The sequence below is a fragment of the Brevundimonas viscosa genome, from assembly GCF_900116065.1.
Taxonomy (GTDB): domain Bacteria; phylum Pseudomonadota; class Alphaproteobacteria; order Caulobacterales; family Caulobacteraceae; genus Brevundimonas; species Brevundimonas viscosa.
The window spans coordinates 1-97,028 of the sequence record NZ_FOZV01000010.1 but is presented as its reverse complement, the minus strand read 5'-3'; the positions used below and the strand labels follow the sequence as shown (position 1 = coordinate 97,028).

The following is a 97,028-nucleotide window of genomic DNA, read 5'->3' as shown; positions in this document are numbered from 1 at the left end:
CTGCCGCCGGCGCTGACCGCCGGGGCCCTGGCCTCGGTGCGGCATCTCAAGGCCCACCCGGAGCTGCGCGCGGCCCACCAGGAGCGCGCCGCGGCGCTGAAGTCGCGGCTGACCGAGGCCGGCATCCCGGTGATGCCGTCCGAGAGCCACATCGTGCCGGTGTTCGTCGGCGATCCGGTCCACACCAAGATGATCTCGGACCTGCTGCTGGAAGAGCACGGCGTCTACGTCCAGCCGATCAACTACCCGACCGTGCCCAAGGGCACCGAACGCCTGCGCTTCACCCCGTCGCCCAACCACGACGACGCCATGATGGACGACCTCGTCCGCGCCATGGACAAGCTCTGGACCCGCTGCAACGTGGCGCGCATGCCGCTGGCGGCCTGACGGCGCCGCCTATTCGAAGAACACCGGGTCGCCGTCCTGGTCAAAGGCGGCGAAGCGCCCGAAGCCGCCGTCGCGCACGCCCTCGACCATGATCTGCAGCGCGGCGTCGATGTCGCCCCTGGCCGGAGGCTGTCCGTTCCGACCCGCCAGGCAGGCCGCGAAGACCATCGTCCAGGGCGGGCCGGCCCGACGGGATTCCGCCGCCAGCGCCGCGAAATCCGCGACGTCCCCCGGGGCCTTGTCCACGCACATGAGCGGAACCAGGACGCCGCCCTCGCCGGCGAGGAAGCGCGCGCGCTGATCCGGCGTCGCGTCGTCCGGCAACTCGGCGGCGGCGAAAACGAACAGAATCCGCTGCGGTTCAGGCTGCGCCAGCGCGGCGGCCACGAGCTGCCGGAAATGCGAATCGGGGGTCATCGTTCAGGTCTCATGTTCACAGTGTGGATCCGGGTTGCGCCGGCACAAGGCGCCGGTCCGCGGCCTGGGTCAGGACAGACGGGACAAGGAGATACGACCATGAGCTCAACCGACGTCCGTCAAGATGTTCCCGCCAGCCCGGCCGCGTCCGCCATGCTTGACGCAGTGCATCCGTTCGACGCCCGCGGCGTGGCGCGGCGGTTCCGGCACGCCGCCATCTTCGGCGCGCTCGATGTCCTCGCGCCCGGCGAGACGATGCGCTTCATGAACGATCACGATCCCCTGCCGCTCCTCCGCCAGATCGCGGATCGCTACGGCGACGGCTTCGAGGTGGAGTACCGTCACCGTTCCGAACAAGGCGTGGTGATCGACTTCCTGCGCGTGGAGTAGGCGCCTCAGGCGAAGATCAGGAACAGGGTGATCGCCACGAGGACGACGAAGGTCACGGCCCAGATCACCGGCCAGACGGCGGGTCCCTGGGGCTTGACCGAGACGGTGTCGAGAGGGGTGCTGCCGTGCTGGTCCTCGGCGTAGGTCTCGTCACGGCTCTGGGTCAGATCCGGATTGAGGCCGGTGGGCTCGGCGTCGCGGGGCGGGGTCGGGTCGGTCATCGGGCGTCCTCCATGGGCAGCGCCGGCGCGGTCGAAAGACGCCAGCGCACCATTTCCTCAAGGCAGGCCAGGCCCGGGTCCCCGGCGGCGTGCAGTCGGCCGGTCAGGCGGGTCCACGCCTCCGGGCCGGCGTAGCGATCGAACTCGACCAGGGCGGCGCGCGCGAAGGCGGCGGGACTCTCGCCCCGCGCGGCGGCGGCGCTTCGCACCGACATGGCGAGATCGGGCGCAGCTTCGTCCAGCCAGCCCTCCAGAACGGGGGCGGCGGAGCGGGCGCGGGCCATGAGGTCGCCGAGGGTCAGCATGAGGCGCACGGGCTCGCCGGCGGGGCGGCCAGCTCGACGCCCTCGACCGTCGCCGCGGCGGCCAGTTCGGCGACGTACTGGCCGGCGGCCACGGCCCAGGCCCGGGCCTCGAGCGTGTCGCGGAGCCGGTCGCGCACCACCTCGTACGGCAGTTCGCGGCCCTCGATGCGCCGCTCCAGCCGGATCAGGTGCCAGCCGAAGCGCGAACGCACCGGCTCGGCGCGGTTGGTTCCGGGCGGGGTGTCCTCCAGCGCCGCCTGGACGGGCGGGGCCAGTTCGCCGCGCCGGACCTGACCCAGCGAGCCGTCCTGCTGCGCCGACGGGCAGGTGGAGTGGGCGCGCGCGGCCTCGACGAAGGCGGCGCGGCTGTCGCCGATGTCGGCGCGCAGGGCCCGGGCCCGCGCTTCGGCGGCGGCCCAGCCGGGCTGGTCGTCGGCCTCCGGCTCGATCAGGACATGCGCCGCTTCGAACAGTTCAGGGGTGCGGAAGCGGTCGCGCTGGCTCTCGTACAGGCGCAGGCATTCCGCCTCGTCCGGCTCGGCGGGGACGAGCGCCTGTTCGAGCAGGGCCCGGACGAGGGCTTCCTCCTCGCTCTCCCGGACCCCGCCTTCGTCGTCAGGATCCGCCTCGACGCCGCGACGGCGTGCCTCCTGAAGCAGCAGTTCACGCACCACCAGCGCCCGCGCCGCCTGGGTCCAGGCCTCGACGGGATCCTCCGCCGGGTGATGCTGCAGCTCGCGGGCGATGGCGGCGGCCTCGATCTCCACGCCGTTGACCCGCACGTCCGGGAAGCTGGGGACAGACGGCCGGGTCGGGGGCGGGCCGTGGTGGCGATGGCCGCAGCCGCTGGTTTCGGCGGCAGGCGCCGGAGTCGGCGGCGGCGGCGTCTTGCGGCCGGAGGAGCGGGTGAGGACGAAGCGGGCCGTGGTCACTGGGCGCTCTCCGCCTCGCCGCGCAGCACTGAGGGGCCGCCATAGGTCGGAGCCTGGCCGGGCTGCCCGTGGGTCGGGGTGGTCGACGGCTTCCGCACTGCGCCGCGCGAGCGGACCAGCTGGTAGCCCGGCCGGACAAGGAACATGATCGGAATGCTCCAGACATGCACCAGCCGGGTGAAGGGCGTGATCAGGAAGATGGTCAGCCCCAGCACGATGTGCAGCTTGTAGACCCAGAAGGCGTCGATGATCAGGTCGGCGGCCGCGGGGTTGAAGGTCAGCAGGCCGTTGGCCCAGCCCATGAACAGCACCATCTCCGACCCATCGAGATGCTGCATGGTCCACCAGGTTGTGGCCAGGCCGATGGCCAGCTGCAGCCACAGCAGGAACAGCACCAGAATATCCATCTTCGACGAGCTGCGCCGGATGCGGGAGTCGAACAGGCGACGGTGCAACAGCAGGCTGGCCCCGATGAAGGCCGCGACGCCGGCGATGCCGCCGACCACAAGGGCCATCATCTGCTTGAAGCCGTGGCCGATGCCGAAGAAGTCGAACACCCCGATCGGCGTCAGCAGGCCGACGAAATGCCCCCCGAGCAGGGCCAGGATGCCGAGGTGGAACAGGTTGGAGCCGATCAGCATCTGCTTGCGGCGCAGGAACTGGCTGGACTGCGAGCGCCACGAGTACTGCGCCTTGTCGAAGCGCAGGATGCTGCCGACGATCAGCACCGTCACGGCGAGGTAGGGAAACCAGCCGAAGGCCAGTTGGTTGAGGAACCCTTCCATCGTCATCCTCCCTGGGTCCGGGCCGCGGGGCGGCGTCCCGCGCGGATTTTCGCGATCAGGCCGGTCGGCCCGCCCGCCTCATGGTCCGGCCGCCCGAAGGTGACCGGGGCCTCGCGCCACTCGTCGTCGACGTCGCCGTCGGCCGGGTCCTCGACGGTGCGCTCCAGCAAGGCCTTCAGCGCCTCGGCGTCCGGCTTCGCCTCGGCGAGGGACAGCAGGGCGGTGAACACTCCGGCGTAGGGGCTGTCCCGCTCGGCCAGCCGCTGCTGCAGGGCGGCCAGGACATGAGCCGGCTCGCCGAGCAGGTCGCGCGCCTCGCCGAACGGCTGGCAGGCGAGGAATTCGAGGTAGAGCGGCAGGTAGTCGGGCAGCTCGGACACGGCCATGACGAAGCCGCGGTCGAGGTAGGTCTGGCCGAGGTCGACCATGGCCGGGCCGCGATCCCGGCTGTCGCCGTGGACGTGCTCGAACAGGTGCAGCGACAGCTTGCGCGAACGGTCGAACAGGTCGGTGTAGGCCTCCTGCAGTTCGAACAGGTCGCGGGTCTCGAGTTCCCGCAGAAGCGGTTCGAGCGCCTCGCGACCCGCCGGCGGGACCAGCCGCTCGGCGGCCAGCGCCTCGCGGATGGCGCCGACGTTGGCCTGCAGATCCTCCGACGGATAGCCGAGCAGGGCGGAGAGGGCGCGCAGCGAGCGGATCATGTCGACACGTCCATGAAGGGCGAGCGCCGCGGCGTGGTCTTGGGACCGCCGAAGATGTTCAGCTTGCTGCTGCCGTTGGTGTTGCGGTCGAGGGTGAAGCCGCCGGAGCCGCGCAGCACGTAGGCGTCCTCGTTGTCCTCGCGGTGCGTGGTCGGGATGACGTAGCGGTCCTCATAGGCCGCCAGGGCCATGATCTTGTACATGTCCTCGATGGTCGCCCCGGTCAGGCCGACGCGCTCGGCGATCGACTCGTCGACGCGGCCGTCGATGGTCCTGGCCCGCATGTAGGCGCGCATGGCCAGCATGCGCTCGAGGCCCCGGGCCACCGGCTCCTCGTCCCCGGCGGTGAGCAGGTTGGCGAGGTAGCGCATCGGGATGCGCAGCGAGCGTACGTCCGGCATGCCGTCGTTGACCGACATCTTGCCGGCCTCGGCCGCCGACTGGATCGGCGACAGCGGCGGCACGTACCAGACCATCGGCAGGGTGCGGTACTCCGGGTGCAGCGGGAAGGCGACGCGCCACTCCTTGGCCATCTTATAGACCGGCGAGCGGACCGCCGCCTCCAGCCAGGCCTCGGGCACGCCGTCGCGACGGGCCTGTTCGATCACGGCCGGATCGTGCGGGTCCATGAACAGGGACAGCTGGGCCTCGTAGAGGTCCTTCTCGTCCTCGACCGAGGCGGCCTCCTTGATGCGGTCGGCGTCGTAGAGGAAGACGCCGAGGTAGCGGATGCGTCCGACGCAGGTCTCGGAACACACGGTCGGCTGGCCCACCTCGATACGAGGGAAGCAGAAGATGCACTTCTCGGATTTGCCCGAGGACCAGTTGTAGTAGATTTTCTTGTACGGGCAGCCCGAGACGCACATGCGCCAGCCGCGGCAGCGCTCCTGGTCGATCAGCACGATGCCGTCCTCGGCCCGCTTGTAGATCGCGCCCGAGGGACACGCCGCCAGGCAGGCCGGGTTCAGGCAGTGCTCGCACAGCCTGGGCAGGTACATCATGAAGGTGTTTTCGAACTGGCCGTAGATCTCCTTCTCGATGCCCTCGAAATTGGCGTCGGCGGACCTTTTGGAGAACTCGCCCGAGAGATCGTCCTCCCAGTTGCCGCTCCATTCGATCTTGGTCATCACGTCGCCGGTGATCAGCGAGCGCGGGCGGGCCGAGGGTTGCGCCTCGAGCTCCGGCGCCTTCTGCAGCCACTCGTATTCGAAGGTGTAGGGCTCGTAGAAGTCGTCGATCTCGGGCAGGTCGGGATTGGCGAACAGCTTGGCCAGGATGCGCCACTTGGAGCCGATGCGCGGCTCGATGCGGCCGTTCTTCTTCCGGACCCAGCCGCCCTTCCAGCGCTTCTGGTTCTCCCAGTCCTTGGGATAACCGATGCCGGGCTTGGTCTCGACGTTGTTGAACCAGGCGTATTCGACGCCTTCGCGGTTGGTCCAGACGTTCTTGCAGGTGATCGAACAGGTGTGACAGCCGATGCACTTGTCCAGGTTCAGGACCATGGCGATCTGGGCGCGGATCTTCATTCGGCGGCCTCCAGGTCAGGTTCAGCGGCTTTGTCGAACCAGTTGATCGCGCTCATCTTGCGGATGACCACGAACTCGTCGCGGTTGGCCCCGACGGTGCCGTAGTAGTTGAAGCCGTACGACAGCTGGGCGTAGCCGCCGATCATGTGGGTCGGCTTCATGTTGATGCGGGTGATCGAGTTGTGCACCCCGCCGCGCTGGCCGGTCAGCTCGGAGCCGACCGTGTTCACCAGCTTCTCCTGGGCGTGATACATGATCGCCGTGCCGGCCATGACCCTCTGGGAGACGATGGCCCGGGCGGTGACGGCGCCGTTGACGTTGAAGGCCTCGATCCAGTCGTTATCTTCGATGCCGGCCTGTTTCGCATCCGTCTCGCTGATCCAGATCACCGGCCCGCCGCGGTTGAGGCTGAGCAGGATCAGGTTCTCGGCATAGGTCGAGTGGATGCCCCACTTCTGGTGCGGGGTGAGGATGTTCAGCAGGATCTCGGCGTTGCCGTTGGGCAGCTTGCCGTGCACGGCGCGCACGGTGCGGGTGTCGATGGGAGGTCGCCAGGTGACGAAGCCCTCGCCGAAGGCCCGCATCCAGTGGTGGTCCTGGTAGAGCTGCTGGCGACCGGTCAGGGTCCGCCACGGGATCCGCTCGTGCACATTGGTGTAGCCGGCGTTGTAGCAGACGTGCTCGGACTCCAGCCCCGACCAGGTCGGAGACGAGATGATCTTGCGCGGCTGGGCCACGACGTCGCGGAAGCGGATCTTCTCCTCCTCCTTGCCTTCGGCCAGATGGACGTGGTCCAGGCCCGTGACCGTCGACAGCGCCCGCCAGGCCTTGACCGCCACCTCGCCGTTGGTCTCCGGGGCCAGCGTCAGGATGGTCTCGCAGGCGTCGATGTCGGTGAGGATGCGCGGCCGGCCCTTGCCCGGTCCTTCCTCGGCGACCACGCCATTGAGGCCGGCCAGCAGTTTCACCTCGGAATCGGTGTTCCACTGGATGCCCTTGCCGCCGTTGCCCAGCTTCTCGAGCGCCGGGCCGAGCGAGGTGAATTTGGCGTAGGTCTGGGCGTAGTCACGCTCGACCAGCGAGACATTGGCCATGGTCCGGCCGGGAACCGGATCGCACTCGCCCTTGTCCCAGCGCTTCGGCTCATAGGGCTGGGCCAGTTCCTGGGCCGTGTCGTGCATGATCGGCGTCAGCACCAGGTCGTGCTCGACCCCCAGCACCTCGGGCGCCACGTCGGAGAATTTCTTCGCGATGGTGCGGAAGATGTCCCAGTCGCTCTTCGCCTCCCAGACCGGATCCACCGCCGCCGTCAGGGGGTGGATGAAGGGGTGCATGTCCGAGGTGTTGAGGTCGTGCTTCTCGTACCAGGTGGCGGTGGGCAGCACCACGTCGGCGTACATGCTGGTCGTCGACATGCGGAAGTCGATGTTGACCATCAGGTCCAGCTTGCCGACCGGCGCCTCGTCGCGCCAGGCGACTTCCTGCGGCTTCTCGCGGCCGTCCTCGCCGAGGTCGACGCCGACCACGCCGTGCAGGGCGCCGACCAGGTGCTTGAGGAAATACTCGTGCCCCTTGCCGCTGGCCCCCAGCACGTTGGACCGCCAGAAGAACATGTTGCGCGGCCAGTTCCGCGGATTGTCCGGGTCCACGCAGGACAGCTTCAGCCCGCCGCTCTTCAGCCGGTCGGAGACGAAGGTTTTCGGGTCGGCGCCGGTGTCGAAGATCTCCTTGCCGATGCTGAGCGGATTGGTCTCCAGCTGCGGCGCGGTCGGTAGCCAGCCCATGCGTTCGGCGCGGACGTTGAAGTCGATCATGCTGCCCGACCAGTCGCCCTCGGGCGCGGTCGGCGACAGGATTTCCGCTATCTGCAAGCTCTCGTAACGCCACTGGTCGGTGTGGGCGTAGAAGAAGCTGGTGCCGTTCATGAACCGGGTCGGCCGCAGCCAGTCGAGGGCGAAGGCCAGCGGCAGCCATCCGGTCTGGGGCCGCAGCTTCTCCTGCCCGACATAGTGGGCCCAACCGCCGCCGGACTGGCCGATGCAGCCGCACATCACCAGCATGGAGATGATGCCGCGGTAGGCCATGTCCATGTGGTACCAGTGGTTAAGCCCCGCCCCGAGGATGACCATGGAACGGCCGCGGGTCTTCTCGGCGACCTCGGCGAACTCGCGGGCTGTGGCGATGATGGCCTCGCGCGGCACGCCGGTGACGTTCTCGGCCCAGGCCGGGCTAAACGGCGCGTCGTCGTCATAGGTGGCGGCGACATTGGCGCCGCCGAAGCCGCGGTCGACGCCGTAGTTGGCGCAGAACAGGTCGAAGACGGTGGCGACCAGCGCCTCTCCATCCTTCAGCTTGACCCGCTTCACCGGCACGTTGCGGTCGAGGATCTGCTCGTGGCTGGTCGAGACAAAGGACTCGGGGGCCGTGCCGCCGAAATAGGGGAAGCCGACCGGCACGATCTCGTCGTGGTCCTCGGCCAGCGTCAGGCGCAGGCGGATGTCCTTGCCCTTGCCGTCCTTCTCCTCGAGGTTCCACTTGCCGGGGTCGCCCCAGCGGTGGCCGGACTGGCCCTGCGGGCAGACGATCTTGCCGCTGATCTCGTCGATGCCGACCGCCTTCCAGTCAGGATTGGCCTTCTCGCCGAGATCGGCCCGGAAGTCGGCGGCGCGCACCATGCGGTCGGCGACCACCCGGCCGTCGCGCTCGACCAGCTTCACCAGCAGGGGGAAGTCCGAATACTGGCGACCGTACTCGGCGAAATAGGGCGCCTGCCGGTCGCAGTGGAACTCCTTGAGGATGACGTGGCCGAAAGCCAGCGCCAGGGCGGCGTCGGTGCCCTGCTTGGGGTGCAGCCACATGTCGGCAAACTTGGACGCTTCGGAGTAGTCCGGCGTGATGACGACGCTCTTGGTCCCCTTGTAGCGGACTTCCGAATAGAAGTGGGCGTCGGGCGACCGCGTCTGCGGGATGTTCGAGCCCCACACCAGCAGAAAGCCGGCGTTGTACCAGTCCGCGCTCTCCGGCACGTCGGTCTGCTCGCCCCAGGTCTGCGGCGACGACGGCGGCAGGTCGCAGTACCAGTCGTAGAAGCTGAGGATGGTCCCGCCCAGCAGCGACAGGTAACGGCTGCCCGCAGCGTAGGAGATCATCGACATGGCCGGGATCGGCGAGAAGCCGGCGATGCGGTCCGGGCCGTATTCCTTGATCGTGTGGGCATTGGCGGCGGCGATCAGTTCGGTCGCCTCGTCCCATCCGGCGCGGATGAAGCCGCCGCGCCCGCGCCGCGACACCCAGCTGTGGCGCTTGGCGGGGTCATCGACGATCGAGCGCCAGGCGGCGACGGGGGTCATGGTCTTGCGCGCCTCGCGCCAGTGGCGAAGCAGGCGGCCCCGGATCAGCGGATATTTGATGCGGGTGCCGGAATACAGGTACCAGCTGTAGCTGGCGCCGCGGGGGCAGCCGCGCGGTTCGTGGTTCGGCAGGTCGGGCCGGGTCCGCGGATAGTCGGTCTGCTGGGTCTCCCAAGTGACGATGCCGCCCTTGACGTAGATCTTCCACGAGCAGGAGCCGGTGCAGTTCACCCCGTGCGTGGAGCGGACGATCTTGTCGGCGGCCCAGCGGGTTCGATAGGCGTCCTCCCAGTCCCTGTTCTCGCGCGTCGTCAGGCCGTGGCCGTCGGAGAAGGTCTCCCTGTCGCGACGGAAATAGGTCAGGCGATCGAGGAAGTGGCTCATGACGGGCTGCCTTCCGCTTGGGCTTGGGATGAAGGGGGAGGAGGAACGCGACGGCGCTCGACCTCGCGCAGGATGCCGCGCGGGCCGGTGTAGGCGACCCAGGTGAGCACGGCGCAGGTGACGTAGAAGGCCAGGAAGCCCCACAGCGCCGCCTCGGGCCCGCCGGTCGCGTCGATCGAGGCGCCGTAGGCCTTGGGTATGAAGAAGGCGCCGAAGGCCGCGACAGCCGAGGTGAAGCCGACGATGGCCGCGGCCTCGCGGTCCGCCCGCACGCGCTGCTCAGCGGGGGACAGGGCGGGGGCCAGGCGGGCCGTCTCCAGAGCCATGATCGGACCGATCATCTGGAAGGTGGAGGCGTTGCCGACCCCGGTGAGGAAGAACAGGGCCAGCACGCTGCCGAAGAAGGCGGGGAAGGAGGCGATCGACAGCGCCCAGAGCATGCCCAGCACCGCGGCGATCATGCCGACGAACACCCACAGGGTGACGCGCGCGCCCCCCCAGCGGTCCGAGACCCAGCCGGTGCCGGCCCGCGACAGGGCTCCGATGAGCGGTCCGAGGAACACATACTGCATGGCGTTCACCTCGGGGAACACCAGCCGGGCGAGCAGCGGGAAGCCGGCCGAGAAGCCGATGAACGAGCCGAAGGTGCCGGTGTAGAGCCAGCACATCAGCCAGTTGTGGGTGCGCCGGAAGATCGCCGCCTGGTCCGCGAACGAAGCCTTGGCCGAGGCGATGTCGTTCATGCCGAACCAGGCCGCCAGGGCGCCCAGCATGATGAAGGGCACCCAGATGAAGCCGGCGTTCTGGGCCCAGATGCGGGCCCCGTCGTCGGTCACCTGGGCCTGTCCGCCCAGCGCCCCGAACACCGAGAAGGTCACCACGATCGGCACCAGGAACTGCATCAGGCTGACGCCCAGGTTGCCGAGGCCGGCGTTCAGCGCGAGGGCGTTGCCGCGCTCGGCCTTGGGGAAGAAGAAGCCGATGTTGGCCATGGACGAGGCGAAGTTGCCGCCGCCGAAGCCGCACAGCAGGGCCAGCACGAGGAAGATCAGATACGGCGTGTTCGGGTCCTGTACCGCGTAGCCGATGCCGAAGGCGGGGATGAGCAGCGAGGCGGTCGACACCGCGGTCCACAGCCGCCCGCCGAAGACCGGCACCATGAAGGCATAGAAGATCCGGAACGTCGCGCCCGACAGCCCCGGCAGGGCGGCCAGCCAGAACAGCTGGTCCGTGGTGAAGGTGAAACCAAGCCGCGGCAGCTGCGCCACCACCACGCTCCACACCATCCAGACGGCGAAGGCGAGCAGCAGGCAGAAGGTCGAGATCCACAGGTTGCGCCGCGCGACCGCGCGTCCGGTGGTGCGCCAGAACTCCGCATCCTCGGGCCGCCAGTCGGCCAGAACGCCGGCGCGGGCCTTGCGCAGCCGCTCGAGCATCGGCTTCGCCGGCTCGTGGATCGGCTCCATCTCCGGCAGCTCGGGCAGGCCGGTGATCGCGCGGCCCTCGCGCAGGGCGGCGGCCTCCATCTGCCGGACCGCGAAGTGCATCCACAGCAGCGACACGGTCACGATCAGGAACAGCAGGGCGAAACAGCTGGTCCAAATTCCGGTGAGGTCATTCATCACCCCGAAGACCAGCGGCAGGATGAATCCGCCCAGCCCGCCGACCATGCCGACCAGTCCGCCCACGGCGCCGATCTGCTTCGGGTAGTAGACGGGGATGTGCTTGAACACGGCCGCCTTGCCCAGGCTCATGAAGAAGCCGAGCACGAAGATGGCCACGAGGAAGGGGATCAGCCCCATCGAGGTGGAGAAGCTGATCGGGCCGCGGACGCCATGGATGGTGTAGTCCGTCGGCGGGTAGGACAGCATGAACAGGCAGAGCGCCGACACGCCGAAGGTCCAGTAGAGCACCGCCCGGGCGCCGTACTTGTCCGAGAGGCGGCCGCCATAGATGCGGAACAGGCTGGCCGGCACCGAATAGAAGGCGGCCAGCATGCCCGCCGTCTTCACGTCGAGGCCGTACACGCCGATCAGGTAGCGCGGCAGCCAAAGGGCCAGGGCCACGAAAGCCCCGAAGACGAAGAAGTAGTAGAGGGCGAAGCGCCAGACCTGGATGTTCTTCAGCGCCGCCAGCTGGGCGCCGGCGGACTGGGCCGGGCGGCCCTCGCGGCGGCGGGCGAGGGTCTCGGGATCGTCGCGGGTGACGAGGTAGAAGACGACGGCGGCGACCGCGAGCACGCCGGCCCAGATCTGCGCCACCGACTGCCAGCCCCAGGCCACCATGACCACGGGGGCGAGGAATTTGGTCACCGCGGCGCCGACGTTGCCGGCGCCGAAGATGCCGAGCGCCGTGCCCTGCTGGCCCGGCGGGAAGAACTTCGGCACGTAGGCGACGCCGACCGCGAAGGCGCCGCCGGCGAGGCCGACGCCGAGCGCCGCCAGCAGCATCTCGGAATAGCTGTCCGCCCACGACAGCAGCAGCGTCGCCAGGGCGGCGGTCAGCATGACCAGCGCCAGCATGCGCCGGCCGCCGAGCTGTTCGGTCCAGACGCCGAGTGCGACCCGCACGAGCGAGCCGGTGAGAATCGGGGTGCCGACGAGCAGGCCGAACTGGGTCTCGGACAGACCGAGTTGGTCCTTCATCCCGAGCCCGATGATCGAGAAGATCGTCCAGACGGCGAAGCAGATGGTGAAGGCGAGAGTGCTCGCCCACAGCGCCGTTCTGCCTCCCTCCGCCGGGGTCTCCATCCCGAGCGTGCCCTCCGCGGCTTCCTTCGGGGACATGGCCCCCCCTTCCGTCAACTAAGACGCCTGGTTGCGCTACGGTTCCAGCATGCACGCCCGGAATCGTACGAACCTTGCTCCCCGAACCATGTTGGCGCGACAAAGCGACGCTTGCCAGAGGAACTCGTTGCCTCACGATATGTTTTTGCTTCGGGCTACGAAGCCATGGGAGGGCGAATGGCGGAGGCCGGACTGATGGAGCTGGACGCGGCGCGCGCGCCGTCGCCCGCCCCGCCCTCGCTGGTCGACGGCTTCGGTCGCCGCTTCCGATATCTCCGCCTGTCGGTCACCGAGGTCTGCAACTTCCGCTGCGCCTACTGCCTGCCTGACGGCTACCGGGGGAAGGCCGACGGCTTCCTCGAACTCGACGAGATCGCCCGTCTGGTCAGGGGATTCGCCGCCCTGGGTGTGACCAAGGTTCGCCTGTCGGGCGGCGAGCCTTCGGTGCGGGCGGACCTTGACGACATCATCGCAGCCGCGGCCGCGACGCCGGGGGTGATGAAGGTCGCCCTGACCACCAACGGCTGGCGACTGGACCGTCGGGTGCGCGGCTGGCGGGACGCCGGCCTCAGCCACCTGAACGTCAGCATCGATTCGCTCGACCCCGCCGCCTTCGCGCGCCTCACAGGGCACGACCGGCTGGAGGACATCCTCCGGGGCGTCGACACGGCGCTGGGGCTGGGCTTCGGGGCGGTTAAGCTGAACGCGGTGCTGCTGCGCGATACGGTCGACAGCGCCTTCGACCAGTTCGCCGACTGGCTGCGCCACCGGCCCGCCACCGTGCGCTTCATCGAACTGATGCGCACCCTCGACAACGGCCCGTGGTTCGACGCCCAGCACGTGCGGGCCGAGGTGCTGGAACGCTGGCTGCGGGAGAGGGGCTGGACCGCCCGGCCGCGCCGCGCCGACGACGGCCCCGCGATCGAGTACGCCCATCCCGACTACGCCGGCCGGTTCGGCGTCATCGCCCCCTACGGCGCCGGCTTCTGCGACGGCTGCAACCGGCTGCGGGTGACCGCACGCGGCAAGCTGCGCCTGTGCCTGTTCGGGGAGGGCGGGGTGGACCTGCGCGATCTGCTGACGGACTCGGTGGCGCCGGAGCGGCTCGAGCAGCGCATTCTCGACGCCCTGCCGACCAAGCAGCGCGGCCATGAGCTGATGCTGGGCCGCTCGGGAGACCTTCGGCGGATGGCCGACGTGGGCGGCTGACGGGAAGGGCGGGGGTGGACGCAAGCACGATCCTGCTGATCGCCCTGCTGATGGGGGCGGCGGCGGCGCTTTACTCCTCCGTCGGCCACGGCGGGGCCTCGGCCTACCTTGGCGTCATGGCCCTGTTCTCCCTGTCGCCGGAGGTGATGCGGCCCACGGCGCTGGCCCTGAACCTGGTGGTCGCCGGCTACGGAGCCTGGCGCTACGTCCGCGCCGGGGAGTTCAACCCGCGCCTGTTCCTCGCCTTCGCGGTCACGGCGATCCCCATGGCCTTCATCGGCGGTCGCATACAGGTGCCGCCGGAGATCTACCGGCCGATGCTCGGCGCCGTGCTCTGGTTCGCCGCGGCGCGGATGCTATGGCGGCCGACGGCCACGGCGGCGCGACCGGTTCGCGCCCCGAGCCTCAAGGTCGCCTTGCCCGGTGGGGCGGCGCTGGGCCTGCTGGCCGGGCTCACCGGCACCGGCGGCGGCATCTTTCTCAGCCCGCTGATCCTGCTGTTCGCCTGGGAGACGCCGCGTCATACCTCAGGCGTCGCCGCCGCCTTCATCTTCGTCAACTCGGTCGCCGGGCTGGCGGGCCAGATGACCCTGCTGCCGGCCCTGCCGCCGGAACTGCCGATCTTCGTCGGGGCGGTGGCCGCGGGGGCGGTGCTGGGAGCGTGGCTCGGCGTGCGCCGGTTGCCGCAGGCCGCGCTGCTGGTCACTCTCGGACTCGTGCTGGCCCTCGCCGGCGCGAAGCTGATCTTCACATGAGGCTGCGGCCGCACGAGATCGCCGCCGTGGTGCTGGCCGGCGGGGAGGGGCGCCGCATCGGCGGCGGCAAGCCGCAGCGGAGGCTGGGAGGGCGGACTCTGCTGGAACGGGCCGCGGCGCAGGCATCGGGCGTCTCCGATCTGGCGGCCGTGGCGGTCCGCGACACCGCCCAGGTCGAAGGTCTCGAGGGTCTCGTCCTGATCGAGGACGCGCCGTGGGAGGGTCCGCTCGGCGGCCTCGCGGCGGCGCTGGCCTTCGCGCGGGCCCACGGCCGGGCGGCGGTGCTGACCCTGCCCTGCGACATGCCGCTGGTCCCCCCGGACCTCGCGCCGCGACTGGCGACGGCGCTCGGCGACCGGGCCGCGGCGCTGGCGACGAGCGGGGGCCGGTTGCACCCCGTCTGCGGCCTGTGGCGGGTCGAGGCGGTCGACGCCCTGCCGGCCTGGGCCGGGACCGGCCAGCGCTCGCTGAAGGGCTTCGCCGCCGCGCTCGGCTTCGCGACGGTGGACTGGCCGGTGGAGCCCGTCGATCCGTTCTTCAACGTCAACACCGCCGAGGACCTGGCGCAGGCCGAAGCCCTGCTCGCCTGATCAGAAGGCCAGCGCCTCGATCGTCTCACCGGCGAGGGCGGCGGGCGCGCCGGCCCGACGGCGGATCAGCAGCTCCGCGGCGGCCAACGCCTTCTGGGCGCTGGAATCCTGGTTGGAGATCGCCTCGACGCCGCCGTCGCGCCAGACGGCGCGATGGAAGGTCTCGCGCTCGCCGCAGGCCGGAAGGGCCCCGGCCAGCGGCGCGGGCCGCCAGCGGAGAGCGGCGCCGGGCGGCTCCCCCGCGAGGCCGGCCAGCAGAGGCGCGAGAAACAGGCGGGCCGTGACCATGGCCGAGGTCGGATTGCCGGGCAGGCCGAGCACGAGCCGCCCCCTCGCGCGACCGAGCCACACCGGCTTGCCCGGCTTGATGGCCACCTTGGAGAAGATCAGCTCCAGGCCCGAGCGGGTGAACATGGCGCGGGCGTAGTCCTTCTCGCCCACCGAGGCTCCGCCGGTGACCACTACCAGATCGGCGCGGTCCAGAGCGGCGGCGGCGGCCGACTGCAGAACCCCGGGATCGTCGGGCAGGCGCAGCCGGTCGACCACCTCAGCGCCGAAAACCCGGGCCATGCCGGCGACCCCGAAGGAGACGCTTTCGGGGATCATGCCCGGCCGCTCCGCCGCCCGCCCCGGCTCGGCCAGCTCATCGCCGGTGCCCAGCACGATCACCGTCGGCCGGGCCCAGACCTCGACCTCGGCGACATCGGCCCCCGCCGCGGCCACCATGGCGCGCGGGTCCAGACGGCGCCCCGCCGGCAGCAGTTCGTCGCCGCGTCGGAAGTCCGATCCCTGCGGTCGGACGTGGCGGCCGCCGCCCAGCGCGTGGTCGAAGATCGCCAGATCGCCTTCGCGGCGGACCACCTCCTGCATGATCACCCGATCGGCGCCGCGGGGCAGGGGCGCGCCGGTGAAGATGCGCACGCACTCGCCGGCCGACACTGCGCCGTCGAAGCCGTGGCCGGCGAAGGACTCGCCGACCACCCTCAGTCGGGCGGGCAGGGCGAAGTCGGCCTCGCGCACGGCGTAGCCGTCCATGGCCGAGGTGTCGCTGGCCGGCGAGTCGAGACGCGCGATCACAGGGGCGGCGAGGGCCCGGCCATGGGCTTCAGCCAGCCGAACCCGCTCCTGACGCGTCGGCCCGACGGTGGCCGCCAGCCGCTCGAGCGCCTCGTCGAAGCCGATCACGCCGCGCTCCCGGCGGTCCAGTCGCCGGATCGGCCGCCGCGCTTTTCGACCACCCGCACCTTACCGATGGCCATGGTCCGATCGATGGCCTTGAGCATGTCGAACAGCGTCAGCCCCGCGACCGAGACAGCCGTCAGCGCCTCCATCTCCACCCCCGTTGGACCGTGGGCGCCAACCTCGGCGCGGAGGCGGAATCCGGGCAGTGCGGGGTCGGGCTGAATGGTCACGGCGACGCGGGTGAGCGGCAGCGGGTGGCACAGCGGGATCAGGTCGGCCGTCCGCTTGGCGCCCATGACGCCGGCCAGCTCTGCGGTCGCGATGACCGCCCCCTTGGGCGTGTCGCCCGCCACGGCGCGCGCGACAGTGTCTGCGGCGCAGGTGAGGACGCCCTCGGCCACGGCGGTGCGGTCGGTCGCGGGCTTGTCGGTGACGTCGACCATGCGCGCGCGCCCCTGGGCGTCCAGATGGCTCAGCTCGCTCACGCGCAGACCTCGCGCAGCCGGGGCAGCTGGCCCGCCAGCGAGCAGGGCCGGTAGCGGCTGTCCAGCTCCTGGCCGAGCACCAGGTCCCAGGCGTCGCGGCAGGCCCCAGTCGATCCCGGAAGGCAGAACACGAAGCTGTCCCCGGCCTGCCCGGCGAAGGCGCGCGACTGAAGGGTCGACAGTCCGACCGTGCCGAGGCTCATCTGGTGAAAGACCACGGAAAAGCCGTCCATCTCGCGGCGGAACAGCGGGCGGACCGCCTCGGGTGTGACGTCGCGCGGCGAGAAGCCGGTGCCGCCGGTGGTCAGCACGACGTCGACGGCGGGATCGTCGATCCAGGCCTGCACCTGCGCCCGGATCGCGTCGACGTCGTCGGGGACCAGCGCCCGGCCCGCCAGCCGGTGCCCGGCGGCGGTCAGTCGCTCGACCAGCAGGCCGCCCGAGGTGTCGGTTTCGGGCGTGCGCGTGTCCGAGACGGTGAGGACGGCGATGTGAAGCGGGTGAAACTCGAGGCGTTCGTCGATCCCGGGCATCAGTCGCTCCATCTCGCGCGATCGGCGCGATCGTTATCGGTCGGCTCGATCCAGCGCGAACCGTCGGGACCGTCCTCGCGCTTCCAGAAGGCAGCCTCGGTCTTGAGCCGGTCCATCAAGTAGTCGGCGGCCTCGAAGGCGGCGCGGCGGTGCGGCGCGGCGACGGCCACGAAGACGATCGCCTCGCCGGGGCGCACGCCGCCGCAGCGATGGACGACGTGGATGTCGCTGATGGCGAAGCGTCGGGCAGCGTCGGCGGCGATGGTCTCCAGCGAGCGCTCGGTGAAGCCCGGGTAGTGGTCGAGATAGAGGCCGGAGACGGGTCCGTCGACCGCGCTGTCCCGGGCGAGCCCCACGAAGGTGACGACGGCGCCGTCACCCTGGCGGCCGCCGAGGAAAAGGCCGAGTTCGGCGTCGGCCCTGAACGGCCCGGAGCGCAGGATGGCGGAAACCGACATCTCACCCGCCCGAGAAGACAGGGAGGAGGGCGACCTCCTGCCCGGGAGCGAGGCAGGTCGTGTCGGGAACCACGGTCTGATCCACCGCGATGCGGACGCCGGACGCGGACAGGGCGGCCGCGGAGCCCTCGATACGCTCGATGAGTCGATGGCGGACCTCGCCCGCGGTCAGCCCCTCCGAGAACTCCAGACGGTGCTCGCGCCCGAAGCGGGCGCCGAGATCGCCCAGCAGGAAGATCCGGATGTCCATGCGGCTCCTTGTCGGGCTTGGCGGTGGCGCAAGTCAACGGCCGGGGGGCGCCGCAGTTGCGGCCCGGCGTCGCGCCTGCCGCCGATCGCACCGAACCGGGCGTTGCGCGTTGGCGAGACATGGGCGGAGACCAGATGACCCTGTTCGACCCACCTCCCGCGCCGCTGCCGGGGGGCCTGCGGCATGCGCCGGAGATCATCGCCCCCGATGAGGCGCAACGGCTGGTGCAGACGTTTGCTGATCTGCCGTTCGAGGCCTTCGACTTCCATGGCTTCAAGGGCGCGCGGCGGATCGTCTCCTATGGCGGTCGCTACGACTTCTCGGCCGGTCGGTTGCGTGCAGCAGAGCCGATCCCGGAATTCCTGCAGCCTGCCCGCGAGGCCGCGGCGGCTTTCGCCGCCCTGTCGCCGGAGGCGCTGGCGCAGGCCCTGGTCACGGAGTACGCGCCGGGGGCGGGCATCGGCTGGCATCGCGACCGGCCGGAGTACGACAAGGTGGTGGGGCTGTCGTTCGTCTCCGGGGCGACGATGCGCTTCCGGCGTCGGCGCGGGGACGGCTGGGAGCGGGCGGCGCTGCGGCTGGAGCCGGGCTCAGCCTATCTGCTGGACGGCCCGGCGCGCCGGGAGTGGCAGCACAGCATCGTCCCGGGCGAGCAGCTGCGCTATTCGGTCACCTTCCGCAGCCTCCGCTGAGGCTCAGCGCTTCTTGCCCAGCTCGGCGGCGATGTCCTTGACCATGCGGCCGGCATTGCGGTGCGCGGTGACGATCTGGTCTCGGGTGACGCCCCAGCGCTTCATCCAGTATTCGACGGCCTGCCGCTCCGACAGGTCGAGCCGGTCCTTGTCGATGAAACCGCGCTTGTCCTTGAGTCCGGCCATGGTCCTGCTCCTGCGGCGGCTGGGCGCCGCGGGCCGCAGCCTAGCGCATAACTTCGTGTTTCGCGGAATGAACCGGCCTTACTCGCAGACGCTTTGAGGGGCACAAGGGGACATCGTCCCCACCAGCCGCATGGATATTCGATGAAGAGAGCCCGGCGCGCGCGCATCGTCGCGACCCTGGGGCCCGCCTCGCGGGCGCCCGGCATGGTGAAGTCCCTCGCCCAGGCCGGGGTGGACGTGTTCCGCCTCAACTTCAGCCACGGCTCGCACGAGGACCATGCGGCGGCGCTGAAGGCGGTGCGCGGCGCGGAGATGGCGCTGAAGCGCCCGCTGGGGGTGCTGGCTGACCTGCAGGGGCCGAAGCTGCGGCTGGGCCGGTTCCAGGACGTCGAGATCGAGGTGAAGCCGGGTCACACCATGCGCTTCGACCTCGACCCGACGCCGGGCGACGAGACGCGGGTGCAGATGCCGCACCCGGAGATCTTCAGGGCGCTGCGCACGGGCATGCTGCTGCTGCTCGACGATGGGCGGGTGCGGCTGCGGGTCGGCGAACGGACCGACGAGTGGGCCGACGTCACCGTTGAAAGCGGAACCAAGCTGTCGGACCGCAAGGGCGTGGCGGTGCCGGAGGCGGTGATACCGGTCTCGGCGCTGACGCCCAAGGACCGCGAGGATCTGGCCTTCGCGCTCCGGATCGGCGTCGACTGGGTGGCGCTGAGTTTCGTCCAGAAGGCCGAGGACATGGCCGAGCTGAAGCGGCTGGTCGACGGCCGCGCCGCATGTCTGGCCAAGATCGAGAAGCCGCAGGCGCTGCACCAGCTGGAGTCGATCCTCGACTACTGCGACGGGGTGATGGTGGCGCGGGGCGACCTGGGGGTGGAGCTGGACCCCGAAGAGGTGCCCGTGGCCCAGAAGCAGATCCTGCGGGCGGCGCGGCAACGCGGCGTGCCGGCGATTGTGGCCACCCAGATGCTGGAGTCGATGACCAGCGCGCCGGCTCCGACGCGGGCCGAGGCGTCGGACGTCGCCAACGCCGCCTACGAGGGGGCCGACGCCCTGATGCTCTCGGCGGAGACGGCTTCGGGCGACTATCCGCTGGAGACAGTGTCGGTGATGAACCGGATCATCGAGCGGGTCGAACGCGACCCGCTGTGGCCCGGACTGATGGACGCCGAGCACGCGGGCATGGACGAGCACGACGTGGACGCCCTGGTGGCCGCGGCGCGCAAGGCCGGCGAGGCCCAGTCCACGGCCTGCATCGTGGTGTTCACGACCCTGGGCGGGACGGCGCGGCGAATGGCGCGCGAGCGGCCGCTGCAGCCGGTTCTGGCGCTGACGCCCAATCCGTCGACGGCCCGGAGGCTGGCGCTGGTCTGGGGCCTGGAGTCGCGGCTGGGGCGTGAGCCCTCGTCGCTGGAGGAGGTCACCGAGGACGCGGTTCAGGCGGCCATGGACAACGAGCTGGCCCAGCCGGGCCAGCGGGTGCTGATCCTCGCCGGCACGCCGTTCGGAGCGCCGGGGGCTGCGAATCTGCTGCGGCTGGCGCATGCTCCGGCGAAGAAGGCGAAGCGCTGACGAGGGCCTCCTCGACCGCTTCGCGGTCCCCCTCCCCCTGAGGGGGAGGAGACGGGTCGGATGATCAAATACATCGGCTCCAAGCGGGCGTTGCTGGGCCATGTGACGGCGGCGATCGCGGCGGCGATGCCGGACGGCGGGACGGTGTGCGACCTGTTCTCCGGCACGGCGCGGGTCGGCCACGCGCTGAAGAAGGGGGGCTACCGGGTCTGGTCGAACGACCACAACGCCTACGCTCACGCGCTGGCGACCTGTTACGTGCAGGCGGACCGCAATCGGTGGCTGGAGAAGGCCGGGGGCGTGCTGGCCGAGCTCAGGACCGTGCGGCCGGAGGCGGGCTGGTTCACCCGCGCCTATTGCGAGGACGCCCGCTTCTTCCACCCCGACAATGGCGCCCGCATCGACGCCGTGCGGGAGCGGATCGCGGCGATGGCGCTGGAACCCGAGCTGGAGGCGATCGCCCTGGTCAGCCTGATGGAGGCCGCCGACCGCGTCGATTCCACGGCGGGACTGCAGATGGCCTACATGAAGCGCTGGGCCCCGCGGGCGCTGAAGCCGCTGGAGCTGCGGCTGCCGGAGCTGCTGCCGGGCGAAGGCCGGGCGACGCGGGCCGACGCGGTCGAGATCGCGCCGGAGATCGAAGCCGACCTCGTCTATCTTGACCCGCCCTACAACCAGCACTCCTACCTCGGGAACTACCACTGCTGGGAGAGCCTGGTGCTGTGGGACAAGCCGGAGACCTACGGCGTGGCGAACAAGCGGATCGACGTCCGCACCCGCAAGAGCGCCTTCAACAGTCGCCCGGGGATCGGCCCGGCGCTTGAGGCGACCATCGCTGCACTGAAGGCGCCCAATCTGGTCGTCTCGTTCAACGACGAGGGTTACCTGTCGCGCGAGGAGCTGGTGCGGATGCTGTCCGCGCGGGGGCAGGTGCAGGTGATCGAGATCGCCCGGCCGCGCTACGTCGGCGCCCGGATCGGCATCCATAATCCGAGGGGCGAGAAGGTCGGAGCGGTGGGCCGGCTGCGGAACGTCGAATACCTTTTTGTGGTCGCCGAACGTCGTGTAAGCTTGGCCGACGCCGCCTGAGCGGAAGCGTACGGAACGGGACGACTCGTCGTCCGTTTCGCCAGCCATGGAAGACGCTTCGATGAGCCCCTCGCACCGCCTCCAGGGTTATCGCGCCTACGGCCGGGCCGCCGACGCGTTCGACGCCGTGGCCTGGCGCGCGCCCGCCAGTCCTCGCTTCGATCATCGGCCGGCCAACGACACGGGCTGGACCATGCCGTATCAGTCGAGACCGACGGCGCGGAGCGAAACGCCGGGCTGGGCCGTGGTCGTGTTCGGCGGCCTGTTCGCGGCGCTGGCGGGTGCGCTGCTGGGCGGCATGCTGCAGATCTGACCAGCTCGCGCGAGGGGCGGGAGCCGGCACAACCGCTCGTGACTGGACACGGCTGTCGGACGTGCTGTGATCCAGGCCTGTTCCGCCTCACGAAAACGAGTCGCCCATGTTCCTCGCCTCGCTTGCGCTGGCCGCCGGCCTGTGTGTCGCCCAGCCTTCCGCCGAGGAGGTTCTCCGAGGGCTGGACATGACGTCTTTCCGCAACTCGCTTCAGCCGCGCCGCGCGCCTGGCTTGAAGCGGCCCGCCGACTGGGATTTCACGGAGGCGAGCTCCTCCGGCGACTCCTTCTACCTGACGCGGCGGTTCGACGGGCGCGATGACTGGGTGATCGGTCTCAGGATCATCCGCAGTGAGCCGGACGGCGCCGTCGCCTGCTTCTCGGACCGGACGCTGAACGGCGGGAGCTACCTCGCCTTCCAGGCCATTCGCATCGTGCGCGACCCCGCGGGCGGATATCGGGTCGCCGAAGACGATCTGGACGAAGCGTCGTGCCGACCCGCGCCCGGACGGGGCTGACTGCGCCGTCCGCCGGCCGGACGGCCGTCAGCCTTCCAGCAGCGCCCGGATCGGCGCCCAGGCGCGCCGGTGTTCCGGGCAGGGGCCGAGCTCGCGCAACGCCTGCTGGTGGGCGGGCGCATTGTAGCCCTTGTGGCTGGCGAAGCCGTAGCCGGGATAGAGGGCGTCCAGCTCGATCATCAGCCGGTCGCGGGCCGTCTTGGCGAGAATGGAGGCGGCGGCGATGGACAGCGACAGGCCGTCGCCGCCGACCACCGTCTGCACCTCGCAGGGCAGCTTGAATCGGTAGTTGCCGTCGACGAGGGCGGCGACCGGCGTGATCGACAGGGCCTCGACGGCGCGGCACATGGCCAGCCCGGTGGCGTGCAGGATGTTGAGCTCGGCGATCTCGTCGACCGAGGCGAAGCCGACCCCCCACGCGACGGCGCGCGCCTTGATCTCAATCTCCAGCGCCTCACGGCGCTCGGCGGTCAGCACCTTGGAATCGTCGATGCCCTCCGGCAGGTCCTCCGGGTGGAGGATCACCGCCGCCGCCGACACCGGGCCGGCCCACGGGCCGCGGCCGGCCTCGTCGACCCCGCACACCGGGCCGCCGCTGCTGTCGACCAGCAGGGTCTCCAGCGCGAGGGTCGGGATCGGCCGCATGATCTTCGGCGCTGCGGTCCTGCCCTTGGGCTTCGATTTCGGGGACGCGGACTTCACGAACCGGCCATCGCACGAACCTGCGGGTGACGGAAGCACTCGACGCCGTGATCGTTGGCCATGCCCACAGCCTGCATGAAGGCGTACACGATCACAGGGCCGCAGAAAGTGAAGCCGCGCTGCTTCAGCGCCCTGGCCATGGCCTCGGATTCCGGAGTCGCGACCGGACGGGCAGCGCTGTCGGTCCAGGCGTTCTGGATCGGCCGGCCGTCGACGATGGACCACAGCCAGGTCGAGAAGTCCTCGCCGCCCTCGCGCATGTCGAGCCAGATCCGGGCGCCCTTGATCGCCGAACCGATCTTGGCGCGGGAGCGGATGATACGCGGGTCGGCCAGCAGGCGCTCGACGTCGGCGTCGCCGTAGCGGGCGACGATCTCGGGGTCGAAGCCGTGGAAGGCGTCGCGGATGCCGTCGCGCTTGCGCAGGATGGTGATCCACGCCAGCCCGGCCTGCATGCCGTCCAGCACCAGCTTCTCCCACAGGGCGCGGGGGTCGCGTTCAGGCACGCCCCATTCCTCGTCGTGATAGGCGACATAAAGCGGATCGTTCCCGCACCAGGCGCAGCGATGAAGCGAGTCGGGCATGCGCGAAGGGTGGGCGAGGGGGAGCGGAGAAGGAAGGGGGGGCTCACCTCCCGTCGCGGCCAGGGAGGGGCGGCTTTACGCTTCCTCGCCCTGCGTCTTCGGCATCAGTTCGCCGACGGTCGGGCGGTTCTCGGAGAGGTTCAGCTGGATGTCGCGGGGCTTGACCAGTTCGCCGCAGCAGCCGCAGGCGATGCGCGGCTGCAGATCGTGGCCGCAGGTCTTGTGCAGCATGGAGACGCCCGCATCCGCGTCGCAGTAGACGTGCTTGGCGCCCCAGCCGTGCAGGGTGACCAGCACGCCGTAGAGGTCCTTGCCCTTGGCCGTAAGCACATATTCGTTGCGCGGCGGGCGCTCGGAGTAGAGGCGGGGCTCGAGCACCCCGTGCTGGACCAGGCTCTTGAGGCGGGCGGCGAGCACGTTGCGGGCCACGCCAAGCCGCTCCTGCCACTGTTCGAAGCGGCTGACGCCGTTGAAGGCGTCGCGGATGACCAGCAGGGTCCATGGATCGCCGATGACCTCGAGCGTCGCGGCGATCGAGCAGCTCTGGCGCGAATAGTCGGCGGTGCGTCCCATGACCTGAAAGTGACCCTGCGTCAGCTGTTTGGCAAGAGGGTTGCCAATCCGAACGCACTGGGTCAGTCTTGTTTCGCTACGGACATGTCGCGGCTTATCTGCGGCGGATCCTGATCACTTGAACTCCGGGCGGAAGGCGTGGGCCTTCCGCCCACCCTTCGTTCGCGGTAGCCGCTCCCCCATGACGACACAGAGCCTCGCCGAAGCCCTCACCCTGACTGAAGACGGCGGCGGGCTGGTCGCCCGTCTGGACGCCGGCTTCTCGAACGCGCCACAGGCCATGGACCCCACGAAGGGGGCTCCGTTCGGCGGCCTGATGGCGGCGCTGGCGGCCGGGGCGGCGCGGCAGGGGCTGGGGGTCGAGACCCCGTTGCAGACCCTGTCGATCCAGTATCTGGCGGCGGCGCGGTTCGGCGAGGCGGTGCGGTTCACGCCGACCCTGACCCGCGGCGGGCGCAACGTGGCCTATGCGCACGTGAGCGGCGGGCAGGGGGATCGCGCGGCGGTGCAGGCCCTGGCCACCTTCGGGCGCGACGTGGACGGCCCCGTGCTGACGCCCCTCGTGGCGCGGCCGCCTGCCCTGGAGACGCTGCCGGCCACGCCGATGGACCCGAGGTTCGGGCCGTGGTTCACGCGTCACATCGAGCACCGCTTCGTCGACGGGCCGAAGCTGTTCGGCGAGAACGCCGGGCGCTCGTCGGAGCTGGGCTGCTGGATGCGCTGCGTCGACGGCGCGCCGCTGGACGAGCTGCGGCTGCTGTTCCTGCTGGACGGCCTCTATCCGACCTATTTCACCGCCTTTCCGGCGCCGCCGGCGATCTCGACCAGCGTCGACCTGCGCGCCGACCTTCTGGCCGAGCCGACGCCGGCGACCTCGCCGGAGGGCTGGGCCTATTTCCACTTCTGGAGCCGCGACGTCGGCGGCGGCTGGGCGGTCGAGGACGGCGCCGCCTGGGCCCCGGACGGCCGGCCCCTGGCGGTGGTGCGGCAGCGGCGGAAGATACTGCCAGCGCGGGGCTAGCCTTGCGGCAGGCCGCGTAGCTGGATCAGGGGGATGACGATGTCCTCCTCGTCGTCGAGGTGTCGGGCCAGCGGGGGACCCGCCGCGGCGAGGGTGTCGGCGAGGCGGGCGGCGTGGTCACGGGCGTCGGGCGCGCTCCCCGAGACGGCGCGGTGGAAGGCGAGGCCCGACCGGAACAGGGCCTCCAGATGGGCGTGGACGGCGTCGTGATCGCGGTCGAGCAGGTCGAGCCCGGCGGCGATCCTCGGCTCGACGCCCCGCATCATCGGAAAGTAATGGCCGCTTTCGACGCGGTGGTGGCCGTCGAGGTGCTGGAGGAAGGCCTGCAGGGCCGGCGTCAGCTGGCGGTGCAGGGCGCTCAGGTCGTCGTCGGCCCGCCAGCGGGCGACCAGCGCGTTCATGTGCGCCTGGTGGTTGCGGAAGCTGGCGTGCATCTGCAGCCAGTGCGCCGCGACCTCGTGCAGGCCGGTCCAGCGATCACGGGGCAGTTCGTCGCGCAGGTAGAGGAACTCGGCCGGCAGGCCGGCGCGGGCGGCGAGCGCCAGCGGGTCGGCGGCGTCAGACAACGGCGGTCGTGGCCTTGATGAAGCCGCCGCCCAGCAGGCGGTCGGGGTCGGCCGGGTCGTAGAGGGCGCAGGCCTGACCGGGGGCGACGCCCTCCTCGCCGGTTTCGAAGACGACGGAAACGGCCCCGTCCGCGAACGCCAGCCGGGCCGGGGAGGGGGCGCGCGTCGAGCGCACGCGGGCGAGCACCGGCGCGCCTTCGGCGGCGGCGGCCTCCAGCGACGGCTGGTCGCCCAGCCAGTTGGTTTCCTCGAGCGTCAGCGCCGCGGTCAGGAGGGCCTCGCGCGGACCGACGATCACGTGGCGCTTCACCGGGTCCAACTTCGTCACGAACAGGGGCTCGCCCACGGCGACGTTGAGGCCGCGGCGCTGGCCGATGGTGTAGTCGGTGATGCCGCCATGCTCGCCCAGCACCCGGCCGTCCATGTGCACGATCTCGCCGGCCTGGCGGCCTTCCGGGCGCAGGCGGTCGATCAGGGTGCGGTAGTCGCCGTTGGGAACGAAGCAGATGTCCTGGCTGTCCGGCTTGGCGGCGATGCGCAGGCCGAGGTCGAGGGCGACGCCACGGACCTGCGGCTTCTCCAGATCGGCCAGCGGGAAGCGCAGGTAGTCCAGCTGGGCCGCCGTCGTGGCGAACAGGAAATAGGACTGGTCGCGTGAGGGATCGATCGCCTTACGCATCTGCACCCGGCCGTCGGCGGTTATGGCGCGGCGGACGTAGTGGCCGGTGGCCATGGCCTCCGCCCCGAGGTCGCGGGCGACGTCGAGCAGGTCGCGGAACTTGACGGTCTGGTTGCAGCGGATGCACGGCACCGGCGTCTCGCCGCGCAGGTAGCTGTCGGCGAACTGGTCGATGACCGCGTCGCGGAAGCGGCTTTCGTAGTCGAGGACGTAGTGCGGGATGCCGATGGTCTCGGCCGCCAGCCGGGCGTCGTGGATGTCCTGGCCGGCGCAGCAGGCGCCCTTCTTCTTCAGCGCCTGGCCGTGGTCATAGAGCTGCAGGGTGACGCCGACCACGTCGTAGCCGGCCTTGTGCAGCAGGGCGGCCACCACGGTGGAGTCCACGCCACCCGACATGGCGGCGACGATCCGCGTGCCGACAGGCAGGCCCACGGCCGCGCGCGCAGCGGCGATCGCCGCGTCGGTGTCGGCGGGTGCGATGGTCGGAACCGGGCAGATGTCCTCAACGAGGGTCATGGCGCGCTATCTAGGGGCAAAGCCGCGCGATTTCGAGGCGTGCCTCAAACGACGACGGCCGCCCCCGTCGGGAGCGGCCGTCGCGCGTCGGTCGGGGAGAGACCTTATCCGCGGTAATGCTGGATGCGCGTGGTGCGCAGGCCCTGCATGCCCCATTTGTCGATCGCCTTCTGCCAGGCGATGAATTCCTCGGCGGTGAGGCGGTAGCGTTCGAGCGCGTCCTCGAGGCTGATCAGCCCACCCCGAACGGCGGCGACGACCTCGGCCTTGCGACGGATCACCCAGCGGTCGGTGTTGGCCGGCGGCAGGTCCCGCAGCGTCAGGGGCGTGCCGGTCGGGCCGACTACGTACTGTTCGCCTCGACTGTTGAGACGTCGCTCTTGCAACATGGGCTTATGCCTCATTCACCACCACCATCGAGACTTGACGGTAGCGGGGGCGGGCTAAAGGCCGTTTAAGCGTCGTGGTGAAGGAAAGGCTAATGCCGCTCCTGTCGACCCGGCCGTTGTTCAATGAAGGATTCATGGATCCTAACCGTTACTTGACCGGGTATCAGCGTTTGATACTGATCAGTTCGGCCAGCATCTCATCGGCCGTCGTGATGATCTTGGACGAGGCGGAGTAGGCCCGCTGGGTTGTGATCAGGCCGGTGAACTCGGCCGACAGGTCGACGGTCGAGGCCTCCAGCTGGGACGCGCCGATCAGGCCGGCGCCGCCGGATCCCGCAGCCTTCAGGTTGAAGGTGCCGGAGCCCTGGCTGACGCGGAAGGCGTTGCCGGAGACCTCGGACAGGGCGTCGGCGCTGGGGAAGGTGGCCAGGGCGACCTGGGCGATCTGGCGCGTCACGCCGTTGTCGAAGATGGCGGTGACGAAGCCCTTCTCGTCGATCTTGACCTCCGACAGGTTGCCGAAGGCGGTGCCGTTGGTGAGGGTCGCCTGAACCACCGAGGCGCTGTCGTACTGGGACAGGCCGCCGGCGGCGGCGGTCAGGTCGAAGGTGATGGTCTGGTTGTCGATGCCCAGGGCGTTGCCCCACATGAACTCGCCGGCGCCGAGGGAGGCGGGGTCCGTGTCCGACGCCCGGAAGGTTAGGGCGGCGGCGGCCGGGTCGGAGAACAGGGCCACGCCGGGCGCCATGGCGGCCATGGCGTCGACGTCCAGCCGGCCGTCCTGGGTGAAGGACACCAGCCCGGACTTCAGGATGCCGTCGGTCCCGAGGCTGGCGTCGGTGGTGACGTCGCCGGCGGGGATGGCGCGCAGTTCGGCGTACCACTGGTTGGGGATGGTGCTCTTCAGGAAGGACACGGCGAGGGTCCGCTGGCCGCCCTTGGAGTCGGAAACGGGGATGGTGACCTCGAAATCGGGCTTCACGCCGTTCCCGGTCTCGGGATCCCACATGGCCATCGAGTTGGTCATGACGTCGTAGGCGCCGGCGGCGGCCGGATCGAGCGGATCGGCGTCCCGCGCGGCGCGCGCGAGGGCCTCGGCCGAGGGCTCCTGGCTGGACCGCAGGTTGGCGTTCAGCTGGACGCGGGTGGTCGGTTCGGCCGCGCCCCCCACCGATCCGACGTTGATCGTCCGCAGTCGGTTGAGGTCGGAAGGATCGGTCGTGATGTCGCCGTTGGCGTCGACCGGCCAGCCCTGAAGATACAGGCCGGCGGTGTTCTTGAGGTAGCCCAGGTTGTCGACCCGGAAGGCGCCGGCGCGGGTGAACAGGCGCGAGTCCGCCGGGGTCAGGTTCTCGGACTTCTCGGTCACCACGAAGAAGCCCTGGCCGGCGATGCCCAGGTCGGTCGAGGAGGTGGTGCGCTGGAGCTGCCCGTTCTGACTGGTGAAGTGGCGGGCGCTGGCCAGAACGCCGCCGGCCGAATAGCCCGCGCCGGCGCTCTGAGCGTTGACCACGGTCTGGAACTCGGCCGCCGAACGCTTGTAGCCGACGGTGTTCACGTTCGCGATGTTCTGCGAGATCGCCGCGAGAGCGGCGGAGTTGGCGGTCAGGCCGGACACACCGGCCAGAAGGGCGCTGTTGATGCTCATGGCGCGGGCTCCTTAGGAAAGCAGCTTGAGAGGATTGAGGGCGGAGGCGACCGAGGCCAGCAGGCCGGGATCGTCTTCGGTGGGCGTGGCGGCGGCGCGTGCTTCCTCCAGCGCGATGACGCTGGACATCGGCAGCACCGACGGGCCGACGGTGAGGAAGATCTCGCCGTCGTACATTTCGACGCCGGTGACGCGGCCGCGGGTCAGGACCTGGGCGTCGAGGCTGTCGCCGGCGGCGTTCGTGGCGACGACTTTCAGGGTGTAGACCTCGCCGTCCTGGGCATCGCCGCCGGTGGTGGTCTCGCCGTCCCAGGTGAAGTCGTGCACGCCGGTGGTCTTCGACGGCGCCTCGCCCTGCCAGACCACCTGCCCGGCGCCGTTGACGACCTGCAGTGTCGCGGAGGCGGCGTTGCCGGCCAGTTCGTAGCTCCAGGTGGCCTCGCCGTCCTGGAAGCGGGTCGCGGGCCAGGCGGCGGTGGCTTCCTTGCCGATGAAGTCCGCGGCGTCGCCGAGGCCGCCGCCTCCCTGCGCGTCGAGCATGCCCTTGAGCAGTTCATTGGTGAGCAGCTGCTGCTCGACCCCGGCCATCTGGGTCAGTTGGGCGGTGAACTGGTTGGAGTCGACCGGCGACAGCGGGTCCTGATTCTTGAGCTGGGCGGTGAGCAGGCTGAGGAAGGTCTCGAAGTTCGAGGCCAGCATGGTCTGGCCGGAGTTGATCCGCCCGGCGGCGTTGTTGGCTGTGGTGACGGCGTCGACCATCGTTCAGACCTTCAGATCCACGCCCGCGGGCGTGAGGGAGAGGGATGTCCACCGGGCGACCGGAACCGCGTCGGCTTCGGCCTGGAGGCGGGCGGCGGCGGTGAAGGCGCGGCCTGAGCCGCGACGCGGGTCGTCGCCGCGGTCGAAGGCGCTGGAGCCGCTGTCACGCTCGGCGAACTCGAAGGCGTCTTCGGCGAGGTGGAAGCCGGCCTGCTCCAGCTGGCGCCGCAGCTCGTCCGCACGACCGCGCAGGTCGGTGGCGGCGGCCGGATTGTCGAAAGCCAGACGGGCCGCCAGCCGGCCGTCGGAGTCGATGTCGAGCTTCACGTCGACCCGGCCCAGCTCTTCGGGCAGCAGGGCCATCTCGAAGCGGGTCGAACGGCCGTCGAGCTTGCGCAGGATCTGGGCGGCGATCTGGGCGGTCGCCTCGACCGCGACGCGGGAGACCAGCGGGGCGGACGCCGAGGCCTCGCGGGCAGCCGGCGAGGCGGTTTCCGGGGCGGGGGCGGGGCCGGGCTCGCCCTCACCGGCGGACCCTCCCTGGTCCGGCGTCGGGACGTCGGCCTGGATGCGGGGCGGAGCCTCTCCCGACCGGTCAGGCCGCCCGACCGACGCCGCGCCGCCTTCGACCACCTGTTTCGAAGTCGCCGGAGTGGAAGGGCTCGTCGAATGATCGGCGAGATTGGCGTCCGATCCGCTCGCCTTGTCGCGCGAGGACGCGGCGTTGCTCTCCTGGGCCCGCAGGGGCGCGGGCGCCGGAGAGGCCACAGGCGCCGCAGCCGCCGCGGAAGGCGGGGGCGCTGCGATGGCGGGGATCGGCGCGGCCGCATCCGCGACGGTCGGCGACGCCGTCGCATCGCTGTATGGGGCCGGCGCTGGGGCCGGCGCTGGGGCCGGCTCCGGGGCGAATGTCGCGGCGCCGGCGGGAGCCGACGCGGTCTGCCCGGGCGACATCGGAACGTATCCGCCGTCCGGCTTCTGGACGGCTTCCAGAGCCGGCGGCGGAACCACCGGCGCGCCAGCGGCGGCGGAGGCGGCCTGCGAGGTCGGCGCGGGTCGGGGCGACCCCGTCGGCGCGACGGCTGCGACCCCCGCGGGAGATGTGGCTTCAGCGCCGGCGACCGGTTCACCGACGATTGGGTCGCCGACCGTCGGCTCGGCGACGACCGGCGAGCCCGCCGCAAGCGGAGTCGATATCGAGGAGCCGGCGCCCTCTTCCGCCACAGGCGCGGCGTCGTCTTCCGGAGCTTCCGGCGCTGCGGGGACGAGGGTGGTCGCCGCGGTGGGCGTCATCGCGATCGTAGCCGGCATCGCGACGCCCGTGGCCGCCGCATCGGGTTGCCCCGGGCCTTCGGCGGGGGAAGCCGGCAGCGCCTCGGCCTCGCCGCCCCGCTTCGCCGCCGCTGTCATGCCGGCGAGCAGCGCCTCGAACTCGCCCATAGCCTCGCCCGTCGACCCTTGCGGGGCCGCCGGGAGGCCAGGCGCGATCATCGAAAGCAGAATCTGGGCGGACATGGGCTCGACAGTCGGTCGCCGGGGGCGACGGGGACGAGGCGCCTGCTGCGCCGGACATTCGGAAGCGCTGGCGCAAGTCGCGGGCCACTTCTGTCGTTGGCCTCAAGTCATTGAGCGGACGGATGTTTCTGCACCGGCCAGCGATCGAGGCCGGGTGCCGATGCGGTCGAAACTTGCCGTGCGCGGTCGATTCTTGCCCGGCGCCAGGAGCCCTGTCGGGATTGGCCCGCCGCTTGCGCGTCTCACTGGTCATGACGCAGGCGCAAAACGCGATGTCGCGACAAATCAGTGACTTGTGCGGAAGGTCCGCCTCCGCCGCCGGGCAAAAAGCGCGCGGCGGCTGGCAGGGCTTGCCGGGCGCCGGGACCATGGGGGACTGAAAATGTCGCTGAACGCGATCATGAACACGGCGACCTCAGGCCTGACGACGGCCCAGACGCAGCTGCGCGTGGTTTCCGACAATGTCTCCAACGTCAACACGCCCGGCTATGTCCGCAAGGTCGCGGAGCAGCGGACCCTCGTCAGCCAGGGCATCGGGTCCGGCGTCGAGGTGGCCCGGATCCGCCTCGCCACCGATCGCTTCCTGCAGGCGGCCAGCCTCAACGCCGGCGCGGAGGCCTCGCGCCAGGGCGTGCGCCATGAACTCTACGACCGCATCCAGTCCCTTTTCGGGGATCCGGGCGCCGACAGCGGCTTCTTCTCCCAGGTCGACCAGGTGTTCTCGGCCTTCGCCGCCAGCGCCGAAGATCCTGCCTCGTCGCCCCGGCGGCAGGACGCCCTGTTCAGGACACAGGCGCTGTTCGACGAAGCGACCCGCATCGGCAAGCAAATCCAGGCGGTCCGCGAAGACGCCGACGGCCGCATCCAGAGCGCCGTGGAGAAGGCCAACAGCCTGCTGAACCAGATCGAGAGCCTGAACGTCGAGATCGCGCGGGCCACCGTGGTGAACGGCGACGCTTCCGGCGCCGAGACGGCGCAGTCCGCCCTGATCGGCGAACTGGCGGAGCTGATGGACATCCGCGTGACCACCCGCGCGGTCGGCGGCGTGTCGATCCGCACCGGCGCCGGCGCCCTGCTGGCGGGCGAGGGCGCGGCGGTCCTGGCCTACAACCGGGCCGGCACGGTGACCGGCGAGACCGCCTTCAACGAGATCTGGATCACCGAGCCCGGCGGCCAGAAGCGATCGCTGCTCGACAGCATCACCTCCGGCGAGATCAAGGGCCTGGTCGAACTGCGCGACGTCGAGGCGCCGGCGGCGGCCGAACGGCTGGCGGAGCTGGTCAGCCACATGGCCGACGAGCTGAACCGCGCGCACAACGCCAACAGCTCGGTGCCGGCGCCGACCAGCCTGACCGGCCGCAATCTCGGGCAGTCGCTGGAGAGCGCGATCGCCGGCTTCACCGGCCAGACGACGATCGCCGTCACCAACTCGGCCGGCGTCATCCAGACCCGGGCGGATATCGTCTTCAGCGGCGCCACCATGACGATCAACGGGGTCGCGGCGACGCCGGCGAACTTCCTGACCGTCCTGAACGCACAGCTGGGCGGCGCCGCGACGGCGAGCTTCGCCGACGGGCGCCTGAGCCTTACGGCCGGCGGGACCAACGGGATCGCCATCGCGGACGACGCGGCCTCGCCTTCGGACAAGGCCGGACGGGGCTTCTCGCACTATTTCGGCCTGAACGATCTGATCGTCACGGACCGGCCCGCGATCTACGACACCGGACTGACCGCGGCGTCTCCGCATGGATTCACCGCGGGCGAAACCCTGACGCTGCGCTTCACCGGTCAGAGCGGCTCGACCCTGCGGGACCTGCAGGTGGCGATCCCGGCCGGCGGCACGATCGGCGACCTCATCACCGCGTTGAACGATCCCGCGACGGGCGTCGGCCGGTTCGGGACCTTTGCGCTGGCCGCGGACGGAACGCTCGCGTTCAACGGCAACAGCGACACGGGGCCGACGATGTCGGTGCTCGAGGACCGCACCACCCAGATCCCGTCCGGGGTGTCGGTGACGGAGCTGTTCGGGATCGGCGGCGGCGTGCGGGCCTCTCGGGCCGACGGCTTCTCGATGCGGGCGGACATCAGGCAAAGCCCGGCGCGGCTGGCCCTGGCGCAGCTGAATCTGGCGGCCGGCCCCGGCGTCTCGGCCCTGAGCTCCGGCGACGGCCGCGGCGCCCTTCTCCTCGCCGACGCTGGCGAGCGCGCCGCCCGTTTCCAGGCGGCCGGCGGCGCGGCGGGCGGGACCCTTTCGGTGTCGCGGTACGCTTCGGAACTGTCGGGCGAGATCGGCGGGCGCGCCGCCGCGGCCAAAAACCGGGCCGAGTCGGCGGGGGCGCTCTACACCGAGGCCACCGCACGCCGGACCGCCCAGGAAGGCGTCAACCTTGACGAGGAATTGGTGCTGATGACCACCTACCAGCAGGCCTTCAACGCGTCGGCCCGACTGATCCAGGCGGTCAAGGACATGTACGATACGCTGCTGGGGATGACCTGATGACCCGCGTCGCGACCTTCGGAAACTACCAGTCCGCCCTGCTGGACCTGATGAAGGCCCAGACCCGTTCGGCGGAGGCGCAGGAACGGGTCTCGACCCAGAAGAACGCCACCGACCTGACCGGATTCGGCCGGCAGTCGGAGACGCTGACGGCGCTGAAGGGCGCGCAGAGCCGGATCCAGGGGTTCATCGACACCGGGGAGGCCGTCTCGGCCCGTCTCACCACCCAGGACCTCGCCCTCAACCAGATCGGGGACGGGATCGCGGGCCTGCGCGCAGCGGTGGGCAGCGTTCTGGCCACCGACTCCGTGAGCTCGCTGATGCTGGAGATGGAAGGGCATTTCCAGACCATCCGCGGCGGCCTGAACATGCGCCACCACGGCAGCTATCTGTTCTCCGGCGCCAAGATCAACACGGCCCCGGTCGCGGCGGCCAACCTGACCGAGCTGGCGGCGGAACCGACGGTCGCCGACGTGTTCAACAACGACACCCTGAAGACCGTCAGCCGGGTGGCCGAAGGCACGACGCTGGAGACCGGCTTTCTGGCCGACGAGGTCGGCGCCGAGGTGATGTCCATCCTCCGCGACATCCACGCCTATCACACCGGACCTTCGGGACCGCTGACCGGCAAGGCGACCGAGGCCCAGAAGGCCTTCCTCACCACCCAGCTGTCGCGGCTGGAGCAGGCGGCGAACGGGGTCATCGACAAGACCGCCCGCACGGGATCGATGCACAACCAGATCGACGACATCAGTGTCGGCCACAAGGCGCAGCTGATCTCCCTCGACGAGCTGGTCTCGAAGCGGACGGACGCCGACATGGCCAAGGCGGTGACCGACCTGCAGCTGTCGCAGGTCGCGATCCAGGCCTCGGCCCAGGTGATCGCGCAGCTGCGCGAGGTGTCGCTGCTCAACTATCTGCGCTGACGCGACAAATCGCCCGCAACGGCCACGCTGGACGCGCGTCTCCGAGGTGGAACATAATGCGAACAGATGGCGCAGCTCGACCTCAGACGCAAACTCTCGGTCCTGGCCGACGCGGCGAAGTACGACGCCTCGTGCGCCTCGTCCGGCACGTCGAAGCGGGACTCGTCGGGCGGGCGGGGGATCGGCTCGACCGAGGGCATGGGCATCTGCCACGCCTACACGCCGGACGGCCGGTGCGTGTCGCTGCTGAAGATCCTGCTGACCAACTTCTGCATCTATGACTGCGCCTACTGCATCAATCGGGCGTCGTCGAACGTGGCCCGAGCGCGATTCAGCGTGGACGAGGTGGTGCGGCTGACGCTGGAATTCTACCGGCGCAACTACATCGAGGGGCTGTTCCTGTCCTCGGGCATCATCCGGTCCGGCGACTACACCATGGAGCAGCTGGTGCGGGTGGCGCGGACGCTGCGGGAGGCGCACGACTTCCGCGGCTACATCCATCTGAAGCTGATCCCCGAGGCCGATCCGAAGCTGGTCGAGGAAGCCGGCCTTTACGCCGACCGGTTGTCGGCCAATATCGAGCTGCCCCGGGACGAGGCCCTTCAGCGACTGGCCCCGCAGAAGGACGTCGGCGTCATCAAGAAGGCCATGGGCCAGGTGCGGCTGAAGGTCGAGGCGGCGAGGCCGGAGAAGCGCGACCGGGCGAAGCCGCCGCGCTTCGCTCCGGCGGGGCAGAGCACGCAGCTGATCGTCGGCGCCGACGGCGCGCCGGATACGGAAATCCTGCAGCGCAGCGCCTCGCTGTACGGCGGCTACGGCCTGCGCCGGGTCTACTATTCCGCCTTCAGCCCCATCCCCGATTCATCCACGGCCTTGCCGCTTTCGAAGCCGCCGCTGATGCGCGAGCACCGGCTGTACCAGGCCGACTGGTTGATGCGCTTCTACGGCTTTTCGGCCCCGGAGATCGGCGAGGCGGCGACGGACGGGATGCTGGATCTGGCGGTCGATCCGAAGCTGGCCTGGGCGCTGAACCGACGCGAGCTGTTTCCGGTCGACGTCAACGCCGCCCCGCGGGAGATGCTGCTGCGCGTGCCGGGGCTCGGGGTTAAGACGGTGGATCGGATCGTCTCGGTGCGGCGGTACCGGACCCTGCGGCTGGAGGATGTGGCGAGGCTGTGCCGCAGCGTCGACAAGGTGCGGCCGTTCATCACCGCGCTGGATTGGACGCCGGGTGGCCTGACCGACGCGGTCGATCTGCGCGCGCGGCTGGCGCCGGAGCGGGCCCCCAAACAGCTGAGTCTGTTCTGATGGCGGTCGCGGCGCTCGCGGGCGAGACCGACTTCGACGGCTGGCGCAAGGCGGCGCGGCGTTTCCGCGAGGCGGGCGTGACGCCGGCCGAGGCGCGTTTCGTGGTCGGCGGAGCAGGGCAGGGCGGGCTGTTCGACGCGCCGGCCGAGGCCCCGGCCGGAGAGGGGAAGCCGTTCGCGGTCCCGCGCGCCTTTGTGGAAACCGCGCAGTCGGTGATTCTGCACCGCTCGGACGACCGCTTCGACCTGCTGTACCGGCTGTTGTGGCGGCTGCGCGACGCGCCGGATCTGATGCGGGTGGTCTCGGACCGCGACGTCGCCGACGCCCTGGAGCGGGCGAAGAACGTCTCGCGCGCGAGCCACAAGATGAAAGCATTCGTCCGCTTCCGGCAGGTCGAGGACGAACGGGGCGAGGCGTGGGTCGCCTGGTTCGAGCCGGCGCACCGGGTGCTGGAGATGACCGCCCCCTTCTTCGCGCGGCGCTTCGCGACCATGCGCTGGTCGATCCTGACGCCGGACGGCAGCGCACACTGGGATGGGGAGGCGCTGGAGCTCGGGCCGCCGGCGACGCGCGACATGGCCCCCGCCGAGGACGAGATGGAGGAGTTCTGGCGCACCTACTACGCCTCGACCTTCAACCCGGCGCGGCTGAAGACCGGAGCGATGCGGGCGGAAATGCCCAAGCGCTACTGGAAGAACCTGCCCGAGGCGGCGCTGATTCCGGAACTGGTGGCGCAGTCGGCGGTTCGGACCGAAGCCATGGTCGCCGCCCCCGCCCCTGAACCGAACCGGCGTCTGGAGAAGACGCTGTCGCGCCTTGCGCGCGACGCCAGCTTCGACGAGGGCTTCGTTCCGTCGACGCTGGAGGAGCTCGACGCCGCCGTCCAGGCCTGCCGGCGCTGTCCGCTGTGGCGGGACGCCACCCAGGGCGTCTGCGGGGCGGGCCCGAAGAAGGCGCGGCTGATGATCGTCGGCGAACAGCCGGGTGATCAGGAAGACCTCGCCGGACGCCCGTTCGTCGGACCGGCCGGCCGGGTCCTCGACGCGGCGCTGGAAGAGGCCGGCATCGATCGCGACGAGGTCTTCGTCACCAATGCGGTCAAGCACTTCAAGCATGAGCCGCGCGGCAAGCGGCGACTGCACCGCACGCCCACCACAGGGGAGGTCAGCGCCTGCCGCTGGTGGCTGGACGCCGAGCGGCGGCTGGTGAAGCCGAAGGTCATCCTCGCCATGGGGGCGACCGCCGGACTCGGCGTGCTGGGGCGCAAGCCGGCGGTGACGAAGGAACGCGGGCGGCCGATTCCGCTATCTGACGGTGCGGCCGCCTTGTTGACGGTTCACCCCTCGTATCTCCTGCGCATTCCCGACCCGGCCGCCAGGGCGGCCGAACGGGCCCGGTTCGTCGCCGATCTGGAGCAGGCGCGGTCGCTGCTCTGAGCGGCAAGCCCCTGAAAGCGTGGCTGAACGAATACGATTTGCCTGCGTTGTCATCCCCGCCGCAGCTTTGCCGTACGCTCGGCATAGGCAAGGCGAACGGCGCAATCTAGGTAGGGGCATGGCCGCAGCGGGATTCGAGATCGACGACGGCGGACCGGATCTGACCCTGCGTCTGACCGGAGACTGGACCGCGACCGAGCTGGGCCGCATTTCGCAGCGGCTGGACCGACAGCTGGAACAGCGCTGCGTGGCCGCCGTCGATCTGACCGGGATGGGCCGTTTCGACACGGCCGGCGCCCTCGCGCTGGTGCAGGCGAGTAACTGCGTCCTGCCTGAAAGCGCCTGGACCCAACGGCCTGAGGCCGGCCGCATCTACGCCATGGTCGAGAAGCTGGAGCGCGAGAGCGCACCGCCGCCGCCGCGAGCGCCCGGCTGGGTGCGGGGCTTCGCCAAGGTCGGCCGCGGCGTTCAGGACATCGCGGCGGAGACCACCCTGTCGCTGGCCTTCCTCGGCCGTCTGATCGCCGCCAGCGGCTCGGCGCTGAAGCACCCCGGGCGTATCCGCTGGCCCGCGTGGGTCAGCCAGACCGAGCGGGCGGGCCTCGACGCCCTGCCGATCGTGGCGGTGACGAGCTTCTTCATCGGCGCCGTCGTCGCCTTCATCGGCGCCGACCTGTTGAGTCAGTTCGGATTCGACGTCTTCGCGGTCGAACTGATCGCCATTTCGGTGCTGCGCGAGTTCGCGGTGGTGATCACGGCCGTGCTGCTGGCCGGTCGTTCCGCCTCATCGTTCGCCGCGGAGGTCGGCTCGATGAAGATGAACCAGGAGATCGACGCCATGCGGGTGATGGGCGTCGATCCCTTCCAGGCCCTGGTCATCCCGCGACTGGCGGCGCTGCTGGTCATGCTGCCGCTGCTGACCTTCGTGGCCATGGTCACCGGCCTGCTGGGCGGTCTGCTGGTCGCCTGGACGCAGCTGTCGCTTGGCCCCGCCTTCTTCATCCAGCGCATGGTCGACATACCGGACGTCGGCAACCACCTGTTCGTCGGCCTGTCCAAGGCGCCGGTGTTCGCTATCGTCGTGGCCGGCATCGGCTGTCGCCAGGGCATGGCGGTGGCCGGAGACGTCGACAGTCTGGGCCGGCGGGTCACCGCGGCGGTGGTGCAGGCGATCTTCGCCATCATCCTGCTGGACGCCCTGTTCGCCATGACTTTCCTGGAGCTCGGCATATGAGCGACGCGGTGGTCGAGGTTTCTGGCCTGCGCAGCCAGTTCGGGGAGCGGGTGATCCACGACGATCTCGACTTGACGGTCGAGCGTGGCGAGGTGCTGGGCGTGGTCGGCGGCTCGGGGTCCGGCAAGACCGTGCTGCTGAACTCGATCATCGGATTGAAGGAGCCCGAGGGCGGAACGGTGAAGCTGTTTGGTCATGACCGCGCCGAGCTGACCAAGGCCCAGGCGGCGGACATCGAGCGGCGCACCGGCATCCTGTTTCAGCAGGGGGCGCTGTTCTCCTCGCTGAGCGTCATCGACAATGTCGCCTCGCCCCTGGTCGAGCATACGCGGTTGCCCAAGGACGTCATCCGCGAGCTGGCCGAGATGAAGATCGCCATGGTCGGGTTGAAGCCGGAGTCGCACCATCTGAAGCCGGCGGAGCTTTCGGGCGGCATGCGCAAGCGGGTGGGCCTGGCGCGGGCGTTGGCGCTCGACCCGGAACTGCTGTTCCTCGACGAGCCGACGGCCGGGCTGGACCCGATCGGCGCCGGCGCCTTCGACGACCTGATCCGTCAGCTGTCGGACGATCTGGGGCTGACCGTGTTCATGATCACCCATGACCTCGACACGCTGTACGCGATCACCGACAAGGTGGCGGTGGTGGCGGACAAGCGCATCGTGGCCAAGGCGACGGTGCAGGAGCTGGAGCAGTCCGATCATCCCTGGATCAGGGAGTATTTCCTGGGACCGCGCGGACGCGCCGTCCGCAAGGCCGCCTGAGGAGAGCGGAACGAGATGGAAAGAGACGCCCATTACGCCGCCGTCGGCATCGCCACCATCGCCCTGATGGCGGCGCTGCTGGTGTTCGCCATGTGGCTGGCCCGGCTGTCGTTCAACGAGGAGTTCGACCAGTATGACATCGTCTTCTACGGGCCGGTCCGGGGGCTGTCGGAGGGCGGCGAGGTGCACTTCAACGGTATTCGCGTCGGCGAGGTCACCGACCTCAACCTTGACCCGAACAAGGGCGACCAGGTGATCGCGCGCATCCGGGTTGATGCGACGACGCCGGTGCGCGTCACGTCGCGGGCGCAGCTGGAGCCGCAGGGAATCACCGGGCTGAACTACATCCAGATCACCGCCGGCAACCCGAACAGCGCCATTCTCAAGACCCAGTACCCGGACAACGTCGTGCCGGTGATCCAGAGCCAGCCGTCGCCGATCTCGGAGCTGCTGTCGGGTTCTGGCACGGTGCTGGCGCAGACCGTCGACGCGTTGAACCGCATCAATCGCGTGCTCTCGGACGACAATGTGCGTTCGTTCTCGACCAGCCTGAAGAATATCGAAAGCCTGACCACCGAGCTGGAGGCCCGCAAGGGCATGCTGCAGCAGCTGGAGCAGACCCTGACCCGCGCCAATTCGGCCGTGGCCGAGTACGAGCAACTGGCGATCAGCACCCGACGGATCGTCGAGACCGACGGCCAGGAGGCGATCGCCGAGATCAACGCCGCCGCCTCCGACGCCCGTTCGGCGATCGCTTCGATCAATCGCTCGGCGACCAATCTCGAGCAGCCCATCGGCGAGTTCGCCAGCACCGGCCTGCCGCAGCTGCAGCAGACGATCCAGCAACTGGAGGAGGCGACACGTTCGCTGCAGTCGCTGATCGACGACGTGCGCGAGAGCCCGCGCGAATTCATCCAGCGTCCGCCGTCGGTCGAAATGGAGGTCGAGCCTTGATCCGCATCCTGACCAGAACCGCCGTCGCCGCGGCTGCCGTCGCCGCTGTCGGCGGCTGCGCCCTGCTGTCGAGCCCCGAGCCGGTCAGCCTCTATCGCTTCGGGGCTGCGCCGGACGCGGAGATCGGGGCGTCGGGCGCGCCCGCGGGCCAGGTGCCGGTGGCCATGCGCCGGCCGGAGTTCGTGCAGGCGGCCCGCGACGACCGCATCCTCGGCGTGACCGGCACCGATGCGGCCTACATCGCCGGCGCGCGCTGGGTCGCCTCGGCCGACGTGCTGTTCAGCGACGCGCTGGAGGACGCCTTCGCCGCCGAGTCGCGGCGGGTGCGGCTGATCGGACCGCGCGAACTGACGCGTGCCGGGCAGACCCTGGACGTCGACGTGCGCACCTTCGAGGCGCGCTATCCTGCGCCGGGGGCGATCCCGACGGTGACGATCGTCGCCCGGGTGCGGCTGCTGAACGCCCAGGAGCGGACGGTGGCGGCGGAGCGCATCTTCGCCGTGGAGCAGCCGGCGACGGCCAACCGCGTCAGCGCCATCGTCGCGGCGTTCGACGCCGCGACCCGGGATCTGAACAGCCAGATCGTGGCCTGGACGGACCAGAACGCGCGCTAGAGGCTGTTCCGCAGCGCCGCCAGCTGGCGCTCGACTCCGTTTCGCCTCTCACGCGCGGCGCCCAGTTCGGCCAGCGCCAGATCGATCCGCGTCAACAGGTCGTCCCGCAGGCGCAGCAGGCGTTCGCGGTCCGGGCGCACCTTCCTCGGCCGGCGGCCGGCGAGCCCGAGGGCGTCCCTCCAGTCCTCGCGCCAGGCGGCGACGCCCTCGGCGCAGGCCTTGAGCCGTTCGGTCACGCGGGCGTCGGCGTTCTGGGCCGTGCGGAGAAGGGGCAGGGCGGCGAGGGCCGCGGAACGGCAGGCGTCGAGAGCGGCGCGCCGGGTCGCCAACGGGTGCGGGGCGTCCTCGACAGCAGGCTGACCGGACAGGCGGCGGGCGGCGACGAGGAGGTGGGCGTCGAGTTCGGCGACAGCGTCACGGAGTTCTGACCAGGCGCCGTCCAGCACGCCGGAGCGGCGCGCCGCGGTTTCAATCCGGCCAACCAGGTCGGCGGCGACCTCAGAGATGGTGGCGGCGCCGCGGCGGAAGCCCTCCCGGAACCCCTTGAGGCGTCGGCCGCGGCTGTCGAACAGGCCGGCGAGGCCGCGGCGGGGCTCCAGCGCCTCGGGACGCAGGGCGTCGAGGGTCTGGCGGGCGTGGGTCAGCTGGGCCGCGGCCTCGGTCAGGTCGCCGGTCCGCACGGCGGCCAACGCCCGCTCAAGGCGATCGACGGCGGCGGCACGGGCGGGCTCGGCGAAGGCCCCGACCTGCGCCTCGTCGAAGGCGGCGTCGATGGCCTCGACGCGCGTGGCGTCCGGTTCAGGCGCATGACCCTGCCAGCGATAGGCCCCGTCGGCCATGAGGTGAACTCCCACCCCCGGCTCTGCGGCCGGAGCGCCGAGTATGACTACGACTTGGCCGCGACGGCAACGGTTGCGGTCGGGGCTCGCCTTGCCACGCGGGATCGCAGAGGATGGCCGGGTCGGAAGGGGAGGGTGATCCGCCGTGAACGCACAACTGCATCGTCGGATGGTACTGGGCGGGCTGGGCGCGGCGGGACTTGCGGGTTGCGCCGCCTCGCCAGCCGTGCTGGTCCGGCCTTCGCGCCCCGACTTTCAGCGGCCCCCGCTCGCGCCGCTGCTGACCGATCCGGGGCGGCTGAGCCGCATCACCGTGTGCACGCGGCCGTTCCGCGCGGCGGGGCCGCGTATCGAGGCGGAGGCGATCGGCGACAAGAGGGTGGTGCACAACTACGGCCACGGCGGCTCGGGCTGGTCTCTGTCGTGGGGGTCGGCCGCAGCGGCGCGCGACCTGGCGCTGGAGGGCGGGCAGCCTGAGGTCGCCGTCATCGGCTGCGGCGCGCTGGGGCTCACCGCCGCGCTGCAGATCCTGCGGTCCGGGGCGCGGACGACCATCTACGCCGCCGAGCGGACGCCGCACACGCGCTCGGCGCGGGCGACCGGCGTGTGGTCGCCGGACTCGCGGATTGCGGCGGAGAGCGCGGTTTCGGCGGATTTTTCAGCCCGGTGGGAGGCCATGGCGCGGCGGTCGTGGGCCGAACACCACGCCTTCGTCGGGCTGGACGGCGAGCCGGTGAAATTCATCGACCAGTACAGCCTGCGCGGGCCGCGGGGCGGGAATGCGTCGGTGGGGCCGGAGCCGACGCCCGGGCGGGTCGACTTCGTCCGCTACGAGCCCCGTCTCCAGGGGCTGACGCCCTCGTCGCGCGCGTTGCGGCCGGAGGAGCATCCGTTTCCGGTGGAGTCCGCACGGGTGTTCCCGCAGATGACGTTCAACGTGGCGGAGTACGCCCGGCAGCTGACCGAGGCCTTCCTGATGGAGGGCGGGCGGATCGTGGAGCGGACGTTCCACCATCCATCGGAGCTGGTGGAGCTGCCCCAGCCGGTGGTGGTCAACTGCACGGGCTACGGGGCGCGGGCGCTGTTCGGGGACGAGAGCGTCGTGCCGGTGCGGGGGCAGATCGCCTGGCTGACGCCGCAGCCGGAGGTGACCTACGCCCTCTGGTACCGGTCGATCAGCATGGTCCCACGGGCCGACGGGATCGTCATCCAGGCCAACGGCTCCAGCCAGATGGTCGGCTACGGCGTCGAGGACGAGACCCCGGACCGGGCCGACGCGGAGCGGGCGCTGGCGGCGCTCGCCCCGCTGTTCGCGGCCGTCTGAGGTCAGCCGACGCCGGGCTTGACCGTGTAGCTGGCCTCGGTCTTCGCGGCGACCTCGTCGAGGGTCACGCCGTCGGCCAGTTCGACCAGCTCAAGGCCGGCGCCATCCGGCTTGACGTCGAAGACGCACAGGTCGGTGATGATGCGGCTGACCACCCCGGTTCCGGTCAGGGGAAGGGTGCACGATTTCAGCACCTTGGACTGGCCGTGCTTGTTGGCGTGGTCCATGACCACGACCACGCGCTTGACGCCGGCGACGAGGTCCATCGCCCCGCCCATGCCCTTCACCAGCTTGCCCGGGATCATCCAGTTGGCGATGTCGCCGTTCTCGGCCACTTCCATGGCCCCGAGGATAGACAGGTTGATGTGGCCGCCGCGGATCATGGCGAAGCTGTCCGAGGAGCTGAAGTAGCTGGTCTCGGGGATCTCTGTGATGGTCTGCTTGCCGGCGTTGATCAGGTCGGGATCGACCTGGTCCTCATAGGGGAAGGGCCCCATGCCGAGCATGCCGTTCTCCGACTGCAGGGTGACCTCCATGCCTTCCGGAATGTAGTTGGCCACCAGGGTCGGGATGCCGATGCCGAGGTTCACATAGAAGCCGTCCTGCAGCTCCTTCGCGGCGCGTTCGGCGAGCTGTTCGCGGGTTCTGGCCATTACGCGGTCTCCCGGGTGCGGACGGTGCGCTGTTCAATGCGCTTTTCGGGCACGGTCTTGACGATGCGGTCGACGTAGATGCCCGGGGTGTGGATGTGGTCGGGATCGAGCGAGCCGGTGGGGACGATCTCCTCGACCTCGGCCACGCAGACCTTGCCGGCGGTGGCCATCATCGGATTGAAGTTGCGGGCCGTCTTGCGGAACACGAGGTTGCCGCGCTCGTCGGCCTTCCACGCCTTGACGATCGACAGGTCGGCGACGAGGCCGGTCTCCATGATGTACTGGCGGCCGTCGAACTCGCGCACCTCCTTGCCCTCGGCGACGAGCGTGCCGACGCCGGTGGCGGTGAAGAAGGCCGGGATGCCGGCGCCGCCGGCGCGGATGCGTTCGGCGAGCGTGCCCTGCGGGTTGAACTCGAGCTCGAGCTCGCCGGCGAGGTACTGGCGCTCGAACTCCTTGTTCTCGCCGACGTAGGACGAGATCATCTTGGCGATCTGGCGGGTGCCGAGCAGCTGGCCGAGGCCGAAACCGTCGACGCCGGCGTTGTTGGAGATGACGGTCAGACCCTTGACGCCGCTGTCGCGCAGGGCGGCGATCAGATGTTCGGGGATGCCGCACAGGCCGAAGCCGCCGGACATGACGGTCATGCCGTCGAAGGTCAGGCCCTCCAGCGCCGACCGGGCGTCGGGGAAGATCTTCCGCATCGCTTCCTCGTGTTTTTTCACCGCCTGATGAATATCGACGGCCTTGATGGTCCGTAACGCGCGGCGCCGTGGGGGGCAAGCCCGCGTCGGTCCAGCCCGGTCCCGGCGACCAAAAAACACAGTCCGATGTGTCCGACGCGTCCGCCTGCCTCCACCGGACGGGGTCGAAGCGGCAAAAAAACATAGTCCGATGCGTCCACAGCGTCCGCTTCGTCCGCCGCCGACCTCATGAAACGCCGCTGCTGCGTCAGTTCCGGTCGCAGGGCGGCGGCGCCGTTAACCTTTTTGTTCGCCCGAGGCGGGCGCGCGGTGGCGAGCGGGCGTCGATACGGTAAAAGGCTCGGGTGAGCACTGTTCGGGGGACGGATTGCGCGCCGGGATCAACGCACTGACGGCGGCCTTCGTGGTCGGGGTCGTCGCCGGCCTGGCGCTGACGCCGGACGGACGCGCGTGGATGCGCGAGCCGACCCTGCTGCTCGGCGAGAAGGCGGCCGCCTCGGCGCCCGCGGCCGCGCCCGAACCCGCCCCGCCGCCGAACGTCGTCGCGCCGCCCCCCGCCGCGGCGGTCACGCCGCTGGCCGCGCGGCTGGCGCAGGGCCCGCTGCGGATCGGCGTCTTCGGGGACTCCATGGCGGACGGCCTGTACGCCGGGCTGTACCGCGAACTGCGCGACCAGCCGGACGTGACCGTGAGCAAGTTCTCGGAGGTCTCCACGGGTCTGTCCCGGTACGACTACGTGAACATCCAGGAGAAGACGCGCCGGCAGCTGGACGAACAGCCGGTGGACGCGGCGGTGATCCTGTTCGGCACCAACGACGCCCAGGGCATCGAGATGGACGGGACGGTGCACCCCTTCGGCAGCGACGGCTGGAAGGCCGCTTACGCCCGGCGCATCGACGACCTCGTCGCCCTGCTGAGGAGCCGCGACGTGGCGGTCTACTGGGTCGGCCTGCCGCGCATGAAGGGCGAGCGGTTCGACGGGCGGATGGCGCTGATCAACGGCGTGGTCGCGGCGCGGATGAGGGCGCTCGGCGTGCCGTATATCGAGACCGTGTCGCTGACCTCCGGCGAGGACGGCGGCTACGAGGCCTATCTGCCGAACGACGACGGCCGCAGGGTGCTGATGCGGGCCAACGACGGCATCCACATGTCGATGGCCGGTTACCTGCGGATCAGCGCTCCGGTGGTCGTGCGGCTGAAACGGGACGCCGGACTGGACCGGCCGCAGCCCACGGCGACTGCGGTCGCTCCCGCCGCCTGAGCATGGGCCGGACCGCGGCGTCGCTCCTCGCCGGGCTGTGGGGACTGGCCGCGGCCGCCTCGGCCCAGGAGACCGCCTATGTTCCGATGAGCCCGCCGCAGCCGGGCCTCCCGGTCTGCGCCGGCGGCCTGTGCCAGGCGGATGCGCTGGCGGGGCTGTTTGAGGCCCTGGCCGCGACCGAGGCCGGACGCCGCATGGCGCCGGTCCATATCCTCCAGATCGGCGACAGCCACACGGCGGGCGACCGGATCACCGGCAAGGTGCGGGCCTCGCTGCAGGCGCGGTTCGGCGACGCCGGACGGGGCGTGCTGCCGCCGGGCCCGCCCTACGAGGGTTTCGCCCCCTATCAGGTGGAGATGACGGCGGTGGGCTGGCGGCCGATGCCGGCTCCGCTGGTCGGGCCCGGGGGCTTTCCCACCGTCGGGGTCGGCCTGGCCGGCGTCCAGGCGATCTCGCTGGAGCCGGGCGCCGAGCTGAGACTGCGGCCGGAGGGCCGCGACGCCCTCGCTTATGTGATCTCGGTCTGCGGCGAGGGAGCCGGTCGCCTGCGGGTGGAGGCCGACGGGGAGGTCTGGAGCGAACGCGTGTTCAACGAGCACGGCGCGACGCGGTCCTGCGTCAACATGATCGCCGACGGCCGGCCCCGCGAGATCGTGCTGCGGCCGCTGGACGCGACGTTGATGCTGCACGACGTGCGGCTGGGCCAGGTGGGCGCCGGGGTGACCCTGTCCAGCCTCGGCGTCGTCGGGGCGACGCTGCGGGACCTGGCCGCGCGGGACGAGGCGGTAGTGGCGATACAGCTGGCCAGCTGGCGCCCGTCGCTGATCGTACTGGCCTTCGGGACCAACGAAGGGTTCGAGGACGGGCTGGAGCCGGTCGCGTACGAGGCGCTGCTGCGCGGCCAGATCGCGCGCCTGAGGCGACTGGTTCCCGGCGCTTCGCTGATGATCCTGGGCGCGCCGGACGCCCTGCGCAGCGGCGTCGAGGGCGGCTGCAGCGCCGACGGCCAGCGGGCGCCGCCGCCGTCGCTGGCGGTGGTCCGGGACGTGCAGCGCCGGGTCGCCGCCGACACGGGTGTGGCGTTCTGGGACTGGCACGGGCGCATGGGAGGGGACTGTTCGTCGGATCGCCTGGCGCTGCGGGCGGAGCCGCTGATGCGCGGCGACCGGGTGCATTTCACCAGCGCCGGCGCGGACTGGATCGGCGGCGTCCTCGCCGACGACCTGCTGGCCGCCTACGAGGCGTGGAAGGCGGGGCGGTAGATGCTGTTCCCCACGCTGGCCTTCGGCGTCTTCTTCCTGTTCGTCTACTTCACCGCCTGGTCGCTGGACCGCGAGAATGGCCGGCGGAAGGTGTTCCTGCTGCTGGCCAGCTGGTTCTTCTATGCCCAGTGGGACTGGCGCTTCGTCGGCCTGCTGATCCTGTCGGCGGTGCTGAACTGGGGGGTGGCGGCGCTGATCGCCGGGCGGCCGGGACGCCGGAACGGCTGGCTGGTCGGTCTGGGCGTGGCGGCCAACCTGCTGATCCTCGGCTTCTTCAAATACTACGGCTTCTTCGTCGAACAGGCGGGGGAGCTGCTGGCGCGGTTCGGCTGGGAGCGCGACCTGCCGCTGCTGCAGGTCATCCTGCCGGTCGGGATCAGCTTCTTCACCTTCCAGGGCATCAGCTACCTGGTCGACGTCCATCGCGGGAAGACGCCGCCGGCGAAGAGCCTGCTCGACGTCATGCTGCTGATGAGCTTCTTCCCGCACCTCGTGGCGGGGCCGATCGTGCGGGCCTCGGACCTGCTGCCGCAGTTCGAGCGGGCGCCGCGGCTGACGCGGGTGATGGCCACCCACGGCCTGCTGCTGATCGTCTGGGGCCTGTTCAAGAAGACAGTGGTCGCCTCCGAGCTGTCGGTGAACCTGGTCGATCCGGTTTTCTTCGACCCGAGCGCGCATTCGGCCTTCGACATCGCCGCGGCCGTCTACGGCTACGCGGTGCAGATCTACTGCGACTTCTCGGCCTATTCCGACATGGCCATCGGGCTGGCGGCGCTGCTGGGCTATTCCTTCCCGCGCAATTTCGATCAGCCGTACCGGGCGGCGTCGATGCAGCAGTTCTGGCGGCGCTGGCACATCAGCCTGTCCAGCTGGCTGCGCGACTACCTCTATGTGCCGCTGGGCGGGGGGCGGAAGGGGCTGTTCGCCAGCTGCATCAACGTCTTCATCACCATGGTGCTGGGCGGGCTGTGGCACGGGGCGGCGCTGACCTTCCTGGCCTGGGGCGCGCTGCACGGCGGGGTGCAGGTCATCGAGCGGCTGGGCCGCGCGGCGTTCGGCGACCGCAAGGTGCTCCCGACAGTGGTGGGCGTGCTGGTCACCTTCCACATCGTCTGCCTGGGCTGGATCCTGTTCCGGGCCGAGAGCTTCGAACTGGCGCTGGCCATGCTGGAGGGACTGGGGCGTATCGGGCCGGTGGAGGTGCTGACGCCGCTGCTGCTGACGCTGATCGTCGGGGGTCTGGCCATGCACTGGCTGCCGCCGCGGGCGGTGGAGGGCATGGCCGAGCGACTGCAGGCGGCGCCGTCAGTGAGCCTGGGATTGCTGATCGGCGCGGCCGTTCTGCTGGTCGAGGCGGTGCGCCCCGAAGGCGTCGCGCCGTTCATCTACTTCCAGTTCTGAGGCGTTGAGAGCGCGATGACCGACGACAGGGACAAGACGGGCGGGCAGGGCGAGGGACCGGGGGAACCTCCGGCGCCGCTGGAGCCGTTCCCGACGCACCTGCCCGAGTCGCCGTTCCCGCCGCTGTACGAAAGCCTGCCGCCTCCGCAGGAGGCGCCGCCCGATCCGCCCAGCGACTGGATCGAGAGCGCCGACGCCCACGATCTGCCGACGCGCGAAAACACCCTCGTCGCGCTGGGGCGGTTCGCCTTCCCGCCGGCGCCGCCGCTGGACGACGAGGGCGTGGCGGCCCGCGACCGGCGCTGGACAAGCCGGACCATCGTGACGGCGACGGTGTTCCTGATCGTATTCAACGCCGTCTCGCCGCTGAACTGGGCGCGACAGCAACCGCCGGGGTGGCTCCCGCAGACCGTGGAGCGCCTTTCGGAGGTGTGGACGGAACAGCTGGCGGTGTTCGGGGTCGACATGCCGCGCCGCGGCCTGCGCGAGAGCTGGGATGCGGCGCGGGAGGCGCGGTTCATCGGTCAGGGGCCGGCGCAGCGGACGGGGTCGACTTCGCCGTCGGATTGAGGAAACCTGACCGCTCGCGCGGAGGGGCGCGGGGGGACGGAATGAAGCTGGATCGCAGATCGACCCTGCTCGGCGCCGGCGCGGCCATCGCGGCGGGACTGGCGGCGGGCGCCGCGGGGGCCCAGCCCTCCCTGCGCATCCGTCGGAGCGTCGGCGAGCTGACCGCGACCAGCGACGACGTGGTCGCCTTCGGCGAGGCCGTGCGGCTGATGAAGCGGCGGCGCGACGGGCTGTCGTGGGACCGGCAGGTGCGCATCCACCATGTCGACGCCCAGCACGGCAACGGACTTTTCCTGCCGTGGCACCGGCTGCAGCTGCTCCATCTGGAGCGGATCGTGGCGCGGCTGACCGGGCACGACAGCTTCGCCATGCCCTACTGGGACTGGCAGGAGCACCGCTTCCTGCCGGCCTGGGTGACGGATCGTGACTCGCCGCTGTACGAGCGCGAGCGGGCCCGGGGCGTGGACGAGCTGGACTTCGCCGCGGCGCGGTGGGCCGAGTCGCCCTATACGGCGCGGCTGGCGTCGGACGATTTCGAGACCTTCTGCGGCAAGCTGCCGGAAGGGCAGGGGATGGTCGAGGGCTACGGCCACAACCACATCCACGCCCTGATCGGCGGCGCGATGCGGCATCCGCGCACCTCGGCGCGCGACCCGATGTTCTGGCTGCACCACAGCAACGTCGACCGGGTCTGGGCGACGTGGCATGGGCTGCGCGGCAGGAACCTGTATCCGGCGGACTGGACAGCCCTGACGGTGACCGGCTTCGTCGACGCGGACGGCGAGGCGGTGGGCGATCTGCCGGTGGCGGGGGCGCTGGAGACGGGCGCGCTCGGCTACGGCTACGACCGGCTGTATCCGTTCCCGGTGTTCAACGTCCCGGAGGCGGGACCGCCGGGGGCGACCCGGCGCGTGCCGCTGGGCGGGGGGAGCTGGACCGTGCGCGCGGCGGCGGAGCCGGGCTCGGGCCGCATGAGCCTGACCCTGCCGGCCGAGGCGGCGGTGCGGATGCGCGACGCCGACGACACGCTGATGATCGAGGCCGCGGGCGCGGTCGGCTATGCGCGCGAGGCGGCGCTGGAGGATCGCTCGCTGGAGATCCGCCTGGCCAGCGGCGGGCGCGAACGGTCGCTGGGCTCGTCTCCGACCTTCGTGCACGTCCCCGAGGCCGACGGCCGCCATGCGCACCGCGGGCCCTATGTGCTGCCCTTCCGGTTCGGGGAGGAGGTGCTGAACCTGCTGGCGGCGAGCGAGGGGCCGGTGTCGGTGTCCGTCGCGGCGGAGGACCTGCTGCCGGAAGCGGGGCGGCCGGAGCCGCAGGCGGCGTGGATCGAGCTGAAGCTGACGCTGACGGAGACGCGCTGGACATGAAGCGGCTGAGGATCGTCCTGTTTCTGCTGCTGGCGGGTCTGGCGGTCGCGCCGCTGGCCGGGTGCAGCTGGCTGCAGGAGCCGCCGCCGGTGTATGCGCCGCCGCCGCCTCCGCCGCCTCCGCCTCCGCCGCCCCCGCCGCCGGCGCCGCCGCCCGATCCCGAGGACCAGTGGCCGGACGGGCGCGTGCCGATGTGCTTCGCCAGCCCCGCCGCGGAAGACGCCTGGGCGCGCGAGGCGGTGATGGACGCGGCCGCGGTCTGGGAGACCGCGGCTAAGGTGGACTTCGACATCCGCGCCGCCTGCGACGGCTCGCCGACCAGCGGGCCGGAGCGGCGCATCCCGATCCGCATCGTTCACGACCCGGAGCTGTTCGCCTCGGCCAGCCATCTGGGCGTGCATCTGGTGCAGGGCGGGGAGATCGTGCTGAACGCCGAATACCTCGTCACCAACCGGATCTGCGGGCGGCGGGGGAGCGTCGGGCGCGAGGGCTGCTTCCGCGCCGACGCGCTGCACGAGCTGGGGCACGCCCTGGGCTTCAGCCACGACCACGTCAGCCCGCGGGCGCCGGACTGCCTGGCGCGGACCCGGGCGCCCGAGGCCACGGTGCAGGGGGAGACCTACTACGACCAGGCCTCGATCATGAACTACTGCAACGCCGACCGCTGGCAGGGGCGGCTGAGCGAGGCGGACGTGTGCTCGGTGCGGGCGGCCTATGGCGCGCCGGACGGGACGCGGCCGAGCCGGGCCAGTTGCTACGCGATGACGGGGGCCGTCCCCGCGCGGCCTTGACCGCGGCTGACGCGGGACCCTAGCGTGCCCGGCCCGCCGGTTCGGGGCGGGGTTGGGGAAGTGAACATGCGTCGTCGTCTGCTCGGCCGGGCCCTGCCCGCCTTCGTGCTCATCGCCGCCCTCGCGGGGCCGGCCCTGGCGCAGGAGGCGCTGACCTACCAGCAGCCGCCCGCGCCGATCGCCGACATCCTCGACGCCAGGCCGACGCCGACGGCGAGCCTGTCGCCGGACCGGGCGACGCTGGCGCTGTACGACCGGGCCAACCTGCCGCCGATCGCCGAGCTGGCCGAGCCGATGCTGCGGCTGGCCGGATACCGGATCAATCCCCGCAACAACGGGCCGGCCAACAGCCGCGTCGCCTGGCTGACGGGCCTGAGCTTCCAGCCGGTGGCGGGCGGGCCGGCGCGGGCGGTGCAACTGCCGGCGGGGGCGCGGTTCATGTCGCCCTCGTGGTCGCCGGACGGGCGGTCGGTGGCCCTGCTGATGGACGCGCCGACCGGGCTGGAGTTGTGGGTCGCCGACGTGGCCAGCGGCGCGGCGCGCAAGCTGACCGACGCCCGGGTCAACGCCGCCGCCGGCGGAGCCTTCGACTGGGCGCCCGACAGCTCGGCCCTGCTGGTGCGCATGGTCCCGGACGGCCGCGGCGCGGCGCCGGACGTCAGCCGTCCGCCGTCGGGCCCGATCGTCGAGGAGAGCCTGGGCCGGACGGCGCCGGCGCGGACCTACCAGGACCTGCTCTCGAACGCCGGCGACGAGGCCCTGTTCGACCACTATTTCACCAGCCAGCTGACGTACGTGCCGCTGAACGGCCGGGCGCGGACGCTGGGCGAGCCGGCGGTGCATCTGGGGGCGGGCATCTCGCCGGACGGGCGCCATGTGCTGCGCACGGCGGTGAAGCGGCCCTACAGCTATGTCGTGCCGGCCGGGCTGTTCCCGACCGAGATCAGCGTGCTGGATTTGCAGGGGCGTGAGCTGCACCGGGTCGCCGACCTGCCCTTGCGCGACAATATTCCGACGCCGTTCGACGCGGTGGCGCCGGGGCCGCGCTCGGTGCAGTGGCGCTCGGACGCGCCGGCGACCCTCGTCTGGGCGGAGGCGCAGGACGGCGGCGACCCGCGGACGGAGGCGGAGGTGCGCGACCGGGTGTTCCTGCAGGCGGCGCCGTTCACGGATGCGCCGACGCCGCTGGTCGATCTGAAGGAGCGCTACGCCGGGGTGACCTGGGGCGACGCGGACACGGCGGTGGTGAACAGCCGCTGGTTCAACACCCGTCACGAGACGCGGCTGGTGGTCGATCCCTCGAATCCGGGCGAGGGCCGGGTGCTGCTCGAGCGCAACTATCAGGACCGCTACAACAATCCGGGCTTCCCGGTGACCGAGCCCAATGCCGCCGGCTTCCCGGTGATGCGCTTCGCCGGCGACGGCCGGGTGCTGATGACCGGGCCGGGGGCGACGCGCGAGGGGGAGTATCCCTTCCTGGCCGCCATGGACCTGACCACCGGCGAGAGCGAGCGGCTGTGGACCTCGGCGACCGGCGACTACGAGAGCGTGGTCGGCATCCTCGACGACGACGCGCGGCGGCTGGTGACACGGCGCGAGACCCGCAACGATCCGCCGAACCTTTACGTCCGCAATCTGGACGCGCAGGCGCCGGACGCCCTGACGACCTTCCCCGATCCGGCCCCGCAGCTGGCGGGGGTGACGCGACAGCTGGTCACCTACACCCGGGCCGACGGGGTGCCGCTGTCGGGCACGCTGTACCTGCCCGCCGGCTACGACAAGGACCGCGACGGGCCGCTGCCGCTGGTGATGTGGGCCTATCCGGCCGAGTTCACCGACGCGGCCGTGGCGGGGCAGGTGGTCGACACGGCCAACCGCTTCGTGCGGCCGGGCGGCTCCAGCCACCTGTTCCTGCTGACCCAGGGCTATGCGGTTCTGGACGACCCCTCGATGCCGATCATCGGCCGCGACGGGGCGGAGCCCAACGACACCTACATCGAGCAGCTGAAGGCCTCGGCCGAGGCGGCGGTGAACGCGGTGGTCGAGATGGGCGTGGCCGACCGCGACCGCATCGCCGTCGGCGGGCACAGCTACGGCGCCTTCATGACCGCCAACCTGCTGGCGCACACGGACCTGTTCCGGACCGGCATTGCGCGCTCCGGCGCCTACAACCGGACCCTGACGCCGTTCGGCTTCCAGGCCGAGCAGCGCACCTACTGGGAGGCGACCGACACCTATACGGAGATGTCGCCCTTCACCTACGCCAACCGTGTCAACGAGCCGATTCTGCTGATCCACGGCGAGGCCGACGACAACTCGGGCACCTTCCCCGTGCAGTCGGAGCGGTTCTACGCGGCGCTGAAGGGCAATGGCGCGAACGTCCGCTACGTGGTCCTGCCGCTGGAGGCGCACGGCTACCGGGCGCGGGAGTCGGTAGGCCACACCCTGTGGGAGATGACCCGCTGGCTGGACCAGCACGTGAAGAACGCGCCGGCGCGGTAGGGGAGACAGACCGACGAGCAATCCTCCCCGCAGGGGGAGGGGGACCGCCGGAACGGCGGTGGAGGGGGATGATCCGGAGATATCCCTCCACCCCCTCCACCATGCTTCGCATGGTCCCCCTCCCCCTGCGGGGGAGGAACTGAATGCAGAAAAGGGCCCGGCGAGCGATCGCCGGGCCCTTTCGTCAGGCGGGGGAAGCGCTACTGGCGCTTCTTGGCCTCGGCCGCGTTGCCGGTGCCGCCGTCGGACACGTCGCCGACGATGGGGTTTTCGGCCGGGGTGTGGTGTTCGCCGCTCGCCTCGGAGCGCGGGCGGTTCTGACGCCAGCTCGAGAAGTCGGACGAGAACTTCTGACGCCGCTCGTCACGCCAGCTCTTGTAGTCGTTGTCGAAGGCCGACAGCTGCTGCTGGCGCCAGTGCAGGTAGTCCGGCTCGAAGTCGTGGTGCTCGTGCGACTGGCCGCCCATGCCCGAGCCCGAGCCTTCCCAGATCTGGGCGCCCGGCGCGTAGCCGTGCGAGGGATAGCCCGCCTGCGAGCCGCCGTAGGACTGGCCGTAGCCGCCCTGCGTCTGAGAGCCGCCGGCGAAGCCGGTGCGCATGCCGGACTGGCCGCCCATGCTGGAGCCGCCGTACGATCCGCCCTGGCTGTAGCCGGAGGAGGGACCGTAGCCCTGGGACTGGCCGTAACCGCCCTGGCTCCAGCGCTCCTGGCCGCCCATCGACGCGCCGCCGTGGCTCGAGGGGCCGCTCCATGAGCCAGCGTCGCCGCGTCCGTACTGGGGCTGACTCCATTGCTGCTGCTGTCCGGAGGCCTGCGAGCCGTAACCGTACTGGTCGAAGGAGCCGCCCGGCTGGGGCTGACGATCCCCGGTCCAGCCGGTCGACAGGCCGCCGCCGTACTGGCTCTGCTGCGACTGCCCGTAGCCCATGCCCCGGGAGCCGGACATCTCGCGGTCCTGGCCGTACTGGCCCTGGTCGCGGTAGGCCTCGGCAGTGCGGCCGCCATCGCCCTCGGACCAGCTGGCGCGTTCGTCCCAGCGCGGGTCGCGGGCCTCCCAGCGGCCCTGTTGATGCTCGTCGCGCCGGCCGAAGTCGTCCTGCGGTCGGTGCTGTCGGAAAGGATTCTGCATGGCCATCGCCTCCGTGGTTGGGGATGACCTTGAAAAGCAGGGCCGGGGGCCGCGTTCCGGTGATCACGGGGAGCTTACAGGCTTGGCCGTGCGGCTTGCCGGGCGGCGGAACGCGGGTCAGTCTCGCCCTCATGCGCCAGACCTTCTCCCGCCGCTCCGCCCTCGCCCTGGCCGGCGGTTCCGCCCTCGCCGCCTTGGGCGGCCTGCCCGCTCAGGGCCATGTCCGGAGCGAGGACTGGAGCGCGCTGGCGTCCGACGTGCGAGCGGAGTTCAAGTGGGCGTGGGACCATTACGTCGCGCGGGCGTGGGGCAAGGACGAGATCAATCCGGTTTCGGGAACCTCGCAGAGCTTCTTCATCGAGGGCCACGACCTCGGCCTGTCGCTGGTCGAGGCGCTGGACACCCTGTGGCTGATGGAGCTGGACGCCGAGTTCCAGGCCGGGGTGGACTGGGTGAAGACGAGTCTCGACTTCGACGTCGACGCCTTCGCCCAGACCTTCGAGACCAACATCCGCCTCGTCGGCGGCCTGCTGTCGGCGCATCTGGCCAGCGGCGACCCGGTGTTGCTGGCGAAGGCGAAAGACCTCGCGGACCGGCTGATGAAGGCCTTCGAGGCCTCGCCGCACGGGCTGCCGTACCGCTATGTGAACCTGAGGACCGGGGCGGTGCGCGACCCGGAGACCAACCTCGCCGAGATCGGCACCTATGCCGCCGAGTTCGGGGTGCTGGGCCAGCTGACCGGCGACGAGCGCTACTATGCGGCCGCGAAGCGGGCGATGAAGCATGCGCTGGACCGGCGCTCCGACCTCGGCCTGATGGCGGCCAACATCCATGCGGAGACGGGCGAGTTCACCAGCCGCAACGCCTCGGTCGATGTCTACGCCGACAGCTTCTACGAATACCTGTGGGACAGCTGGGAGCTGTTCGGCGACGCCGAGATGAAGGGCTGGGCCGAGGAGTGCCTCGGCGCCATCAGCCGCCAGCAGGGGCGACGCTACGACCTGCGGCTATGGTACCCGATGGTCGACTACGAGACGGGCGCCGTGGCCGGGACGTCGCAGACCGTGCTGGGCGGCTACCTGTCCGGGCTGATGGCCCAGGCGGGGCGCGTCGAGGAGGCCGACCTGTTCCTGACCAGCTACGCCGAGCTGCAGGACGCCTTCACCGTCATCCCGGAATCGATCGACGTGCGGACGCGGCGGCCGCGCGGGGTGCGCACCGGCCTACGGCCCGAGTTCGCCGACGCCTGCCTGCACCTGTGGCTGATGACGGACGACGACCGCTATCGGGCCCTGACGGCGACCCACTACCGCAACATGAAGGCCACCTCGAAGGCGGCGTACGGCTACACCGCGCTGGCCGACATCACCACGCGGCCGATGACCCAGGGCGACAACTGCCCCGGCTACTGGTGGTCGGAGCAGATGAAATACTACTGGCTGATGTTCGCGCAGCCGCGGCGGGTGGATTTCGACCGGCTGGTGCTGAGCACGGAGGCGAATGTGCTGCGGGGGTTTGTGCGGACGTAGGCGGGATGATCATTCGTCCGCCACAGGAGCCGCACCTGTGAGCTTCACCACGCCCCAGATCGCAAACGGTGCGGAGACGATGCAGACCGCAAGTAGGGCAACCACCATGAGCTTTTCGTTGTCGCGGGGGAGCCGCTCCAGGATCACCGCGCCTGTCACCAGTGGGCCAAAATAGAGCAAGAGCCACCAGATGCTCATGCCGCGGGCGCGTAGCCGGCGATCCGTGATCCTTGCCAGGTAGAGAACGGCGACCGCACCGATGAGCAGCGACACGACTCGAGCTGCAACGTTGCCGGATTCCGCCGCCAGCGCGGTGAGCAAGATCACGACCGCCAGACCCGCACCCACGAGCGCCCTGGCGTGCATTCCACCGCTTCCCGGAGGGCCCTGGAACATCTGAGGCCTGCCTTACCTGCCGAACATCGCGTGCGCCGACATCGAATACGGCCGCGCCCCGGCCGGCGCGCCCCAGGTCGTGTTCGGCTCGGCGCCCATGACGAAGTGCAGGGTTCCGCCGGCCATGATCTCCTCGTGGCCGATCCAGCTGCGGGTCAGGGGCTGGCCGTTCAGGGTCACGGACCGGACGTAGAGGTTCTCGTCCGACAGGCCCTCGGCCGTGACGGTGAAGCGGCGGCCGTTGTGGAGGTTGAGCGCGATGCGATCGGCGAAGGGGCGGCCCAGTACGTACTGACTCGAGCCGGGCGCCACCGGATAGAAGCCCATCGCCGTGAACATCAGCCAGGCCGACATCTGGCCGACGTCGTCGTTGCCGCTGAGGCCGTCGGGCGCGGCGCGGTACTGGCTGTCGACGATCTGCTTCAGCCGCCCTTGCGTGCGCCACGGGGCGCCGGCGAAGGCGTACATGTAGGCCGCGTGGTGGCTGGGCTCGTTGCCGTGGATGTACTGGCCGATCAGGCCGGCGATGTCCTCGGCGTGGGAGTAGTCGAGGCCGGTGTTGTCGAACTCGAACATGGCGTCGAGCTTCTCCACCGTCGCCGCGTCGCCGCCCATGGCCGCGATCAGGCCGGCCGGGTCGTGGGGCACGAACCACGAATACTGCCAGGCGTTGCCCTCGGTGTAGTCGCTTCCGTAGTTGATGGCCGTGGGATCGAAGGGCTCGCGGAAGGACCCGTCGGCGAGGCGGGCGCGCACGAAGCGGGTCTCCGGATCGAAGGTGTTGCGCCAGTTGCCGGCGCGGCGGTCGAACAGGGCCTGCACCTCGCCGCGGCCGAGCCGCTCGGCCATGCGGGCGATGGTCCAGTCGTCATAGGCGTATTCGACCGTCTTTGAGGCCGCTTCCGGCTCGCGGTCGATCGGGACGTATCCCAGATCCATGTAGTCGCCGAGGCCGCCATAGGGGCGGTAGGTGGCCGAGGCGACCATGGCGTCCAGCGCCGCCGCGCCATCGATGCCCGGGACGCCCTTCAGATACGCATCGGCGATGACCGGCACGGCGTGGTAGCCGATCATGGTCCAGGTTTCCTGGCCATGGAACGACCAGACCGGCAGGATGCCGTACGGGCTGACCCGCTGCGCCGCCAGCAGGGAGTTGACCATGTCGGCGTTGCGCTCCGGCGGCGCGACCAGGGTCAGCAGCGGGTGCTGGGCGCGGAAGGTGTCCCAAAGGCTGAAGGTCGAGTGGACGGTGAAGTCCGAGCGGTGGACCTGCTGGTCCGGGCCGCGCCAGCGGCCGTCGGCGTCGCTGTGCACCGAGGGCGCGATCAGAGAGTGGTACAGCGCCGTGTAGAGGCTGGTGCGCATGTCCTCGGGGGCCTCGATCTCGACCACAGACAGGGCGTCCTGCCAGGCCGCGCGGGTCGCGGCGCGGGTGCGGTCGAAGTCGAAGCCGGCGCCTTCGCTCTCGAGGTTGGCGATCGCGCCCGCCTCGTCGACCGAGGACACGGCCACCTTGACCAGCAGCGGGCCGACGATGGGGCCGAAGTCGAAGGCGGCCTCCAGCGCCCGGCCCTGCACTTGGGCGCGGTCGGTCGTGTCCCGCCCCGGCTGGCGGAAGCCGTTGTAGGGGACGTCCTCCTCGCGGTTGCGCAGCTCGTAGCCGACCACGGGGCGGGAGAAGCGCATGGCGAAGTAGAGCTGCCGGCCCGGGGCCCAGCCGCGCGTCTCGCGGAAGCCGGTCACGGTGCCGTCGGGATGCAGCCGGATGCGCGACCACAGCACCTTGCCGGGGTAGTCGTAGATCGAGCTGCGGAAGTCGAGCAGCAGGCGGGCCGGGGCGCTGCGCGGGAAGCTGTAGCGATGCAGGCCGACGCGGGTCCCGGCGGTCAGCTCGGCGCGCACGCCGGAGTCGGTCAGGCTGACGGCGTAGTAGCCCGGCTCGGCGACCTCGGAGGCCTTGTTGTAGCGCGAGCGGTAGCCCGAGCCGGGCTGGTCGGCCTGGCCGGGATCCCATTTCACCTCGCCCGAGATCGGGGTCAGCAGCACGTCGCCGAGGTCGGAGTGGCCGGTGCCCGAGAAGTGGGTGTGGGAGAAGCCGAGGATGGTCGGATCGTCGTAGCGGTAGCCGGCGGCCCAGTCGTAGCTCTGGCGGAAGAAGCGGTGGTCGGTGTCCGGGCTGAGCTGGACCATGCCGAAGGGGGCGACGGCGCCGGGGAAGGTATGGCCCTTGCCGGCCGTGCCGATGAAGGGATCGACAGCCTCGACCGGCGTCGGCGGAGCGGCGGGCGCCTCCTGGGCCGTGGCGCAGCCGGCGAGCCCCATGGCCATCGCCGCCGCCAATACCGCCTTCTGGCCGATCCGCCGCATGCCGAGCCCCTCCGCCGTGTGAAGCGGCGAACCTAGGCAGGAAGGCGAGCGAGCGCCAGACGGCGCCCGTGCGGCGTCTGAAGGATCAGCGCCGGACGCGGCCTCGGGCGAGAATCGGCGCGGCGAGGAGGCGACCGGCCGCGGCGACGGCGCCCAGCGCGGCGGCCGTGGCCGCGACGGCCGTCACGCACCAGCCGCAATGCGGCGTCTGCGGCCCGCACAGGGCGGCGATGGCGGCCATGTGGGCGGTCGCCATCCAGGCCGCCGCGGCGGCGAGGCCGGCGGCGGAGAGGGCGAGAGCCAGCAGCGCAGTGGCCAGCAGGCGTCGGTCTTCGAGAGTCACGTCGGCATCCCGTCAGTTCGACGCCATGTCGCCATGGATCGCCGGAGGCGGCTTTGCGCGAGCGCAAAAGATCGCATCGCCGGCGTGCGTGGAAGCCTAGGCGAACTCCACCAGCACGTCGTCGGCGGCCACCGGGTCACCGGCCTTCGCGGACACCGCCTTCACCACGCCGTCGCGCTCGGCCTTGAGGATGTTCTGCATCTTCATGGCCTCGATGATGGCGACGGTCTCGCCGGCCTTGACCTCCTGGCCCGGCTCGACCGGGATGGCGACGACGAGGCCGGGCATGGGGGAGAGGACCAGCTTCGAGGTGTCGGCGGCCTGTTTCTCGGGCAGGCGGGCGTAGAGGGCGGCCACGGCCGGGGTGAGGACGCGGACGCGGGCCTTCGCCGCCCGGTGGCGGATGACGAAGCCGTCGGGGGCGCGGGCGACCTCGGCGGTGAAAGGCTCGCCGTCCAGCACGGCGCGGAACTGGGCGAGGCCGGGGCGCCAGTCGATGTCGGAGAGGCGGATGGGGTCGGCGTCGTCGCCGACCCCCAGCTCGAGCGCCTCGGCGTCGTCGTAGGAGAGGCTGACGGGATGCGGGGTCTTGTCGACCAGCACGACCCAGTCGGTGCGGCCGGAGGGATCGCCGGCCTGTTCCGAGAGGATCTCGTGCATGGCCATGGCGGCGGCGACCATGATCCGGGCCTGGGCCGGGCAGGGGGGCAGGCCGTGGAAGCCGTCGGGGAACTCGTCCTTGATGTAGCTGGTCGACAGCTGGCCCGAGCGGAAGCGCGGCTGGTCCATGACCGCGGCGAGGAAGGGGACGTTGTGGCCGAGGCCGGCCAGGTGGGTGTCCTCCAGCGCCCGGGCCATGCCCTCGACCGCCTCGTCCCGGGTCGGGGCCCACGCGCACAGCTTGGCGATCATCGGGTCGTAGAACATCGAGATCTCGTCGCCCTCGCGGACGCCGGAGTCGTTGCGCACGGTGTAGCCGTCGGGGTGGAGGCCTTCTTCCGGCTGCTCGTAGCGGACGAGACGGCCGATGGAGGGCAGGAAGCCGCGGTAGGGGTCCTCGGCGTAGATGCGGCTCTCGATGGCCCAGCCGTCGATCTTCAGCTCGTCCTGGTCGAAGGCCAGCGTCTCGCCCCAGGCGGAGCGGATCATCTGTTCCACCAGATCGACGCCGGTGATCAGTTCGGTGACCGGATGCTCCACCTGAAGACGGGTGTTCATCTCGAGGAAGTAGAAGGACTTGTCCTGGCCGGCGACGAACTCGACGGTGCCGGCGGAGTCGTAGTTGACGGCGCGGGCGAGGGCGACGGCCTGGGCGCCCATGGCGGCGCGGGTCTCAGGGTCCAGCAGCGGGGAGGGGGCCTCCTCGATGACCTTCTGGTTGCGGCGCTGGATCGAGCATTCGCGCTCGAACAGGTGGACCACATTGCCGTGCTTGTCGCCGAGCACCTGGATTTCGATGTGGCGCGGGTCGATGATGAACTTCTCGAGGAAGACGCGGTCGTCGCCGAAGGCGTTGAGCGCCTCGGCCTTCACGGCGGAGAAGCCCTCGGCCATGTCGTCGTCGGAGTGGGCGACGCGGATGCCCTTGCCGCCGCCGCCGGCGGAGGCCTTGATCATCACCGGATAGCCGATCTCGCGGGCGATGCGGACGGCCTCCTCGGTCGACTCGATCAGCCCCATGTGGCCCGGGACGGTGGAGACGCCGGCCTCGGCGGCGAAGCGCTTGGAGGTGATCTTGTCGCCCATGGCCTCGATGGCCTCGGGGTTGGGGCCGATGAAGGCGATGCCCTCGTCGCGCAGCCGCCGGGCGAAGCCGGCGTTCTCGGAGAGGAAGCCGAAGCCGGGATGGACCGCCTCGGCGCCGGTCTGGCGCACGGCCTCCACGATGCGGTCGGCCAGCAGGTAGGACTGGTTGGCGGGGGCGGGTCCGATGAGGACCGCCTCGTCGGCCATCTCCACGGCCAGCGAACCGGCGTCGGCTTCCGAGTAAACCTGAACCGTGGCGATGCCCATGCGGCGGCAGGTCTTGATGATGCGGACGGCGATCTCGCCGCGGTTGGCGATCAGTATCTTCTTGAACATGCAGGCCCGGCTGTGAAGCGAACGTGATCGTCGCGTGATGGCGAGCGCCCCGATTAGGCCGCGTTCGGGGCTGAGTAAACCGACGGGGGCGTTCGCCTGCGACAGGCGACGGGGTTGGCAAGCTGTGCGCCGATGGGGTTTAAAGCCGCCACTCCCTGTTCAAGGCTTCCGGAGCTGACCGACCGATGAACCGACTTCTCACCGCCGCGGCTTCCGCCGCCTTCGCCCTCGCCGTCAGCGCCGGCGCCGTCACGGCCCAGGACTTCCGCGAACTGGCCCGCCAGGACCTGCAGAAGATGCATGACGAACTGGCCGCGAACCACCCGGCCGCCGTGGTCGAGGGCCAGGCCAGCCAGACCTTCCGCAGCTGGCTGGACGCCGGCCTGCAGGAATCGCTGGGCATGGCCTCGCGCGCCAACAGCGGCGACGCCCACTCCTACCTGCTGCGCTACTACGCCCGCGGCTTCCGCGACTCGAACATCGCCGCCAGCCCGACCTTCGAGGGCATGGGGCCGTTCTTCGGCATCAGCTGGCCCGGCTACACCACCGGCTGGCGCGACGGGAAGTATGTGGTGACCTACGTCAAGCCGGGCACGCGCAACGCGCCGCGGGTCGGCTCGGAAGTGGTCGAGTGCAACCTGCGCCCGATCGAGGAATTCGCCCGCGAGAAGCTGGATCGCTGGGAGGGCAACCTCGAGACCGAGGCCGGCCGGACGACCTCGGCCCCGTACCTGCTGTGGAACCGCAACAACCCGTTCGCCGACGGCGTGCCGTCGATGTGCAGCTTCCGCACCGGCCGCGGCCGGCCGCGCGAGTACGAAATCCGGCCCGTGTCGCTGCAGCCGGGCGACCTCGAGGCCGCTTACCGCGCCACCGTCTACATGCCGCCGGCCACGCCGCTGGCGGTGGAGACGGTCGACGGGCGGCCGTGGCTGCACGTGCATTCGTTCTCGGACGAGGCCGGCTGGCCGGCCTTCAACGCCCAGGTCGAGGCCCAGGTGGCGCAGATCCGCGGCCCGCAGGGCTTCGTGCTGGACCTGCGCGCCGCCTCGGGCTCGGGCCTGAACTCCTCGACCGCGCGCGGCTACGGCCTCGCCAACCGCATCTGGACGCCGGAGTTCACCGTCAGCCGCCAGCCGGCCGCCGGCGACATCACCTACCGCGCCAGCCAGGGCAACCGCGACTGGTACGCCGCGGCGCTGGGCCGGATGGAAGCCGATCCGCAGTTCGTGGCCGAGGCCGGGCCGGTGATCGAGCAGACCCGCGAGATCGTCGCCGCCTTCGACGCCGCCATCGCGGCGGGCCAGCAAACCTTCACCCTCGCCGGCCGCCCGGCCGTTCCGGACACCGGCGCGCCGAACCCCGTGCAGGGCCCGGTGGTGGTGCTGGTCGACGCCGGCTGCTCGGGCGGCTGCCTGGACACCCTGGACCTGCTGTCGAAGCTGCCGAACGTGCGCATCGCCGGCACGACCACGGCGACGGACACCATCTTCGTAGAGCCGACCATCCTGCGGCTGCCGTCGAACTATGCGGACCTGAGCTACGGCCACAAGGCGTGGACCTCGCGCCCGCGCGGCAACAACGAGCCGTTCGAGCCGACCGGCGCCCTGCGCTACACCGGCAACCCGGCCGACGAGACCGCGGTGCGGGCCTTCGTCAGCGGCCTGTTCGGCGGCTGATCGGAGCGTTCTGAATCGAGACCGTCAGCGGGCGGGAGCGGCGACGCTCCCGCCCGTTTGCGTTGCGGATCGCGGGGCCACGCGCCAGACCGTGTTCGACAGGTCGTCGGCGACCAGCAGGATGCGGCGGGTCGGGTCGAAGACCACGCCGACCGGGCGGCCGCGGGCGCGCTCGCCATCGAGGAAGCCGGTGAGGAAGTCGACCGGCTCGCCGCTGGGCCGTCCGCCGGAGAACGGCACCCAGACGACCTTGTAGCCGGCCAGGTCCTGGCGGTTCCAGCTGCCGTGCTGGCCGACGAAGGCGCCTTCCGTGAATGGGCCGCCGAAGCCGCCGTCGCGGGCGAACGACAGGCCGAGGGCGGCGACGTGGGAGCCGAGGGCGTAGTCGGGACGGACGGCGCGGGCGACCAGTTCGGGCTTCTGCGGCCGAACCCGCGGGTCGACGTTCTGGCCCCAGTAGCTGTAGGGCCAGCCGTAGAAGGCCCCCTCGCGCACCGTGGTCAGATAGTCAGGGACCAGTTGCGGGCCGATCTCGTCGCGCTCGTTGACCACGGCCCAGAGGGCGCTGGTGTTCGGCTCGATGGCGAGGGCGGTGGGATTGCGGATGCCGGTGGCGACGGTGCGCCGGGCGCCGGTGACGCGGTCCACGGCCCAGACCACGGCCCGCTCCTCCTCCACCGCCATGCCGCGCTCGCCGACGTTCGAGTTGGAGCCGATGCCGACGTAGAGGGTCTGGCCGTCGGCGCTGGCGGTCAGGGCCTTGGTCCAGTGGTGATTGATCTGCGAGGGCAGGCGGGTGACCCGCTCGGGCGCGGCGGTAATGCGGGTCTGGCCGTCCTGATAGGGGAAGCGGACCAGCTGATCCTGCTCGGCCACGTAGAGGTAGCCGTCGACGAAGGCGAGGCCGTAGGGGGCGTTCAGTTCGTCAACGAAGACGGTGCGCACCTCGGCGCGGCCGTCGCCGTCGGCGTCGCGCAGCAGGGTGACGCGGTCGCCGCTTTCGACCCGGGTGTTGCCCTTCTTCTTGATCACGCCGGCGATGACGTCCTTGGGGCGCAGCGCGGGCGCGCCGCCGCCGCGGCCCTCGGCGACGAGGATGTCGCCGTTGGGCAGGACCAGCATCTGGCGCGGGATCTTGAGGTCCGTGGCCAAGGCCGTGACGATGTAGCCGTCCGGCGCGGTCGGGACCTCGTCGCCCCAGCCGACCGGCTTGGCGATCTTCATCGGCGGCAGCAGGGTCTCGCGGACATCGGGGAGGTCGGGTTGCGGCCCGGTCTGGTCCAGACCGGGATCGCTGCGGCCGCAGGCGGCGACGGCGAGCAGGGCGGCGGCGCAGACGAGGGAACGGATCATCGGGCGACCTCCCGGTTGAGGATGCCGGAGTAGGCCACGAGGGCGGCGGCAAGGACGACAAGGGTGCTCAGGATCGACAGGACGAGGCCGAAGGCGCCGACGGAACTCCAGGCGTCCTGGCTGTGCTTGAAGGCGTTCAGCAGGCCGAGCACGAACAGGACGGCCAGCAGGGCCGGGTAGATCAGGCGCCGCCGCCGGCGGTCGACGCGGAGGGCCAGCAGCAGCTCGATCAGGCTCCACGCCAGCACCACGCCGCAGAAGACCAGGGCGCCGGCGATCAGCCAGGCGGAGAAGTTGGTCCACTGCATCTGGGCGGTGCGCAGATAGGCGATGTCGGTGACGAGCGCGGCCGGGAAGAGGGCCGTGGGGAAGGCGAGAAGGATCCGGTGAACGGCCGTGCCGATCATGCGTACGGGCGCCATGGGCCGCCTCCTGAAGCTGAGCAGTCCTCGGGCAATCCGTGAGGAGGGATTTGGTTCACCCGGGGCGCGGGTCGACGGGTGGAAGGGCCGGCACGCGGCGCCTATGTGGGAGGGATGACCGACACGCTGCGCTCCGCCTCCGGCTTCGACCTCATGCCCCCGGACGACGAGGAGCGGGCCCGGCTGGAAGCCGACCTGTCGCCCGAGGAGAAGCGGGTGCTGCTGGCCCACGGCACCGAGGCCCCGTTCTGCGGCACCCTGCTGGGCGAGAAGCGGGCGGGGGTGTTCTGCTGCCGCGAGTGCGGCCTGCCGCTGTTCCGCAGCCGGACCAAGTTCGAGAGCGGCACCGGCTGGCCCAGCTTCACCGAGCCGGTCGACCCCGCGCACGTGACAGCGGTGCGCGACGAAAGCTACGGCATGGTGCGCACGGAGACCCGCTGCGCGCGCTGCGGCAGCCACCAGGGGCACGTTTTCCCGGACGGACCGCCGCCGACGGGGCTGCGCTACTGCATCAATTCCGTGGCCCTGAGCTTCGTCGCGGATGGCGAGGCGCTGCCGGACCCGCTGGGCCGCGGCGACGGAAAAGCCTGACTTTGGCCGCATTAGGGGTCAGGGTGGGAGCGACACAGGAGTCCGGCGCATGTTGATCACCCTGCTGGCGGCGGCCGCTGTCCTGGGCAGCGACCCCCAGGGCGCGATGGCCACAGCGCCGGAGACGCCGGTGACGCTGGACGTCGCCGCCGTCCCCGAGGCGCCCTCGGTGGACGGGGCGGCCCAGGACGCCGCCCCGCACGGCCTGAGCACCGATCAACAGATCGAACGCTGGCTGGCCTCGCGCGCGCCCGCCGCCACGCCCTGGATCGAAGGCGGCATGGCCGACGATCGCGAGATGCACAGCCAGTTCAGCGTGACCGTGGGCAGCGAGGGCTATCGCGACTACGGCGCGGCGGTGTCGCTGCCGATCGGCGAGGACGGCCGGCTGGATGTGAGCTTCCGGCAGGTCGAGAACGGCTATTACGGCTATCGCTACGGCGACTGGGACGATCCGCGGCTGGACGATGCCGGCTACGCCTTTCCCGGTTACCGGCCGGGCGCGGCGACGGCCTGGGAACGGCGGGTGATGCGGCCGGACGGGCCGCCGCGGCGCTGGACGACGGCGGAACAGCCGCCCGCGCCCTGACGCCGGTCAGGCCTGGCTGGCGAAGGGGCTCGGGGCCGTTGTCGGCGCGTTCAGCAGCCGGTTCACAGTATCGGCGAAGGTGGTGAACGACAGGGGCTTGGCCAGTGTTTCGTCCGCGCCGAACACCCGCGCCATGTTGAGCAGGTTGCCGACCCCGATATTGCCGCCGGAAGAGATCGCGAGAATCCGCACCGCCGGGTGCCGACGGCGAATCTCCATGATCGTCTCCAGCCCGTCGCGGTTGGGCATCAGCATGTCGAGCACCACGAGTTCGGCCGGGGTGGCGTCGAGCGCCCGCAGGGCCTCGTCGCCGTCGGCCGCCTCGATGATGGCGTGTCGCTCCTCGCGCAGGAGCTCGGTCACGATGGCGCGGATGGTGGGATCGTCGTCGACTACGAGAACTATGGCCATGCTAACCTCTGGAGCGAAGGATCGCCCGAAAGCCCTGCGATTTCCGAAACGGGATTGATTAACGTCATGCGGCCGCCGCACCGGCTGGCGGCAGGTCCTCGAAGGCGCCGGCGCGGGCGTAGACCCAGCCCTGGATGAGGTGGACGCCGGCGGTGCGCAGGAAGCGCGCCTGCTCGGGCGTCTCGACGCCTTCGCACACCACCTGCATGCCGAGCGAACGGCCCACGGCGATGACCGCATGGATGATCGCCGCGGAGGCGGTGTCGTCCACGCAGCGCTCGACGAAGCTGCGGTCGATCTTCAGCGTCGTGAAGCGCAGCTCGCGCAGGGCGTGCAGGCTGGTGTAGCCGGCCCCGAAGTCGTCCAGCGCCACGCCCACGCCGAGCGCGCCGAGCCGGTCGAGCGTCGGCCGGGCCTGGTCGATGTCGAGGATGGCGGTCTCCGTGACCTCGATCTCGAGACGATCCAGCGGGAAGTCCGCGCGGCCGGCGGCGGCGCGCACCCGGTCGGCGAAATCGGGGCGCTGGAACTCGCCGGCGGAGGCGTTGACGGAGACCCGGACGTCGTCGCGGGCGCCGACCACCCGCATGGCCCGCTCCAGCACGAAGTCGGTGAGGTGCTCGATGGCGCCGGCGGCCTCGAACTCGGGTACGAACTCGTCGGGCGGACGGCGCAGGCCCGCGGCGGTGGTCCAGCGCACCAGCGCCTCGACCTTGCCGGAGAAGGCCCCCGTGCGATCCATCATCGGCTGGAAGACGACGTCGAGCTCGCCGTCCGCGATGGCCCGACGCAGGGCGGTCGCGGGATCGGCGGGCGCGGCGGCCGCGGAGGCGCCCATGGCCTCGAGCGTCCGGTCCAGCAGGGCGGCGAGCGCCTCCACCGAGTCGGGCGCGCACTCGCCACGCCGCGCCGCGGTCTCCATGGCGGAGGCGGCGCTGGCCACGGCGCGGGCGCCGAGGCTGAGACTCATCGACTTGAGGGCGTGGGCGGCCCGGGCGAGGGCCTCGAGATCGCCGGCGTCGGCGGCGGCCCGGACGTCCGCGAGGCGGAGGGGAGCGTTCTCGGCGTAGAGGCCCTCGACGCGGGCCACGAAGTCGGCGCGGCCGTTCTCGGCCATAGTCCTGAGCTCGCCGCGCAGGGCGGGATCGAACAGGTCGTCGTCGGCCTGCGGCGGCGGAGTCGCGTCCGGCTGCGTCGCCTCGGGGACCGCGCCGGCGACGGCGAAGCGGCCGCAGTGCTGCTGCAGGGCCCGCGACAGATCCTGCAGGATGAAGGGCTTGTGAATGACGCCGTCCATGCCGGCCGCCTTCCAGGCGTCGGCCGCCGTGCCGACCACGTGGGCGGTGAGGGCGAGGATGGCGGCGCGAGGCCGGCCGTCGCGGGCTTCTTCCTCGCGGATCAGCCGGGTGGCTTCGAAGCCGTCGAGACGGGGCATGGAGCCGTCCATGAGGACCAGATCCCACGAGCCGGCCCGCAGCGCCTCGACCGCCTCGACGCCGTCCTCGGCGAAGTCCGCGGCCGCGCCGAGACGCGACAGGGCCTCGCCGGCGACCTCGCGGTTGACCTCGGAGTCGTCGACGACCAGCACCCGCGCGCCGGGGAAGGAGAGCGCCTCGGCCTCGGCCGCGGCGGTTTCGGCGGTCGGGCTCTCGCCGGCCTGCAGGGCGGCGAGGGCGCGGATCAGCTCGACCCGGCGGACCGGGGCCGACAGGGTCCAGCCCGTCCGGGCGTCGTCGGCGCCGGGGAAGTCCAGGCGCAGGGCCCCGGCCTCGGCGACGAGCACGGCGCCGGCGGGATCGTCGGCGCGGGCCACGCCCAGCGCGTCGAGATAGAGGCCGACCGCCTCGACCGAGCGGGGCGCATCGCCGGTCAGCGCCGCGGTCCAGTCCGGGGCGAAGACGGGGAGTTCGGGGGCGCCGCCGACCGGGGCGAGGGGAACGACAAAGCCGAAGCTGGAGCCGACGCCCTCCTCGCTGGCCAGCTTCCAGTCGCCCCCCATGGCCTTGACCAGCCGGTCGCAGATGGCGAGGCCGAGGCCGGTGCCGCCGTGCTTGCGGGTGGTGCTCTGGTCCTCCTGGGAGAAGGCCTCGAACAGCTTGGGCAGCTTGTCGGCCGGGATGCCCGGGCCGGTGTCGATGATCGCCGCCTCGATCCCGGCGCCGTCGGCGGCCGGCTCGATGCGGATCAGCACGCCGCCGGTCTCGGTGAACTTGATGGCGTTGTTGACCAGGTTGCTGATCACCTGACGGAGGCGGGTGGGGTCGGCGAGCACCGGGCCGAGGCGCGGGTCGACATAGACGGCGAGGTCCAGACCCTTGGCCCCGGCTCGTTCCGTGAACAGGCTGGCGACGTCCTCGGCGACGTCGGCGAGATTGGTCTCGATGCTTTCGAGCTCCATCTTGCCCGCCTCGACCTTCGAGAAGTCGAGAATGTCGTTGATGATGCTGATCAGCGACTTGCCGGACTTGGCGATGACGTCGGCGTAGCGGCGTTGGCGGTCCGGCAGGTCGGATTTCGCCAGCAGTTCGCTGAGCGCGAGGATGCCGTTCATCGGCGTGCGGATCTCGTGGCTCATGACCGCGAGGAAGTCGGACTTGGCGGCGTTGGCGGCCTCCGCGGCGGCCTTGGCCTCGGACAGCTCGGCGGTGCGTTCGGCGACCTGGGTCTCGAGGCCGGCGACGTGGTCGGCGATGCGCCGGTCGCGCTCGCGCAGGCCGCCCAGCATGTCGCGCAGGCCGGCGACAAGGTCGGCGACCTCGCCGTCGGCGGCGATGTCGGGATCGGCCGAGTAGTCGCCCGACACGCGCACGGTGTTGGTGAAGGCCGCGAGGCGGACGATCGGGTCGCTGATGCGACGGGCGAGGCGCAGGGCGATGAACAGGCCGGCGAGCGCGGCGACGCCGGCGCCGAGCAGGGAGATCAGCACGGAGCCGAGCACACGGCCGCGCAGCCCGGGCGTCTCGGCCAGAAGGGTGATGCGGCCCACGGTTTCGCCCTGGCTGACGACGGGCGCGACCACTTCGATGGTGCCGGTGTTGAGCACCGACCAGACCGAGGCGCCGGCGCCGTCCTCGACGCGCGTGTCGGATTGCAGACGGACGCCGCCGCCGGTCTCGGCTACCAGTCGGCCGTCCTCGAGCTGGATGCGGCCGTAGGTGACGTCGGGGGTCTGGGCGATGGAGCGGAGGGCGGCGAAGGCGCCGGCGCGGTCGCCCTGGCGCACGGAATCGGAGGCGAGGGAGCCGATCACCTTGGCGGTCTGGGTGAGGCGTTCCGTCTCGAGATCGGTCTGACGGCGGGCGTCGGTCCAGCCCATAAGCGTCGCCGTAACAACCGCGGTGGTCGTCAGGGCGGCGAGAACCAGGCCGACCAGTTTTCGGCGGATCGAACCCCGGTATTTGGCGGGTCTCACTACGGTCAAGCTTCGCCCCCCGACTTCAGATTACCGAAGCTATACCGTCCCTTAATGACTCGACGCTTAATGGTTGTGCCATTGGGGGACTGGGGCGAACAGTGCGACGCCCCGAGGAGGGTCCCGATGAGTGGTTTCTTTTACGTCCTTGAGGACGAGGCGCGGTTGCTGTTCGTCGACGACGACCCGATCCTGCGCGAATTCGCCCAGGTGAACCTGGAATCGCCCGCCACCCATGTCGACGTCGCCGCCGGCGGCGAGGAGGCCCTGCAGCGGATGGCCTCGCAACGCTACGACCTGATCCTGCTCGACCTCGAGATGCCCGGCGTGGACGGCTTCACCGTGCTGGAGCGGATGCGCGCCGACCCGGCGCTGCGCGAGGCGCCGGTGATCGTGCAGACCGGGCGCGAGGACGTCGAAGCCATCGACCGCTGCTTCCACCTGGGGGCGACCTCGTTCGTGATGAAGCCGCTGAACTGGCGGCTGCTGACCTACCAGATCCGCTATGTGCTGCGCGCCGAGCGCCGCGCCACCGCCGAACGCGCGGCGGAGGCGGCATGATTCCACGAGTCCTTCGCCGCGTGCTCGGGTTCGCCGATCGGCTGCGCCGGTCGGAGCGCGGATCGATCGCGCTCAAATTCGCGATGATCGGACCGGCCGTGATGCTGCTCGGGGTCGGCGGGATCGACCTGATGGCGGTGCACACGGCGAAGGGGCGGTTGCAGTCGATCGCCGACGCGGCGGCGCTGGCCGGAGCGCCGGCGCTGGCGCTGGCCACAGACGGCTCAGCGGCGCGCGAGCGGGCCGACGCGTTCGTCCGCGGTCAGATGGAGGAATGGGCCGAGGCCCCCACCTACGAGGCCAGCTACGAAATTCTGGACCGCGGCGGACAGCGGGCCATCCGCGTGCTGCTGCGCGGGCACCGCACCTCCTTCTTCGCCAACATGCTGCCGCCGGGTGGCTGGAACTTCGTCGGCGACGCCACCGCCTCGACCGCGGGCCTGACGCCGTTGTGCGTGCTGATCAGCGGCTCCAACGGCGCCAAGTTGCTGAACATCAAGGACGCGGGCCAGATGAAGGCGCCGGCGTGCCTGGTGCACTCCAACCGCGACATCCTCGTGGAGGGCGGCAACATCTCGGCCGCCTCGGTGCAGGCGGTGACCACGGCCGGAGGCTCGATCAGCCCGTCGGCCAGCACCGGGGCCGCGCCGATCGCGGATCCGTTCGCCGACCTCGACCTCGAGCGGCAAGGCCCGCTGGGGTTGCTGTGCACCGTGGTCGAGATGGCCAACCGGGTGAAGGTCTCATCGGGGACCCACCATGTCCCCGCCGGCCGGCACTGCGGCGGCATCGAGGCCTCCGGTACGGCGCGAGTCCTGCTGGCCCCGGGTGAGCACTTCTTCCTCAAGGGGTCGCTGGTGGTGAAGGAGGACGGCCGGCTGGAGGGCGAGGACGTGGCGCTGTTCTTCGACACGGCCTCGAAGTTCGACTTCACCGACCGGGCGCAGGTCAACCTCGACGGCCGCAAGACCGGGCCCTACGCCGGCATCGTCATGGGCGCCATGCGCGACAACCGGCAGGACTTCATCATTTCGGCCGACCACGTCGAGAGCCTCCTGGGGGTGATCTACGTGCCGTCGGCGCGGCTGATCGTCGACGGCACGGCGGACGTGGCCCGGGACAGCGCCTGGACCGTGATCGTGGCCAAGGAAATGCAGATGAAGGGATCTCCGTCCCTGTTCATCAACGCCGACTACGACGCCACTGACGTGCCGGTGCCGGCGGGGGTGGGGCCGCGCGGCGGCGCCCGCCTGATCGAGTAAGGGAGCGGAACGGCCATGGCCATGGAAGCCGACGGCGTCGCCGGGCGAATCGAGAATCGCGAACAGGCCGAGGACCGGCGCGTGCGCGTCGAACGGCGCGGGAGAGATCGGCGCAAGCCGGGCACCCGGGTCAACCGCGAAGCGCCGATGCGCTCGCTGATGAAGATGCTCGGGGCCTACGGCGTCGGCCTGATGGCGGCGGTGCTGGCGCTGACCCTGCTGGCCAGCGAGCTGGTGGGGGTGGGCGTGCCGGTTACGGCGCTGGCCTTCGAAGCCGCGGCCATGGGCGCGGCGATCCTGCTGCTGGCGCTGGGATCGCTGGAGCAGCGGCTCATCGAGATCCGGCTGGAGTTGATGATGCTGAACGGCGGTCGCCGCGAAGCCGACCGGCGGGGCGGAGAGCGCCGCGGCGGACCGGAAGACCGACGGGGCGGCTGAGCCGCCGGCCGGCTCGCACCCGTATCGTCCGGATGATCGAGGCCGCCTCAATCTGCAGGCGCTTCAAACGCGAACGGGGCCCGGCGATGAGCCGGGCCCCGTTGCTGTGGTGGTGCCGCCGGGCAGGATTGAACTGCCGACCTCAGCCTTACCAAGGATGCGCTCTACCACTGAGCTACGGCGGCGAAACCTGAGGAGCGGGCCCTATAGCCAACCGGGGACAAGTGGGGAAGCCCCAATTCGGCAGCTTGCGGAAAAGTTTGCCAGCGGGTCCAATCGACTCATGGACAAGGCTCCGATCCCCGCCCCCGAAACGCCGCCGGCCCCCGAGCCGGTCGCGCCCGCCCCTGTGGCGCCCAAGGCGAAGTCGGAGAAGGCCCTGCGCCTCGCCGCCGCCCTTCGCGCCAACCTGCGCCGGCGCAAGATCGCCGCGCGGCCGGCAAGACAGAGCAACTGAAAGTCATCGGCTCCGCCCTGACGCGGCCTTTCGCAAGCGCCGCCGACCGCGCTAGATAGCCGATCCCCCGGCGGCCCCGGCATTTCGCTTCATGGGCCGGCTGCAAGAGACGACATGGACAGCATCGCCATCACCGGCGGCGCCACGCTGAACGGGACCATCCCGATCAGCGGCGCCAAGAATTCCGCCCTGAAGCTGATGGCGGCGTCCATCCTCACCGACCAGCCCCTGCGCCTCACCAATATGCCGCGGCTGGCGGACACCAAATTCCTCGGCCGGCTGCTGCGCGAGCTGGGCGTGGAGGTGACCGAGCGCGGGGAGGGGCTGGAGCAGGAGACCCTGTTCCACGCCGCCGAGATTCGCTCGACCTTCGCTCCCTACGACCTCGTGCGGCAGATGCGGGCCAGCTTCAACGTGCTCGGCCCGCTGCTGGCGCGCACGGGCGAGGCCAAGGTGTCGCTGCCGGGCGGCTGCACCATCGGGGCCCGGCCGGTGGACCTGCACCTGCAGGCGCTGACCGCCATGGGCGCCGAGATCGAGCTGGACGAGGGCTATGTCATCGCCCGCGCCCCGCACGGGCTGAAGGGGGCCGAGATCGAGTTTCCGTTCGTCTCGGTCGGCGCCACCGAGCACGCCCTGCTGGCAGCGGTGCTGGCGGAGGGCGTGACGGTGCTGAAGAACGCGGCGCGCGAGCCCGAGATCGGGGATCTGGCCCGTTGCCTGATGGCGATGGGGGCGAAGGTCGAGGGCCTGGACACCGACGAACTGGTGATCACCGGCGTGACGTCGCTGACCGGCGCCGAATGGCCCGTGATCGCCGACCGAATCGAGATGGGCTCCTACGCCGTGGCCGCGGCCATGGCGGGCGGCGAGGTGCGGCTGACGCGGTCGCGCCCGGAGCTGATGCAGGCGCTGACCGAGAAGATGGTCGAGGCCGGGGTGGAGATTGTTCCGACCGAGGACGGCGTGATCGTGCGCCGCGACCCGGCGGTGCGGCTGAAGGCCGTGAACGTGGCCACCGAGGTCTATCCGGGCTTCGCCACCGATCTGCAGGCCCAGTTCATGGCGCTGATGACCCTGGCCGAGGGCGAGAGCGTCATCCACGAAAACATCTTCGAGAACCGCTTCATGCATGCGCCGGAGCTCGCCCGGCTGGGCGCGGACATCCACGTCCACGCCGGCGAGGCGGTGGTGCGCGGGGTCGAGGCCCTGCATGGGGCGCCGGTGATGGCCACCGACCTCCGGGCTTCGGTCAGCCTCGTGATCGCCGGCCTGGCGGCGCAGGGTGAGACGACCGTCGGACGCGTGTATCATCTGGATCGCGGTTTCGAGCGCCTGGAGGAGAAGCTGGGCGCCTGCGGCGCGGAGATCCGGCGGATCAGGGACGAGGGTCATGAGCACTGAGGCGACGGCGAAGGACGGGGCGGACAAGGCGGCGATCGAGCCGCTGCGCCTGCTCGCGGAGGACGCTGACGACCTGCAGATCATCTCGGCCGCCCTGCAGGACGCCATCCTGCGGCCGGTGGACATCGTCTGGGAGCGCACCGCCCGGCGGGTGACGGTCGCCCTGAGTCGGTTCTGCTGGGAGTGCGGCGGGACCCGGGTGCGGGCCGCGATGCAGTTCGGCGACGTCGAGGCGGTGAAGAGCCGGCGCCTGCCGCGGGCCCCGGAGCAGGCGCTGGAGCTGCTGGCCATCGACTTCGAGCCCGGCGAGGCGCCGGGCGGGGCGGTGCTGCTGATGTTCGCCGGCGGCGGCGACCTGCGGATCGACGTCGAGTGCCTTGACGCGGTGCTGACCGACCTGTCGGAACGCTGGCCGGTGGACACCGCGCCGGCGCATCCCGTCGAGGAGCCGGACGCCGGGGCGACGGCTTCGTGAGCGGGCATCGGCTGGTCTCCGTCGACCTCGACCCCGTCACCCTGCCGCCGGCCTCGGCCGAGATCGAGCACGAGCGGCGGGTGGCGATCTTCGATCTGCTGGAGAAGAACAGTTTCCAGCCGGTCGGCGCGTCCGAAGGGCCGTATCGCCTGACCCTGTCGCTGGTGGACGGACGGCTGGTGCTGGACGTGACCGGCCCGGACTTCTCGAGGGCCCACGGCCTGTCGCTGACGCCGCTGAAGAAGGCGGTGAAGGACTACATCGACATCTGCGACAGCTACTATGAAGTGCTGCGCGGGGCCGACGCGGGCAAGATCGAGGCCGTCGACATGGGCCGGCGCGGGCTGCACAACGACGGCGCCGAGCTGCTCAAGTCGCGGCTGGAGGGCAAGATCGTGGTCGACCACGAGACGGCGCGGCGATTGTTCACCCTGGTGACGGCGCTTTACCGGCGCTGAACGGCGCTGCGCGCCCGCTGTGGTTAGTGATTGTGGCCGGTGATTAGTGGACGTCGCCCGGGACAGGCCGCGGCGTCAAGACGGGCGTCGCCGGTTCAGCTACTAACCACCAGCCACCAACCACTTTTCATGCGCCCGGATTGGCCGATCGGCCGCCTCCCTCGACTACTGGCGCGATTTAAGGCATATGCCCGCACCTTCGACGCGCGCTCCGCCCGGCGCGCGGCGATTACAGGTGTCCACCGGGCGTGGGAGGCCGCATGGCCAAGGAAGAACTGCTCGAGTTTCCCGGCGTCGTCAGCGAGCTGCTGCCGAACGCGACGTTCCGCGTGACGCTCGAGAACGACCACGAGATCATCGCCCACACCGCGGGCAAGATGCGCAAGAACCGCATCCGCGTGCTGGCCGGCGACAAGGTCCTGGTCGAGATGACGCCCTATGACCTGACCAAGGGCCGCATCACCTACCGCTTCAAGTAAGGACGGGGCGTGTCCGCCCGTCCGGAACTGGTGCTGGCCTCCGCCAGCCCGCGCCGCGTGGAACTGCTGGCGCTGGTCGGGATCGTTCCCGACCGAATCGAACCCGCCGACATCGACGAAAGCCCGCAGAAGGGCGAGACGCCGCCGCGGCTGGCGGCCCGGCTGGCCGTCGGCAAGGCCGGCGCCGTCGCCGCACGGTCGCCCGACGCCGTGGTGCTGGCCGCCGACACGGTGGTGGCGGTGGGCCGGCGGCTGCTGGAAAAGGCGGCCGACGAGGCCGAGGCGGAGCGGTTCCTGAGGCTGCTCTCCGGGCGCAATCACCGGGTGCTGACCGGGGTCGCCGTGGCCGCGGGAGGCAAGGTGCGCCATCGGGTGGTCGACACCCGGGTGACCTTCAAGGTCCTGTCCGACGCCGAGATCGCCGCCTACGTCGCCTCGGGAGAATGGAAGGGGAAGGCCGGGGGCTATGGCATCCAGGGCCGCGCCGGCGCCTTCGTGACGCGAATCGTCGGCAGCTACCCTGCGGTCATGGGGCTGCCGCAGCCCGAGACCGTCAACCTGCTGGCGGGAGCCGGCTGGCGCGCCTCGTGAGCGACGTCGAGGTCTTCCTCGACGAGACGCCCGGCGAGATCCGGGGCGTGGTGGCCCGCGACGGCCGCTTCGAACACCTTCTGATCGAACGCGAGGACGACCTGGCGGCGCACCGGCTCGGCGCCCGCGTCGCCGGGCGCGTGGTCGAGGTCCCTGACGGCCTGAAGGGCGCCTTCGTCGACCTGGGCGCGGCGGCCCACGGCTTCCTCCCGTTCCGCGGCGGCGCGCGGGCGGGAGAGGGGGCGCGGGTCGAGGTCGAGGTGGTCGCCGAGCCGCGCGAGACGAAGGGGCCGACGCTGCGACTGGTCGGGCCGGCCGTAGGGCCGCCGCGCCTGCTGCGGCCCGCCCCCGGGGTGCGCGAGACGCTGGCGGCGCTGGCGCCCGGCGTCGAGCCCGCGACCGGCCCCGCCGCGATCCGGGCCGGGATCGAGGCGGAGGAGGAGGCCGCGTCTCCCGGCGCGCTATTCCCCGACACCGGCCTCGACCTGATGATTGAGCGCACCCGCGCCCTGGTGGCGGTGGATTTCGATCTCGCGCCGGGGCGGGGTCTGGCGACGGGAGGCAAGGCGCGGGAGCGGGCCAACCGGCAGGGACTGGCGCAGACGGCGCGACTGCTGCGACTGAAGCGGTGGGCGGGCCTGGTCGTCATCGACCTGATCGGAACCGGGCACGACGGGCCCGCCATCCAGGCCGCCGCCCGGCGGGCCTTCGGCGACGACCCCGCCATCGGCTATGGCCCGGTCAGCCGCTTCGGCCTGCTGCAGGTCAGCCTGCCGTGGGGCCGGACGCCGCTGGAGGAGATCTTCAACGGGCCCGACGGGCGGAGAAAGGTCGAGCATCGCGCCCAGGACGTGGTCCGGGCGCTGCGCCTGGCGCTGTTGTCGGAGACGGGCAGCCCGCGGGTGCGGGCAAGGTGCGCGCCGGAGGAGGCGGCGATCGCCGCGCCGCTCGCGGCGCGGCTGGGGCCGCGCGCGGAACTCCGCGCCGACGCGGCCATTGCCCCCGCGGCCTTTTTGATCGAGGAGGGCTGACCATGGCCACCTGCCCGATCTGCCGCCGCAACGAGGCGGTCCCGAAGTACAAGCCGTTCTGCTCCAAGCGCTGCGCCGACGTGGATCTGCAGCGCTGGTTCACCGGCAGCTACGCGATTCCCGAAAGCGTCGACGAACGGCCCGGCGAGGCCGGCGAGGAAGACTGATCAGAGCGCTTGCCTCCCGGAAACGGCTCGCCTATAGACGCCGCTCCCGCGAGGCGACGGCTCGCCTGGGTAGCTCAGTTGGTAGAGCAGCGGATTGAAAATCCGCGTGTCGGTGGTTCGAATCCGCCCCCAGGCACCATCCCGCTTTCCCATGTCGGAAAGCGGCGTAGCCCCAACATGAAATTGTCGCTTTCGGCCTTAACGTTTGGCCACGAACGCGCTTGCTCCCCCGTCGGGGGAAAAGCGCCGTTGCGCACTTGACGCTCTGGTAAGCGTTCGCCAAAGGAGCTTGACCGCTTTCCTTTGCGAGCGGCCGAGGGAGGGCGGGGAAATGGTTTCCCGCGCTTCGTCGTCACCGCCCCGGCGGCCTTCAGGCAACCGGAAGCGTCAGGAGGCGTTCCGCAGATCGGGGTTCCGCGAACCCCGGCGAAGCGGGCGACATTTCATCGGGGGGCGGCCGCATCTGCAGCCGGTCTCCAGGGTTCCACGAGTCAGACCAAAGCAGGAACTGGCGACCTATGTTCGAAATCAAGAAGACCAACCTCCTCCTGGCCATGGCCGGCGCCGCCGTGCTGATGGCCGGTACGCCGGTCCTCGCGCAGGACGCCGCCGCGCCCGCCGATCCGGCCGCCGCGGCCGCGACGACCACTCCGGCCGCTCCGGCCGCCACCCCGGCCGCTCCGGCGGACGTGGCCGACGCCGGCGGCGAGGCTGACGGCGAACCGGCCCGCGTGGGCGGCGAGCACGCCGGCGAACTGACCGTCGCGACCATGTTCATGGACGCGGACATCGTCGTGAAGATCGTGATGATCGGCCTCGTGCTCGCCTCGGTCTTCTCGTGGACCCTGCTGCTGATCAAGCTGTTCGAGTTCGGCGCCCTGAACCGCAAGACCGACCAGTTCCTCGAAACCTTCCGCGGCGCCCGCACCATCGCCGACATGCGGCGGGTGGCCATCTCGGAAGAGTACGAAGGCAACCCGCTGGCCGACATGGCCGCCGCGGCGACCGACGAGATCGAGCTGTCGCGTCAGGCCGGCCTGTCCGTGACCGGCGACCACCGCGACTCGGCCCTCTACCGCGCCCAGACCGCCGTGTCGGCGGTGCAGTCGGGCCTGGCCAAGCGCCTGTCGGGCGGCCAGCAGTTCCTCGCCTCGGTGGGTTCGACCGGTCCGTTCATCGGTCTGTTCGGCACCGTGTACGGGATCATGCGCTCGTTCATCGGCATCGCGAACACCAACACGACCAACCTGGCCGTCGTGGCCCCCGGCATCGCCGAGGCCCTGCTCGCCACCGGCATCGGTCTGTTCGCCGCTATCCCGGCGGTTATCTTCTACAACTACTTCAACACGCGCATCGCGGCCTACGGCACCCGTTCGGACGGCTTCAACGCCGAGCTGATGAACGCGATCTCGCGTAACCTCGACAAGGGGGCGTAACCCGGATGGCCGCCAAGATTTCAGGCGGCGGCGGCGGCAAGTACGCCATCGAGCAGAACAGCGAGATCAACGTCACGCCGTTCGTGGACATCATGCTTGTTCTGCTCATCATCTTCATGGTGGCGGCCCCGCTCGCCAGCGTGAACGTTGAGGTGAAACTGCCCCGGGCCGTCGCGCCGCCCGCAGAGAACCCGCCGGTGCCGATCTATGTGTCCATCCAGGACAACGGTCGGGCCTACATCGGCGACTTCCCGGTGGACATCGACTCCGTCGGCTCTGAACTGTCCTCGCAGATCGGACGTCGCAACCCGGCGGATGAGCGTATCTTCATCCGCGCCGACCAGCAGACTCGCTACGGCGACTTCATGCAGGTCATGAACTCGCTCCAGGACAACGGCTTCTATTCCGTGGCCCTGGTCGGCGAGGACACGTCGACGCAGTAGGACCGGGTGAAAGCATGACTGATATCGAATACCACCGGTCCAGATACGACCCGCCGAAGACCAAGGCGCCCATGGGCGTCGTGATCACCAGCCTGGTCGTCGTCTCCGTCCTGTTCGCGATCATGGCCTTCTACTTCATGAAGGCCCGGTTCGAGATCCAGATGAAGGAGTACTCGGACGAGGCGGTCGACGTGGAGATCATCGAGCCGGTTCCGCCGCCTCCGCCTCCGCCGCCGCCGCCGCCGCCGCCGGACACGCCCCCGCCGCCCAAGCTGCAGGTGCGCCCGCCGGTCGCCGTTCCGAACGCGCCGCCGCCCCCGGTGACGCTGCCGATCGAGCCGACCAAGAAGGAGGATCGGGTCGAGTATACGGGTCCGCCCGTGATCGTCCCCGGCCCGCCGCCGCCGCCGGCTCCCCCGGCTCCGCCGCGGCCGTCGGTGATCCGGAACCCCAGCTGGTCGCGTCAGCCGACCGTGGAGTTCCCGGAACGCGCCCTTTCCCGTGGCGTGGAGAGCGGGTCCGTCGCCCTCAACTGCCTGGTGCAGCCGAACGGCAGCATGACGGACTGCCGGATCGAGTCGGAGGATCCCTCGGGAGCCGGCTTCGGTCAGGCGGCCCTCGCCGGCGCCCGCCGGGCCCGGGTGTCGCCCCGCGAGGTCGACGGCGCCGCCACCGGCGCGCGGGTGACCTTCACGGTCCGGTTCCGCCTGCCGGACTGACCGGCGAGGCAGCCAGAAGACGAGACGTCCCGGAGGTCCGCCTCCGGGACGTTTTCGTTTGTCCGGGAGCGAACCACCGGGGCTCGGCGTTGAAAGGCGACGTTTTCATGGAGAGTCCGATGCGTCGCACCGCCCTCGTCGCCCTTCTCGCCGCCGGCACCGCCCTGAGCGCCTGCGCCTACAACGAGACCCTGGGCCGAAACCAGTTCCTGCTCGTGAACGACAGCGCCCTGACCCAGCAGGCGGACGCCGCCTGGGCCGAGGCCCTGCGTACCCAGAGGATCTCGTCCGACGCCGCGGCCAACGCCCGCGTCCGGCGCGTGGGCGACCGGATCGTCCAGGCCGCCGGCCTGAGCGACCGCCGCTGGGAGTACGCCGTCTTCGTCAGCGACAGCCCGAACGCCTTCGTCCTGCCGTCCGGCAAGATCGGCGTGACCACCGGCCTGCTGTCGCTGGTCCGCAACGACGACCAGCTGGCGGCCGTCCTGGGCCACGAGGTGGGACACACGGTCGCCCAACACGCCGCCGAGCGCTATTCCCAGACCGCCGCCACGAACCTCGGCCTGGGTGTCCTGCAGGGGGCCGCCGGCGACTACGCCCAGGCGGCGGGCGCGATCGGCGGGCTGGGCGCGCAGCTGGGCGTGCTGCTGCCGTTCTCGCGTCGCCACGAGCTGGAAGCCGACCGGCTGGGCGTCGACTATCTGCAGCGGGCAGGCTACCGGCCCTCAGAGGCGATAGCGCTCTGGCGGCTTATGGCCCAGCAGCGGCAGGGTTCGAACCCGGAGTTCGCCTCGACCCATCCCTCGGACGCCAGCCGTATCGCGGCGCTGGAGCAGTATATCCAGAGCCAGGGGTGGGCGTAGGCAGGGATGAGGGATGAGGGATGAGGGGTGGCTTCGCGGCGTCTGGCGCCTGCAGGTTTACGACCCCGATGGCGCCAGCCATCGGTTGCCACCCAATCCCTAGTCCCTCATCCCTCATCCCTGATCCCTATTCCCTTCCTTCCCCTCTTGCCCCGGCGCAGGGAGCCCGCTAGACACCCCGCTCGCGCGGATACGTGCAGCCTTAGCTCAGCTGGTTAGAGCGCCGGTTTGTGGAGCCGGAGGTCCTCAGTTCGATCCTGAGAGGCTGTACCATCCCCGCCCGCAAGGGAGGGGAATCAGATGACCGACGCGCCGCCCGCCTGGGATCCCCGACAATACCGCCGCTTCGAGGCCGAGCGCGACCGCGCCGCGCTGGACCTGCTGTTGCGCCTGCCCGACGACCTGCAGCCGCGGGAGATCTGGGATCTCGGCTGCGGAACGGGTCAGCACGCGGCGCTGCTGAAGCGGCGGCATCCGCAGGCGCGGGTGCACGGGCTGGATTCCAGCGCGGCGATGCTGGAGCAGGCGCGGGCGCTCGCCGCGGACGTGGTCTGGCTGGAGGGGGACATCGCCGGCTGGCGACCGGAACGGCGCGCCGACCTGATCCTCGCCAACGCCTCGCTGCAGTGGCTGCCGGAGCATGAGACCCTGCTGCCGCGGCTGGCGGAGGTCCTGGCGCCCGGCGGGGCGCTGGCGGTTCAGATGCCGCTGGCCCACGAGAGCCGGCATCACGGAATCATGCGGGAGACGGCGGCCCGAGGGCCCTGGACAGAACGGCTGCGCGGCGTGGATGTCATCGCGCCGCTGCTGGCGCCTGAGGCCTACTACGACTGTCTCGCCGCCCTGTGCGAGGACATCGACATCTGGTCCACCACCTACCTGCACGTGCTGGAGGGGGAGAGCGCGGTGCTGGAGTGGATGAAGGGCACGGCGCTGCGGCCGCACCTGACGGCGCTGGCCGCCGATCCGGCTATGCGGACGGCGTACCTTTCCGCGCTCGCCGACGCCCTTTCGACGGCGTTTCCGCGGCGGCCTGACGGGCGGACGCTGCTGCCGTTTCCGCGTCTGTTTCTGGTGGCGCGGCGTCGGCGATCGCCCGGCGGCGGCGCAGGCCGGTGACCGGTCCGTCCAGTCCGGCGAGAGCGTCGCGCATGGCGCGGTAGCCCGCCTCGACGGCCGGGTCGAAGGCCTTCCAGTCGCGGATGTCGACGCCGTCGGGCGTGGGCTGGACCAGCAGGTCGGTGACCGCCCGGGAGGCTTCCAGCTCGGCGTCGGTGACGAGGGTGGCCGAGCGCATCAGGATGGAGACGATCGGCGGCCCGCGCCGCCACGCGCCGGTGGCGATCAGCCGCCAGATCGAGGGCGGATGCTCGACCATGGCGGGGTCGACGCCGCGGGCCTGGGACATGTCGACGCCGATCACGGGGCCGGTGTTCATCTGGCGCATCACCTCGCCGGGGAAGTTCTTCAGCACCGCCCCGTCGACGAGCACCTGCCCGTCGATGATCGCCGGCGGCATGATGCCGGGGATGGCGATCGAGGCGCGCATGGCCCGGCGCATCAGGCCGCGCCGGTGGACCTCGATCCGCCCCGTGGTCAGATTGGTGGAGACGGCGAAGAAAGGCCGGACAAGGTCGGCCATGTCGACGTCGCCATAGGTCTCGCGCAGCAGCCGGTCGACCTTGCGGGCGCGGGTCATGGCCAGCATCGGAAAGGTGATGTCCGACAGGGGGTCGCTCTCCACGAACGACTTGCGGATGCGGGCTTCCAGCTCCTGCTGCGACCAGCCCATGGCCGGGCCGGCCGCGACCACGGCGCCCATGGAGGCGCCGCCGACGAAGTCGATCGGCACGCCGGCCTCGTTCAGGGCCCGCAGGGCGCCGATGTGCGACAGGGCCCGGGCCCCGCCGCCGGACAGGACCAGGCCGACCGCCGTGCCGCTGACCACGCGGGCGATGCGGGCGGCGTCGGCGGCGTCGCCCTCCACGGCCTGGAACCAGCGCCCGGGTCGGATGGCGTCCAGCCAGACGCCGGTGTTGGCCGGCCGCGCCATGCGCGCGTCGCGCAGCAGGATCAGGTCGGTGCGGCGCTGGGCGTCCGGCGCGCCCGTGTGGGGCATGGGGCGGTTCGGCGGGGCGAGCAGGCACTGGCCGACCACGAAAACCCGGTCGACCTGGCGGGCGCAGAGGGCCGCCCAGGCCGGCTGGTCCATCTCGGCGACGTAGAGGACGAAGTCGTGGGCGTCTTCGACCCGGCTGAACCATTCGGCCGCAGAGGACAGGGCGCTCTCGTCGATCACCTGGCAGGTGAAGCCGTCGGCGACGAGGGCGGCGGCGATGCGATCGACGAAGGCCCGGATCGGCCGCGGACGGGCGGAGATGAAGCCGAAGACGCTGGGCTCGCCGCCGCCGGAGCGTCGCTCGCGGGCGCGTTGCATCATCAGCCGCGACAGCTCGACCATGAGGTCCGGTTCGGTGCGGGCCGCCTCGAAGAAGGCGGTCCGGGGCAGGGCCAGGATCTCCGAATCCCGCAGGGCGACCACGTCGGCCGTGTGTTCGGTGCCGGCCAGCATGGCCATCTCGCCGGCCGGCTCGCCCGGACGGATGACGCCCACGAACTGCGGCGGCTGGTCCGCGCCGTCGCGCCGGAACACCCCGAGGCGGCCGGAGCGGAGCAGATAGAGGGTATCGGCCGGGTCCCCCTCGCCAAACAGGGTCTCGCCGCCCGTCAGGGCGAACCAGCTGGCCGGGGTGTTGGTCCCGCCCTCGAATATCCGGTGCAGGGCGTCCTCGAGGCGGTCGGAGCGGGGAGGGGACATGGGCGAGACGCCAGGTTCCAGGTTCTAGGTGCTGGGCGCCAGGTGGCTGGCGTGAGGGACAACGGGGACGGCTCTGCCCGCGGCGCCCGACTCGCACCCCGGAACCTAGAACCTAGAACCTAGAACCTGGAACCTGAAACCTGAAACCTGAAACCCGACGTCCTACCAGGCGCCCAGTTCGCGCAGCTCGCGCACCAAATCCGGCGGCAGGTCGGTGGCGCCGGCGGAGGTCAGGTCGACGGGGCAGTCGCGGTGTTCGAGGTAGCGCCAGCCCTGGAACGGGCGGCGGGCCAGCGGCGCGGTGCGGATGACCCTGGACTCCAGTTTGATCTCGCAGCGGCTGGCCTTGCCCTCGCCGACGGTCGTGATGTCGAGGATCGGCTGGCGGCAGGCGACGGTCCCCTTGATCACCCAGTAGAGCGAGCCGCCGTCCTCGATCTCGGCCGCGCGCTTGGGAGACATGCGGGTGTGCACGATGCGCCAGTCGCTGCGGGCGGCGTTGCGCTCCAGCGTCTCGACGTCGGACACGCCGACGCACAGCTTGATCATGTGGAGAGGCATGCCCCGCGCTTAGCACCGGAATTCCGGCGACGTCACGGCGACATTTTACTCGCTCGCTGGCAGGATCGGTCCATGGACCCCCACCGCCGCCACATCGTCGCCGCCGGCCTCGGCCTCGCCGCGGCGACCGTGGCCGCGCCTGTTGCTGGAGAGACGCCGATGTATGGACTGATCGGCCGGATGAAGGCCGTCCCCGGCCAGCGCGACGCGCTCGCCGCCATCCTGCTGGAGGGGACCGGGGAGATGCCCGGGTGCCTGAGCTACATCGTGGCGAAGGACCCGGCCGACGCCGACGCCCTGTGGATCACCGAAGTGTGGGACAGCGCCGACAGCCACCGCGCCTCGCTGCAGCTGCCGGCCGTTCAGGCGGCCATCGCCCGGGGAAGGCCGCTGATCGCGGGCTTCGACAGCCAGGTGGAGACGGAGCCGCTGGGGGGCGTGGGGCTGCCCTAGCTTTCCCCCGACTGCACCACGGCGAGCACGGCGCCTTCGCCGACCTGGTCTCCGACGGCGGCGGAGACGCTGTCGACCACGCCGTCGAAGGGGGCGACGAGGGCGTGCTCCATCTTCATGGCCTCGAGCACGACAATGGGCGCGCCCTTGGCGACTGTGTCGCCGGCGGCGGCGGGGACGGCGACGATCTTGCCGGGCATGGGCGCGCGGAGCGAGCCGTCGGAGGCGGGGCCGTCGCCGGGAGCGGCGCCGTGGTGGGTCAGGTCCTCGAAGGCCCAGGCTTCGCCGTCATGGAAGATCACCGGCTCGTCGACGACGCGGCCGATCTCCCGGTCCGGCTTGGCGTCGCGCATCATCGTGACGCCGCCGGTGAGGACGTAGGCCTCGAGGGTCGTATCGCCGAGGTCGACCTGCCAGTAGCTGCCGTGCTCCCCGGGGACCGGCCGACCCTCGACCACGGTTCCGTTGACACGGGCCCGCTGCGGCGCCGGACGTGCGCCGTTCATGCGGAAGCCGTAGAGGCCCGAGGCGGTCGGGGCCCACGGGCTGGCGCCGCGGCCGGGGAGGTTGGACGGGCGGACCCACTCCTCCTCGTGATGGGCGTCGCTGGCCAGGGTCGCGAGCGCGGCGGCCTGCACCGCGGGCGGCGGCGCGGTGACCGTCAACGCCTCCTCCTCGGCGGCGATGAAGCCGGTGTCCACGTCGCCGGCGACGAACCGCGGGTGTTCGAGGCAGCGCTTGAGGAAGCCGGCGTTGGCCCGGACCGGCCAGACCTCGACCTCGCCGCAGGCCTCGGCCAGCCCCGCCGCCGCCGCCTCGCGGTCGTCGGCGTGGACGATCAGCTTGGCGATCATCGGGTCGTAGAACTGGCTGACCTCGCTGCCCCAGGTGACGCCGGTGTCGACGCGGATGTCCTCGGGGAGGACGAGGTGCTCCAGCGTGCCGATGCTGGGCAGGAAGCCGTTGGCCGGGTCTTCCGCGTACAGGCGGGCCTCCATGGCCCAGCCGTTCAGGGGGATGTCGTCCTGCTTCAGCGGGATCGGCTCGCCGGCGGCGACGCGCAGCTGCCATTCGACGAGGTCGACGCCGGTGATGGCCTCGGTGACCGGATGCTCGACCTGCAGCCGGGTGTTCATCTCCATGAACCAGATGCGGTCGGCCTTCAGGCCCTCGGAAGCGTCGGCGATGAACTCGATGGTGCCGGCGCCCTGGTAGTTCACCGCCTTCGCCGCGCGGACGGCGGCGGCGGTGACGGCCGCGCGGGTGGCCGCGTCCATGCCGGGGGCGGGGGCCTCCTCGATCACCTTCTGGTGGCGGCGCTGCAGGGAGCAGTCGCGCTCGTGCAGGTGGACGACGGTCCCGTGCCTGTCGCCGAACACCTGCACCTCGATGTGGCGCGGGCGGGTGATGTATTTCTCGATCAGGACGCGCGGGTCGCCGAAGGAGGACTGGCCCTCGCGCTGGGCCGAGGCGAGGCCGTCGGCGAAATCCTCCGCGCGGTCGACCTTCTTCATGCCCTTGCCGCCGCCGCCGGCGACGGCCTTGATCAGCACCGGATAGCCGATGGCGTCGGCCTCCTTGCGCAGGCGCTCCGGCGACTGGTCCTCGCCGAGGTAGCCGGGGGTGACCGGCACGCCGGCCTCGATCATCAGGGCCTTGGCGGCGTCCTTCAGGCCCATGGCGCGGATGGCGGCCGGCGGCGGGCCGATCCACACCAGGCCGGCGGCGGCGACGGCCTCGGCGAAGTCGGCGTTCTCGGACAGGAAGCCATATCCGGGATGAATGGCCTCGGCGCCGGTCGCCTTGGCCGCCGCCAGCACCTTGTCCGCGTCGAGGTAGGACTCGCGGGCCGGGGCGGGGCCGATCAGGACGGCCTCGTCGGCCTCGCGCACGTGCAGGGCGTCGGCGTCGGCCTCCGAATGGACGGCGATGGTGCGCAGGCCCAGTCGGCGGGCGGTGCGGAACACGCGGCAGGCGATCTCGCCGCGATTGGCGACCAGGACGGATTTGAACATGGCCGTTTCTTAGAGTGGCGAGTGACGAGTGGCGAGTGGCGAGTTGGGCTCAGGTCGGATGGGCCGAGTTCGGCCGCTTGTCACTCGCCACTCCCTCACTCGGCCCAGCCTGGCTTCCGCTTGTCGAGGAAGGCGCGGACGCCTTCCTGGCCTTCGGCGGAGACGCGGGCGCGGGCGATGCGGCGGGCGGTGTCCTCCATCATGCCGTGGTCGATGTGGCGGCCGGCGAGATCGTTGACCAGCCGCTTGGCGTCGCCCACCGCGCCGGGGGCGCAGGCCTTCATGGCGTCGGACAGGGTGCGGACGAAGCCGTCGATGTCGTCGGCCGAGGCGAGCACCTGGCTGACGAGGCCATGGTCCTTCGCCCGGTCGGCGTCGAAGACTTCGGCGGTGGTGAACAGGGCGCGGGCGGCGCGCGGGCCGACGGCCTCGATGACGTAGGGGGCGATGGTCGCGGGGATCAGGCCCAGTCTGACTTCCGAGAAGGCGAACTTCGCGCCCTTGACCGCCACCGCCATGTCGCAGGCGGCGACGATGCCGGCGCCGCCGCCCATGGCCGCGCCCTCGACCAGGGCCACAGTCAGGGCCGGCACGTCGTGCAGGGCCTTGAGCATCTTCGCCAGGCCGATGGCGTCGTCGCGGTTGTCGCTCTCGGACCAGTCGGCGGCGTCGCGCATCCAGGCGAGGTCCGCCCCGGCGCAGAAGGTCCCACCCGCGCCGCGCACGAACACCACCCGCACATGGTCGGCGCCCTGCAGGGTCTCGAAGGCCTCGTACAGCGCCGCGATGGTCGGGGCGTCGAAGGCGTTCTTTTTCTGCGGCCGGTTGATGGTGACGAAGACCACGCCGTCTGGCGTCGAGTCGATGCGAACCAGCCTGTCGTCGGCGTCGGGCGCCGCGCCGGCCAGCAGCGGATGGGCGATGGCGTTGATCTCGGCCGCCTCGGCGGGGGTGATGTCGAGGGCGTTCAGATCGGCGTCGGTGGGCTTGGCCATGCTGGTCTCCTGTCGCGTCAGGCCTATAACGCCTGAAGGCCGAACGGAATACGGAGCTTCCCGGATGGCGACGAACACAGCCGAGCGGGTCCGCCGGATGAGCGTGGCTGGCGTCTATCCCCACTACGTCGCCAAGGCGGAGAAGAAGGGCGGCACCCGGGCGGAGGTGGACGAGGTTATCCGCTGGCTGACCGGCTATTCGCAGCATCAACTGGAGGCGCTGCTGGCCGACGGGACCGACTTCGAGACCTTCTTCGCCCAAGCGCCGGCGATGAACCCGAACCGGTTCCTGATCACCGGCGTGATCTGCGGCTATCGGGTGGAGGAGATCGAGGACCCGTTCATGCGCGAGGTCCGCCAGCTCGACAAGCTGATCGACGAGCTGGCGAAGGGGAAGGCGATGGAGAAGGTGCTGCGGAAGGGGTGAACTGATCCAGGCCGCGCGACGTCCGCTTCCGGCCCATCGTTGATGGACCGCTTTCGACCCTTAGCCGACGTCGGGCATGCCCGCTTTTAGCCACCAGACCCGCTGCCGGGCCTCGGCAATAGCAGTTTCTGGGCTGTCGTAGACGCCGCAACTTGGACCCGGATTACCCCAAGCCCCGTCCCGGTCAGCAGGCTGCTTCTTATAGGTATAGAGGCCGTCCTCTCGCTCGACGACGATGATGCGTTCCAAGCCGTCGCTGCGGGAAAACGCTCCAACTGTTCTATCGCGCGCCATCAGCGAACGATAACTGCACGTGAGTCCGCTAACCACCCTATCCGGACGCCCGCTCAGTCCGCTTGCGGGTGAGAGACCAGACGCGAAGATGCCTTGACCTCATAACTTGAGACGTAAGCCGGATCGAGCTTGTAGCCGGAGCGGGTTTTGACAAGCTGGTGGGGGTTCGGGATCGACCCTGTCGGCATCACAGGCAGCGACATGGTTTCAGGCCAGCGAAGCACAAGGCGGTTCATCACTCGCTCCCGAAATCGGGTCGCTGATGCGGGATCTTCGCCTTCCAGAAAAGCTATCCAGACAAGCCCGAGGTGATCGTGTCCATCCATGATCACCGCCTCTGCGTGATCATCTTCGGTGCCTCTCCATATTGCCGCGCGGAGCGTTCGGTTGGCCTCCGGGATTGCCTCGGCAGTATATCTCAAGCTCTCGTCGTTCTCTGCATCGACGTGCAGACCTTCCGCCTGCGATACTTGCCGAAGGATAGCGAGGAACTCCGCCCGGTCAGATGGCGTGTGAAGTTGGACTTCAAACGCCGCCACGGTCCGACCGCTGTGCGGCTGCGGGGCGACGCACCCCGAGACGACCATGGAAATGCCTATCAGGACCGCTCGCCACATACCCAAACGGTAGATGTCGCGGGATCACTGTCAACGTCCGCTTTCCACCCCTAGCCGGCGTTCCCGAGGCCCGCTTGCGGCGCGCCTACATCCGGAACACGCCGAACGTCGTCTCCGGGATCGGGGCGTTCAGGCTGGCCGAGATCGCCAGACCGAGCACATCCCGCGTCTGCGCCGGGTCGATCACCCCGTCGTCCCACAGCCTGGCGGTGGCGTACCAGGGGTTGCCCTCGTCCTCGTATTTCTGGCGGATCGGGGCCTTGAAGGCCTCGGCCTCTTCCTCGGACCAGGTGTCGGCGTCGCGGTGGACGGTGGCGAGGACGGCGGCGGCCTGTTCGCCGCCCATGACGCTGATGCGGCTGTTGGGCCAGGTGAACAGGAAGCGCGGGGAGTAGGCGCGGCCGCACATGCCGTAGTTGCCGGCCCCGAAGCTGCCGCCGATCAGGACGGTGAATTTGGGCACCTCGGCCGAGGCGACGGCGGTGACCAGCTTGGCCCCGTTCTTCGCGATCCCCTCGGCTTCGTAGCGGCCGCCGACCATGAAGCCGGAGATGTTCTGCAGGAAGACCAGCGGAATCTTCCGCTTGCAGGCCAGTTCGATGAAGTGGGCGCCCTTGAGCGCGCTTTCCGAGAACAGCACGCCGTTGTTGGCGAGGATGGCGACCGGATAGCCCCAGATGCGGGCGAAGCCGCAGACCAGGGTCGTGCCGTACAGCGCCTTGAACTCGTCGAACTCGGAGCCGTCGACGAGGCGGGCGATGACCTCGCGCACGTCGTAGGGGGCGCGGACGTCGTCGGGGATCAGGCCGTACAGCTCCTCGGGATCGAAGACCGGCGGCCGGGGCTCGCGCACGTCCATGTCGACGCGCTTGACCGTGTTCAGGCTGGCGACGATGTCGCGGACGATCTCCAGCGCGTGCTCGTCGTTCTCGGCGACGTAGTCGACCACGCCGGACTTCCGCCCGTGGGTCTCGGCCCCGCCCAGGTCCTCGGCCGAGATGACCTCGCCGGTGGCGGCCTTCACCAGCGGCGGACCGGCGAGGAAGATGGTGCCCTGGTTGCGGACGATGACCGTCTCGTCCGACATGGCCGGCACGTAGGCGCCGCCGGCGGTGCAGCTGCCCATGACGCAGGCGATCTGGGGGATGGACTTCGCCGACATCCGCGCCTGGTTGAAGAAGATGCGGCCGAAGTGGTCGCGGTCGGGGAAGACCTCGGCCTGGTGCGGCAGGTTGGCCCCGCCGGAGTCGACCAGGTAGATGCAGGGCAGGTTGTTCTGCTCGGCGATCTCCTGGGCCCGCAGGTGCTTCTTCACCGTCATCGGGAAATAGGCGCCGCCCTTCACCGTCGGGTCGTTGGCGACGATCATCACCTCGCGGCCCGACACCCGGCCGATGCCGCAGATCATCCCGGCGCCGGGGGCCTCGCCGCCGTACATGCCGTGCGCCGCCAGCTGGCCGATCTCGAGGAAGGGCGAGCCGGGATCGAGCAGGCGTTCGACGCGGTCGCGGGGCAGCAGCTTGCCGCGCGATACGTGCCGCTCGCGCGCCTTGTCCGAACCGCCGCGCGCGGCCGCCGCCACCTTCTCGTGCAGCTCGTCGCGCAGGGCGCGGTTGTGGGCGTCCAGCTTGCGGAAGGCGGCGCTGGTCTTGTCGAGGGCGGAAGTCAGCTTGGGCATGCGGGTGGTTTAGGGGCGTTCCGGCGCGGGGGGAAGCGGGCGCAGGACCGCGTCGGGGACGGCGCCCGTGGCTGAGGGCGCTGATTCATCACAAAGGACACGAAGACGGCACGAAGAACACGACGAGAGCGAGGGCGTGGCGCCGCAGGCATGTTCATTCCTCGCAGCACCGGAATGCGCTTCGCGCGACGAGGGGCGCAGGCCTCTTCGTGTCCTTTGTGGTCCTTCGTGTCCTTCGTGATGAACCAGCTACGCGATCGTCGCACGCGGCGAGAAGGTCAGCTTATCCCGGCCCGCCTCAAATCCAGTTGACCCGGCTCCTCCGCCGTGGCCTGTCGCGCGGCCCATGTTCACGCTCAGCCTCGCCACCCGCACCACCCTGAAGGACCTGCTGCACCTCGCGTGGCCGGTGGTGCTGGCGCGCATCGGCATCATGACCATGGGCCTGACCGACGCCATCGTGGTCGGCAATTTCTCGGGCGAACAACTGGCCTTTCACGCCCTCGCCTGGGCGCCGACCGCCATTCTGGTCACCACCGCCGTCGGCCTGATGATGGGGGTGCAGGTGATGACCGCGCGCATGCTGGGCGAGGGGCGCACCCACGAGGTCGGGGCGGTGTTCCGCCGCGGGGTCGTCTACGCCCTGCAGATCGGCGTGCTGTCCATGGTCGGACTGATCCTGATCGGGCCGTGGGCCCTGCGCCACGCCGGGCTGGCCGACGGCCTCGCGGAAGGCGCCAGCCGGCCGCTGATCATCTTCGCCCTGTCGATGCCGGCCTATCTGGTCTCGGTGGCGGCGCAGTTCTTCCTCGAGGCCCTGCATCGGCCCAAGGCCGGGATGTGGGCCATGTGGGTGGCCAACGGGGTCAATCTGGCCCTCAATCTGCTGCTGGTTCCGGATCTGCTGGGCATCGGCTGGTCGGGCGCGGCGGCCTCGGCCTGGGCGACCTTCTTCGCCCGGCTGTCGCTGGCGGTGTTCCTCGTCTGGTTCATCGTCCGGCTGCCCGAGGCGCGGGCGCTGGGCGTGTTCGACCGCCCGCGTCGGGACCGGGTCGTCGAGCGCGACCAGCGCAAGGTCGGCTACGGCGCCGGCAGCTCCTACTTCATCGAGGTGGCCGCCTTCGGAGCCATGACCTTCTTCGCCGGCCGGATCGGGGCGATCGAGACTTCGGCATGGACCATCGTGCTGAACATCTCGGCCATCGTCTTCATGGTCCCGATGGGCCTGTCGGCCGCGACCGCCGTGCTGGTCGGCCGGGCCTACGGGGCCGGCGACGGACGCGGGGTGATGCGCGCGGGGCTGGTGGGGGTGGCCGTGGTGGCGGCGCTGGCCACCGTGATCGCCCTGATCGTCTGGCCGACCGCCCCATGGCTGGCCTCGGTCTACAACCGCGACCCGACCCTGCTGGCGGTGGTCGTCCCGGCGCTGGTGCTGGCCACCCTGTTCTTCGTCGCCGACGCCATCCAGGTGGTCGCCGCCTCGGCCAACCGCGCCGCCGGCGACGTCTGGTGGCCGACCATCCTGCACTTCGTCGCCTATTCGGCGATCATGATGCCGCTGGGCTGGTGGCTGGCGCACGAGATCGGCGTGGATGGCCTCGTCTGGGCGGTGATCGTCGCCAGCCTGGTCTCGGCGACGCTGCTGACGGGGCGGTTCGTGCGCGTGGCGCGGCGGCTGCCGGCCGACGCCGGCTGATCACCGCGCGAACACGTACCGGCAGGGCCAGCCCGAATTGCGATGGTGGGCGTTGCCGAGGCTGAAACCCTCCAGCACCAGCCGGCGGCCGTCGTCCTCGAGCCGGGCGGGGCCGGACAGGATGGTGCTGTCAGGCACGTTGTTGCCGCCCTCGACGGTCAGGGTCAGGCGGCTCGTGACGGGGTCGAAATCCGCCTGTCCCCAGTAGTCCCGGTAGCTCTCGAAGGGCAGGAAGGTGACCCAGAAGCGGCCGGGCGCCCTGAACTCCAGCTCCCGCACCGGTTCCGTCGGCTGCGGTCCGGAGCACTCGATTTGGACCTGGGGCCACAGGCCGGTAAGAACCCGCTCCCCGGACTCGTCCGGCGGCGGGGCGTCAGCCGGCGGGCTCGCCGGATCCTCGATGGCCCGGACGTGGCGGGCGACGGGTCCGTCCGGCGCCCGGGCCTCGAGGGTCAGGGTTTCACCGATACGAGCGTCCGGCGACACCATGATGCTCAGTCGATCGTCTGACAGGGTGGCGACGCCGGTTGGGGCGATGCGCCAGTCGACCAGGCAGGACGCCGGAATGGCGGGCGGGATGAAGCTGGCGGTTCGCGCGAGACCCGAGACGGCTCTCAGGGGCAGGGTCTGGCCCGGGTGCACCGCCTCGGCGTCGACCCAGAACTCCACCGGCTGAAACCGGAACGCGGCGCAGGCTTCTGCCCTTGGGCGGGACGCCTGGGCGAGGACCGGCGAAGGCGCGGCGGCGGCGCCGGTCAGCGCCAGGGCGAGTCCCGTGATGGCGGCCGGCGTAGCGGGGTGGCGCATGGGATCCTCCTCCTCACGCGTCACTGTGCACGATCCAGGGCGCCGAGCGAACCCACGCTTCCTGACGCCGGACGGGCCGTCGGGGCTTTGCCGCCGGCCCGGGGCCTCTCTATATGGTCGCCTCCCAAGCCTTCCGGACTCCCATGGCCCGCATCCTGATCACCTCGGCCCTGCCGTACATCAACGGCATCAAACATCTGGGCAATCTGGCCGGGTCGATGCTGCCGGCCGACGTCTGGGCGCGGTTCAAGCGGGCCCAGGGGCATGAGGTGCTCTACATCTGCGCCACCGACGAGCACGGCACCCCGGCCGAGCTGGCCGCCGCGGCGGCCGGGCAGGACGTGCGCACCTATTGCGACGAGCAGCACGAGATCCAGAAGCAGGCCGGCGAGGCCTTCGGCCTGAGCTACGACTGGTTCGGCCGCTCCTCGAATGCGCCGAACCACCGGCTGACCCAGCATTTCGCCGAGGTGCTGGAGAAGAACGGCCTGATCGAGGAGCGGGTCGACCGGATGATCTATTCGATCGACGACGCCCGCTTCCTGCCGGACCGCTACGTCGAGGGCACCTGCCCGCACTGCGGCCACGTCGGCGCGCGCGGCGACCAGTGCGACAACTGCGGCCGCCTGCTGGACCCGACCGATCTGATCGATCCGTATTCCTCGGTGTCCGGTTCGCGGAACCTCGAGGTGCGCGACACCCGCCACCTCTATCTGCTGCAGACGAAGCTGGCCGACCGCATCCGCGCCTGGATCGACAGCCGCGAGGGCTGGCAGACGCTGGCGAGGTCGATCGCGCTCAAGCACCTCGACGAGGGGCTGATCGACCGCGGCATCACCCGCGACCTGAAGTGGGGCGTGCCGGTGGTCGGCCCCGACGGCGGGCCGCGGCCGGGGCTGGAGGGCAAGGTCTTCTATGTCTGGTTCGACGCCCCCATCGAATACATCGGCGCCACCGAGGAGTGGGCCGAGGCGACGGGGCGGACCTGGCGCGACTGGTGGCGCACCGACGAGGGCGCCGGGGACGTCCGCTACGTCCAGTTCATGGGCAAGGACAACGTCGCCTTCCACACCGTCAGCTTCCCGGCGACGATCCTGGGATCGGGCGAGCCGTGGAAGACGGTCGACCAGCTGAAGGCCTTCAACTGGCTGAACTGGTACGGCGGCAAGTTCTCGACCAGCCAGAAGCGCGGCGTGTTCATGGACCAGGCCCTGGAGCTGCTGCCGGCCGACTACTGGCGCTGGTTCCTGACCGCCTACGGGCCCGAGCACTCGGACGCCGCCTTCACCTGGGAGCAGTTCCAGGGCGCGGTGAACAAGGACCTCGCCGACGTGCTCGGCAATTTCGTCAACCGCATCGTCAAGTTCGCGGAATCGAAGTTCGATGGCGTCGTGCCGGACGGCGGGGAGCCCGGCCCCCTGGAGGCGAAGCTGGAGGCCGACCTGCGGGCCGGCATCGCGGAGGCGACGGCGCAGTTCGAGGCCATGGAGTTCCGCAAGGCGTGTCAGGCCCTGCGCGCCGTCTGGGTGTCGGGCAACGAGTACCTGCAGGAGGCGGCCCCGTGGACCGCCTTCAAGACCGATGTCGACCGCGCCGCGGTCGGGGTGCGCACCGGCCTGAACCTTGTGGCCCTGTTCGCGCGACTGGCCGCGCCGGTGACGCCGTTCTCGGCGGAGAGGATCGCGGCGGCGGTCGGGACCAGCGACCTGTCGTGGCCCGCGGCCGACGCGCCCCTGCTGGACGCCCTGCCGCGCGGCCAGACGGTGGCCGCCGCCGGGGTCCTGTTCGCCAAGATCGAGGACGCCCAGGTGGCGGAGTGGTCGGAGCGTTTCGGCGGGGCCGAGGCCTGAGGCTTCCGCCTGAATGACAAAAGGCCCGGAGCGCGCTCCGGGCCTTTTTCGCGTCAGCCCCCCGGCGCGGGGACCGTTTGGGCCGGCGGCGGCGTCTCCGCCGCCGGGGCTCCGTGCGCCGGGGCCGCGCTCTCTTCCTCGCCGCGCGTGCCGCGCAGGTGCTTCGCCGCCTCCTTCTCGGTGATGTCGAGGAAGGCCGGGGCCGAGGCGTTGAAGGCCTCGCGGTTGTCGGTGCGCACGATCACCGAACGGGCCCCGTCCCAGACCATGTGCAGGGCGACGTAGAGAACGATCAGCAGGCCGACGTAGCCGATCCAGCGGTGCTTGGTGAGGATGCGGGCGATGAAGGTCGCCGCCACGCCCATCAGGCCGATCGACAGCACCAGGCCGAAGACCATGATCCACGGATGCTCGTGCGCCGCGCCGGCCACGGCCAAGACGTTGTCCAGCGACATGGTCACGTCGGCGATCATGATTTGCAGCAGGGCGGCGCCGAAGGACTTGCGCTTCAGGCCCAGCTCCTCGGGAGAGGGGCCCTTGCCGTGCTCGATCTGCATGGCCAGCTCGAGCTCGGCCTCGGCCTCGGCCTGGTCGTGGGTGGCGGACTCGCGCAGCTCGCGCCACATCTTCCAGCACACCCACAGCAGCAGCAGCCCGCCGGCCAGCAGGAGGCCGACGATGGCCAGCAGCTGGACGGTGATCAGGGCGAAGCCGATGCGCAGCACCACGGCGGCGGCGAGGCCGATGAGGATGGCCTTCTTGCGCTGCTCGGGGGCGAGGGCGGCGGCGGCCAGGCCGACGGCGACGGCGTTGTCGCCGGCCAGCACGAGGTCGATCATCAGCACCTGGCCGAGGGCGGCCAGCTGCGAGGCGAGTTCGGGGGAGCTGAGGAAATCCATGGCCGCGCTCTAGGGGAGGAAGGGTCGGTTCGGCAAGCGGTCGGCTGCGGCTCAGGTTCCGGTTTGCCGGCGCGCGGCCTCGTACAGGGCGATGGCCGCGGCGTTGGAGACGTTGAGGCTCTCGAAGCCGCCCGGCATGGGGATGCGGGCCAGATCGTCGCAGTGCTCGGCGACCAGCCGGCGCAGGCCCTCGCCCTCGGAGCCCATGACCAGCACGGTCGGGCCGCCGTCCAGCGCCTCTTCCAGCGTCCGTTCCGCCGCGCCGTCCAGCCCGACGGCCCGCCAGCCGAGGTCGGCCAGCCGCTCGAGCGCCCGGCTGAGGTTGACCGCGCGAACGCAGGGCAGCCGCTCGGTCGCCCCCGCCGCCGCCTTGGCCAGGGCGCCGGCCAGGGCCGGGGAGTGGCGGTCCTGCACCACGATGCCGCGCGCCCCGAAGGCCAGGGCCGAGCGGAAGATCGCCCCGACGTTCTGCGGATCGGTCAGCTGGTCCAGCATGACGATGACGCCCCGGGCCGGGGTCGCGATATCCTCCAGCGCCACGCCCTCCAGCGGCGCGACCTTGAAGGCCAGTCCCTGGTGCACGGCGCCGGGCGGCAGCAGGCGGGCCAGGGCGGCGGGGTCGATCGTCTCGATGCGGTGACCGTGCGGGGCCAGCCGGTCGCGGTCGATCTCGACGGCGCGCTCGGGCGTGGCCAGCAGCCGGCCCATGCCCTTGCGGGCCGGGTTGGCCAGCGCCGCCAGCACCGGATGGCGGCCCCACAGCCAGCCGTCGGCGTCGACCTTGCCGCGCGGCGGCCGCGGCGTGGAATCGGTGGCCGGCCCGCGCTCCGGAATCGCGCCGCGCTCGCGCTTGGCGGCGCCCTCGGGGCGACCCCGGAAGCCCGGCTTTTTCGGGCTTTGACGGTCGTTGCGTTCTCTTTTCGACGACACTATAAGGCGCGCTCCGATTTGGGGCCCAAGGGCTTCCCGGTCGAGGCGCTCCCTCTAACCCGGCGCGTGCCCCGACCGAAGGCCTTTGTTCGAGCGGACCGAAAGGCCCGCCCGGGCGTTCCGGATCGGTCTTCACATCGCGCGCGGGGGAATGTCCCGAGCGGCAAAGGGGGCGGACTGTAAATCCGCTGCGTAAGCTTCGCAGGTTCGAGTCCTGCTTCCCCCACCACGCGCCGTGAAGACCGGAAGGAGCGGACCTCCGATGAGGGCCGGGTGCGACGGAGCGATCCGACGCATTCTCCGCGCGGGTATAGCACAATGGTAGTGCAGCAGCCTTCCAAGCTGAGGATGTCGGTTCGATCCCGTCTACCCGCTCCAGATTCTGACCGCTGACAACCGCCCCCTTCCGGGCCGCAGGAGTTTTGGCCATGGCCAAGGAAAAGTTCGAACGCACGAAGCCGCACTGCAACATCGGCACGATCGGTCACGTTGACCACGGCAAGACGACGCTGACGGCGGCGAT

The 97,028-nt window shown here is 70.7% G+C and carries 97 protein-coding genes, 5 tRNA genes and 1 pseudogene; 56 read left to right on the top strand and 47 right to left on the bottom strand.

Annotation, left to right across the window (positions count from 1 at the left end):
- Positions 1-387 (top strand): aminotransferase class I/II-fold pyridoxal phosphate-dependent enzyme (locus BM333_RS14690; protein ID WP_143105848.1); only part of this gene is annotated, 387 nt, incomplete at its 5' end.
- A 9-nt stretch (positions 388-396) separates the two neighbouring features.
- Here BM333_RS14690 and BM333_RS14685 read toward each other — a convergent pair.
- A complete protein-coding gene (locus BM333_RS14685; RefSeq protein WP_092313402.1) occupies positions 397-804 on the bottom strand; it encodes a ribonucleotide reductase subunit alpha in 408 nt (135 codons plus the stop codon).
- Between the two features lie 99 nt (positions 805-903).
- Here BM333_RS14685 and BM333_RS14680 point away from each other — a divergent pair, with 99 nt between their 5' ends.
- Positions 904-1,194 carry a DUF2249 domain-containing protein gene (locus BM333_RS14680; RefSeq protein WP_245777303.1) on the top strand — a complete coding sequence of 97 codons (291 nt, stop codon included), beginning with the start codon at positions 904-906 and terminating at the stop codon, positions 1,192-1,194.
- A gap of 5 nt (positions 1,195-1,199) precedes the next feature.
- Here BM333_RS14680 and BM333_RS14675 read toward each other — a convergent pair whose 3' ends face one another.
- The 8 genes from BM333_RS14675 to BM333_RS14640 are packed head-to-tail and all read right to left on the bottom strand — an operon-like array spanning position 1,200 to position 12,184.
- Positions 1,200-1,415, bottom strand: coding sequence for a hypothetical protein (locus BM333_RS14675; protein WP_092313399.1), 216 nt, complete (start codon positions 1,413-1,415; stop codon positions 1,200-1,202).
- On the bottom strand, positions 1,412-1,729 hold the full coding sequence (locus BM333_RS14670; RefSeq protein ID WP_092313396.1) for a hypothetical protein: 318 nt from the start codon (positions 1,727-1,729) through the stop codon (positions 1,412-1,414). Before BM333_RS14670 ends, BM333_RS14675 begins: the two co-directional genes overlap by 4 nt.
- Positions 1,714-2,652, bottom strand: a complete 939-nt coding sequence (locus tag BM333_RS16290) for a peptidylprolyl isomerase (RefSeq protein ID WP_218151474.1) — start codon at positions 2,650-2,652, stop codon at positions 1,714-1,716. The genes BM333_RS14670 and BM333_RS16290 overlap by 16 nt, the downstream gene beginning before the upstream one ends.
- Complete coding sequence (gene narI, locus BM333_RS14660) at positions 2,649-3,437, bottom strand: respiratory nitrate reductase subunit gamma (protein ID WP_092313394.1); 789 nt, start codon at positions 3,435-3,437, stop codon at positions 2,649-2,651. The genes BM333_RS16290 and narI overlap by 4 nt, the downstream gene beginning before the upstream one ends.
- A 2-nt stretch (positions 3,438-3,439) precedes the next feature.
- On the bottom strand, positions 3,440-4,138 hold the full coding sequence (gene narJ, locus BM333_RS14655; protein WP_092313392.1) for a nitrate reductase molybdenum cofactor assembly chaperone: 699 nt from the start codon (positions 4,136-4,138) through the stop codon (positions 3,440-3,442).
- On the bottom strand, positions 4,135-5,664 hold the full coding sequence (gene narH, locus BM333_RS14650) for a nitrate reductase subunit beta (RefSeq protein ID WP_092313389.1): 1,530 nt from the start codon (positions 5,662-5,664) through the stop codon (positions 4,135-4,137). Before narH ends, narJ begins: the two co-directional genes overlap by 4 nt.
- Positions 5,661-9,398: a nitrate reductase subunit alpha gene (locus BM333_RS14645; RefSeq protein ID WP_092313386.1), complete on the bottom strand. Its 3,738-nt coding sequence runs from the start codon at positions 9,396-9,398 to the stop codon at positions 5,661-5,663. The genes narH and BM333_RS14645 overlap by 4 nt, the downstream gene beginning before the upstream one ends.
- Positions 9,395-12,184 carry a nitrate/nitrite transporter gene (locus BM333_RS14640; protein ID WP_281246065.1) on the bottom strand — a complete coding sequence of 930 codons (2,790 nt, stop codon included), beginning with the start codon at positions 12,182-12,184 and terminating at the stop codon, positions 9,395-9,397. The genes BM333_RS14645 and BM333_RS14640 overlap by 4 nt, the downstream gene beginning before the upstream one ends.
- A gap of 177 nt (positions 12,185-12,361) precedes the next feature.
- Between BM333_RS14640 and moaA the strand changes: the two genes are divergently transcribed.
- From moaA to BM333_RS14625, 3 genes are read left to right on the top strand one after another with little or no spacing between them, the layout of a single operon-like run.
- Complete coding sequence (gene moaA / locus BM333_RS14635) at positions 12,362-13,393, top strand: GTP 3',8-cyclase MoaA (protein WP_245777302.1); 1,032 nt, start codon at positions 12,362-12,364, stop codon at positions 13,391-13,393.
- Between the two features lie 14 nt (positions 13,394-13,407).
- Positions 13,408-14,148 (top strand): sulfite exporter TauE/SafE family protein, encoded by a 741-nt coding sequence (locus BM333_RS14630; protein ID WP_218151473.1) that lies wholly within the window; start codon positions 13,408-13,410, stop codon positions 14,146-14,148.
- Positions 14,145-14,738 (top strand): molybdenum cofactor guanylyltransferase, encoded by a 594-nt coding sequence (locus BM333_RS14625; RefSeq protein ID WP_092313383.1) that lies wholly within the window; start codon positions 14,145-14,147, stop codon positions 14,736-14,738. The genes BM333_RS14630 and BM333_RS14625 overlap by 4 nt, the downstream gene beginning before the upstream one ends.
- On the opposite strand, the gene BM333_RS14620 is transcribed toward BM333_RS14625, so the two are convergent.
- Genes BM333_RS14620 through BM333_RS14600 form a run of 5 tightly spaced genes read right to left on the bottom strand, consistent with a single transcriptional unit; the run spans position 14,739 to position 17,646 of the window.
- Complete coding sequence (locus tag BM333_RS14620) at positions 14,739-15,923, bottom strand: molybdopterin molybdotransferase MoeA (protein WP_218151472.1); 1,185 nt, start codon at positions 15,921-15,923, stop codon at positions 14,739-14,741.
- Positions 15,920-16,405 (bottom strand): cyclic pyranopterin monophosphate synthase MoaC, encoded by a 486-nt coding sequence (gene moaC / locus BM333_RS14615; RefSeq protein WP_092313380.1) that lies wholly within the window; start codon positions 16,403-16,405, stop codon positions 15,920-15,922. The genes BM333_RS14620 and moaC overlap by 4 nt, the downstream gene beginning before the upstream one ends.
- The gene (gene moaB, locus BM333_RS14610) at positions 16,402-16,938 is read right to left on the bottom strand and encodes a molybdenum cofactor biosynthesis protein B (protein WP_092313377.1); all 537 of its coding nucleotides are present in this window, start codon (positions 16,936-16,938) and stop codon (positions 16,402-16,404) included. Before moaB ends, moaC begins: the two co-directional genes overlap by 4 nt.
- Positions 16,938-17,396, bottom strand: a complete 459-nt coding sequence (locus tag BM333_RS14605) for a molybdenum cofactor biosynthesis protein MoaE (RefSeq protein ID WP_092313374.1) — start codon at positions 17,394-17,396, stop codon at positions 16,938-16,940. The genes moaB and BM333_RS14605 overlap by 1 nt, the downstream gene beginning before the upstream one ends.
- Position 17,397: 1 nt before the next feature.
- Positions 17,398-17,646: a MoaD/ThiS family protein gene (locus tag BM333_RS14600; RefSeq protein ID WP_092313371.1), complete on the bottom strand. Its 249-nt coding sequence runs from the start codon at positions 17,644-17,646 to the stop codon at positions 17,398-17,400.
- Positions 17,647-17,780: 134 nt separating this feature from the next.
- Between BM333_RS14600 and BM333_RS14595 the strand changes: the two genes are divergently transcribed.
- Positions 17,781-18,338, top strand: coding sequence for an alpha-ketoglutarate-dependent dioxygenase AlkB (locus tag BM333_RS14595; RefSeq protein ID WP_245777301.1), 558 nt, complete (start codon positions 17,781-17,783; stop codon positions 18,336-18,338).
- Between the two features lie 3 nt (positions 18,339-18,341).
- On the opposite strand, the gene BM333_RS14590 is transcribed toward BM333_RS14595, so the two are convergent.
- Positions 18,342-18,524 carry a DUF3606 domain-containing protein gene (locus BM333_RS14590; protein ID WP_092313365.1) on the bottom strand — a complete coding sequence of 61 codons (183 nt, stop codon included), beginning with the start codon at positions 18,522-18,524 and terminating at the stop codon, positions 18,342-18,344.
- Between the two features lie 141 nt (positions 18,525-18,665).
- Here BM333_RS14590 and pyk point away from each other — a divergent pair, with 141 nt between their 5' ends.
- From pyk to BM333_RS14570, 4 genes are all read left to right on the top strand, one after another.
- Positions 18,666-20,099: a pyruvate kinase gene (pyk, locus tag BM333_RS14585; protein ID WP_092313361.1), complete on the top strand. Its 1,434-nt coding sequence runs from the start codon at positions 18,666-18,668 to the stop codon at positions 20,097-20,099.
- Positions 20,100-20,159: 60 nt separating this feature from the next.
- Entirely contained in the window at positions 20,160-21,188 is a 1,029-nt protein-coding gene (locus BM333_RS14580; RefSeq protein ID WP_092313358.1) for a DNA adenine methylase, read from the top strand.
- 61 nt (positions 21,189-21,249) lie between these two features.
- Positions 21,250-21,501 (top strand): hypothetical protein, encoded by a 252-nt coding sequence (locus tag BM333_RS14575; RefSeq protein WP_177221912.1) that lies wholly within the window; start codon positions 21,250-21,252, stop codon positions 21,499-21,501.
- Positions 21,502-21,607: 106 nt separating this feature from the next.
- Complete coding sequence (locus BM333_RS14570; protein WP_092313352.1) at positions 21,608-22,018, top strand: hypothetical protein; 411 nt, start codon at positions 21,608-21,610, stop codon at positions 22,016-22,018.
- Between the two features lie 27 nt (positions 22,019-22,045).
- Here the strand turns inward: BM333_RS14570 and BM333_RS14565 are convergent, their stop codons facing one another.
- From BM333_RS14565 to BM333_RS14555, 3 genes are all read right to left on the bottom strand, one after another.
- The gene (locus tag BM333_RS14565) at positions 22,046-22,663 is read right to left on the bottom strand and encodes a ribonuclease HII (protein WP_092313349.1); all 618 of its coding nucleotides are present in this window, start codon (positions 22,661-22,663) and stop codon (positions 22,046-22,048) included.
- 53 nt (positions 22,664-22,716) lie between these two features.
- Positions 22,717-23,304, bottom strand: coding sequence for a DNA-3-methyladenine glycosylase I (locus tag BM333_RS14560; RefSeq protein ID WP_092313346.1), 588 nt, complete (start codon positions 23,302-23,304; stop codon positions 22,717-22,719).
- A 75-nt stretch (positions 23,305-23,379) separates the two neighbouring features.
- Positions 23,380-23,877, bottom strand: coding sequence for a winged helix-turn-helix transcriptional regulator (locus BM333_RS14555; RefSeq protein ID WP_092313343.1), 498 nt, complete (start codon positions 23,875-23,877; stop codon positions 23,380-23,382).
- 181 nt (positions 23,878-24,058) lie between these two features.
- Here BM333_RS14555 and BM333_RS14550 point away from each other — a divergent pair, with 181 nt between their 5' ends.
- Positions 24,059-24,898: an acyl-CoA thioesterase gene (locus BM333_RS14550; protein WP_092313340.1), complete on the top strand. Its 840-nt coding sequence runs from the start codon at positions 24,059-24,061 to the stop codon at positions 24,896-24,898.
- Here BM333_RS14550 and BM333_RS14545 read toward each other — a convergent pair.
- From BM333_RS14545 to BM333_RS16200, 6 genes are all read right to left on the bottom strand, one after another.
- Positions 24,895-25,464 (bottom strand): hemerythrin domain-containing protein, encoded by a 570-nt coding sequence (locus BM333_RS14545; RefSeq protein ID WP_092313337.1) that lies wholly within the window; start codon positions 25,462-25,464, stop codon positions 24,895-24,897. The genes BM333_RS14550 and BM333_RS14545 overlap by 4 nt on opposite strands.
- A complete protein-coding gene (gene mnmA, locus BM333_RS14540) occupies positions 25,457-26,659 on the bottom strand; it encodes a tRNA 2-thiouridine(34) synthase MnmA (RefSeq protein ID WP_092313334.1) in 1,203 nt (400 codons plus the stop codon). The genes BM333_RS14545 and mnmA overlap by 8 nt, the downstream gene beginning before the upstream one ends.
- A 104-nt stretch (positions 26,660-26,763) precedes the next feature.
- Positions 26,764-27,048 carry a CtrA inhibitor SciP gene (gene sciP, locus BM333_RS14535; protein ID WP_092313331.1) on the bottom strand — a complete coding sequence of 95 codons (285 nt, stop codon included), beginning with the start codon at positions 27,046-27,048 and terminating at the stop codon, positions 26,764-26,766.
- 163 nt (positions 27,049-27,211) lie between these two features.
- Positions 27,212-28,696 carry a flagellar hook protein FlgE gene (gene flgE, locus BM333_RS14530; protein WP_092313328.1) on the bottom strand — a complete coding sequence of 495 codons (1,485 nt, stop codon included), beginning with the start codon at positions 28,694-28,696 and terminating at the stop codon, positions 27,212-27,214.
- 12 nt (positions 28,697-28,708) lie between these two features.
- The gene (locus tag BM333_RS14525) at positions 28,709-29,455 is read right to left on the bottom strand and encodes a flagellar hook assembly protein FlgD (protein WP_092313325.1); all 747 of its coding nucleotides are present in this window, start codon (positions 29,453-29,455) and stop codon (positions 28,709-28,711) included.
- A gap of 3 nt (positions 29,456-29,458) precedes the next feature.
- Positions 29,459-30,970, bottom strand: coding sequence for a flagellar hook-length control protein FliK (locus BM333_RS16200; RefSeq protein WP_245777300.1), 1,512 nt, complete (start codon positions 30,968-30,970; stop codon positions 29,459-29,461).
- Positions 30,971-31,352: 382 nt separating this feature from the next.
- Between BM333_RS16200 and flgK the strand changes: the two genes are divergently transcribed.
- The 8 genes from flgK (at position 31,353) to BM333_RS14480 (ending at position 40,700) form a co-directional block, all read left to right on the top strand.
- Positions 31,353-33,467, top strand: coding sequence for a flagellar hook-associated protein FlgK (gene flgK, locus BM333_RS14515; protein WP_092313322.1), 2,115 nt, complete (start codon positions 31,353-31,355; stop codon positions 33,465-33,467).
- Positions 33,467-34,393, top strand: coding sequence for a flagellin (locus BM333_RS14510; protein ID WP_092313319.1), 927 nt, complete (start codon positions 33,467-33,469; stop codon positions 34,391-34,393). Before flgK ends, BM333_RS14510 begins: the two co-directional genes overlap by 1 nt.
- 66 nt (positions 34,394-34,459) lie before the next feature.
- A complete protein-coding gene (locus BM333_RS14505; protein ID WP_092313316.1) occupies positions 34,460-35,701 on the top strand; it encodes a putative DNA modification/repair radical SAM protein in 1,242 nt (413 codons plus the stop codon).
- On the top strand, positions 35,701-37,137 hold the full coding sequence (locus BM333_RS14500) for a UdgX family uracil-DNA binding protein (RefSeq protein WP_092313313.1): 1,437 nt from the start codon (positions 35,701-35,703) through the stop codon (positions 37,135-37,137). The genes BM333_RS14505 and BM333_RS14500 overlap by 1 nt, the downstream gene beginning before the upstream one ends.
- A gap of 118 nt (positions 37,138-37,255) precedes the next feature.
- Complete coding sequence (locus tag BM333_RS14495; RefSeq protein ID WP_092313309.1) at positions 37,256-38,371, top strand: ABC transporter permease; 1,116 nt, start codon at positions 37,256-37,258, stop codon at positions 38,369-38,371.
- On the top strand, positions 38,368-39,132 hold the full coding sequence (locus BM333_RS14490; protein ID WP_092313306.1) for an ABC transporter ATP-binding protein: 765 nt from the start codon (positions 38,368-38,370) through the stop codon (positions 39,130-39,132). The genes BM333_RS14495 and BM333_RS14490 overlap by 4 nt, the downstream gene beginning before the upstream one ends.
- Positions 39,133-39,147: 15 nt before the next feature.
- Positions 39,148-40,086 (top strand): MlaD family protein, encoded by a 939-nt coding sequence (locus BM333_RS14485; protein WP_092313304.1) that lies wholly within the window; start codon positions 39,148-39,150, stop codon positions 40,084-40,086.
- Positions 40,083-40,700, top strand: a complete 618-nt coding sequence (locus BM333_RS14480; RefSeq protein ID WP_092313301.1) for an ABC-type transport auxiliary lipoprotein family protein — start codon at positions 40,083-40,085, stop codon at positions 40,698-40,700. Before BM333_RS14485 ends, BM333_RS14480 begins: the two co-directional genes overlap by 4 nt.
- Here BM333_RS14480 and BM333_RS14475 read toward each other — a convergent pair.
- Positions 40,697-41,539 carry a hypothetical protein gene (locus BM333_RS14475; protein ID WP_092313297.1) on the bottom strand — a complete coding sequence of 281 codons (843 nt, stop codon included), beginning with the start codon at positions 41,537-41,539 and terminating at the stop codon, positions 40,697-40,699. The genes BM333_RS14480 and BM333_RS14475 overlap by 4 nt on opposite strands.
- Positions 41,540-41,684: 145 nt before the next feature.
- Between BM333_RS14475 and BM333_RS14470 the strand changes: the two genes are divergently transcribed.
- Positions 41,685-42,863 carry an FAD-dependent oxidoreductase gene (locus tag BM333_RS14470; protein WP_245777299.1) on the top strand — a complete coding sequence of 393 codons (1,179 nt, stop codon included), beginning with the start codon at positions 41,685-41,687 and terminating at the stop codon, positions 42,861-42,863.
- A gap of 2 nt (positions 42,864-42,865) precedes the next feature.
- Here BM333_RS14470 and BM333_RS14465 read toward each other — a convergent pair whose 3' ends face one another.
- The gene (locus BM333_RS14465) at positions 42,866-43,516 is read right to left on the bottom strand and encodes a 3-oxoacid CoA-transferase subunit B (RefSeq protein ID WP_092313291.1); all 651 of its coding nucleotides are present in this window, start codon (positions 43,514-43,516) and stop codon (positions 42,866-42,868) included.
- A complete protein-coding gene (locus BM333_RS14460) occupies positions 43,516-44,220 on the bottom strand; it encodes a CoA transferase subunit A (RefSeq protein WP_092313288.1) in 705 nt (234 codons plus the stop codon). The genes BM333_RS14465 and BM333_RS14460 overlap by 1 nt, the downstream gene beginning before the upstream one ends.
- A gap of 367 nt (positions 44,221-44,587) precedes the next feature.
- Here BM333_RS14460 and BM333_RS14455 point away from each other — a divergent pair, with 367 nt between their 5' ends.
- The 7 genes from BM333_RS14455 to BM333_RS14425 all read left to right on the top strand — a co-directional run bounded on the left by BM333_RS14455 (position 44,588) and on the right by BM333_RS14425 (position 53,377).
- Entirely contained in the window at positions 44,588-45,481 is an 894-nt protein-coding gene (locus BM333_RS14455) for an SGNH/GDSL hydrolase family protein (protein ID WP_092313285.1), read from the top strand.
- 2 nt (positions 45,482-45,483) lie between these two features.
- Positions 45,484-46,743, top strand: coding sequence for a GDSL-type esterase/lipase family protein (locus BM333_RS14450; protein WP_092313282.1), 1,260 nt, complete (start codon positions 45,484-45,486; stop codon positions 46,741-46,743).
- A complete protein-coding gene (locus BM333_RS14445) occupies positions 46,744-48,144 on the top strand; it encodes an MBOAT family O-acyltransferase (RefSeq protein WP_092313279.1) in 1,401 nt (466 codons plus the stop codon). It begins immediately after the preceding gene.
- A gap of 15 nt (positions 48,145-48,159) precedes the next feature.
- Positions 48,160-48,714 (top strand): hypothetical protein, encoded by a 555-nt coding sequence (locus BM333_RS14440; RefSeq protein ID WP_092313276.1) that lies wholly within the window; start codon positions 48,160-48,162, stop codon positions 48,712-48,714.
- A 41-nt stretch (positions 48,715-48,755) separates the two neighbouring features.
- Positions 48,756-50,084 (top strand): tyrosinase family protein, encoded by a 1,329-nt coding sequence (locus BM333_RS14435; RefSeq protein WP_092313273.1) that lies wholly within the window; start codon positions 48,756-48,758, stop codon positions 50,082-50,084.
- The gene (locus BM333_RS16040) at positions 50,081-50,875 is read left to right on the top strand and encodes a zinc metalloprotease (protein ID WP_092313270.1); all 795 of its coding nucleotides are present in this window, start codon (positions 50,081-50,083) and stop codon (positions 50,873-50,875) included. Before BM333_RS14435 ends, BM333_RS16040 begins: the two co-directional genes overlap by 4 nt.
- Positions 50,876-50,941: 66 nt before the next feature.
- On the top strand, positions 50,942-53,377 hold the full coding sequence (locus tag BM333_RS14425) for an alpha/beta hydrolase family protein (RefSeq protein WP_092313267.1): 2,436 nt from the start codon (positions 50,942-50,944) through the stop codon (positions 53,375-53,377).
- A 200-nt stretch (positions 53,378-53,577) separates the two neighbouring features.
- Here the strand turns inward: BM333_RS14425 and BM333_RS14420 are convergent, their stop codons facing one another.
- On the bottom strand, positions 53,578-54,507 hold the full coding sequence (locus tag BM333_RS14420) for a hypothetical protein (RefSeq protein WP_143105847.1): 930 nt from the start codon (positions 54,505-54,507) through the stop codon (positions 53,578-53,580).
- A 131-nt stretch (positions 54,508-54,638) separates the two neighbouring features.
- Here BM333_RS14420 and BM333_RS14415 point away from each other — a divergent pair, with 131 nt between their 5' ends.
- Positions 54,639-56,036 (top strand): glycoside hydrolase family 47 protein, encoded by a 1,398-nt coding sequence (locus BM333_RS14415; RefSeq protein WP_092313261.1) that lies wholly within the window; start codon positions 54,639-54,641, stop codon positions 56,034-56,036.
- Between the two features lie 9 nt (positions 56,037-56,045).
- Here the strand turns inward: BM333_RS14415 and BM333_RS14410 are convergent, their stop codons facing one another.
- From BM333_RS14410 to BM333_RS14395, 4 genes are all read right to left on the bottom strand, one after another.
- Positions 56,046-56,402 carry a DUF805 domain-containing protein gene (locus BM333_RS14410; RefSeq protein WP_092313258.1) on the bottom strand — a complete coding sequence of 119 codons (357 nt, stop codon included), beginning with the start codon at positions 56,400-56,402 and terminating at the stop codon, positions 56,046-56,048.
- 42 nt (positions 56,403-56,444) lie between these two features.
- On the bottom strand, positions 56,445-58,799 hold the full coding sequence (locus BM333_RS14405) for a GH92 family glycosyl hydrolase (RefSeq protein ID WP_245777298.1): 2,355 nt from the start codon (positions 58,797-58,799) through the stop codon (positions 56,445-56,447).
- 85 nt (positions 58,800-58,884) lie between these two features.
- On the bottom strand, positions 58,885-59,142 hold the full coding sequence (locus BM333_RS14400; protein WP_092313255.1) for a hypothetical protein: 258 nt from the start codon (positions 59,140-59,142) through the stop codon (positions 58,885-58,887).
- 96 nt (positions 59,143-59,238) lie between these two features.
- Entirely contained in the window at positions 59,239-61,224 is a 1,986-nt protein-coding gene (locus BM333_RS14395) for an acetyl-CoA carboxylase biotin carboxylase subunit (protein ID WP_092313252.1), read from the bottom strand.
- Between the two features lie 185 nt (positions 61,225-61,409).
- Here BM333_RS14395 and BM333_RS14390 point away from each other — a divergent pair, with 185 nt between their 5' ends.
- A complete protein-coding gene (locus tag BM333_RS14390; protein WP_092313249.1) occupies positions 61,410-62,903 on the top strand; it encodes a hypothetical protein in 1,494 nt (497 codons plus the stop codon).
- A 24-nt stretch (positions 62,904-62,927) separates the two neighbouring features.
- On the opposite strand, the gene BM333_RS14385 is transcribed toward BM333_RS14390, so the two are convergent.
- Together BM333_RS14385 and BM333_RS14380 are read right to left on the bottom strand one after the other, a co-directional pair.
- Positions 62,928-64,256 (bottom strand): PQQ-dependent sugar dehydrogenase, encoded by a 1,329-nt coding sequence (locus BM333_RS14385; RefSeq protein WP_092313246.1) that lies wholly within the window; start codon positions 64,254-64,256, stop codon positions 62,928-62,930.
- On the bottom strand, positions 64,253-64,678 hold the full coding sequence (locus tag BM333_RS14380; RefSeq protein ID WP_092313243.1) for a DUF2231 domain-containing protein: 426 nt from the start codon (positions 64,676-64,678) through the stop codon (positions 64,253-64,255). The genes BM333_RS14385 and BM333_RS14380 overlap by 4 nt, the downstream gene beginning before the upstream one ends.
- A gap of 114 nt (positions 64,679-64,792) precedes the next feature.
- Here BM333_RS14380 and msrB point away from each other — a divergent pair, with 114 nt between their 5' ends.
- Positions 64,793-65,269 (top strand): peptide-methionine (R)-S-oxide reductase MsrB, encoded by a 477-nt coding sequence (gene msrB / locus BM333_RS14375; RefSeq protein WP_092313239.1) that lies wholly within the window; start codon positions 64,793-64,795, stop codon positions 65,267-65,269.
- Positions 65,270-65,318: 49 nt separating this feature from the next.
- Positions 65,319-65,858 (top strand): hypothetical protein, encoded by a 540-nt coding sequence (locus tag BM333_RS14370; protein ID WP_092313236.1) that lies wholly within the window; start codon positions 65,319-65,321, stop codon positions 65,856-65,858.
- A 6-nt stretch (positions 65,859-65,864) separates the two neighbouring features.
- On the opposite strand, the gene BM333_RS14365 is transcribed toward BM333_RS14370, so the two are convergent.
- Both BM333_RS14365 and BM333_RS14360 read right to left on the bottom strand, forming a co-directional pair.
- Positions 65,865-66,269: a response regulator gene (locus tag BM333_RS14365; RefSeq protein WP_092313233.1), complete on the bottom strand. Its 405-nt coding sequence runs from the start codon at positions 66,267-66,269 to the stop codon at positions 65,865-65,867.
- 64 nt (positions 66,270-66,333) lie between these two features.
- Positions 66,334-69,681 (bottom strand): EAL domain-containing protein, encoded by a 3,348-nt coding sequence (locus BM333_RS14360; RefSeq protein ID WP_245777304.1) that lies wholly within the window; start codon positions 69,679-69,681, stop codon positions 66,334-66,336.
- Between the two features lie 126 nt (positions 69,682-69,807).
- Here BM333_RS14360 and BM333_RS14355 point away from each other — a divergent pair, with 126 nt between their 5' ends.
- The 3 genes from BM333_RS14355 to BM333_RS14345 are packed head-to-tail and all read left to right on the top strand — an operon-like array spanning position 69,808 to position 71,942.
- Positions 69,808-70,242: a response regulator gene (locus tag BM333_RS14355; RefSeq protein WP_092313227.1), complete on the top strand. Its 435-nt coding sequence runs from the start codon at positions 69,808-69,810 to the stop codon at positions 70,240-70,242.
- A complete protein-coding gene (locus BM333_RS14350; protein ID WP_092313224.1) occupies positions 70,239-71,504 on the top strand; it encodes a TadE/TadG family type IV pilus assembly protein in 1,266 nt (421 codons plus the stop codon). Before BM333_RS14355 ends, BM333_RS14350 begins: the two co-directional genes overlap by 4 nt.
- 15 nt (positions 71,505-71,519) lie before the next feature.
- Positions 71,520-71,942 carry a hypothetical protein gene (locus BM333_RS14345; RefSeq protein WP_092313222.1) on the top strand — a complete coding sequence of 141 codons (423 nt, stop codon included), beginning with the start codon at positions 71,520-71,522 and terminating at the stop codon, positions 71,940-71,942.
- A gap of 110 nt (positions 71,943-72,052) precedes the next feature.
- On the opposite strand, the gene BM333_RS14340 is transcribed toward BM333_RS14345, so the two are convergent.
- A tRNA-Thr gene (locus BM333_RS14340) sits at positions 72,053-72,127 on the bottom strand.
- A gap of 98 nt (positions 72,128-72,225) precedes the next feature.
- On the opposite strand from BM333_RS14340, the gene BM333_RS16035 reads away from it, so the two are divergent.
- The 15 genes and pseudogenes from BM333_RS16035 to BM333_RS16195 form a co-directional block, all read left to right on the top strand.
- Positions 72,226-72,399 carry a hypothetical protein gene (locus BM333_RS16035; RefSeq protein ID WP_177221911.1) on the top strand — a complete coding sequence of 58 codons (174 nt, stop codon included), beginning with the start codon at positions 72,226-72,228 and terminating at the stop codon, positions 72,397-72,399.
- Between the two features lie 114 nt (positions 72,400-72,513).
- Entirely contained in the window at positions 72,514-73,803 is a 1,290-nt protein-coding gene (gene murA, locus BM333_RS14335) for a UDP-N-acetylglucosamine 1-carboxyvinyltransferase (RefSeq protein WP_092313219.1), read from the top strand.
- Positions 73,793-74,278, top strand: a complete 486-nt coding sequence (locus BM333_RS14330) for a DUF2948 family protein (protein WP_092313216.1) — start codon at positions 73,793-73,795, stop codon at positions 74,276-74,278. Before murA ends, BM333_RS14330 begins: the two co-directional genes overlap by 11 nt.
- Positions 74,275-74,736 carry a UPF0262 family protein gene (locus tag BM333_RS14325; RefSeq protein WP_092313213.1) on the top strand — a complete coding sequence of 154 codons (462 nt, stop codon included), beginning with the start codon at positions 74,275-74,277 and terminating at the stop codon, positions 74,734-74,736. The genes BM333_RS14330 and BM333_RS14325 overlap by 4 nt, the downstream gene beginning before the upstream one ends.
- A gap of 260 nt (positions 74,737-74,996) precedes the next feature.
- The gene (infA, locus tag BM333_RS14320) at positions 74,997-75,215 is read left to right on the top strand and encodes a translation initiation factor IF-1 (RefSeq protein ID WP_003164348.1); all 219 of its coding nucleotides are present in this window, start codon (positions 74,997-74,999) and stop codon (positions 75,213-75,215) included.
- Between the two features lie 9 nt (positions 75,216-75,224).
- A complete protein-coding gene (locus tag BM333_RS14315; RefSeq protein WP_092313210.1) occupies positions 75,225-75,806 on the top strand; it encodes a Maf family protein in 582 nt (193 codons plus the stop codon).
- Positions 75,803-76,837 carry a ribonuclease E/G gene (locus BM333_RS14310; protein ID WP_092313207.1) on the top strand — a complete coding sequence of 345 codons (1,035 nt, stop codon included), beginning with the start codon at positions 75,803-75,805 and terminating at the stop codon, positions 76,835-76,837. Before BM333_RS14315 ends, BM333_RS14310 begins: the two co-directional genes overlap by 4 nt.
- Before the next feature lie 2 nt (positions 76,838-76,839).
- On the top strand, positions 76,840-77,004 hold the full coding sequence (locus BM333_RS14305; RefSeq protein WP_092313204.1) for a DNA gyrase inhibitor YacG: 165 nt from the start codon (positions 76,840-76,842) through the stop codon (positions 77,002-77,004).
- A 63-nt stretch (positions 77,005-77,067) separates the two neighbouring features.
- Positions 77,068-77,143 (top strand) — tRNA-Phe (locus tag BM333_RS14300).
- Between the two features lie 379 nt (positions 77,144-77,522).
- Positions 77,523-78,440: a tonB-system energizer ExbB gene (gene exbB, locus BM333_RS14295; RefSeq protein WP_092313201.1), complete on the top strand. Its 918-nt coding sequence runs from the start codon at positions 77,523-77,525 to the stop codon at positions 78,438-78,440.
- A gap of 5 nt (positions 78,441-78,445) precedes the next feature.
- The gene (locus tag BM333_RS14290) at positions 78,446-78,883 is read left to right on the top strand and encodes a biopolymer transporter ExbD (protein ID WP_092313198.1); all 438 of its coding nucleotides are present in this window, start codon (positions 78,446-78,448) and stop codon (positions 78,881-78,883) included.
- A 14-nt stretch (positions 78,884-78,897) separates the two neighbouring features.
- On the top strand, positions 78,898-79,602 hold the full coding sequence (locus BM333_RS14285) for a TonB family protein (protein WP_092313195.1): 705 nt from the start codon (positions 78,898-78,900) through the stop codon (positions 79,600-79,602).
- 119 nt (positions 79,603-79,721) lie between these two features.
- Positions 79,722-80,465 carry a M48 family metallopeptidase gene (locus BM333_RS14280; RefSeq protein WP_218151471.1) on the top strand — a complete coding sequence of 248 codons (744 nt, stop codon included), beginning with the start codon at positions 79,722-79,724 and terminating at the stop codon, positions 80,463-80,465.
- 196 nt (positions 80,466-80,661) lie between these two features.
- Positions 80,662-80,738: transfer RNA gene (locus BM333_RS14275), tRNA-His, on the top strand.
- A gap of 27 nt (positions 80,739-80,765) precedes the next feature.
- Positions 80,766-81,176: pseudogene (locus BM333_RS16195) on the top strand (methyltransferase domain-containing protein); the annotation flags it as partial.
- Positions 81,177-81,435: 259 nt separating this feature from the next.
- On the opposite strand, the gene BM333_RS14265 reads toward BM333_RS16195, so the two are convergent.
- Positions 81,436-83,283, bottom strand: a complete 1,848-nt coding sequence (locus tag BM333_RS14265) for a patatin-like phospholipase family protein (RefSeq protein ID WP_245777297.1) — start codon at positions 83,281-83,283, stop codon at positions 81,436-81,438.
- A gap of 162 nt (positions 83,284-83,445) precedes the next feature.
- Complete coding sequence (locus tag BM333_RS14260) at positions 83,446-83,844, bottom strand: DUF1489 family protein (RefSeq protein WP_092313185.1); 399 nt, start codon at positions 83,842-83,844, stop codon at positions 83,446-83,448.
- 72 nt (positions 83,845-83,916) lie between these two features.
- Between BM333_RS14260 and BM333_RS14255 the strand changes: the two genes are divergently transcribed.
- Positions 83,917-84,297 carry a putative quinol monooxygenase gene (locus BM333_RS14255; protein WP_245777296.1) on the top strand — a complete coding sequence of 127 codons (381 nt, stop codon included), beginning with the start codon at positions 83,917-83,919 and terminating at the stop codon, positions 84,295-84,297.
- Here the strand turns inward: BM333_RS14255 and BM333_RS14250 are convergent.
- Together BM333_RS14250 and BM333_RS14245 are read right to left on the bottom strand one after the other, a co-directional pair.
- Positions 84,294-86,312 (bottom strand): acetyl/propionyl/methylcrotonyl-CoA carboxylase subunit alpha, encoded by a 2,019-nt coding sequence (locus BM333_RS14250; RefSeq protein ID WP_092313182.1) that lies wholly within the window; start codon positions 86,310-86,312, stop codon positions 84,294-84,296. The genes BM333_RS14255 and BM333_RS14250 overlap by 4 nt on opposite strands.
- A 95-nt stretch (positions 86,313-86,407) precedes the next feature.
- Positions 86,408-87,307, bottom strand: coding sequence for an enoyl-CoA hydratase-related protein (locus BM333_RS14245; protein ID WP_092313179.1), 900 nt, complete (start codon positions 87,305-87,307; stop codon positions 86,408-86,410).
- Positions 87,308-87,371: 64 nt separating this feature from the next.
- Here BM333_RS14245 and BM333_RS14240 point away from each other — a divergent pair, with 64 nt between their 5' ends.
- Entirely contained in the window at positions 87,372-87,734 is a 363-nt protein-coding gene (locus tag BM333_RS14240) for a DUF2200 domain-containing protein (RefSeq protein ID WP_092313176.1), read from the top strand.
- 60 nt (positions 87,735-87,794) lie between these two features.
- Here BM333_RS14240 and BM333_RS15760 read toward each other — a convergent pair whose 3' ends face one another.
- From BM333_RS15760 to BM333_RS14235, 3 genes are all read right to left on the bottom strand, one after another.
- Positions 87,795-87,983, bottom strand: coding sequence for a hypothetical protein (locus BM333_RS15760; RefSeq protein ID WP_143105845.1), 189 nt, complete (start codon positions 87,981-87,983; stop codon positions 87,795-87,797).
- 98 nt (positions 87,984-88,081) lie between these two features.
- Entirely contained in the window at positions 88,082-88,615 is a 534-nt protein-coding gene (locus BM333_RS15755) for a hypothetical protein (RefSeq protein WP_177221910.1), read from the bottom strand.
- Between the two features lie 115 nt (positions 88,616-88,730).
- Entirely contained in the window at positions 88,731-90,323 is a 1,593-nt protein-coding gene (locus BM333_RS14235; RefSeq protein ID WP_092313173.1) for a carboxyl transferase domain-containing protein, read from the bottom strand.
- Between the two features lie 346 nt (positions 90,324-90,669).
- On the opposite strand from BM333_RS14235, the gene BM333_RS14230 reads away from it, so the two are divergent.
- Positions 90,670-92,019 (top strand): MATE family efflux transporter, encoded by a 1,350-nt coding sequence (locus tag BM333_RS14230; RefSeq protein WP_092313170.1) that lies wholly within the window; start codon positions 90,670-90,672, stop codon positions 92,017-92,019.
- On the opposite strand, the gene BM333_RS14225 is transcribed toward BM333_RS14230, so the two are convergent.
- A complete protein-coding gene (locus BM333_RS14225; protein ID WP_092313167.1) occupies positions 92,020-92,826 on the bottom strand; it encodes a hypothetical protein in 807 nt (268 codons plus the stop codon).
- Between the two features lie 143 nt (positions 92,827-92,969).
- Here BM333_RS14225 and metG point away from each other — a divergent pair, with 143 nt between their 5' ends.
- A complete protein-coding gene (gene metG, locus BM333_RS14220; protein ID WP_092313165.1) occupies positions 92,970-94,676 on the top strand; it encodes a methionine--tRNA ligase in 1,707 nt (568 codons plus the stop codon).
- Positions 94,677-94,729: 53 nt separating this feature from the next.
- On the opposite strand, the gene BM333_RS14215 is transcribed toward metG, so the two are convergent.
- Entirely contained in the window at positions 94,730-95,575 is an 846-nt protein-coding gene (locus BM333_RS14215; RefSeq protein ID WP_092313162.1) for a TerC family protein, read from the bottom strand.
- Between the two features lie 51 nt (positions 95,576-95,626).
- Complete coding sequence (rlmB, locus tag BM333_RS14210) at positions 95,627-96,505, bottom strand: 23S rRNA (guanosine(2251)-2'-O)-methyltransferase RlmB (RefSeq protein WP_092313159.1); 879 nt, start codon at positions 96,503-96,505, stop codon at positions 95,627-95,629.
- Between the two features lie 145 nt (positions 96,506-96,650).
- Here rlmB and BM333_RS14205 point away from each other — a divergent pair.
- The 3 genes from BM333_RS14205 to BM333_RS15750 form a co-directional block, all read left to right on the top strand.
- Positions 96,651-96,734 (top strand) — tRNA-Tyr (locus BM333_RS14205).
- A gap of 75 nt (positions 96,735-96,809) precedes the next feature.
- Positions 96,810-96,883: transfer RNA gene (locus BM333_RS14200), tRNA-Gly, on the top strand.
- A 50-nt stretch (positions 96,884-96,933) separates the two neighbouring features.
- Positions 96,934-97,028, top strand: a 95-nt coding sequence (locus BM333_RS15750; protein WP_132095103.1) for a GTP-binding protein, incomplete at its 3' end; no start/stop codon positions are given.

Excerpts from the sequence above, each read along its gene's own strand:
- BM333_RS14685 (WP_092313402.1), bottom strand. The coding sequence starts at position 804 with ATGACCCCCGATTCGCATTTCCGGCAGCTCGTGGCCGCCGCGCTGGCG.
- BM333_RS14680 (WP_245777303.1), top strand. The coding sequence starts at position 904 with ATGAGCTCAACCGACGTCCGTCAAGATGTTCCCGCCAGCCCGGCCGCG.
- BM333_RS14675 (WP_092313399.1), bottom strand. The coding sequence starts at position 1,415 with ATGACCGACCCGACCCCGCCCCGCGACGCCGAGCCCACCGGCCTCAAT.
- narI (WP_092313394.1), bottom strand. The coding sequence starts at position 3,437 with ATGGAAGGGTTCCTCAACCAACTGGCCTTCGGCTGGTTTCCCTACCTC.
- narJ (WP_092313392.1), bottom strand. The coding sequence starts at position 4,138 with ATGATCCGCTCGCTGCGCGCCCTCTCCGCCCTGCTCGGCTATCCGTCG.
- narH (WP_092313389.1), bottom strand. The coding sequence starts at position 5,664 with ATGAAGATCCGCGCCCAGATCGCCATGGTCCTGAACCTGGACAAGTGC.
- BM333_RS14645 (WP_092313386.1), bottom strand. The coding sequence starts at position 9,398 with ATGAGCCACTTCCTCGATCGCCTGACCTATTTCCGTCGCGACAGGGAG.
- BM333_RS14640 (WP_281246065.1), bottom strand. The coding sequence starts at position 12,184 with ATGTCCCCGAAGGAAGCCGCGGAGGGCACGCTCGGGATGGAGACCCCG.
- moaA (WP_245777302.1), top strand. The coding sequence starts at position 12,362 with ATGGCGGAGGCCGGACTGATGGAGCTGGACGCGGCGCGCGCGCCGTCG.
- BM333_RS14625 (WP_092313383.1), top strand. The coding sequence starts at position 14,145 with ATGAGGCTGCGGCCGCACGAGATCGCCGCCGTGGTGCTGGCCGGCGGG.
- moaB (WP_092313377.1), bottom strand. The coding sequence starts at position 16,938 with ATGCCCGGGATCGACGAACGCCTCGAGTTTCACCCGCTTCACATCGCC.
- BM333_RS14605 (WP_092313374.1), bottom strand. The coding sequence starts at position 17,396 with ATGTCGGTTTCCGCCATCCTGCGCTCCGGGCCGTTCAGGGCCGACGCC.
- BM333_RS14600 (WP_092313371.1), bottom strand. The coding sequence starts at position 17,646 with ATGGACATCCGGATCTTCCTGCTGGGCGATCTCGGCGCCCGCTTCGGG.
- BM333_RS14595 (WP_245777301.1), top strand. The coding sequence starts at position 17,781 with ATGACCCTGTTCGACCCACCTCCCGCGCCGCTGCCGGGGGGCCTGCGG.
- BM333_RS14590 (WP_092313365.1), bottom strand. The coding sequence starts at position 18,524 with ATGGCCGGACTCAAGGACAAGCGCGGTTTCATCGACAAGGACCGGCTC.
- pyk (WP_092313361.1), top strand. The coding sequence starts at position 18,666 with ATGAAGAGAGCCCGGCGCGCGCGCATCGTCGCGACCCTGGGGCCCGCC.
- BM333_RS14580 (WP_092313358.1), top strand. The coding sequence starts at position 20,160 with ATGATCAAATACATCGGCTCCAAGCGGGCGTTGCTGGGCCATGTGACG.
- BM333_RS14575 (WP_177221912.1), top strand. The coding sequence starts at position 21,250 with ATGAGCCCCTCGCACCGCCTCCAGGGTTATCGCGCCTACGGCCGGGCC.
- BM333_RS14570 (WP_092313352.1), top strand. The coding sequence starts at position 21,608 with ATGTTCCTCGCCTCGCTTGCGCTGGCCGCCGGCCTGTGTGTCGCCCAG.
- BM333_RS14565 (WP_092313349.1), bottom strand. The coding sequence starts at position 22,663 with ATGCGGCCGATCCCGACCCTCGCGCTGGAGACCCTGCTGGTCGACAGC.
- BM333_RS14560 (WP_092313346.1), bottom strand. The coding sequence starts at position 23,304 with ATGCCCGACTCGCTTCATCGCTGCGCCTGGTGCGGGAACGATCCGCTT.
- BM333_RS14555 (WP_092313343.1), bottom strand. The coding sequence starts at position 23,877 with ATGGGACGCACCGCCGACTATTCGCGCCAGAGCTGCTCGATCGCCGCG.
- BM333_RS14550 (WP_092313340.1), top strand. The coding sequence starts at position 24,059 with ATGACGACACAGAGCCTCGCCGAAGCCCTCACCCTGACTGAAGACGGC.
- mnmA (WP_092313334.1), bottom strand. The coding sequence starts at position 26,659 with ATGACCCTCGTTGAGGACATCTGCCCGGTTCCGACCATCGCACCCGCC.
- sciP (WP_092313331.1), bottom strand. The coding sequence starts at position 27,048 with ATGTTGCAAGAGCGACGTCTCAACAGTCGAGGCGAACAGTACGTAGTC.
- flgE (WP_092313328.1), bottom strand. The coding sequence starts at position 28,696 with ATGAGCATCAACAGCGCCCTTCTGGCCGGTGTGTCCGGCCTGACCGCC.
- BM333_RS14525 (WP_092313325.1), bottom strand. The coding sequence starts at position 29,455 with ATGGTCGACGCCGTCACCACAGCCAACAACGCCGCCGGGCGGATCAAC.
- BM333_RS16200 (WP_245777300.1), bottom strand. The coding sequence starts at position 30,970 with ATGTCCGCCCAGATTCTGCTTTCGATGATCGCGCCTGGCCTCCCGGCG.
- flgK (WP_092313322.1), top strand. The coding sequence starts at position 31,353 with ATGTCGCTGAACGCGATCATGAACACGGCGACCTCAGGCCTGACGACG.
- BM333_RS14510 (WP_092313319.1), top strand. The coding sequence starts at position 33,467 with ATGACCCGCGTCGCGACCTTCGGAAACTACCAGTCCGCCCTGCTGGAC.
- BM333_RS14505 (WP_092313316.1), top strand. The coding sequence starts at position 34,460 with ATGGCGCAGCTCGACCTCAGACGCAAACTCTCGGTCCTGGCCGACGCG.
- BM333_RS14500 (WP_092313313.1), top strand. The coding sequence starts at position 35,701 with ATGGCGGTCGCGGCGCTCGCGGGCGAGACCGACTTCGACGGCTGGCGC.
- BM333_RS14495 (WP_092313309.1), top strand. The coding sequence starts at position 37,256 with ATGGCCGCAGCGGGATTCGAGATCGACGACGGCGGACCGGATCTGACC.
- BM333_RS14490 (WP_092313306.1), top strand. The coding sequence starts at position 38,368 with ATGAGCGACGCGGTGGTCGAGGTTTCTGGCCTGCGCAGCCAGTTCGGG.
- BM333_RS14485 (WP_092313304.1), top strand. The coding sequence starts at position 39,148 with ATGGAAAGAGACGCCCATTACGCCGCCGTCGGCATCGCCACCATCGCC.
- BM333_RS14475 (WP_092313297.1), bottom strand. The coding sequence starts at position 41,539 with ATGGCCGACGGGGCCTATCGCTGGCAGGGTCATGCGCCTGAACCGGAC.
- BM333_RS14465 (WP_092313291.1), bottom strand. The coding sequence starts at position 43,516 with ATGGCCAGAACCCGCGAACAGCTCGCCGAACGCGCCGCGAAGGAGCTG.
- BM333_RS14460 (WP_092313288.1), bottom strand. The coding sequence starts at position 44,220 with ATGCGGAAGATCTTCCCCGACGCCCGGTCGGCGCTGGAGGGCCTGACC.
- BM333_RS14450 (WP_092313282.1), top strand. The coding sequence starts at position 45,484 with ATGGGCCGGACCGCGGCGTCGCTCCTCGCCGGGCTGTGGGGACTGGCC.
- BM333_RS14445 (WP_092313279.1), top strand. The coding sequence starts at position 46,744 with ATGCTGTTCCCCACGCTGGCCTTCGGCGTCTTCTTCCTGTTCGTCTAC.
- BM333_RS14440 (WP_092313276.1), top strand. The coding sequence starts at position 48,160 with ATGACCGACGACAGGGACAAGACGGGCGGGCAGGGCGAGGGACCGGGG.
- BM333_RS14435 (WP_092313273.1), top strand. The coding sequence starts at position 48,756 with ATGAAGCTGGATCGCAGATCGACCCTGCTCGGCGCCGGCGCGGCCATC.
- BM333_RS16040 (WP_092313270.1), top strand. The coding sequence starts at position 50,081 with ATGAAGCGGCTGAGGATCGTCCTGTTTCTGCTGCTGGCGGGTCTGGCG.
- BM333_RS14425 (WP_092313267.1), top strand. The coding sequence starts at position 50,942 with ATGCGTCGTCGTCTGCTCGGCCGGGCCCTGCCCGCCTTCGTGCTCATC.
- BM333_RS14420 (WP_143105847.1), bottom strand. The coding sequence starts at position 54,507 with ATGCAGAATCCTTTCCGACAGCACCGACCGCAGGACGACTTCGGCCGG.
- BM333_RS14415 (WP_092313261.1), top strand. The coding sequence starts at position 54,639 with ATGCGCCAGACCTTCTCCCGCCGCTCCGCCCTCGCCCTGGCCGGCGGT.
- BM333_RS14410 (WP_092313258.1), bottom strand. The coding sequence starts at position 56,402 with ATGCACGCCAGGGCGCTCGTGGGTGCGGGTCTGGCGGTCGTGATCTTG.
- BM333_RS14405 (WP_245777298.1), bottom strand. The coding sequence starts at position 58,799 with ATGCGGCGGATCGGCCAGAAGGCGGTATTGGCGGCGGCGATGGCCATG.
- BM333_RS14395 (WP_092313252.1), bottom strand. The coding sequence starts at position 61,224 with ATGTTCAAGAAGATACTGATCGCCAACCGCGGCGAGATCGCCGTCCGC.
- BM333_RS14390 (WP_092313249.1), top strand. The coding sequence starts at position 61,410 with ATGAACCGACTTCTCACCGCCGCGGCTTCCGCCGCCTTCGCCCTCGCC.
- BM333_RS14385 (WP_092313246.1), bottom strand. The coding sequence starts at position 64,256 with ATGATCCGTTCCCTCGTCTGCGCCGCCGCCCTGCTCGCCGTCGCCGCC.
- BM333_RS14380 (WP_092313243.1), bottom strand. The coding sequence starts at position 64,678 with ATGGCGCCCGTACGCATGATCGGCACGGCCGTTCACCGGATCCTTCTC.
- msrB (WP_092313239.1), top strand. The coding sequence starts at position 64,793 with ATGACCGACACGCTGCGCTCCGCCTCCGGCTTCGACCTCATGCCCCCG.
- BM333_RS14370 (WP_092313236.1), top strand. The coding sequence starts at position 65,319 with ATGTTGATCACCCTGCTGGCGGCGGCCGCTGTCCTGGGCAGCGACCCC.
- BM333_RS14365 (WP_092313233.1), bottom strand. The coding sequence starts at position 66,269 with ATGGCCATAGTTCTCGTAGTCGACGACGATCCCACCATCCGCGCCATC.
- BM333_RS14355 (WP_092313227.1), top strand. The coding sequence starts at position 69,808 with ATGAGTGGTTTCTTTTACGTCCTTGAGGACGAGGCGCGGTTGCTGTTC.
- BM333_RS14350 (WP_092313224.1), top strand. The coding sequence starts at position 70,239 with ATGATTCCACGAGTCCTTCGCCGCGTGCTCGGGTTCGCCGATCGGCTG.
- BM333_RS14345 (WP_092313222.1), top strand. The coding sequence starts at position 71,520 with ATGGCCATGGAAGCCGACGGCGTCGCCGGGCGAATCGAGAATCGCGAA.
- BM333_RS16035 (WP_177221911.1), top strand. The coding sequence starts at position 72,226 with ATGGACAAGGCTCCGATCCCCGCCCCCGAAACGCCGCCGGCCCCCGAG.
- murA (WP_092313219.1), top strand. The coding sequence starts at position 72,514 with ATGGACAGCATCGCCATCACCGGCGGCGCCACGCTGAACGGGACCATC.
- BM333_RS14330 (WP_092313216.1), top strand. The coding sequence starts at position 73,793 with ATGAGCACTGAGGCGACGGCGAAGGACGGGGCGGACAAGGCGGCGATC.
- infA (WP_003164348.1), top strand. The coding sequence starts at position 74,997 with ATGGCCAAGGAAGAACTGCTCGAGTTTCCCGGCGTCGTCAGCGAGCTG.
- BM333_RS14305 (WP_092313204.1), top strand. The coding sequence starts at position 76,840 with ATGGCCACCTGCCCGATCTGCCGCCGCAACGAGGCGGTCCCGAAGTAC.
- exbB (WP_092313201.1), top strand. The coding sequence starts at position 77,523 with ATGTTCGAAATCAAGAAGACCAACCTCCTCCTGGCCATGGCCGGCGCC.
- BM333_RS14290 (WP_092313198.1), top strand. The coding sequence starts at position 78,446 with ATGGCCGCCAAGATTTCAGGCGGCGGCGGCGGCAAGTACGCCATCGAG.
- BM333_RS14285 (WP_092313195.1), top strand. The coding sequence starts at position 78,898 with ATGACTGATATCGAATACCACCGGTCCAGATACGACCCGCCGAAGACC.
- BM333_RS14280 (WP_218151471.1), top strand. The coding sequence starts at position 79,722 with ATGCGTCGCACCGCCCTCGTCGCCCTTCTCGCCGCCGGCACCGCCCTG.
- BM333_RS14265 (WP_245777297.1), bottom strand. The coding sequence starts at position 83,283 with ATGTCCCCTCCCCGCTCCGACCGCCTCGAGGACGCCCTGCACCGGATA.
- BM333_RS14260 (WP_092313185.1), bottom strand. The coding sequence starts at position 83,844 with ATGCCTCTCCACATGATCAAGCTGTGCGTCGGCGTGTCCGACGTCGAG.
- BM333_RS14255 (WP_245777296.1), top strand. The coding sequence starts at position 83,917 with ATGGACCCCCACCGCCGCCACATCGTCGCCGCCGGCCTCGGCCTCGCC.
- BM333_RS14250 (WP_092313182.1), bottom strand. The coding sequence starts at position 86,312 with ATGTTCAAATCCGTCCTGGTCGCCAATCGCGGCGAGATCGCCTGCCGC.
- BM333_RS14245 (WP_092313179.1), bottom strand. The coding sequence starts at position 87,307 with ATGGCCAAGCCCACCGACGCCGATCTGAACGCCCTCGACATCACCCCC.
- BM333_RS14240 (WP_092313176.1), top strand. The coding sequence starts at position 87,372 with ATGGCGACGAACACAGCCGAGCGGGTCCGCCGGATGAGCGTGGCTGGC.
- BM333_RS15755 (WP_177221910.1), bottom strand. The coding sequence starts at position 88,615 with ATGGTCGTCTCGGGGTGCGTCGCCCCGCAGCCGCACAGCGGTCGGACC.
- BM333_RS14235 (WP_092313173.1), bottom strand. The coding sequence starts at position 90,323 with ATGCCCAAGCTGACTTCCGCCCTCGACAAGACCAGCGCCGCCTTCCGC.
- BM333_RS14230 (WP_092313170.1), top strand. The coding sequence starts at position 90,670 with ATGTTCACGCTCAGCCTCGCCACCCGCACCACCCTGAAGGACCTGCTG.
- BM333_RS14225 (WP_092313167.1), bottom strand. The coding sequence starts at position 92,826 with ATGCGCCACCCCGCTACGCCGGCCGCCATCACGGGACTCGCCCTGGCG.
- metG (WP_092313165.1), top strand. The coding sequence starts at position 92,970 with ATGGCCCGCATCCTGATCACCTCGGCCCTGCCGTACATCAACGGCATC.
- BM333_RS14215 (WP_092313162.1), bottom strand. The coding sequence starts at position 95,575 with ATGGATTTCCTCAGCTCCCCCGAACTCGCCTCGCAGCTGGCCGCCCTC.